118 protein-coding genes, 2 tRNA genes, 2 other RNA genes and 1 pseudogene (1 of these 123 running past the window's edge) are annotated in these 115343 nt (G+C 41.1%); 38 read left to right on the top strand and 85 right to left on the bottom strand.

Annotation, left to right across the window (positions count from 1 at the left end):
- Nucleotides 1–295, bottom strand: partial view of an ABC transporter substrate-binding protein gene (locus F885_RS04785; protein WP_004655068.1) — the start only. 767 nt of this gene lie to the left of the window's left edge; only the first 295 of its 1062 coding nucleotides appear in the window; the start codon lies at nt 293–295; the stop codon falls past the left edge of the window.
- A gap of 273 nt (nt 296–568) precedes the next feature.
- Between F885_RS04785 and F885_RS04790 the strand changes: the two genes are divergently transcribed.
- Nucleotides 569–1489 carry a chromate resistance protein ChrB domain-containing protein gene (locus F885_RS04790; RefSeq protein ID WP_005321504.1) on the top strand — a complete coding sequence of 307 codons (921 nt, stop codon included), beginning with the start codon at nt 569–571 and terminating at the stop codon, nt 1487–1489.
- A gap of 2 nt (nt 1490–1491) precedes the next feature.
- Nucleotides 1492–2844 carry a chromate efflux transporter gene (chrA, locus tag F885_RS04795; protein WP_005321502.1) on the top strand — a complete coding sequence of 451 codons (1353 nt, stop codon included), beginning with the start codon at nt 1492–1494 and terminating at the stop codon, nt 2842–2844.
- A 56-nt stretch (nt 2845–2900) separates the two neighbouring features.
- On the opposite strand, the gene F885_RS20910 is transcribed toward chrA, so the two are convergent.
- Together F885_RS20910 and F885_RS04800 are read right to left on the bottom strand one after the other, a co-directional pair.
- On the bottom strand, nt 2901–2999 hold the full coding sequence (locus tag F885_RS20910) for a YHYH domain-containing protein (RefSeq protein WP_225761718.1): 99 nt from the start codon (nt 2997–2999) through the stop codon (nt 2901–2903).
- Nucleotides 3000–3027: 28 nt separating this feature from the next.
- On the bottom strand, nt 3028–3597 hold the full coding sequence (locus tag F885_RS04800; protein WP_005321500.1) for a TetR/AcrR family transcriptional regulator: 570 nt from the start codon (nt 3595–3597) through the stop codon (nt 3028–3030).
- 106 nt (nt 3598–3703) lie between these two features.
- On the opposite strand from F885_RS04800, the gene F885_RS04805 reads away from it, so the two are divergent.
- Together F885_RS04805 and F885_RS04810 are read left to right on the top strand one after the other, a co-directional pair.
- On the top strand, nt 3704–4489 hold the full coding sequence (locus F885_RS04805; protein WP_005321497.1) for an SDR family NAD(P)-dependent oxidoreductase: 786 nt from the start codon (nt 3704–3706) through the stop codon (nt 4487–4489).
- Between the two features lie 29 nt (nt 4490–4518).
- Nucleotides 4519–5124: a nitroreductase family protein gene (locus F885_RS04810; RefSeq protein WP_005205358.1), complete on the top strand. Its 606-nt coding sequence runs from the start codon at nt 4519–4521 to the stop codon at nt 5122–5124.
- Between the two features lie 684 nt (nt 5125–5808).
- Here F885_RS04810 and F885_RS04815 read toward each other — a convergent pair.
- Genes F885_RS04815 through F885_RS04825 form a run of 3 tightly spaced genes read right to left on the bottom strand, consistent with a single transcriptional unit; the run spans nt 5809 to nt 8105 of the window.
- Nucleotides 5809–6219, bottom strand: coding sequence for an SRPBCC family protein (locus F885_RS04815; protein ID WP_005205361.1), 411 nt, complete (start codon nt 6217–6219; stop codon nt 5809–5811).
- A gap of 38 nt (nt 6220–6257) precedes the next feature.
- A complete protein-coding gene (locus tag F885_RS04820) occupies nt 6258–7052 on the bottom strand; it encodes an SDR family NAD(P)-dependent oxidoreductase (protein WP_005205362.1) in 795 nt (264 codons plus the stop codon).
- A 42-nt stretch (nt 7053–7094) separates the two neighbouring features.
- A complete protein-coding gene (locus F885_RS04825; RefSeq protein ID WP_005205364.1) occupies nt 7095–8105 on the bottom strand; it encodes an aldo/keto reductase in 1011 nt (336 codons plus the stop codon).
- 157 nt (nt 8106–8262) lie between these two features.
- On the opposite strand from F885_RS04825, the gene F885_RS04830 reads away from it, so the two are divergent.
- Nucleotides 8263–9165 carry a LysR substrate-binding domain-containing protein gene (locus F885_RS04830; protein ID WP_005205366.1) on the top strand — a complete coding sequence of 301 codons (903 nt, stop codon included), beginning with the start codon at nt 8263–8265 and terminating at the stop codon, nt 9163–9165.
- Here the strand turns inward: F885_RS04830 and F885_RS04835 are convergent.
- From F885_RS04835 to F885_RS04850, 5 genes and pseudogenes are all read right to left on the bottom strand, one after another.
- A pseudogene (locus tag F885_RS04835) lies at nt 9155–9574 on the bottom strand (Arm DNA-binding domain-containing protein); the annotation flags it as partial. The gene F885_RS04830 and the pseudogene F885_RS04835 overlap by 11 nt on opposite strands.
- Nucleotides 9575–9758: 184 nt before the next feature.
- Nucleotides 9759–10117: a transfer-messenger RNA gene (gene ssrA, locus F885_RS20780) on the bottom strand.
- A 158-nt stretch (nt 10118–10275) separates the two neighbouring features.
- Nucleotides 10276–12270, bottom strand: a complete 1995-nt coding sequence (ggt, locus tag F885_RS04840) for a gamma-glutamyltransferase (RefSeq protein WP_005321491.1) — start codon at nt 12268–12270, stop codon at nt 10276–10278.
- Nucleotides 12271–12577: 307 nt separating this feature from the next.
- Nucleotides 12578–14104: a DHA2 family efflux MFS transporter permease subunit gene (locus F885_RS04845; RefSeq protein WP_005321489.1), complete on the bottom strand. Its 1527-nt coding sequence runs from the start codon at nt 14102–14104 to the stop codon at nt 12578–12580.
- A gap of 6 nt (nt 14105–14110) precedes the next feature.
- On the bottom strand, nt 14111–15259 hold the full coding sequence (locus F885_RS04850) for an HlyD family efflux transporter periplasmic adaptor subunit (RefSeq protein ID WP_005321487.1): 1149 nt from the start codon (nt 15257–15259) through the stop codon (nt 14111–14113).
- A gap of 473 nt (nt 15260–15732) precedes the next feature.
- Between F885_RS04850 and F885_RS04855 the strand changes: the two genes are divergently transcribed.
- A complete protein-coding gene (locus F885_RS04855; protein ID WP_005321485.1) occupies nt 15733–16719 on the top strand; it encodes an AraC family transcriptional regulator in 987 nt (328 codons plus the stop codon).
- A 51-nt stretch (nt 16720–16770) separates the two neighbouring features.
- Here F885_RS04855 and F885_RS04860 read toward each other — a convergent pair whose 3' ends face one another.
- The 6 genes from F885_RS04860 to F885_RS04885 all read right to left on the bottom strand — a co-directional run bounded on the left by F885_RS04860 (nt 16771) and on the right by F885_RS04885 (nt 22876).
- Nucleotides 16771–18105 (bottom strand): MFS transporter, encoded by a 1335-nt coding sequence (locus F885_RS04860; RefSeq protein ID WP_005321483.1) that lies wholly within the window; start codon nt 18103–18105, stop codon nt 16771–16773.
- Between the two features lie 182 nt (nt 18106–18287).
- Nucleotides 18288–19337 (bottom strand): anthranilate 1,2-dioxygenase electron transfer component AntC, encoded by a 1050-nt coding sequence (antC, locus tag F885_RS04865; RefSeq protein ID WP_171068226.1) that lies wholly within the window; start codon nt 19335–19337, stop codon nt 18288–18290.
- A gap of 6 nt (nt 19338–19343) precedes the next feature.
- The gene (gene antB / locus F885_RS04870) at nt 19344–19835 is read right to left on the bottom strand and encodes an anthranilate 1,2-dioxygenase small subunit (protein WP_004805221.1); all 492 of its coding nucleotides are present in this window, start codon (nt 19833–19835) and stop codon (nt 19344–19346) included.
- Nucleotides 19836–19838: 3 nt separating this feature from the next.
- Nucleotides 19839–21254: an anthranilate 1,2-dioxygenase large subunit gene (gene antA, locus F885_RS04875; protein WP_005321479.1), complete on the bottom strand. Its 1416-nt coding sequence runs from the start codon at nt 21252–21254 to the stop codon at nt 19839–19841.
- 200 nt (nt 21255–21454) lie between these two features.
- Nucleotides 21455–22252: a class I SAM-dependent methyltransferase gene (locus F885_RS04880; RefSeq protein ID WP_005321477.1), complete on the bottom strand. Its 798-nt coding sequence runs from the start codon at nt 22250–22252 to the stop codon at nt 21455–21457.
- Between the two features lie 126 nt (nt 22253–22378).
- A complete protein-coding gene (locus F885_RS04885; RefSeq protein WP_005321475.1) occupies nt 22379–22876 on the bottom strand; it encodes a thioesterase family protein in 498 nt (165 codons plus the stop codon).
- Between the two features lie 170 nt (nt 22877–23046).
- Between F885_RS04885 and hemB the strand changes: the two genes are divergently transcribed.
- Nucleotides 23047–24060 carry a porphobilinogen synthase gene (gene hemB, locus F885_RS04890; protein ID WP_005190886.1) on the top strand — a complete coding sequence of 338 codons (1014 nt, stop codon included), beginning with the start codon at nt 23047–23049 and terminating at the stop codon, nt 24058–24060.
- 282 nt (nt 24061–24342) lie between these two features.
- Nucleotides 24343–25464, top strand: a complete 1122-nt coding sequence (gene thiO, locus F885_RS04895; RefSeq protein WP_005321471.1) for a glycine oxidase ThiO — start codon at nt 24343–24345, stop codon at nt 25462–25464.
- Here thiO and F885_RS04900 read toward each other — a convergent pair.
- From F885_RS04900 to F885_RS04910, 3 genes are all read right to left on the bottom strand, one after another.
- Complete coding sequence (locus F885_RS04900) at nt 25450–26355, bottom strand: TIGR01777 family oxidoreductase (RefSeq protein ID WP_032859738.1); 906 nt, start codon at nt 26353–26355, stop codon at nt 25450–25452. The two genes, thiO and F885_RS04900, sit on opposite strands and share 15 nt — an antisense overlap.
- An 85-nt stretch (nt 26356–26440) precedes the next feature.
- Entirely contained in the window at nt 26441–26887 is a 447-nt protein-coding gene (locus tag F885_RS04905; protein ID WP_005321467.1) for an ABZJ_00895 family protein, read from the bottom strand.
- Nucleotides 26888–27177: 290 nt separating this feature from the next.
- Entirely contained in the window at nt 27178–27630 is a 453-nt protein-coding gene (locus F885_RS04910) for a GNAT family N-acetyltransferase (protein ID WP_005321465.1), read from the bottom strand.
- Nucleotides 27631–27789: 159 nt separating this feature from the next.
- Here F885_RS04910 and F885_RS04915 point away from each other — a divergent pair, with 159 nt between their 5' ends.
- Entirely contained in the window at nt 27790–28167 is a 378-nt protein-coding gene (locus F885_RS04915; protein WP_005321464.1) for a VOC family protein, read from the top strand.
- 29 nt (nt 28168–28196) lie between these two features.
- Here F885_RS04915 and F885_RS04920 read toward each other — a convergent pair whose 3' ends face one another.
- Nucleotides 28197–28979, bottom strand: coding sequence for a crotonase/enoyl-CoA hydratase family protein (locus F885_RS04920; RefSeq protein ID WP_005321462.1), 783 nt, complete (start codon nt 28977–28979; stop codon nt 28197–28199).
- Nucleotides 28980–29142: 163 nt separating this feature from the next.
- Here F885_RS04920 and F885_RS04925 point away from each other — a divergent pair, with 163 nt between their 5' ends.
- Genes F885_RS04925 through F885_RS04935 form a run of 3 tightly spaced genes read left to right on the top strand, consistent with a single transcriptional unit; the run spans nt 29143 to nt 34704 of the window.
- Nucleotides 29143–30393 (top strand): exonuclease SbcCD subunit D, encoded by a 1251-nt coding sequence (locus F885_RS04925; RefSeq protein ID WP_005321459.1) that lies wholly within the window; start codon nt 29143–29145, stop codon nt 30391–30393.
- A gap of 9 nt (nt 30394–30402) precedes the next feature.
- The gene (locus F885_RS04930) at nt 30403–33999 is read left to right on the top strand and encodes an AAA family ATPase (protein WP_005321457.1); all 3597 of its coding nucleotides are present in this window, start codon (nt 30403–30405) and stop codon (nt 33997–33999) included.
- 39 nt (nt 34000–34038) lie between these two features.
- Nucleotides 34039–34704, top strand: a complete 666-nt coding sequence (locus tag F885_RS04935; protein WP_005321456.1) for an HAD family hydrolase — start codon at nt 34039–34041, stop codon at nt 34702–34704.
- A 52-nt stretch (nt 34705–34756) separates the two neighbouring features.
- On the opposite strand, the gene F885_RS04940 is transcribed toward F885_RS04935, so the two are convergent.
- Nucleotides 34757–35449 (bottom strand): YggS family pyridoxal phosphate-dependent enzyme, encoded by a 693-nt coding sequence (locus F885_RS04940; RefSeq protein ID WP_005321455.1) that lies wholly within the window; start codon nt 35447–35449, stop codon nt 34757–34759.
- 125 nt (nt 35450–35574) lie between these two features.
- On the opposite strand from F885_RS04940, the gene F885_RS04945 reads away from it, so the two are divergent.
- Both F885_RS04945 and F885_RS04950 read left to right on the top strand, forming a co-directional pair.
- Nucleotides 35575–36612 carry a type IV pilus twitching motility protein PilT gene (locus F885_RS04945; protein WP_004770978.1) on the top strand — a complete coding sequence of 346 codons (1038 nt, stop codon included), beginning with the start codon at nt 35575–35577 and terminating at the stop codon, nt 36610–36612.
- A 24-nt stretch (nt 36613–36636) separates the two neighbouring features.
- Entirely contained in the window at nt 36637–37755 is a 1119-nt protein-coding gene (locus F885_RS04950) for a PilT/PilU family type 4a pilus ATPase (RefSeq protein ID WP_004805191.1), read from the top strand.
- A gap of 97 nt (nt 37756–37852) precedes the next feature.
- Here the strand turns inward: F885_RS04950 and fur are convergent, their stop codons facing one another.
- Nucleotides 37853–38290 (bottom strand): ferric iron uptake transcriptional regulator, encoded by a 438-nt coding sequence (fur, locus tag F885_RS04955; RefSeq protein WP_004655147.1) that lies wholly within the window; start codon nt 38288–38290, stop codon nt 37853–37855.
- 111 nt (nt 38291–38401) lie between these two features.
- On the opposite strand from fur, the gene F885_RS04960 reads away from it, so the two are divergent.
- Nucleotides 38402–38800: an outer membrane protein assembly factor BamE gene (locus F885_RS04960; RefSeq protein WP_004805189.1), complete on the top strand. Its 399-nt coding sequence runs from the start codon at nt 38402–38404 to the stop codon at nt 38798–38800.
- Nucleotides 38801–38862: 62 nt separating this feature from the next.
- Here the strand turns inward: F885_RS04960 and F885_RS04965 are convergent, their stop codons facing one another.
- From F885_RS04965 to F885_RS05015, 11 genes are all read right to left on the bottom strand, one after another.
- Entirely contained in the window at nt 38863–39177 is a 315-nt protein-coding gene (locus tag F885_RS04965; RefSeq protein WP_004805187.1) for an RnfH family protein, read from the bottom strand.
- Complete coding sequence (locus tag F885_RS04970) at nt 39177–40259, bottom strand: SLC5/6 family protein (protein WP_005321454.1); 1083 nt, start codon at nt 40257–40259, stop codon at nt 39177–39179. Before F885_RS04970 ends, F885_RS04965 begins: the two co-directional genes overlap by 1 nt.
- Before the next feature lie 244 nt (nt 40260–40503).
- Nucleotides 40504–40959 carry a bacteriohemerythrin gene (locus F885_RS04975; RefSeq protein WP_004655155.1) on the bottom strand — a complete coding sequence of 152 codons (456 nt, stop codon included), beginning with the start codon at nt 40957–40959 and terminating at the stop codon, nt 40504–40506.
- 250 nt (nt 40960–41209) lie between these two features.
- Complete coding sequence (locus tag F885_RS04980) at nt 41210–41614, bottom strand: hypothetical protein (protein WP_005205424.1); 405 nt, start codon at nt 41612–41614, stop codon at nt 41210–41212.
- A 9-nt stretch (nt 41615–41623) separates the two neighbouring features.
- Complete coding sequence (locus F885_RS04985) at nt 41624–42472, bottom strand: class II glutamine amidotransferase (RefSeq protein WP_026057514.1); 849 nt, start codon at nt 42470–42472, stop codon at nt 41624–41626.
- A gap of 99 nt (nt 42473–42571) precedes the next feature.
- A complete protein-coding gene (locus F885_RS04990; protein ID WP_005190929.1) occupies nt 42572–43348 on the bottom strand; it encodes a GNAT family N-acetyltransferase in 777 nt (258 codons plus the stop codon).
- A 127-nt stretch (nt 43349–43475) separates the two neighbouring features.
- On the bottom strand, nt 43476–44375 hold the full coding sequence (argB, locus tag F885_RS04995) for an acetylglutamate kinase (RefSeq protein WP_004655163.1): 900 nt from the start codon (nt 44373–44375) through the stop codon (nt 43476–43478).
- Between the two features lie 13 nt (nt 44376–44388).
- Nucleotides 44389–45810 (bottom strand): phosphomannomutase/phosphoglucomutase, encoded by a 1422-nt coding sequence (locus F885_RS05000; protein WP_005321452.1) that lies wholly within the window; start codon nt 45808–45810, stop codon nt 44389–44391.
- A 195-nt stretch (nt 45811–46005) separates the two neighbouring features.
- The gene (dut, locus tag F885_RS05005) at nt 46006–46458 is read right to left on the bottom strand and encodes a dUTP diphosphatase (protein WP_005321449.1); all 453 of its coding nucleotides are present in this window, start codon (nt 46456–46458) and stop codon (nt 46006–46008) included.
- A 23-nt stretch (nt 46459–46481) separates the two neighbouring features.
- On the bottom strand, nt 46482–48521 hold the full coding sequence (rep, locus tag F885_RS05010; protein WP_004805171.1) for a DNA helicase Rep: 2040 nt from the start codon (nt 48519–48521) through the stop codon (nt 46482–46484).
- Between the two features lie 197 nt (nt 48522–48718).
- A complete protein-coding gene (locus tag F885_RS05015) occupies nt 48719–49372 on the bottom strand; it encodes a YiaD family glycine zipper/OmpA-like lipoprotein (RefSeq protein ID WP_005321446.1) in 654 nt (217 codons plus the stop codon).
- Between the two features lie 390 nt (nt 49373–49762).
- On the opposite strand from F885_RS05015, the gene F885_RS05020 reads away from it, so the two are divergent.
- The 7 genes from F885_RS05020 (at nt 49763) to F885_RS05050 (ending at nt 54864) form a co-directional block, all read left to right on the top strand.
- Nucleotides 49763–50677 (top strand): acyltransferase, encoded by a 915-nt coding sequence (locus tag F885_RS05020; RefSeq protein ID WP_005321443.1) that lies wholly within the window; start codon nt 49763–49765, stop codon nt 50675–50677.
- Between the two features lie 27 nt (nt 50678–50704).
- A complete protein-coding gene (locus tag F885_RS05025) occupies nt 50705–51763 on the top strand; it encodes a hypothetical protein (RefSeq protein ID WP_005321441.1) in 1059 nt (352 codons plus the stop codon).
- A gap of 117 nt (nt 51764–51880) precedes the next feature.
- The gene (gene minC / locus F885_RS05030; protein WP_005321438.1) at nt 51881–52600 is read left to right on the top strand and encodes a septum site-determining protein MinC; all 720 of its coding nucleotides are present in this window, start codon (nt 51881–51883) and stop codon (nt 52598–52600) included.
- A 74-nt stretch (nt 52601–52674) separates the two neighbouring features.
- Nucleotides 52675–53487 carry a septum site-determining protein MinD gene (gene minD / locus F885_RS05035; RefSeq protein ID WP_005321435.1) on the top strand — a complete coding sequence of 271 codons (813 nt, stop codon included), beginning with the start codon at nt 52675–52677 and terminating at the stop codon, nt 53485–53487.
- Nucleotides 53488–53489: 2 nt separating this feature from the next.
- Nucleotides 53490–53762 (top strand): cell division topological specificity factor MinE, encoded by a 273-nt coding sequence (minE, locus tag F885_RS05040; protein ID WP_004655180.1) that lies wholly within the window; start codon nt 53490–53492, stop codon nt 53760–53762.
- Nucleotides 53763–53885: 123 nt separating this feature from the next.
- On the top strand, nt 53886–54173 hold the full coding sequence (locus F885_RS05045) for a PA4642 family protein (protein ID WP_005150979.1): 288 nt from the start codon (nt 53886–53888) through the stop codon (nt 54171–54173).
- A gap of 154 nt (nt 54174–54327) precedes the next feature.
- On the top strand, nt 54328–54864 hold the full coding sequence (locus F885_RS05050; RefSeq protein WP_005321433.1) for a hypothetical protein: 537 nt from the start codon (nt 54328–54330) through the stop codon (nt 54862–54864).
- A gap of 88 nt (nt 54865–54952) precedes the next feature.
- Here the strand turns inward: F885_RS05050 and F885_RS05055 are convergent, their stop codons facing one another.
- Nucleotides 54953–58039: a DNA translocase FtsK gene (locus tag F885_RS05055; protein WP_005321430.1), complete on the bottom strand. Its 3087-nt coding sequence runs from the start codon at nt 58037–58039 to the stop codon at nt 54953–54955.
- Between the two features lie 252 nt (nt 58040–58291).
- On the opposite strand from F885_RS05055, the gene trxB reads away from it, so the two are divergent.
- The 4 genes from trxB to F885_RS05075 all read left to right on the top strand — a co-directional run bounded on the left by trxB (nt 58292) and on the right by F885_RS05075 (nt 62577).
- The gene (trxB, locus tag F885_RS05060; RefSeq protein ID WP_004805153.1) at nt 58292–59242 is read left to right on the top strand and encodes a thioredoxin-disulfide reductase; all 951 of its coding nucleotides are present in this window, start codon (nt 58292–58294) and stop codon (nt 59240–59242) included.
- A gap of 116 nt (nt 59243–59358) precedes the next feature.
- Nucleotides 59359–60915 (top strand): methyltransferase regulatory domain-containing protein, encoded by a 1557-nt coding sequence (locus F885_RS05065; protein ID WP_005321429.1) that lies wholly within the window; start codon nt 59359–59361, stop codon nt 60913–60915.
- A gap of 86 nt (nt 60916–61001) precedes the next feature.
- Nucleotides 61002–61733: a leucyl/phenylalanyl-tRNA--protein transferase gene (aat, locus tag F885_RS05070; RefSeq protein WP_005321428.1), complete on the top strand. Its 732-nt coding sequence runs from the start codon at nt 61002–61004 to the stop codon at nt 61731–61733.
- A 28-nt stretch (nt 61734–61761) separates the two neighbouring features.
- Nucleotides 61762–62577, top strand: a complete 816-nt coding sequence (locus F885_RS05075) for an arginyltransferase (RefSeq protein ID WP_004805148.1) — start codon at nt 61762–61764, stop codon at nt 62575–62577.
- A 334-nt stretch (nt 62578–62911) separates the two neighbouring features.
- On the opposite strand, the gene rimI is transcribed toward F885_RS05075, so the two are convergent.
- The 8 genes from rimI to F885_RS05115 all read right to left on the bottom strand — a co-directional run bounded on the left by rimI (nt 62912) and on the right by F885_RS05115 (nt 71858).
- The gene (gene rimI / locus F885_RS05080) at nt 62912–63370 is read right to left on the bottom strand and encodes a ribosomal protein S18-alanine N-acetyltransferase (RefSeq protein ID WP_201772402.1); all 459 of its coding nucleotides are present in this window, start codon (nt 63368–63370) and stop codon (nt 62912–62914) included.
- Between the two features lie 93 nt (nt 63371–63463).
- Nucleotides 63464–64348 (bottom strand): metal-dependent hydrolase, encoded by an 885-nt coding sequence (locus F885_RS05085; RefSeq protein WP_005321426.1) that lies wholly within the window; start codon nt 64346–64348, stop codon nt 63464–63466.
- Between the two features lie 223 nt (nt 64349–64571).
- The gene (locus F885_RS05090; RefSeq protein WP_005210941.1) at nt 64572–65453 is read right to left on the bottom strand and encodes a metal-dependent hydrolase; all 882 of its coding nucleotides are present in this window, start codon (nt 65451–65453) and stop codon (nt 64572–64574) included.
- 309 nt (nt 65454–65762) lie between these two features.
- Entirely contained in the window at nt 65763–66953 is a 1191-nt protein-coding gene (tuf, locus tag F885_RS05095; protein WP_004802222.1) for an elongation factor Tu, read from the bottom strand.
- A gap of 92 nt (nt 66954–67045) precedes the next feature.
- The gene (gene fusA / locus F885_RS05100; RefSeq protein WP_005205454.1) at nt 67046–69184 is read right to left on the bottom strand and encodes an elongation factor G; all 2139 of its coding nucleotides are present in this window, start codon (nt 69182–69184) and stop codon (nt 67046–67048) included.
- Between the two features lie 177 nt (nt 69185–69361).
- Nucleotides 69362–69832 (bottom strand): 30S ribosomal protein S7, encoded by a 471-nt coding sequence (gene rpsG, locus F885_RS05105; protein ID WP_004655203.1) that lies wholly within the window; start codon nt 69830–69832, stop codon nt 69362–69364.
- Between the two features lie 159 nt (nt 69833–69991).
- On the bottom strand, nt 69992–70366 hold the full coding sequence (gene rpsL, locus F885_RS05110) for a 30S ribosomal protein S12 (protein WP_004648013.1): 375 nt from the start codon (nt 70364–70366) through the stop codon (nt 69992–69994).
- A 160-nt stretch (nt 70367–70526) separates the two neighbouring features.
- Entirely contained in the window at nt 70527–71858 is a 1332-nt protein-coding gene (locus tag F885_RS05115; RefSeq protein ID WP_005321425.1) for an EcsC family protein, read from the bottom strand.
- 291 nt (nt 71859–72149) lie between these two features.
- Here F885_RS05115 and F885_RS05120 point away from each other — a divergent pair, with 291 nt between their 5' ends.
- Both F885_RS05120 and F885_RS05125 read left to right on the top strand, forming a co-directional pair.
- Nucleotides 72150–73379, top strand: coding sequence for a beta-ketoacyl-ACP synthase II (locus F885_RS05120; protein WP_004805136.1), 1230 nt, complete (start codon nt 72150–72152; stop codon nt 73377–73379).
- A gap of 21 nt (nt 73380–73400) precedes the next feature.
- Complete coding sequence (locus tag F885_RS05125) at nt 73401–73853, top strand: CopD family protein (protein ID WP_005321413.1); 453 nt, start codon at nt 73401–73403, stop codon at nt 73851–73853.
- A gap of 79 nt (nt 73854–73932) precedes the next feature.
- On the opposite strand, the gene F885_RS05130 is transcribed toward F885_RS05125, so the two are convergent.
- Nucleotides 73933–74328: a hypothetical protein gene (locus F885_RS05130; protein WP_005205457.1), complete on the bottom strand. Its 396-nt coding sequence runs from the start codon at nt 74326–74328 to the stop codon at nt 73933–73935.
- A 55-nt stretch (nt 74329–74383) separates the two neighbouring features.
- Nucleotides 74384–75109, bottom strand: a complete 726-nt coding sequence (locus F885_RS05135) for a tetratricopeptide repeat protein (RefSeq protein WP_032859681.1) — start codon at nt 75107–75109, stop codon at nt 74384–74386.
- Nucleotides 75110–75186: 77 nt separating this feature from the next.
- Between F885_RS05135 and F885_RS05140 the strand changes: the two genes are divergently transcribed.
- On the top strand, nt 75187–75723 hold the full coding sequence (locus tag F885_RS05140; protein ID WP_005321396.1) for a hypothetical protein: 537 nt from the start codon (nt 75187–75189) through the stop codon (nt 75721–75723).
- A 44-nt stretch (nt 75724–75767) separates the two neighbouring features.
- Here the strand turns inward: F885_RS05140 and F885_RS21060 are convergent, their stop codons facing one another.
- Nucleotides 75768–75929 carry a hypothetical protein gene (locus F885_RS21060; RefSeq protein ID WP_004805126.1) on the bottom strand — a complete coding sequence of 54 codons (162 nt, stop codon included), beginning with the start codon at nt 75927–75929 and terminating at the stop codon, nt 75768–75770.
- Between the two features lie 723 nt (nt 75930–76652).
- On the opposite strand from F885_RS21060, the gene F885_RS05145 reads away from it, so the two are divergent.
- Complete coding sequence (locus F885_RS05145; RefSeq protein WP_005321393.1) at nt 76653–78278, top strand: NAD+ synthase; 1626 nt, start codon at nt 76653–76655, stop codon at nt 78276–78278.
- Entirely contained in the window at nt 78271–79302 is a 1032-nt protein-coding gene (locus tag F885_RS05150) for a hypothetical protein (protein ID WP_005321390.1), read from the top strand. Before F885_RS05145 ends, F885_RS05150 begins: the two co-directional genes overlap by 8 nt.
- A 112-nt stretch (nt 79303–79414) precedes the next feature.
- Here the strand turns inward: F885_RS05150 and F885_RS05155 are convergent.
- The 5 genes from F885_RS05155 to coaD form a co-directional block, all read right to left on the bottom strand.
- A tRNA-Met gene (locus tag F885_RS05155) sits at nt 79415–79491 on the bottom strand.
- 263 nt (nt 79492–79754) lie between these two features.
- Nucleotides 79755–79831: transfer RNA gene (locus F885_RS05160), tRNA-Met, on the bottom strand.
- A gap of 61 nt (nt 79832–79892) precedes the next feature.
- Nucleotides 79893–80248, bottom strand: an RNA gene (rnpB, locus tag F885_RS20370) — RNase P RNA component class A.
- A gap of 26 nt (nt 80249–80274) precedes the next feature.
- Entirely contained in the window at nt 80275–80538 is a 264-nt protein-coding gene (locus F885_RS05165) for a YfhL family 4Fe-4S dicluster ferredoxin (RefSeq protein ID WP_005321387.1), read from the bottom strand.
- 1 nt (nt 80539) lies between these two features.
- Entirely contained in the window at nt 80540–81031 is a 492-nt protein-coding gene (gene coaD, locus F885_RS05170) for a pantetheine-phosphate adenylyltransferase (protein ID WP_004805114.1), read from the bottom strand.
- Between the two features lie 315 nt (nt 81032–81346).
- Between coaD and F885_RS05175 the strand changes: the two genes are divergently transcribed.
- The 7 genes from F885_RS05175 (at nt 81347) to F885_RS0120225 (ending at nt 86754) form a co-directional block, all read left to right on the top strand.
- Entirely contained in the window at nt 81347–82561 is a 1215-nt protein-coding gene (locus F885_RS05175) for a tyrosine-type recombinase/integrase (protein ID WP_005321385.1), read from the top strand.
- Between the two features lie 62 nt (nt 82562–82623).
- On the top strand, nt 82624–83268 hold the full coding sequence (locus F885_RS05180) for an SOS response-associated peptidase (protein WP_005321382.1): 645 nt from the start codon (nt 82624–82626) through the stop codon (nt 83266–83268).
- Nucleotides 83269–83395: 127 nt separating this feature from the next.
- The gene (locus tag F885_RS05185; RefSeq protein ID WP_005321379.1) at nt 83396–84022 is read left to right on the top strand and encodes a LexA family protein; all 627 of its coding nucleotides are present in this window, start codon (nt 83396–83398) and stop codon (nt 84020–84022) included.
- A gap of 15 nt (nt 84023–84037) precedes the next feature.
- Nucleotides 84038–85333, top strand: coding sequence for a Y-family DNA polymerase (locus tag F885_RS05190; RefSeq protein WP_032859678.1), 1296 nt, complete (start codon nt 84038–84040; stop codon nt 85331–85333).
- A 5-nt stretch (nt 85334–85338) separates the two neighbouring features.
- On the top strand, nt 85339–85560 hold the full coding sequence (locus tag F885_RS05195; protein ID WP_005321369.1) for a hypothetical protein: 222 nt from the start codon (nt 85339–85341) through the stop codon (nt 85558–85560).
- Nucleotides 85560–86207 carry a hypothetical protein gene (locus F885_RS21285; protein ID WP_005321366.1) on the top strand — a complete coding sequence of 216 codons (648 nt, stop codon included), beginning with the start codon at nt 85560–85562 and terminating at the stop codon, nt 86205–86207. Before F885_RS05195 ends, F885_RS21285 begins: the two co-directional genes overlap by 1 nt.
- Before the next feature lie 196 nt (nt 86208–86403).
- Nucleotides 86404–86754, top strand: a complete 351-nt coding sequence (locus F885_RS0120225) for an HNH endonuclease (RefSeq protein ID WP_032859735.1) — start codon at nt 86404–86406, stop codon at nt 86752–86754.
- Between the two features lie 171 nt (nt 86755–86925).
- Here the strand turns inward: F885_RS0120225 and F885_RS05200 are convergent, their stop codons facing one another.
- From F885_RS05200 to F885_RS05360, 34 genes are all read right to left on the bottom strand, one after another.
- Entirely contained in the window at nt 86926–87294 is a 369-nt protein-coding gene (locus F885_RS05200; protein ID WP_005321363.1) for a hypothetical protein, read from the bottom strand.
- Nucleotides 87294–87803, bottom strand: coding sequence for an endolysin LysAB3 (locus F885_RS05205; protein ID WP_005321360.1), 510 nt, complete (start codon nt 87801–87803; stop codon nt 87294–87296). The genes F885_RS05200 and F885_RS05205 overlap by 1 nt, the downstream gene beginning before the upstream one ends.
- On the bottom strand, nt 87787–88071 hold the full coding sequence (locus F885_RS05210) for a phage holin family protein (RefSeq protein WP_005144990.1): 285 nt from the start codon (nt 88069–88071) through the stop codon (nt 87787–87789). Before F885_RS05210 ends, F885_RS05205 begins: the two co-directional genes overlap by 17 nt.
- A 57-nt stretch (nt 88072–88128) precedes the next feature.
- The gene (locus tag F885_RS05215) at nt 88129–88359 is read right to left on the bottom strand and encodes a hypothetical protein (RefSeq protein ID WP_005321358.1); all 231 of its coding nucleotides are present in this window, start codon (nt 88357–88359) and stop codon (nt 88129–88131) included.
- The gene (locus F885_RS05220) at nt 88352–90376 is read right to left on the bottom strand and encodes a hypothetical protein (protein WP_005321356.1); all 2025 of its coding nucleotides are present in this window, start codon (nt 90374–90376) and stop codon (nt 88352–88354) included. The genes F885_RS05215 and F885_RS05220 overlap by 8 nt, the downstream gene beginning before the upstream one ends.
- Before the next feature lie 12 nt (nt 90377–90388).
- Nucleotides 90389–90784, bottom strand: coding sequence for a hypothetical protein (locus tag F885_RS05225; RefSeq protein ID WP_005321353.1), 396 nt, complete (start codon nt 90782–90784; stop codon nt 90389–90391).
- Nucleotides 90781–91083 carry a hypothetical protein gene (locus tag F885_RS05230; protein ID WP_005321352.1) on the bottom strand — a complete coding sequence of 101 codons (303 nt, stop codon included), beginning with the start codon at nt 91081–91083 and terminating at the stop codon, nt 90781–90783. Before F885_RS05230 ends, F885_RS05225 begins: the two co-directional genes overlap by 4 nt.
- On the bottom strand, nt 91080–92339 hold the full coding sequence (locus F885_RS05235) for a hypothetical protein (RefSeq protein WP_005321349.1): 1260 nt from the start codon (nt 92337–92339) through the stop codon (nt 91080–91082). Before F885_RS05235 ends, F885_RS05230 begins: the two co-directional genes overlap by 4 nt.
- A gap of 58 nt (nt 92340–92397) precedes the next feature.
- Complete coding sequence (locus F885_RS05240) at nt 92398–94011, bottom strand: hypothetical protein (RefSeq protein ID WP_005321348.1); 1614 nt, start codon at nt 94009–94011, stop codon at nt 92398–92400.
- Between the two features lie 2 nt (nt 94012–94013).
- Nucleotides 94014–95972, bottom strand: coding sequence for a hypothetical protein (locus F885_RS05245; protein ID WP_005321347.1), 1959 nt, complete (start codon nt 95970–95972; stop codon nt 94014–94016).
- Nucleotides 95962–96378, bottom strand: coding sequence for a hypothetical protein (locus F885_RS05250; protein WP_005321346.1), 417 nt, complete (start codon nt 96376–96378; stop codon nt 95962–95964). The genes F885_RS05245 and F885_RS05250 overlap by 11 nt, the downstream gene beginning before the upstream one ends.
- A complete protein-coding gene (locus tag F885_RS05255) occupies nt 96378–99734 on the bottom strand; it encodes a tape measure protein (protein WP_005321345.1) in 3357 nt (1118 codons plus the stop codon). The genes F885_RS05250 and F885_RS05255 overlap by 1 nt, the downstream gene beginning before the upstream one ends.
- Nucleotides 99735–99893: 159 nt before the next feature.
- Nucleotides 99894–100397 carry a hypothetical protein gene (locus tag F885_RS05260; RefSeq protein WP_005321344.1) on the bottom strand — a complete coding sequence of 168 codons (504 nt, stop codon included), beginning with the start codon at nt 100395–100397 and terminating at the stop codon, nt 99894–99896.
- 62 nt (nt 100398–100459) lie between these two features.
- Nucleotides 100460–101029: a hypothetical protein gene (locus F885_RS05265; protein WP_005321343.1), complete on the bottom strand. Its 570-nt coding sequence runs from the start codon at nt 101027–101029 to the stop codon at nt 100460–100462.
- A gap of 70 nt (nt 101030–101099) precedes the next feature.
- On the bottom strand, nt 101100–101852 hold the full coding sequence (locus F885_RS05270) for a phage tail tube protein (protein ID WP_005321342.1): 753 nt from the start codon (nt 101850–101852) through the stop codon (nt 101100–101102).
- Nucleotides 101845–102027: a hypothetical protein gene (locus F885_RS05275; protein WP_005321340.1), complete on the bottom strand. Its 183-nt coding sequence runs from the start codon at nt 102025–102027 to the stop codon at nt 101845–101847. The genes F885_RS05270 and F885_RS05275 overlap by 8 nt, the downstream gene beginning before the upstream one ends.
- Nucleotides 102028–102034: 7 nt before the next feature.
- The gene (locus F885_RS05280; protein ID WP_005321338.1) at nt 102035–102475 is read right to left on the bottom strand and encodes a phage tail terminator protein; all 441 of its coding nucleotides are present in this window, start codon (nt 102473–102475) and stop codon (nt 102035–102037) included.
- Entirely contained in the window at nt 102468–102968 is a 501-nt protein-coding gene (locus tag F885_RS05285; RefSeq protein WP_005321336.1) for a phage virion morphogenesis protein, read from the bottom strand. Before F885_RS05285 ends, F885_RS05280 begins: the two co-directional genes overlap by 8 nt.
- A gap of 7 nt (nt 102969–102975) precedes the next feature.
- Nucleotides 102976–103416: a gp436 family protein gene (locus F885_RS05290; RefSeq protein WP_005321334.1), complete on the bottom strand. Its 441-nt coding sequence runs from the start codon at nt 103414–103416 to the stop codon at nt 102976–102978.
- A gap of 8 nt (nt 103417–103424) precedes the next feature.
- Nucleotides 103425–103781 (bottom strand): hypothetical protein, encoded by a 357-nt coding sequence (locus F885_RS05295; RefSeq protein ID WP_005321332.1) that lies wholly within the window; start codon nt 103779–103781, stop codon nt 103425–103427.
- Between the two features lie 11 nt (nt 103782–103792).
- A complete protein-coding gene (locus tag F885_RS05300) occupies nt 103793–104869 on the bottom strand; it encodes a major capsid protein (protein WP_005321330.1) in 1077 nt (358 codons plus the stop codon).
- 5 nt (nt 104870–104874) lie between these two features.
- A complete protein-coding gene (locus F885_RS05305; protein ID WP_005321328.1) occupies nt 104875–105252 on the bottom strand; it encodes a hypothetical protein in 378 nt (125 codons plus the stop codon).
- 3 nt (nt 105253–105255) lie between these two features.
- The gene (locus F885_RS05310) at nt 105256–106239 is read right to left on the bottom strand and encodes a hypothetical protein (RefSeq protein WP_005321326.1); all 984 of its coding nucleotides are present in this window, start codon (nt 106237–106239) and stop codon (nt 105256–105258) included.
- Nucleotides 106240–106294: 55 nt separating this feature from the next.
- Nucleotides 106295–107569, bottom strand: coding sequence for a phage head morphogenesis protein (locus F885_RS05315; protein WP_005321324.1), 1275 nt, complete (start codon nt 107567–107569; stop codon nt 106295–106297).
- Nucleotides 107570–109021: a phage portal protein family protein gene (locus tag F885_RS05320; protein ID WP_005321322.1), complete on the bottom strand. Its 1452-nt coding sequence runs from the start codon at nt 109019–109021 to the stop codon at nt 107570–107572. It abuts the gene before it with no gap.
- A gap of 13 nt (nt 109022–109034) precedes the next feature.
- Nucleotides 109035–110441 (bottom strand): phage terminase large subunit, encoded by a 1407-nt coding sequence (terL, locus tag F885_RS05325; protein ID WP_005321321.1) that lies wholly within the window; start codon nt 110439–110441, stop codon nt 109035–109037.
- Complete coding sequence (locus tag F885_RS05330) at nt 110431–110895, bottom strand: DUF2280 domain-containing protein (RefSeq protein ID WP_005321319.1); 465 nt, start codon at nt 110893–110895, stop codon at nt 110431–110433. The genes terL and F885_RS05330 overlap by 11 nt, the downstream gene beginning before the upstream one ends.
- A 59-nt stretch (nt 110896–110954) precedes the next feature.
- Nucleotides 110955–111596, bottom strand: a complete 642-nt coding sequence (locus F885_RS05335) for a putative metallopeptidase (RefSeq protein ID WP_005321318.1) — start codon at nt 111594–111596, stop codon at nt 110955–110957.
- Nucleotides 111565–112026 carry a hypothetical protein gene (locus F885_RS0120215; protein ID WP_032859671.1) on the bottom strand — a complete coding sequence of 154 codons (462 nt, stop codon included), beginning with the start codon at nt 112024–112026 and terminating at the stop codon, nt 111565–111567. Before F885_RS0120215 ends, F885_RS05335 begins: the two co-directional genes overlap by 32 nt.
- A 290-nt stretch (nt 112027–112316) precedes the next feature.
- Complete coding sequence (locus F885_RS05345) at nt 112317–112577, bottom strand: hypothetical protein (protein ID WP_005321315.1); 261 nt, start codon at nt 112575–112577, stop codon at nt 112317–112319.
- Nucleotides 112578–112969: 392 nt separating this feature from the next.
- Nucleotides 112970–113734 (bottom strand): hypothetical protein, encoded by a 765-nt coding sequence (locus F885_RS05350; protein ID WP_005321314.1) that lies wholly within the window; start codon nt 113732–113734, stop codon nt 112970–112972.
- A gap of 169 nt (nt 113735–113903) precedes the next feature.
- Complete coding sequence (locus tag F885_RS05355) at nt 113904–114332, bottom strand: hypothetical protein (protein WP_005321310.1); 429 nt, start codon at nt 114330–114332, stop codon at nt 113904–113906.
- Nucleotides 114329–114964, bottom strand: a complete 636-nt coding sequence (locus F885_RS21130) for a hypothetical protein (protein WP_212749841.1) — start codon at nt 114962–114964, stop codon at nt 114329–114331. Before F885_RS21130 ends, F885_RS05355 begins: the two co-directional genes overlap by 4 nt.
- On the bottom strand, nt 114954–115343 hold a 390-nt coding region (locus tag F885_RS05360; RefSeq protein WP_005321304.1), incomplete at its 5' end, for a hypothetical protein. The genes F885_RS05360 and F885_RS21130, both read right to left, overlap by 11 nt.

The following is a 115343-nucleotide window of genomic DNA, read 5'->3' as shown; positions in this document are numbered from 1 at the left end:
AACCAATGAGTCGACTTGGAGCACCTTCAGAACGAGCAGCTAATGCTGGAACATTTCCGCCTTCACGGAATAATGCTGGCAGTTGATGATCAAAATGATGAACAGATAGACCTTTGCGCGCATCTTGTAAAACAGCAACATCAATACCATGCTGTTCAAACTTTTCAATCAGTGTCCCACGTTTAAGTGAGATCCCTGTTGCCGTTGGGACTGGACATCGAGTGACCCAGATTTCAGATAAAGTGCTTTTCACAAATTCTTTAGAATTTTCTTTTTTATCGATAACAAGTGACATAGGTATTCCTTAGGATATTTCCAATTTCATATCACTTGTATTGAGCAGCTTTTATGCCAACATTAATTATTTATAATTTTCAATACTTTAGTAAAAATTATAATCAAGTTATTGTTTATATTTCATCATTTTTTTAAATCAGTGTTGTTTTCACAACACCTAATAAAGAAATGACTTTGCTTAATCATTTTTCAAAATTAGAAATCTATTCTTCGTATATATGTTTTAAGTTTTTATATGTAATATATTAAACAAATAAGTTAAGTATATAACATGAAAATATCCTTACTCATATCCTCATTGCCTACGCAGAACACAACCACTCGTATGAGAGTCTGGCGATCTCTCAAAGCAAGCGGCGCAGCAATTCTAAGAGATGGCGTCTATTTGCTCCCTATTACTCATAGTGCAAAGTTTGAACCTATTGCTAATGATGTTATTTCAGAACAAGGAACTGCTTATATCTTTCATGCAGAGCAACCCTTAAATCTTGAGCTTGCTCCTTTTTTCAGTCGGAAAGAAGAATACGATGCTCTCTATAAACAACTGTCTGAATTAAGAGATCGGCAGACCAAAGATGAAAAGAAAGAGCTGCTCAAGCAAATCCGGAAATTAAGAAAAAGTATCGATGCGCTTGTAGAAATTGACTACTACCCCGATGAAACTCAAGCACAGGTTTTAAATGAGCTTTCCTCTTTAGAACTTTCAATTGCACGTCTTGGTGAATTGAATGAACCTTTAGCAATACAAGCTCATATTCAACTTCTAGATAAAGCTAGTTATCAAAACAGAACTTGGGCAACTCGTAAAAGACCTTGGATTGATCGCTTAGCCTCTGCATGGCTAATAAAGACATTTATTGATACCTCACCAACATTCATTTGGTTAGAAACACCAAGTGACTGCCCCAAAGAAGCATTTGGATTCGATTTTGATGGTGCAACTTTCAGTCATATCAATCATTGGGTGACCTTCGAAGTTCTTTTACATAGTTTTGATCTAGAAACACCCGCATTAAAGAAAATCGCTGAAATTGTTCATTACCTAGATGTAGGTGGAATTGAGCCTCCCGAAGCGATCGGTATTGAAAAAGTTATTCAAGGAATTCGAAGTCAGATAAGTGACGATGATCAATTATTTGCATTATCGAATCACATTTTCGATGGCTTATATGCCAACCTATCAAGAGAATAATCATGGAACAAGAACAAGCCGCTGCACCCGATGAGCCAGCACAGCCAGTTCATTTTTGGCAAGCCTTCTTATTTTGGCTTAAATTGGGATTTATTAGTTTTGGTGGTCCAGCGGGGCAAATCGCTGTCATGCACCAAGAACTTGTTGAACAAAAACGTTGGATTTCTGAAAAACGTTTCTTACACGCTCTCAACTACTGCATGTTATTACCCGGACCTGAAGCTCAACAATTAGCAACCTACATAGGTTGGTTAATGCACAGGACTATAGGTGGTATTGTTGCGGGTGTCTTATTCGTTTTACCCTCTTTATTTATCCTGATCGCGCTCTCATGGGTCTATGTAAAGTTTGGTGATGTTCCTATTATTGCTGGGCTCTTTTATGGAATTAAACCTGCTGTAGTTGCTATTGTCTTTCATGCAACTTACCGAATTGGCAGCCGATCATTAAAGAATAAATTTTTATGGGCAATTGCTGCACTTGCATTCGTTGCTATCTTTTTCTTTAACCTTCCGTTTCCCTTAATTGTTCTAAGCGCTGCAATCATTGGATACTTGGCAAGTAAAAAATATCCAAGCTTTTTTACGGGTGGAGGTTCACATCAACAAGGTAAAAAAGATTATGGTCCAGCATTGATTGATGATGATACTCCAACCCCAGAACATGCCATATTTAGTTGGAAGCACTTAGGAAAAATTTTATTTATCGGTGCAATTTTATGGTTTACACCCATTATAGGTTTGACTCTTACCTTGGGATGGGATCATGCCTATACACAAATGGCTTGGTTCTTCACGAAGGCTGCACTGTTAACATTTGGTGGGGCTTATGCAGTATTACCTTACGTGTATCAAAGTGCTGTAAATTTTTATGGTTGGTTGAGTCCAACACAAATGATCGATGGTTTAGCACTAGGTGAAAGTACACCTGGCCCACTGATTATGGTTGTTGCATTTGTCGGATTTTTAGGTGGCTTCAATCATGCACTTTTAGGAAGTGATCATGTATTTTTAGCAGGTGCCTTAGGTGCTGTCATTGTTACTTGGTTTACGTTTCTATTTTCTTTCATTTTCATTCTAGCTGGCGCCCCAGTGATTGAATCAACTCATAATGAGTTGAAATTTACTGCACCATTAACAGCAATCACTGCTGCTGTAGTAGGAGTAATTTTAAATCTCGCACTTTTCTTCAGCTATCATGTTTTATGGCCTAATGGATTCAACCATCCTTTCAACTATGAAGCCACATTCATTGCAATTGCAGCATTCATCGCCTTGTTCCATTTTGAAGTCAAAGTCATGTATGTGATTTTTGCTTCTGCATTCTGTGGCTTGATTTTATATATAGGTGCATAAGCCCAGTGTTTTTGCGTTTAAAAGAAAAGGAAGCTAAGCTTCCTTTTCTTTTACCATTAGTGGCAGTGATGATCCCCTGTCTTACTATTCGTATGGCAGTCTGAAGAATCAGTACCACCTGAATGAGCAAAAGCATTTGTTACCGCAAACCCCATTAAACATACTAAAATTAGTTTCTTCATATTATTCAGCTATAAGTTTTATTAAATCTTCTTTACAGTCTAACAATATTTCATCTGACAAACTCGAATTATTAGGGCATGCTCGAGACAATACGACTGCCCCAACCGATGTAGATAAGATATAAATCGCTTTTTTCCGGAGCTCAGCATTTTCATCAGTAGAATGTTTAGCAAGTTCAGCCATAATAAATTGCAGTAAATGTTCGATACCACTTTCAAACTCTTGTTTAACTTGCTCAGGTTGCCTTGCCGCATCACAGGATAAAGCGGCCAAAGTACAGCCCTGATCAGCATAATCTCGATGCTGCTTAGAAACATATAGTTGAATAAATTGTTTCAAGCTTAGCCCATCAATTTGTTTTAAAACTTGTTCAACACCATTTTTTACACTAATTTGAATTAGGTCTAGTTTAGAACTGAAATGCTTATAAAAACCGCCATGTGTGAAACCTGCACTGGACATCAATTCAGCAATTCCAATGCCATCATAACCTTTGCTTTTAAATAGCTCAGTCGCCTTAGTCACAATCTTCTCACGATTTTCTTTAACCTTAGTCTTGGTCACTTTCATTGGCAATGCTCAACATGGATAGCAATAATTCGATTATACATTGATTATGATTGACATCAAAAAAATACAGGTTTAGATTATGATCGTAATCTAAAGAGAAGCAATTATGAATAAACATTCTAAAGCACTGGTAACAGGCGCATCTTCAGGTATTGGTGCAGTCTATGCAGATCGTCTGGCAAAACGCGGGTATGATTTAATTCTAGTAGCAAGAGATCAAAGCCGCTTGAAACAAATCGCGCAAAAAATCCAACAACAATATGGCGTCCAAGTTGAAGTGATAGCCGTCGATTTATCTAAAAATGAAGATGTAATATCAATTGAAAACCGACTCAAATCCGATCCTCAAATTAATCTACTGGTCAATAACGCAGGAATTAGCGTTAGTGGTCAGTTTTTAGAACAGGATTTAGAACAAATTGAGAAACTGATTTCTTTAAATATCTCAGCGTTAGTCCGCTTATCTCACGCAATTCTACAAAGATTAATCCCTCAAAACACGGGTGCTATTATTAATCTTGGATCAGTAGTTGGTCTTGCCCCAGAGTTTGGTCTGACTGTCTACGGGGCAAGTAAATCATTTGTTGAATTTTTTAGTCAAAGCCTGAGCTTAGAACTCAAAGAAACCAATGTTTATATTCAGGCTGTGCTCCCCTCTGCGACAAAAACGGCAATATGGGAACGTTCAGGTGCCGATATCAGTCAAATGCCTCCAATGATGGATGTGGATCAACTTGTTGATGCAGCGTTGATTGGCTTTGATAAACGAGAAACAATAACAATACCTGTTTTAAAAGATGAAAATTTGTGGAAAACTTATCAAAATTCACGTTTAAAACTTTTACCTAACTTTTCCTCAAGCGAAGTCGCACTTCGTTATCAACCCCAATAATTTTTCCAAAAAATTCAAGGATATAATTTATGAATGTAATCGATGCAATTCAACAACGCCGTGCCATTAAACGCTTTGATCCAGATTTCAAAATCTTGGATGAAGATAAAAAGAAATTATTAAGCAGTGTCATGGAAAATGCACCAAGTGCCTTTAACCTTCAGCACTGGCGGCCTGTGTTGGTTGAGAGTGTTGAATTAAGAAAGCAGATAAGAGCAATTGCCTGGGATCAGCCGCAAGTTACAGAATCATCATTATTGATTGTTTTATGTGCAAAAGTCAGTACATGGGAAGTTGATGCGAAACATGTATGGGATGGAGCTTCACCAGAAGTTCAAAATATTATGGTTGGCGCAATTGACCAATATTACCGTGACCGCCCGCAAACCCAACGTGACGAAGTTATGCGTAGTGCGGGTATCTTTGCTCAAACTTTGATGTTACTTGCTCAAGAACATGGTTTAGACAGTTGCCCTATGGATGGTTTTGACTTTGATGCGATGGCAAAGCTCATTAACTTACCTGAAGATCATGTAGTGTGTTTAATGATTGCTGTTGGGAAATCAGCATCGCAACCTTACCCGAGAGTTGGGAAATTGCCTTATGATAACCTTATTACGATTGATTCATTCTAGTCTGTTTTAATAATCTTTAGATTATCATTCTGTCTTCAGATTGATCAGATGGTGTTATCAATAAACTCAAATTCTAAAGGATTTGAGTTTATATCTTAATCAAGATATGCATATTAAAAGTCAAAATTTCCAATTCTGCCCCTTAAAAAGCAAAAATGAGGTCAGATTATATCGGATAAACAGGAAAATAAAATTTAAACAATTAAAGTTTAATTATTTTTTATCAACTATGATCGTATGTGATTCAGTTTGATCTAAGTATTTGGTGGGATGGTATTAGTTGAATAAAACAAATAAAATATTGTTTTATTTATATTTTATTTTATACAACTTAAATTTATCCAATTTTAACCCTTTGGCTTTCTGAGTATCCTGAGCATGGCTCAGGTCATGCGTTTGCTTGACTCACCTGATCGCCTCTTGCAAATTGATCCCATCTCGTAATATCAAATCCACTTAATAAATATTGGTTTGCTATACGCAGGTCACTTTAGCTGCAAGTTACAAAGCCTTGCCGATAAAGTGCGGATAGTATTAATGCCAAGGGGTATAAAGATAAATAATCCTTAACTCATCCAATTCATCTAAATTGAGGTGAAGTCACCCACTTCCATCCTAAGTCATTGGAAATTAAATAGGGCCCAGAATTTCTACCTTCTGGACCCTTTATTTTATTTAACAATCTTAGAAATTATTTCTTAAATCATTCAGACCATCTGAATAAATTTTTGTAAATAAAGCAATTACTTCTTCATCAGTTACATTTACAGGAGTAAATTGCCCTTTCCACTCTACCAATGAAACATTTGGTCGATCTGTTTCTAGTACAGTGATTGTCGATAGGTAATCCACAATTGGGAAAGGTGCTTTAATAATTGAGTAGCTGTATGTACGTTCTGGTTGGTTAAATGCCTCTAAACGTTCAATTACATTGCCACCATCTGCCAAAATCAAGCTACGAACACGAGCGCCTTCGCTCAATTCACTTTTTGCAACAAATGGAAGCCAGTCAGGCAGACTGTCAAAACCACCTATTAGTTGCCAAACTTGTTCAGGTGAAGCAGGGATTTCTAAAGTAGCTACAGTATGAGCCATGAGTTTTCTCCGTATATTCAGTAAATTAGTTAGTTAACTTAAACAAGTGTATCGACCACACCGCCATCAACGCGTAACGCGGCACCCGAGGTTGCAGAGGAAAGTGGTGAGGCGATATAGACCACCATGTTGGCAACTTCATCCACTTCCGCTGCACGTTGAATAATTGAACTTGGACGAGACTGTTTAACAAACTCATCAGCTTGTTCACGTGTACTACGCCCTGCCTTTTCTGCGGCATCCGCCAGCATATTTTCTAGACCGTCAGTAAAAGTTGGCCCAGGCAAAATGGCATTTACAGTTACTCCTGTGCCTGCTAAACGCTTAGCCAGACCATGTGAAACTGCTAGATTGGCACTTTTGGTCACGCCGTAATTAATCATGTCACCTGGTATGGCTACGCCAGACTCAGATGAAATAAAGATGATTCTGCCCCAACCTTGCTTCACCATTGATGAAGCATAATGTCGGGCTAGGCGTACACCAGACAAGACATTGACTTGGTAAAAGCGCATCCACTCATCATCAGGCACCTCAAAGAAATCAATATCATTAAAGATTCCCAGATTATTCACTACGATGTCCGCCTGAGGTTCAGCTGCAAATAAAGCTGCTGTACCTTGTTCAGTAGTCAAATCTGCTTCAACACCACGTAGACTTGCCTCTGGAATACTTTGACGAATATGTGCAATTGCTTCATCTACACCAGCTTGTTTACGGCCAACAATAACAACCGTAGCACCCGCAGAAGCTAGACCTTTAGCAATACCTAGACCAATCCCAGAAGTTGAACCACTTACGACGGCGACCTTATTTTGAAGATCTAATTTCATGATAAAAACTCACTGTGGAGGGCTATCGCCCTCCTTGATAAATTAACGGATAGGTAAAGGCGCAAATTCAGATACAAGGCCTTGGCGACGCATTTCATCCCAGAATGCAGCAGGAATAAGTAGATCTAACGCAGCTAAATCTTCTGCCATACGTCCTGGACGGCTTGAACCTGGAATCACAGCAGCAACAGCCGGGTTTGCCAAAGAGAACTGGAGTGCAGCAGCTTTAACATCTACACCATAACGTTGTGCAATCTGGTTAATCTTGGCAACTTTATCCAAAATTTCTGATGAAGCTTTTTGATATTCAAAATGTTCACCGCCCGCCAACACACCTGAGCTATAAGGACCACCAACCACAATATCTACATTTTGGTGGAATGCTTCTGGCATCAAACGTTGTAAAGCACGATCATGGTCAAGCAAGCTATAACGACCTGCCAATAAGAATGCATCCGGTTGTGCTTCAGCTAAATCCAGAGTCAATTCACATGGTTCAACACGGTTAACACCTAAACCCCATGCTTTAATGACGCCTTCTTCGCGTAAACGGGTTAGAACTCGGAAAGCACCTGTACGAGCAATGTTGAATTGTTCTAGCCAACTATCACCATAAAAGTCTTGAGCGATATCATGAATCCAGACAATATCAATACGGTCTGTTTTTAAGCGCTTCAAGCTATCTTCAATTGAACGGTAAGTTGCATCGGCTGAATAATCATTCAGGATTTTATTTTTTAAACCATGTTCAAAAATCCCACCTTTATCGCCTAAGTCACGTGATGCCGTATCTTCTTCTTCATCCAACATGATGCGGCCGACTTTGGTACTCAGTACATAGTCATCACGTGAGTATTGAGATAGCGCTTCACCCATACGAATTTCTGAAAGACCTGAACCATAAAGTGGTGCGGTATCAAAATAACGTACACCTAAGTCCCAAGCGGCGTGAACTGTTGCTTGAGCTTCTTCTTCAGGAATATTACGGAACATGTTACCTAGTGGTGCACCACCGAACCCGATTTTTCCTGGAAGTAAGTGTTTAATTGCCATGATATTTTCCTCAATTTATCTATGCTCTCGAACAGTGTTCTTAAGCGAATAACTGTGGCAGTTTTTCGGACTGCCTTTGCGATGAGGAAAATATAACTTGATCACTTCTGACATGATAGGACATAATTCGACTAACTTGAGTCCCTTAAGGTCTTACATGATTGATTTACGCCAATTGAAGTATTTTGTGGTGGTTGCCGAAGAAGAACACGTTGGCCGTGCTGCTGAGCGCTTGTACATCTCCCAGTCCCCACTAAGCCGTCAGATTGCTCAGTTAGAAGAAAAGCTTGGGCTTATGCTATTTGAACGAAATCAGCAGCGTATTCGTTTAACTTCTGATGGACAAATTTTCTTGGATGAAGCTCGTGCGTTATTAGCACATGCCAAGCGCTTAGAATCCTTGGGGAGGCGTTTAGGTTGTGGTGAAGATGGGGGTTTGTGCATTGGTTATATTGAAAATGCGATGTATGCCGGTGTGCTGTCAAATACCTTGAAATCATTACGTGATTCTCGACCTGATATACATATTGCACTCTATAATCAAACCAGCTCAACACAGTTTGAAGGATTAAAGCAACGTAGTTTGGATATTGCGATGGTTAATTACCCACCTGACCAACTTGATGTAGATTTATGCTATACCCAAGTTTTAGATGATCGCATGTTGCTTGCTTTACCCGAACAGCATCCGTTAGTAAATAAAACTGAGCTGGAAGCAAGTGACCTTGATGGTATTGCATGGATTTCTGTCATTCATGAAGAAGATGCCCATTCACGTGATGACTTTATTAGTGCTTGTGCCAAAGCTGGCTTTACCCCAGACATTAAACTTGAAGCGGGGGCGCCTTTAACTGCTTTAGGTCTAGTTGCAGCAGGTTTAGGACTCACCTTAATTCAGCACAGTTTGAGACATCACGTTCCTGATGGTGTGGTACTTCGTGAACTCCCATGGATGTCCTACAACACTCAACTTTGGGCAGTTTGGCATAAAGCTAATTTACGGCCGTTGGTCGTACATTTTAGACAAATGTTGACTGATAAATTAACGATCGAGAACTAAGTTTTTTGAAAGGTGCTTGAATTTGATTAATACGTTTATTGGCTAGAGCAATATAAAGCTCATCTAAAGATGCTCGTACATTACTGATATGTTTGGATGACCAAGTCTCTCTTTGGTTCTCAAACCAGTCTTCAGCCACCTCTTTAAAGAATGGCTTGATGTCCTCGTGCAACACTGAGTTGGAATATTTGTATTTCAGTTCAAGTGCAAGCTCCCTTGCGTTCTTTAAACTCATATCAGGATATGGACCAAGTGACTCTGACTTACGCTCGCCAAGAACAGTAAAGCGTATGTTCCAGTATTTTTGCCCGGATGGTGTCACAAGAAGTGATAGCCCATTCTCATCCGAAAGGCGATATCGTTTTTCTTTTGGCTGTGCTTTTCTGCATTCTGTATCGGTAAGCTTCATCTGTATCTACCCTTTATCGAGACTCAAATAATTGGGTAAATTTTCCCAATAATTACCCACAGAAGGCAAAAATAAGGTCAAATCAAGTCGGATAATATCGGACAAACAGGCAAATAAAAAAAGCCTTTAAGTATTGAACTTAAAGGCTTTTTTATATCGGATCGAACAATCCCGAATAATATTTTGGTGGAGATGGCGGGAGTCGAACCCGCGTCCGCCAGCACTACGCCCGAGAATACTACATGCTTAGATATCGTCTACTGTTTTAACTCTTTGTGACCCGACGAACAGGGTACAAATCGCGATCCTCTAAGTTTAGTACAAAGCCCCGAGGCTTGGCTTTATACGGACTTGTGTGCGTGCGCTTCAGTCGGACTCTCTAACCACAAGTATTCAGAGAGGCGGACAAGCTGCCCTTAGGCAGCTAGAGCGTATGATTCGTCGTTTGCGACTAAAAAATGCAAATTTGATTTACGAGAGGAAATGCGCTCTCGGCATGCATCTATGAGTTTCATCACCAGCGTCGAAGCCAGGAACATCCCCAAAGTACAGCGCAATCATAGCATAGATGACTAGAATTTAAATCTTAATTTCTGAGCATCGAGCAAAATATGCGCTTATAACCGTATATTGTTGCGGAACTTGCTTTTTCAAGGGCTGGTTTTAGAAAGCTACCCCAAGGGCAGCTTCTTAATTTTGGCTTATAACGCCCCATTACCTAGCACAATGCCTTCACGGCGAGGATCGACCCCACCCGCATATTTGCTTTGATTATCAATTTTGACTTTCATAATTGTCGCAATACCACTGGTTTGTGCTGTATTGGAAATACCATGGCCTTTTGCTTTTAAAGCTTCAATCAATTCAAGCAAGGATAACTGGTCATTTGAGCTATCAATATTGGTGTTTGGGCTATTGGTCGCACCGAAGTTCACCAATGAAGTCGCCTGCTGTGCATTTAAGTTCCAGTCCAATGCACCAACCAAGGTTTTGACTACATATTGGATAATGGTCCCACCACCCGGTGAACCCGTTGCCATATAAAACTCATCTGCTGTGGTTCCTTTAAACACTAAAGTGGGCGCCATGGTACTGCGTGGACGTTTGCCACCTTCGACTCGATTCGCCAACAATGCACCTGTTTGATCAACAGGGTTAGCACTAAAATCAGTTAATTGATTTGATAACAAGAAGCCATCCACCATATGGAATGACCCCATACTAGATTCAACTGTCGATGTCATGGAAACCACATTGCCATACGCATCAACAATGGTGAACTGAGTGGTGCCATGCTCTACTGTCGTATCAACACCTGCATTTGAGCCGAATTGACCTGCCTGCGCGACGCCCATACTTTGGTTCGGATTAATCAGTGCAGCACGTTGTTTTAAATAATTTTTATCAATCAGACTCGCAATACCTTTCGCTGGTAATGGCACAAAATCAGTGTCTGCAACATATTTATCACGGTCTGCATAGGCCAAGCGTTCTGTTTCCGAAACCAAATGCACGCCCATAACATCCGGGATCCCACCCTCATTTTCTGGATTTTGCGGTGGATATTTACTCATCTCAAAATTTTCTAAAATGCCCAGCGTTTGTGCAACTGCAATTCCACCTGATGATGGCGGTGGCATGGTACAGACATAGTAACGATCACGGTAAGTGCTACAGATTGGCGTTCGTTTTTTAACTTGATAATTAGATAAGTCCTGTAAAGTCATTAAGCTTGGGGTAATTGGTGTACGAGCTGCATCATCCCCGACCGTTTGACCCGCCTTCGCCACAATATTCTGTGCTATCGGCCCACTGTACATGGCTTTTGCGCCTTGAGTTGCGAGTGCTTCAAGGGTTTTGGCATACGCTTTGTTGGTCATGGTCTCACCGACTTTACGCGGTGTGCCATCTGGATAGAAATAGGTTGCGACTGCATTAGCATCAAGGGCCAAATGACCTGCATTACTTGCAATCGCATCGGCTAGACGTCCAGGAATTCGAAAGCCATGATCGGCCAAATCAATGGCTTGATTAAACAACTGATCCCATTTCAGTTTGCCATGTTCCTGTTGTGCCTGTTCCAATAAATGCATTACCCCAGGAACACCAATCGAACGCCCACTACGGCGGGTACTTGGCACAGGTGCAGGAGATGCAGGATCATGTATATCTTGTCGGATCAGATAGTATTCATTGGCCGCAGCAGGTGCAGTCTCTCGCCCATCATATGCGGTAACGGTTTTACTTTTCGCATCGTAATACATCATAAAACCGCTACCCGCGATGGTACTTGATTGTGGTTCTACTAAACCCAATACTGCTTGAACAGCAACTGCGGCATCGACGGCACTTCCACCTGCCCTTAAAATTTCGCAGCCTGCCTTTACTGCCAATGGCGTGTTCGCCACCACCATATATTTATCGGCATATTTCACCGTATTATTTAATCGATAACCCGACGCACCTTCAGGTGCTGCTGGATCACCATTCTGATTGGAACCCACCACGCCACTCGAGCCATTCTGTGCCAGTTTGCTACAACTGCTAGGGTCTTGATCAATAATCAGATTGGGTTTTGAAGGTTGTCCTGTATTTGAATCTTTGCCTGATTGATCTGATGAGGCGTCATTTCCACATCCCTGTAATACACCAACAGCCAATAAGCTGCTGAAAAGAAATGAATATCTATGATTCACGTGATAACTCCATTATATATACCTGCCTATCCATGCAAATGTCATGCTAGTTTCTTTATTTTCAGGTGTGAAGGTTTTAATATTTGATAAAAATAAACTTTTAATAATATTCAATGATTATAGGCTTTATCTACTATGCCCAGTAATGTTCCTCCTTGTGATTACAATGCAACCTTTATCGCTTTGAACTGGATTCTGGCACGCTTTGTCTGTATAAAAATAGGCAAAATCTATCAATTCCAAGCCAAAACACTATTTTTATACATAAAAAAAGCACCTACTTAGAGGTGCTTTTAGTTCAGATTTTTTAGTGAGTCGGCATACCACCTGTATTGCCTTTTGGCTTTGGACTCATCCAGATCAAAGCACTGGCAAACACAAACACGATCGCCAACAGCATAAATACATGATTGGCAGACATAGTAATCGCCTCTTTATCGACGAGATTGGCAATCGTGGCGAGTGTCGCATCAGAGGAGAATCCATTCTGCAATAAGGTATTTTGCACTTCTTGCGGATGTAAGTTATTCACCATTTCACTACGTGCCACTTTGGCATGATCATCCCAAATGGTGACTGCAATTGAAGCACCAATCGCCCCTGCCATGGTTCTCAAGAAGTTCATCAAACCTGCAGCCGATGCCATTTCCTGTGGCAAAACTGAGCCCATTGCAATATTCGACAGCGGAATAAAAAAGAATGGCACCGCAAAGCCCTGCAAGATTTGTGGCCAAGCCAAAGCCATAAAGTCCGCATCTGTGACCCAGAAGGCACGCATCAGGGTCACAACACCCAACAGCGCTAAACCAAAACTGGCCAAGGCCCGTGGGTCATATTTGGTTGATAGCTTGGCCACAATTGGCGACATGGTCAGACTACCGAAGCCCATTGTGGCAGTGAGATAGCCTGCCCATGTGGCGGTATAACCCAAATTGATTTGCAGCCACTGCGGGATCAACACGATACTGCCAAAGAAGGAACCAAAGCCAAAGGCCAGCGCCAGTACTGACACGGCGAAGCCCCGATGTCGGAACACATACAGATTGACCACGGGATGCTTTTCCGTCAGCTCCCAAATCATAAACACGATAAAGCCAACCACCGCAATCAAGGCCAGCATGATAATACTGCTGCTATTAAACCAGTCACGTTCATGCCCCAGATCGAGCATTAATTGCAGTGCGCCAATCCAAAGCACCAACAGGCCTAGACCAACCGCATCGATCCGCAGTTTTTCAGTTTCGGTTTCAGCCACCGACAACAGACGTATTGCTGCTAAAACACAGAAAATACCCACAGGAATATTGATAAAGAAAATCCAGTGCCAAGACAGATTGTCACTGATAAGTCCGCCAAGGATCGGGCCAAGAATCGGTCCAATCACCGTGGTCATTGCCCACAATCCCATTGCCTGCGCATGTTTTTCAGGTGGGAAAATCCGCATCAATAGCGTTTGGCTCAGTGGCATCAATGGCCCACCACAAAGACCTTGTCCGATACGGAAAAATACCAGCATTTCCAAGGATGTGGCTAAACCACACAGGAATGAAAAGATGGTGAATCCAATCAGACCAAAAACAAACACGCGAACCGTACCAAAGCGCCCTGCCAGCCACCCTGTTAAAGGGACACAGATCGCTTCCGCAACGGCATAAGAAGTAATGACCCATGTCCCTTGAGAACTAGAAACCGCAAGATTCCCAGTGATATGAGGCACAGATACGTTGGCAATGGTGGTATCCAGTACCACCATAAAATTTGAAAGGGCGATCACAAACGCGGCAAGTAGTAAGCGCCCGCCACTCAGTTCTGCAAATGGATTTTGCGTTTTCATGGCTGATTACTTCGATGCGAGATCAATATCCGCTTGCATCGACAACCCTACACGCAATGGATGTTCTGCAAGTTCTTTCGGATCAAGGCTGATACGCACAGGTAAACGCTGTACCACTTTAATCCAGTTCCCTGTGGCATTTTGCGCAGGGATCAAGGCAAATGCTGCACCTGTACCGCCTGAGAAACCTTGTACCACGCCGTGATAAACCACGTCATCACCATATAAATCAGAGCGTAAAGTCACTTTCTGCCCTGCTTTGACTTTCGCCAATTGGCTTTCTTTGTAGTTGGCATCGACATACAGTGCAGAGACAGGCACCACCGACATCATTACGGTTCCAGGCGCAACCCGTTGTCCAATCTGAATATTACGGCGGGCGATGACACCATCAACAGGCGCACGAATCACCGTACGTTCTAAATCCAGTGCTGCTTGTTCCACATGTGCTTTTGCCACCAATACATCAGGCGTTGAGGCTTCATTGACGCCTTGAATCAAGGCTTCGTTTGCAGCAAAAGTACTTTCAGCCGCTTTACGGCTTGATGTTGCTTGCGCCAAACCTGCTTGAGCCAAATCCAGACTTGCTTTTGCTGTTGAAACCGCACTTTGTGCCTTGCTTAATTCCTCTTTAGAGATTGCACCCGATGCAGCCAGTTCATTACGACGATTCAATTCCAATGCAGCACGATCATAATCAGCTTGTGCTTTGGTCACTTGTGCCTGTGCGCTGGTGATTTCATCATTACGAACCACAACCTGAGAATTTAAAGAACTGCTATTGGCTTGGCTTTGTTTATATTGACGTTGCGCTTTAGCCAGTTCTGCCTGCGCTTGTGCCAATTGAATCTTGGCATCACGTTCATCAATACGTACCAATACATCGCCTTGTTTGACCTGTTGAGTCTCTTTGACCAAGACTTCAGCCACTTGCCCGCTGACCATTGAGGTAATTTGTGCAGTTTCTGCACCGACATAAGCATTATCGGTACTGACCGAATGATTAAAGAATAACGCCCAAATGCCATACAGAATTGCAGCGAGAATGAGAATGAGTGCGAAAAATCCGAGGAATTTTTTACGTTTTGCTTTCATTGCATCATCTGATGCCGAATCTGAAGCAGCATCCTGTTGGTTGGCTTGAGCGTCAGTCATAAGTTATTCCTGAAAATTAAAGAGATTTTTAACTTTTGGTTTAATCAGCCGATCAGTTTAATTTTGAAAACTTAACTGAATGTTAAAAAACCAAAAATGAAAAATAAGAACAAAAACCATTTCGCATTTTAACGATAAAAAATCACATGACGAGATTAAAAAAAATAACTGATGCGTTCAATTCTTATAAATTGATATTTTAAAGATGATAAGAAACTTAAAGTTTGGGTTCTAAGCAAGAGATTTTCGTAATCCTCTCTGATACAACAATGCTTAACATACCTATAAAGCATGAAGATATATGTGGAATAGGCTTGTGTATTTGGCTGGATTTGTTCTAATGAACTCAGGTGGAATAATGATTTTTGCGCAGCAACACATTCTTCCACGCGAGAAAAACGCGGTCATTTATGGATCAGAATGGCATTTTTCTTGCTACTAAAACAACAAACTCTTAGCTAGGTGAAAGGACGATGACATCACTCAGCCAAAACATGGATCTCATCCATCATTCGCATCAGGCCGACTTTGCTCAAGATCTGATGTCAATGATTTGTGGTGAACACCGCTTGGATACCCTATGTCGAGAAACACTCGATTTTCATTATGACGGGATTCGTTTACCGCATAAAAAAATGGCGATCGGAACCATCAGTTATGGCGCCAATGTCGCCATCAATATTGCCAACCTGAAAGCTTATAGCATCAGCCTGCCCTTTCATGGCAAACAAACGCTGAGTATCCGTGGCGCAAAATACCAATCCGATGCACAAACTGGTTTAATTGTCTCCAATCAGGACTTACAGGATTTGGTCATCAATCAGGACTGTCAAAAATTTCAGGTGGTGATTCCTGAAAACAGCCTGCAATTGGTATTGTCCGAACTCCTGAATCAACCGATTGAAGAAGCCATCGTCTTTAACCCTGAAATTTCCTTATCGATGACTGGCTTGATGCAGGCATGGTGGCACAATATTGAAAACTTTTTACAGTTAAAATCACACTATGCCGACTTTTCCGGCCTACCCATGTTTTCTGAGGACTATGAAAATTTTGTGATTAAAGCCCTGCTGCTGTCTCAGGAAAATAATTATTCTGCAGCCTTACATGAACGCTGCAAGCGTGGTGAGCCAGCCTATCTACGCAAAGTAAAAAACTTTATCATTCAACATGCCCATGAAGCCTTCAATGCCGAAAGCCTTCACATTTTGGCAGGTGTCTCAAAATCCAAACTCTATGCAGAGTTTCAGCAGCATTATGGTCTGAGTCCAATGGCCTACCTACGTAAATATCGACTACAGCAAATTTATAAAATATTGAGTAATACCGCCAAGCATCAAAAAATTTCCATCTCCAAATTGGCTTATGACTGGGGCTTTAATCATCTCAGCCGCTTCGCTCAAGAATATAAAGATGAATTTGGGGAAAAACCAAGTGAAACCCGAAATAAACATGAGTGAACATTCTTAAATAAAAAAAGCCCAGTCAACGTACTGGGCTTTTTTTATCCATTAACTGGTGCTTAACACGGGTTTGGCTTTATTGTTCTGACGCATGGCTTTTAAACTCAAAGCAATAAAAGCGATAAAGGTCGGCAAGGCCAGCAGATAGAAAATTCCACCAAGGCTGATCTCATAAGTAAAGATATACGAACCGAAGAATGCCCCAAAGATGGCGCCGACGCGACCAATGCCATGCATCCACGATACCCCAACCGCACGACACTGTGATGGATAAAATAATGCTGCCAAAGGTAATAGAGACGATTGTGCCCCTGTCAGCAATGCCCCAATCAGGAAAATGCTGATGCCAAGCAATAGGATGCTGGAACTGACAAAGCCAGCAACGATAAACATGATAAATGCTGTCAGATAAGCATATTTAATCACCTGAGTTGGATTCAGTTTATCCATATACCACCCCATGATGATGGCACCAATCACCCCACCAAAGGGGAAAATCGCAGCAATTAAACTAAACTGTTGTGTGCTAAAGCCTGCGGTTTTTAAAATGGTTGGCATCCAACTGGTCAATAAGTAGAACACCAACAGGCTCATAAAACAGCACAGCCATAACATCACAGACCCCCACAGATATTTGCCCAAAACTGTTTTCACGGGGCTTTCACTGCGATCTACATCAAGGTGTGGCAACTCGATTTTAACGGTGTCGGTAAATGCATGACCTTGAATCTTTGCCAGAATCTGTTGCGCTTTGGCTTGCTGCTCTCGTTTGATCAGATAAGGCACTGATTCAGGTAGTTTCAGTAATAAAGCCACCACGAGGAACAAGGGAATAATACCACCCAAAATCACCACTTTGGCCCAGCCGAGATTTTCCAGTAAATAAGCAGATAACAAACCACCACAGGAAATCCCTAACATAAATCCGCACCCCGCCAAACCAGTCAGAAAGGCTTTGCGTTTCGCAGGCATATATTCAGAAACAATGGTACTGATGTTTGGCATCGCCGCACCCAAACCCACACCAGTAATAAAACGGTAAATCATCAAGTCCTGCGTGGATGAAGCAAAACCACACAAGATGGTAAATACGGAAAATAATAAGGTGGTGAATACAATCACCCCTTTGCGCCCAAACCGATCTGCCAATGGCCCTGAAATAATTGCACCGATCGACATCCCGACCAGTGCAGCACTGAGCACGGGTGCCAATTCAGGTTTACTGATGCCCCAATCATCCAATAAGGCAGGCGCAATAAAACCAATAATCCCGGTATCTAAACCATCACAAAAAAACACCAAGAAACCCAGTGTAAATACCAGCCATTGCAGCGGCGATAAACTGTCACGATTGATTACTGTATTAACATCAACTGTCTTCATCTTTATTCCCTTAAAAGCAAATTCTGTTAAAACGTCTGTTGGTTGGATCAATTCAATATCTGCAGTCAATCTCCCCCTTCAGAGTCGTCTGATTGCATACATCCGATATTTTTAATGTTGAGGATGATATTTTTGATGAATGAAAAAGGGATGGTCATCACGATGTTCCATCCCTTTCTCTATTAAGCATCGAGTGCAATACGTGCACTGTTGCTCTGTAAAAACTTCTCGCTATAGAGTCGATAATTCGTTAATGCTTGCTCATCCAGCCAACTTTTGACCGCTTCGATCATCGGCGGTGGCCCGCATAAATACATATCAAAGGCTTGTTCCGCCAGTTGCTCCCGATTCAGGTGCTGATGGATATAACCTGTTTTTCCTGTCCACGTCTCTGAAGATTGGGTGATGATAGGTTGATAGTTAAAATGTGGCATCCGTTCTGCATAGGCCTGTAAACGTGACTGCTCACAGAGGTCGGCTTCCTGATTAACCCCGTAATACAACTGAATCGCAGGTGCATTGGCTTGCTCGGCAATATTGTCTAGCATGCCTAAAAAGGCGGATAGACCTGTGCCGCCTGCAATAAACACCAGTGGTCGCTGCACTTCACGTAAATAGAAACTGCCCAAAGGTGCTTCCATCATGATGGTCTGACCGACTTGGCAGCGTTCACGTAAATAATTACTCATCACCCCATCAGGCAATAAACGAATTAAAAATTGCAGTTGATTATCTGGATTGGGTCGATTGGCAAAGGAATAAGAACGCCAATCCTCTGTCTCTGGAATCTGCAAACGGGCATATTGACCCGGCAGAAACTCAAGTTGCTTGGCATGGGCACTGGCATCGACATGCAAGATGGCGGTGGTCTCGGACACCAGTTCAAGCTTGGTCACTTTACTGGCAATTTTTAAGGTTTCACCTGCATGGCACATCTCGGAGCTATGGTCAAAATAAAAGGCAGCATTGGATTTGACCCGTGTTTGGCAGGCCAGCATTTTACGCTCAGCTAAATCACGTTCACTCAGCGCATCTTCATCCACATATTCCTGTTCATAGCTGCCAGTTTCGCATTGGCCCTGACAGGTCCCACACACGCCTTCACGACAATCCAAGGGTAAATTGATGCCCTGACGAATTGCAGCATTCAACAGTAATTCATCCTCTTGAACTGAAATAAAAAAGGTTTTTCCATCGGCAAAATTAAGCGCAACTGAATGTCCCATCATGATGCTCCCTTAAACATGATAAAAATCTAAGACCGAATCAATTTTGTCATTCAGCAAAATCGTGTGCTGACGGCGGATACGGAATCCTTCTGCCGTAGGTCTTAACAGATAAGTGGCATGTCCATAGAAACAACCTTCCAGTCCTTGACGGTTATATAAAGTGCTCCAACCGACTTTGGCTTCAATCAAACCCTCTGGTAGGGTTTTGACCTGTACATTTTGAATACTGTGCTGCGTGCGTGGTAATGGTGTGGCCGATGCCGCTTTGCCGGTACGGATACGAAACACGCGATCCTCAAGTCCTGAGCGATCAGCATAATAGATATAAGACAAGCCCTGATTCGGATCTTCGACATATCGATGGTCATCAATCCATTGTGGAATGTGATATTCGCTATCTTCATCATACAATTCCAGATAGGCATCCCAATCATAGCGATCACACAGTTCAGACTTCTGATATAAAAATTGTGAAACAGCAAAATGTAATTCAGCAGTCATGGCTTAGACCTCCTCTGTCACTGTATCTAACTGGTAGGTAATATCCTGCATTTTTAAGGCCTTGCGATTTAAACCCTCCAGCATTAAGCGCTGCCATTGACCATGTTGATTGACATACAAACCTTCATGCGTCAGTTCACGGCCCGTGATCACAGGTTGAATCCCGAGATCCTGTGCATTCTGCGTCAGCTCATAACACCATTTATGCTGTCCACGGGAAATATCACTCCAACGCTCCAAACGTGCTTGGAAGCCTTTTTGCTGCTCACGGAATTCCACCAGATCATCAGGCGTACCTAAGCCAGAGACATTGAAAAAGTCTTCAAACTGGCGAATGCGGTTACGACGAGCCTCAGTCGACTCACCTTTTACCGCCAGACATTGGCTAATCACTTCGGTTTTATTCCATGCCACAGGACGCACAATCCGCAATTGAGAACTGATCTGATCCATAAAGAATAAGCTTGGATAGAGGTTTAGGTTTCTGAGCCGATGCATCGCCCATTCAGCACGCTTAGCACCATATTTTTCCAGCAGATAAGGCATCACCGTGTCATAGCCAGGACGCACCGCGGGATTTGGCATGTCACTGAATAGAACACTGTGACCGTTTTTAAAACTAAACCAGCCATCATCAGTTTGGTTATCTCCTGCACCTAATTTGCTGTAATCCAAGGTATCCAGATCATCGCCTTTGGCCGCATTGACCTGTTGGCGATGCTGTACGGTTGAGACATAGTTATAGTGCACGGTACTAACGTGATAGCCATCGAGACCATTTTCATTTTGCAGCTTCCAGTTTCCTGCAAAGGTATAGGCAGATTTGCCTTGCAGGACTTCCAACTCACCGGTTGGCGACTGTTCCACCATTAAATCGAGGAATACTTTGGCATCACCCAAAAAGTCTTCAAGGGTATCTGTGGCTTGTGTATCCAGACTGACAAAGACAAAGCCACGATAACTGGCAATGCGTCCTTGTTTGAGACCACGACTCGACTTATCAAAATCTTCACAATATTCAGCAGGTGCTTTGACCTTGACCAGACGGCCATCTGATTTATAACACCACGCATGGAACGGACAGGTAAAGGTGGATTGATTGCCTTTGGCCACACGGGTTAAGGTTGCACCACGATGCTCACAGGCATTGACCATGGCATGCAGTTGACCTTGGCCATCACGGCTAATAATCAACGGTTGACGTCCAATCTGAACAGTTAAAAAATCATGATTATTGGGAATTTCACTTTCGTGACAGGCGTAGATCCAGACTTTTTCAAAGATCAATTCCATTTCCAAATCGAAAAGCTCAGCTTCTGTGAACATCTCGCGTGCGATACGGAATACACCCTCTTTCGGGCGAAAATCCAAACATCCTGTGATGAAGTCTTGCCATTCTGCAATATTACGTGGAGCCATTTTTATCTCCTCCAATCCATAAAAACCTTTTCATGATTGAAGCCTGATTTATGGCTGGACTCTATCCACTTTTTCCAGATCTCTATCCAGTTTGGGAATTATTTTAGGATCACACGATTGCTAGATAATAAAGCCAATTGAGGTGGAAATATTCGCACCTCAACTAGACTCATCGAATGATGTTTTAGCAAGATAGGCTGTTAATTTTTAATTGCCCGTGTTGCCAAAAAGGTTGGCATAAATTGATCCACCAAAAAGCGTGGTTGTGGTTGATCATCTTCATAAAAGCTTTGAATAAAAAAACCTGCGGCCAGTTGCCCCTGAATTAAATCCGTGAGGCTATGTCCAAACACCACTGCCTCACCTGCTTGCAGTTTGGCATTGAGCGCACCTGCACCCAGATCTTGAAGATCGGAATAAGGCAATTTATAAATCGGGTGAATCAGCCCCTGTTTGGCATATTCAGGATTGCGATCTGCTATAAAAACCACTGGATTATAAAAACTGGCGATTAAAACCCCTTGCGGTTTGAGTACCCGATAGCATTCCCGCCATACCGCTTCAACATCGGCAACATACAGGTTTGAAATCGGTTGGATAATCAGATCAAATTCAGCATCCTGAAATGCCTGCAAATCACACATATCTCCCTGCACGGTCTTGAGCTGAAGCCCTTCCCGTTCAGCAACCATTCGGTCTTGCTGCAATTGTTGATCAGAAAGATCAAAGACCGTGACATTCGCACCCGCAGCAGCCAATACAGGTGCTTGTTGACCACCTGCAGAGGCTAAGCACAGGATGTTTTTTCCGACAATATCGCCGAGCCATGCTTTGGATAATGGCTTTGGTGTGATATGTAGCTCCCAATCACCATGACGAGCTGCACGAATCAGTTCATGACTGACAGGACGTGACCAAGCCTGCTGCTCGCTCGCCTGCTGATCCCAAGCTGCACGATTATGGCTGAGAAAGTCGAAATGATGGATTGGCTTTGCCACAATGAAGCTCCCTTTTCTGACACTTAAATCATTCAAGATAGAAATACGATATCAATGCGAAAAAAGGAAGCGGAGTTCAGGACAGAAACGACTGCCTAAAAGACAGCTGAGCTTGTGCCATCTAAATTAATAGGCATAAGACGCAATCGCAGTTGCAATCGGCTTATCTTCATCATTGACCATGGTCATACGCATGGTGCAACCTTTACGGCCTAGGCGTAAGGTTTCCGCGCGGGCAATAAAATGCTTGCCACGTCCCGGTGCCAGATAATCTACCCGCATATCTACCGTGGCTAAGCGTGATACTTTTTTGATGGTATCAGGTAAATCTTCTGGTGAGGCGCGGCGATAAAGCTGCTCCATGGCTGCCACACCACCAATACTGTCCAGAATCGTGGCAGCCACACCCCCATGTAAAATCTGAAATGCCAGATTCCCGACCAGTTCGGGCTGCATCTCCACATAGGCTTCAATTTGATCATCGACCACTCGCATGACCATGCCACTGTATTTAAAAAAAGGACAGGCATTGAATGCCTTACACAGCTGTTTCAAGACCACTTGGTGATCTGCCTTGGCACCTAGCTGAATATTCCCAGTCCAGTTTTTCTTTACATCATTCATACGCGGCCTACACTCAATGGAAAGAATAACTTTCCATTATTTTGCACAAATCTAAAAATATGGGGCTACAATAGCGGGGTTCTGTAATTGGGTAACAGCGCTAAGCTCTCCCTAGCCTGACTTAATACCTCAATTATTCCTATAGTGTAATACTGAACATCGAGATTGTTATGACTTATACGTTCAATCGTCCAGCTTTTCCTGCGACTCGCATGCGCCGTATCCGTAAAAATGACCAACTTCGTGCCATGGTTAGTGAAACGCATTTAACTGCGAATCATTTGATTTATCCAGTGTTTGTATTACCAGGACAACAACAGACCCAAGACATTCCAAGCATGCCAAATGTGCAACGCTTGTCGGCTGATTTATTACTAAAAAAAGCAGAAACCTTGCTTGAACTCGGGGTTTCGAAACTTGCTTTATTCCCTGTCACACCACAACAAGATAAAAGCTTAACAGCGGAAGCTGCTTGGGATGACAATGGCTTGGTTCAGACGACCTGTCGCCTACTTAAAAAAGAATTACCAGAGATGGTCTTGATTACCGATGGTGCGCTTGATCCTTATACCACGCATGGTCAAGACGGTATTATTGATGACACAGGTTATGTACTCAATGATGAAACCGTTGAATGCTTAGTAAAACAAGCACTCAGTCATGCTGCGGCAGGCGCCGATGTGATTGCACCAAGTGACATGATGGATGGTCGTATCGGTGCGATTCGCCAAGCCCTTGAGCAAAACGATTTTATTTATACCAACATCATGGCCTATTCAGCGAAATATGCCTCAAGCTTCTACGGTCCATTCCGTGATGCGGTGGGTTCGGCCAGTAACCTGAAAGGTGGCAATAAATACAATTACCAAATGGATATTGGCAACCGTGCCGAAGCCTTGCATGAAATTGCGCTGGATCTGCAAGAAGGCGCGGATATGGTGATTGTCAAACCGGGGATGCCTTATCTGGATGTGGTGCGTGAAGTTAAAGATACTTTTGGCGTTCCGACATTCATCTATCAAGTCAGTGGTGAATACGCCATGCTTGCAGGTGCGATTCAGAACGGTTGGCTTTCTGACAGCGTGATTCTAGAATCGTTGATGTGTTGCCGTCGTGCAGGTGCAGATGGGATCTGGACCTATTTTGCTGAAGATGCAGCTCGTAAACTAAAAGAGATGAAATAGAAGTTATATTTCATCTATCTGAAAATGATAGTATCTACTCCAGAGTCTTGTTGAGCTCTCATCCCTTTTCTGGATTAGCCTTCGGCTCGACCTACTTTTCTTTCGGGAAAAGTAGGCAAAACCATTGTCATTCGCAAAACCTGTTCACTTCTTACATTTTTCTGATATTGAGGATGTATAACAGGACTTCTTTTAGCGTATATCACGCAGGTTGCGAATGACGTCTTCCGTGTAGCAAATTTCAAGATACGTTTTATCTTAGAAACCACTTAAATTAAAGTTATGCATATTGCCATCATTGGTGCGGGTATTAGTGGCTTAATGTCAGCATTGGAACTTGCTGAACAAGGCTGTTCTGTCGATATTTTTGACCAACAGCTTGCTGGTCAAGCAGCCTCATGGGCGGGTGGAGGCATCCTTTCCCCCATGTATCCTTGGCGTTATGCACCCGAAGTGAATCAGTTAGCCCAATACGGTAAACCGCTCTACCAAACATGGAATGAAAAACTGCTGCCCATCACTGGTATTGATTTTCAAATCCACGATACGGGCATGCTGATTTTCGATCAGGACGATTTTGAAATTGGTTTGAATTATGCCACGCGACATCAAGAGCCGATGCAACACTGTGAACTGCTTGATCGTACTCAACTCCAGCAAGTTAACGCTCATATTTCAGAAAAGTTCCAACAGGCCATCTATTTCCCACAACTGTCGAATGTCCGTAATCCACGTTTATTACAATCGTTAATTTGCTACTTAAAACAGCATCCTGCCGTGCGCTTCTTTGAGCAGTACCCTGTTGAAAAATTAATGATTCAAAATAAAAAAGTTCAAGGGATTGAAACGGAAGATGGTCAGAAATTTAGCGCGGATCATGTGGTCATAACTTCTGGTGCATGGAGTCAACAATGGGCCGAGCAAATCCAACGCCATATCCCCGTGCATCCCGTACAAGGGCAAATGCTGTTATTTAAAACCCCTGAAAATTGGCTACCGACCATGTGCATGAATCAGGTGATGTATCTGATTCCACGTCAAGATGGTCACATCGTCTGTGGTTCAAGTATGGCAGAGACTGGTTTTAGTACTGCGGTGGATGAACGCACTCAACAGGATATTCTCAATGCTTGTTTAGAGATGGTGCCTGAATTAGCGCAATTCCCGATTGTAAAACGCTGGGCAGGTTTACGCCCAAGCTCTCCACAGGGCATTCCCTATATCGGCGCAATGCCTGAACTAGAAAATCTTTGGGCCAATTTTGGACATTTCCGCAATGGTCTGTGTATGGGTGCTGGTTCAGCTCGTCTGCTGCGTCAAGTCATTTTAGGACAAGAGACATTGGTTGATCCGAATGCTTACTCACCTTCGCGCTTAAAGCGACAAGATTTAATTTCTTGCTAAAATTTCAGTTAAAGCCTCATTTAAATCTGGATATTGAAATTGAAAGCCCTGTTCCAGCAAAGCCTTGGGCGCCACATATTGACCATTTAAAATAAGCTGTGCTTGCTCGCCAAGCATCGATGTAAATACGCACTTAGGCATTCGTATAAAAGGTTTGCGCTTTAAAATTTGGGCAGCCGTTTGAGCGAATTGTTGTTGATTGATTTGTTCAGGTGCGACAAGGTTATACACCTTTTGGCTATGATTGGATTGCAGCAAAAAAACCATGGCATTCAGTACATCTTGGATATGAATCCACACGATCGGTTGTCGTCCTGAACCAATTTTTGCAACCGCATTCAATCGAATCGGTAACAGCATTTGTGGCAAAATCCCGCCCTGCCCAAAAACCACACCTAAACGAATGATTTTGGTATTTTGTTGACTAAATTTTAAAGCGGTTTGCTCCCACTTCTCGCAAAGTTCAGACATAAAAATCGCTTGCGGTGCTGTATTTTCATCACAAACAAGCTGCCATTGTTCTTGTAGATCAATACCGTAATAACCAATCGCAGAACCAGAAATAATACATTTCGGAAAAATTTTCTGTTGTTCCAGCCATTGGTACAGTTGCTCTGTCACCGCAACACGGCTGTGTATTAATTGCTGCTTACGCTGTTCAGTCCAACGTTTTGCGCCAATATTTTCACCAGCCAGATTAATCACATAATCAATCTGTTGCGTTTCAACTTGATCAAGATCATTCACCCAACGTAGCGCTGAATGCTGAGAAGCTCGATTGGGCTGTCGGGTCAGTGCAATGACTTGAAATTGTCGTTCCAATAAAAAAGGCAACAAATGTGAGCCAATAAAGCCACTTGCGCCTGTGATTAAAACCGTCTGTTTTTGCATCGCACCCTCATCCTGCATGATCTTGATCAGCTCGATATCTCAGTCTTAGCAGAATGAAAGTGAATTACAAGTGAACTTTGTTCAACTAGTTGAACATTTTACTGGCCATTCTCTGCGCTTGCGGTCCATAAAACCAATAGGTAATTAAGAATAACGGTACAGCAATCACAAACCACATCCCCAATACCGTCAGCAAAAATTGGGGCTGTTTCATATAGAGTAAAAAGTTCTGCCAAACGTCGGGATCTTTACGTGCAAAAACAAATAGGCCGAGGAGTAAACCACATGCGTTATAGCCCCAGAAGATCAGACTAAAGCCTATGCTTAAGCGTTTCCGCTCCTGTGGCATCGGTGCACGGCGTTGTTGCTTGAGAAATTTGAATAAAATAACAATCATCGCAATTAAATAAGGAACCGCAGTCAACACGCCACCAATACTATTTGGTAAAATAGCGGCCAGCACACCAGCCAACAACGTCGCAGTAAAACAAATTATAAAAAACCAGATATAGTACAAACGCAATGAAATCATAAAGATAAACCTAATTAGACTGGCTTTAGAAAATAATTATAAATTTTTTTCACTTTTTTTTCATTTTTATGTCAACCAATCCTCAACCAGCAGCGTTATATAAGGTACAAGGTCGCAGCAACCGATTGTACATTGCACGGCATCCGCAATGTTTTCGGTGACCTTTCATTATGACTCTCCATCTTTAACAATGGTTGTGTTAGCAGCCAGAACCATTGAAAAAGATTTTGACCGACGATTTATCATCACTCGAATCGTCGGTTTTTATTTGCCTGAAATTTGTATTTTAATTAAACCGTATCGGCAACATACATTTTAATCAGTCCACCCTCATCTTCTGTCACCGTGGTTAAAAATGTCCAGCCACACTTTTCGTAAAAATCATCTAGGTCAGTCACCAGATAAAGCTTTTCAAAGCCTAAACTTTTCATTTCTACTCGGGCAAAATCCAGCAGCTGTTTGGCGATATTTTGCTTTCGATAAGCAACCTCAACAAACAAAGCACACAGGTTTGGGCTGAGATCTTTGCACTCATGGAAATCATTGTCGATCACTCCAGTGCCAGCAATGATGTGCTGATGTTCATTCAGAATCACATACCATTGCGGAATTCCTTCTGGCTGTTCAATCGAGCTTTGTATGCTGTCTCGATAGGCCTCAACAGGAACCTCCCATTTATCTGAAAACCAGATTGCAGCCTGTTCTCGCAATTCAGGATGATTCGCTAATTTAATAATTTTCATCAATGCAGGATTAACCTCTTATATCTTACTCAAATGTATTCAACGCGATTTTTATGATCAAACCGCAAAATGCGCACCTGCTTACATAAATGTCTCGTCTTTCAATTCCATATCTCTTTAGAATAATTCTACGACTATAAAAATTAGGGACAAGATTGAATGAACAACATCATTTATTTTGAAATTCAGTCATCAGATCCACAACGTGACATTCATTTTTATCAATCCGTATTTGGCTGGCAATTTGAAAAAGTAGAAGGCCTACCGATTGAATATTATCGTATCGCAACAACAGGAATTCATGGCGGTTTATTACAACGTCCTGTAGCAACACCAGCAACAGGATGTGGAACCAATGCCTTTACCTGTAGTATAGAGGTGGCAAATTTCGATGAAACTGCAGCTAAAATTTTAAGTTTAGGTGGTATTGTAGCAATGGATAAGTTCGCGATCCCGAACCGATGCTGGCAAGGCTATTTCATCGACCTCGATCATAATACCTTTGGGATTTGTGAAATCGATGAGCAGGCGCAATAACTTGCTAAACTCAAGTTAAAGTAAAATGATTATCGCCCCTTAAACTGTGGTGGCCGTTTTTCTAACATGGCGCGAACCCCTTCTTGTGCATCTTCCGATACAAATAGCGGCATCAAATAATTGTTCATTTTTTCAAATGCAACTGTTTGGCCTTCCACGACTGCATCAGTAGCAGATGCCAATAAAGCTTGCACCGCCAAGGGTGCGGCACTACAAATCTCTTTGGCAATTTCCAAGGCTCGTTCAAGTTGTTGCCCTGATTCCACCACTTCAGACAGGAGATTCAGCTCATAGGCCGTTTTGCTATTAAAGGTCTTACCCGTCAATAAATAAGGCATGGCTTTTTGCCAACCAGCAGCTTGTACAAAGCGCACCGTTGCTCCACCAAAAGGCATAATCCCACGTTGCACTTCGAGCTGACCAAATACTGTATTTTCGCTGGCAATCACCACATCAGCATTCAGCATTAATTCGACTCCTGCGGTATAACAAATCCCTTGGACAGCCACCACCACAGGTTTTGTTCGATGCCGCCCGCCCGTTCCCCACGGATTAATCTGATTAACCTCAAAATTAAAAATACCTTGTGAAATTTTGGACTGTAATTCCACCAGATCTAAGCCTGCAGTAAAGTGATCACCATGTGCAAAAATCACGGCACAGCGAAGTTCTGGGTCATTTTCATATTCAGTCAAGGCTTGAGATAGGTCATGAATCATATGGCTATCAAAAGCATTACGTTTTTCCACACGATCAAGACCAATCAACATGATTTGATCCATGATTTCACGGCTTACTTTACCTAAGCTCATTTTATCTTCCTCATTGTTAAAATAATGGTATTCAGATCAAACTAGAGGATCGTTGAAAAATGATCAAGGCACATCTTGTACTGCTTTTCTGCTCATGAAGGCTCTCCCTTCCACCTGAATACGTGCTACCTTATTCTGGTTTATTTTATTTTTAGATTCATTTATGACCGTGCGTTTTTTTCATACGTCTGACTGGCATTTGGGGCAGTTTTTTTATAATCATTCCCGCCACTACGAACATGAACAATTTCTGGCATGGTTACTTGAGCAGATCAAAGCCAAACAACCGCATGCTTTACTGATTGCGGGTGATATCTTTGATGTGATCAACCCGAGCTCACAGGCACAAAAACAACTCTATCAATTCCTTGCCGATGCACATGAACTTGCCCCACATATGCAAACTTTGATGATTGCAGGCAATCATGATTCGGGCTATCGCATTGAACAAGTCGAGCCCTTATTAGAAAAATACAATGCTAAAACAGTCGGTGTGATTCGTTGGAATCAAGATAAAAGCCTCGATTTAGAACGTTTAATTTTGCCGATTTATAATGAACAAAAGCAGATTGTGGCATGGTGTATTGCCCTGCCATTCCTACGTTCTGCTGAAATCACAGGTTTTAATGAGCACACCACCAATAGTCAAAATGCGATTGCTTATTTACATCAACAGTTAATCGAAGAAGCCAAACGTCGTAAAACTGATGATCAAGCCTTAATTCTGATGTCACATGCGCATATGCAAGGTGGAGAAACCTCCGATTCAGAACGGCCGATCATTATTGGTAATGAAGAAGCTCTATCTACGGCTCTGTTCGACGATAGCATTGATTATGTAGCACTGGGTCATCTGCATAAACCACAAAAAGTTCAGCATCCACATATTCGTTATAGTGGTTCACCAATTCCACTGTCATTTAGTGAAATCAACTATAAACACCAAGTGGTTGAAGTCACGATTGATCCTAAAAAAAGTGAAGATTCGTTTAACTTTGAAGCTTTGCCGATCCCCAGAAGTATTCAACTGCATAAAATTAAAGATGAACTCACTGTAGTCATGCAGCGCCTTCGCAATCTGCCAAATGAACCGATCGAAAATCTCGAGCATCGCGAATATGTCGATATCGAATATCATACCGCGACACCACCACAGCCTAATTTACGACAACAATTTGAAGATGCTTTGCCCAAAGATCGTTATCGACTGGTGCGGATTTCCAGACAATATCTCTCCAATGAAACTAATGCCAAGAGCAAGCAAACTATTAGCTTAGAACCACCGACACCCGAAAAACTATTTCAGCAAATTTGGGAGAAAAAGGGCTATCACGCTGATGATGAAGTCACTCAAGACTTTATGAGTTTGGTCGCAGAAGCGCAAAAGCAACTTGAAGATGATCAGACTGTTTAAGGAGCTGCCATGAAAATTTTATCAATTCGACTGAAAAATTTGGCATCTCTAGCAGATGAGCATTTTATTGATTTTGAAACTGAGCCTTTGGCCAGTGCTGGACTGATTGCCATTGTTGGAAAAACGGGCGCAGGTAAATCTACGATTCTAGATGCCATGTGTCTGGCCTTATTTAATAAGATTCCCCGCCTCAAAGAAAGTGACGGCAAACTGTTAGATGTCGATGGTTCGGAACTACTCACCAACTCCCCTTTAACGGTTCTACGTCGTGGCACAGGACATGGTTTTGCCGAACTGTGTTTTGTGGCACAAGATCAGAAACATTATCTCGCACGTTGGGAAATTAAACGTGCCCGTGAAAATGCCAGTGGCAAACTGCAAAGTGTGCAACGCTCACTCAAATGCCTGACCGACGGTGTAGTGATTGCAGATAAAACCAAAGCGGTTGAAGCCCATATTCAACAGATTACTCAACTGAGTTTTGAGCAATTCACCCGTGCGGTACTGTTGGCGCAGTCTGAAGTCACCGCTTTTTTAAAGGCACGCGATAATGAGCGTGGTGAATTATTAGAATATCTGACCAACTCCAGTATTTTTGCCAGAATTGGACAACTGGCGTTTGAAAAAACCCGTGAAATCAGCAACCAGCGCAAGCAACTGGAAAATGTGCTCGGTCATATTGAAATCCGTTCAGATGAAGAGATTGCTGAATTACAGACTCAATTTCAGCAGATACAACAACAGGTTCAACAGTTGGAAGCCGACAAAGTTCTGCTTAATCAACAGCAACAATGGTTTGAACAGCGACAGAAACTCGAAACTGAAATTACACTAAAACAGCAACAGCATGACATTCAAATTCAAGCACATCAGGCTTTAGCCGCAGATCGCAATCGACTCAGCCAACTCGAAATCTTTTCAGGCATTCGTCCGATTGTGTTCCAACAGCAACAACTGGAAAAAGCACTGCAACAGCTTGAACCGCAGATTCAACACAAGCAGCAGCACTTTATCGCTGTAAGCACCCAATTTGAGCAAGAAAAAGCGGCTTATACGCAGGCTGAAACGGCCTTACAGCAATTTCAGAGTTTTGAACAAAAGCATCAGCATGAACTCAGCCAAGTGCGTAAATATGTACAGGAACGTGAATATATTGCCGATGAATATAAGAAAACCAAAGTTCGCTTAAACCAAAACGAAGCGCAACAACAACCATTACTTGAGCAACAGCAGCAGTTTGAACAAAGTCGCAACAACCTATCCATACAACAACAAAGCTGCTCTGAACAACTGCAACAGAGCGCACAATTCTCCACTTTAGATAAAGGCTTAAATGCACATATTCAGCAGCTGCAGCAATTTATTCAGCAATACCAAAAAGTCGAACAGAATTTAGATTCGATTCAACAGGCACAATCCAAGCTTGAACAAGATCAGATCGTATTGAATGAGCTCATTCAAAAATTTGGCACACCACAACAGATTGAAAGCCAGCTTGAACAGAAACAAAAACTCAGAGAACAGCAACAAGCCCGACTGAATCAACTGGATCTTATTCAGCAAAAGTTACAGCATTATTTTGAACTTAAAAAAGAACGTGATGAACTAAGCCATAAGCTCAGTAGCACGCAGCTACAACATCAGCAGCTTGACCAACAACTGCAAACTAGCCAAGGCGAGTTCCAGTTTGCCAAAACTGAACGGGAAAAATTGCAGCAAATGTTGCAACAACAGCGTTTATTACATGCTGAAAATATTGAACATCTGCGTGCAGAACTCAAACACGGTGAAGCCTGTCTGGTTTGTGGCAGCACCGAACACCCTTATCGTGATGATGCCAGTCAACTCTCCAAAGCCTTGTATGAGCTGCAACAACAGCAAGAGCAACAGGCGATTCAACAGGAACAACAATGCTTTCAACTTTGGCAAAACACACAGCAGCAATTTACCCAGATTCGTACCGAACTGACTCAATTGCAATCCACAGTGCAACAAGCGGATGACAAATTCAAACTGCAACATCAAGAATTAGTCAAACATGCAGCAAAGTTCGACATTCAGTTAGATTTAACCCAGTCGCATGCGGAAATCACTACAGTTCAACAGCAATACATCAATGAAGCAACCCAGTTCAAAAAGCAGATTGAAATTGAGTTACAACAACTGCATCAGGCCAATAAAGACCACTATCACCTGACTCAAACGATTCAAAATATCCGCTATCAACTCGAAAGCGTACAGCAGTCACAACAACAGATTCAGCATGTTGTGGATTGCCTGAGCAGCGATGAACAAAGCTTATGGCAGCAGCAAACGCTGAGCTCTGCCCAACAGCTAGCACAACGTTTACAGCAACGTGTTCAACAGCTTGAACAAGCTGAAACACTCAGCAAACAACAGCAGCAGCTTGAACAGCAACTGAGTCTATTAAAGTCCAATTTAACCAGCTTAATTACTCAACATACCGAGTTGAGCCAGCAACTCAAAGATGTCGAGATTAAAGGCAAACAAAATACAGAGTCAGCGCATCAACTGATTGTGGCAATGACAGGTTTAACCGAACTCAAAGCCAATGAATGGTTAAACCAACACGACCAACAGCGTCAGCAACTCCAAAATCAATATCAGCAAATCAAGCAGCGTTTTGAACAAGCTCGTCAAAGCTTTGAACAGCAGAAAAATGAACTGGAACAGCTCAAAGCCCAACAGCAGCAGCAACAAGCTACCCTTGCCCAATCCAAGACTGAAATTCGAGCCTGGTTAGACCAGCATCCTGAATTTGAAGAACAACAATTAGCGGATTTACTTGCTATTCGTGCTGAGCAAGAGCAGCAAATTCGAACATCGCTACAACATGCAGAACGCTTGCTCAATGAGGCCGCCTCTGCCCTAAAAACGTTGCAACAGCAATTACAGACACATCAGCAACAACAGCCACCGATCGAATATACCCAGTTGCTTGAGCACATCCATCTCAATCATGAGAAGCTACAGCAACAAGCTGAACAACGTGATCAATTCAAACTGAAACTGGAACTACATCAACAAAACCTTGCCAAGCAAAAGCAATTTGCTGATCAGATCCTGCAGATTCAGCAGCAGGAACACCGTTGGAATAAAATTTCCAGTTTGATTGGTGATTCTAAGGGTAAAGATTTCCGTGATTTAGCCCAGCAATATAATCTGGATATTCTGCTTGAATATGCCAATCAACAACTCAGCATGTTGTCACAACGCTATACCTTAAAACGTTTGGATAACTCCCTCAGCCTAGCCATCATTGACCATGATATGGATGGAGAAACTCGTTCAGTGGCTTCTCTGTCTGGTGGTGAGTCTTTTCTCACTGCTCTTGCAATTTCCTTGGCGATTGCCAATATGGCTTCTGGTTCTATGAAAATCGAATCCCTGTTTATTGATGAAGGTTTTGGGACGCTGGATGCCTCTTCCTTGCATATGGTGATGAATGCTCTGGATCAATTACAAAGCCAAGGGCGTAAAGTGGTGTTGATCTCGCACATTCAGGAAATGCATGAACGTATTCCTGTACAGATTCAGGTACAACCGATTGGTTCAGGTTCGAGTCGGATTGAAATTGTTGGTTAAAGCATTATCATGATTAAATAATCACCATGCTTAAATCACATGAATCAGAAAAAAGCGGTTATTTTCGACCTCGATCAAACCTTACTTGATCGAACAACGTCGTTAATAAAATTCCTCACTTGGCAGGTTAATTTCTTTCAATTGGTTACTGCCGATGATAGAGAGCCATTTATCCAACGCTTTCTTGAATTAGATGATAATGGCAAAGTTTGGAAAGATCGTGTTTATGAAAATCTGATTCATGAATTTTCAATTCAAGGTCATGCTAAAGAAATCCTTTTAGCCAGTTATATCAATGATTTTAATAAATTTTCATGCTGCTTTGAACACGTGGAAAACATCATCATCCAATTAAAACAGCAAGGCTATTTAATTGGATTAATCTCTAATGGCAGAACACCCTTTCAAGAACATAATTTTTATGCACTAGGGCTGACTGAATTCTTTTCGAGCACCATTGTTTCCGAGGCAGTCGGACTCAGAAAACCAGATCCCGCAATTTTTCTATTATCTTGTCAGCAGCTTGGTGTTCACCCAAAAGATTGTATCTTTGTTGGAGATAATGAACTGGCAGACATACAAGGTGCAAAGTCTGTCGGGATGAAAACCATTTTCTTTCATCCCAATCCAGCGATTTCCTCAGCAATAGCAGATGCGAACTTTCATCACTATGAAAAACTAATGACTATATTGGGAAGCATCTAATTCAATAAATAGAACTAAAAATGACATCTTGTCAGTTTTAAAGTCGAATCTCTTAATTTTTTTCTGAATAATCCCGTGCCCCAAACAACGCAGTTCCTACCCTCACCATGGTTGAACCCGCTGCAATTGCTGCTTCAAGATCAGCCGACATCCCCATACTTAAAGTATCCCAGTCTTGCGGCTGTGCATGTTGAGCTTTGACTTGCTCGAATAGAACTTTAGCCTCAGCAAATGCAGCATGATTTTCAGGTGCGGGAATCACCATCAAACCACGTAAGCGGATATTTGGAAGCTGGCTGATTTGCTGAACAAGTTCAGCGACCTCAGCAGGTTGGCAACCATCTTTAGAATCTTGCCCATCAATATTCACTTGCAGACAAACATTCAAAGGCTTTTGAGATTCGATACGCTGACTGGACAAACGTTCAGCGATGATCAAACGATCAACCCCATGTACCCAGTCAAATTTTTCTGCTAAATGTTTGGTTTTATTACGCTGCACATGTCCAATAAAATGCCATTCGATCTCTAATTCTTTTAATTCCTCAATTTTTTCTAGTGCTTCCTGTAAATAGTTTTCACCAAAACTGCGCTGCCCGACTGCATACATTTCGCGAAGGCTAGCACTGGGATGTGTCTTGGAAACCGCCAACAACTGCACTGTTGCAGGATCACGTTGAACACGCTGACAGGCTTGTTCTATTTGATTTAAAACAGATTGGCGGGATTGTTGCGATTGATTCATTGACACAGTTCTCATTTACGAAATCTTTTTTTGCTTTCCATTCTTTAAGGTGTTGGTAAGCCCGAATGAAAGCCTTATATTATTCTACAAAATAATGAGACATTTTAGTTTGTTTCGGGGAAATTATGGATATTACAGAATTACTCGCCTTTTCAGTTAAAAACGGTGCTTCCGATTTACACCTTTCAGCGGGTATGCCTCCTATGATTCGTGTGGATGGTGAAGTTCGTCGTATTAACTTACCAGCACTTGAACATAAAGATGTACATCGCTTGGTGTACGACATTATGAATGATAAACAACGTCGTGACTTTGAAGAAGATTTAGAAACTGACTTTTCATTTGAAGTACCGAATATTGCTCGTTTCCGTGTTAACGCATTCAACCAAAACCGTGGTGCAGGTGCGGTGTTCCGTACCATTCCATCTAAAGTTTTGACCATGGAAGATTTAGGACTCGGCACAATTTTCAAAGAAATCTGTGATTATCCTCGTGGAATCGTACTCGTCACAGGCCCAACGGGTTCGGGTAAATCCACCACACTTGCAGCGATGATCGACTATATTAACGAAAACCGTTATGACCATATTTTAACCGTCGAAGATCCAATTGAATTTGTACACCAATCGAAAAAATGCCTAATCAACCAACGTGAAGTACATCGCGATACACACGGCTTTAATGCAGCACTGCGTTCAGCATTGCGTGAAGACCCTGACATTATTCTAGTCGGTGAGATGCGTGACTTAGAAACCATCCGCTTGGCACTGACCGCTGCGGAAACAGGTCACTTGGTGTTTGGTACACTGCATACCACCTCTGCGGCGAAAACCATTGACCGTGTTATCGACGTATTCCCAGCAGAAGAAAAAGACATGGTACGTGCCATGCTATCTGAATCTCTACAAGCCGTAATTTCTCAAACACTATTGAAAAAGAATGGTGGTGGTCGTGTGGCTGCACATGAAATCATGATCGGTATTCCTGCGATTCGTAACCTTGTGCGTGAAAACAAAGTTGCACAAATGTATTCTGCGATCCAAACAGGTGCCAACTACGGTATGACCACTTTGGATCAAAGCCTGAAAACGCTGGTGTCTAAAGGCTTAATTAGCCCACAAACTGCTCGTACTGTTGCAAAACAACCCGAATCATTCCTATAAGAATAAATGGATTAGAGAAATATCATGGATTTTAATGATTTACTCAACTTGATGATTCAACAAAATGCATCGGACTTATTTGTCACTGCGGATGTTGAACCCTCAATGAAAATTAACGGGCAGATCGTGCCTGTTTCCAAATCGAAACTTTCAGGGGAAATTGTGGGTCAACTGGTTCAATCCATTATGACCGACAAACAGCGTAAAGAATTTGCAGAGACACGTGAATGTAACTTCGCGATCATGAATCGTGAAAAGACAGCGCGTTTCCGTGTCAGTGCTTTTCAACAACGTGATATGCCAGGCATGGTATTGCGTAAGATCGAAACCCATATTCCAAGCATGGATGATCTAAAACTGCCAGAAGTGCTGAAAGAATTGGCGATGACCAAACGTGGCATCATTATCTTTGTTGGTGCAACAGGGACAGGTAAATCGACCTCTCTTGCGTCAATGATTGGTTTCCGTAATCAAAATTCCAAAGGTCATATCATCACCATTGAAGACCCGATCGAATTTGTGCATCAACATGCAGGCTGTATTGTGACGCAGCGTGAAGTCGGGATTGATACCGATTCATTTGAAATTGCACTGAAGAATACACTACGTCAGGCACCAGATGTGATCTTGATTGGTGAGATTCGTTCACGTGAAACCATGGACTATGCCATCGCTTTCGCCGAAACAGGTCACTTGGTCCTCGCTACCCTGCATGCCAACAACGCCAACCAAGCCCTCGATCGTATCATTCACTTCTTTGAAGCAGACCGTCATAGCCAGCTTTATATGGATTTGTCGCTGAACTTAAAAGCACTCGTCGCTCAGCAGTTGATTCCAACACCAGATGGTAATTCACGTCGTGCTGCGATTGAGATTTTGATCAATACACCACTTTTGGCAGATTATATCCGTAAGGGTGAAATTCATGAGATTAAAGATCTGATGAAACGTTCACGTGAGTTGGGTATGCAAACCTTTGACCAAGCCTTATTTGATCTTTATAAAGCGGGGCAAATTACCTATAAAGATGCTTTAAAACATGCGGATTCGCCAAACGACTTACGCCTCACCATCAAACTGTCAGAAGAAGGTGCAGACCAGTTATTGAGTGCCAGCCGCAACATCACCTTTGATGGTCAGTAATTCAAATTAAGCCATTAAAAAAGGGAAGGTTTTTGTAACCTTCCCTTTTTTATTTGTTCAATTTTCGTGAACACTTAGATTTTTTACTCAATACAACTTATTTTTTACGATAAGCCTCTTGGCATTCTGCATCACTACAGTAGCCATATAGATTTAAAGAGTGTCCAGTTAAGGCAAAACCATGTTGGTCTGCAACTGAATGTTGCTCTTTCTCGATAATATCATTTGTAAATTCAATAACTTTATTACAGTTTAAGCAAACAAGGTGATCGTGATGATCTTCCTGCATGATTTCGAAAACAGAGTGATTGTTTTCAAAATGATGACGCTGAATAATGCCCGCAGCTTCGAATTGTGTTAATACACGGTAAACTGTCGCTAAGCCAACATCTTCACCTTGTTCAAGCAAGGTTTTATAAATATCTTCAGCACTTAAATGATGTTGTTTTGAATTTTCTAATAATTCCAAAATCTTAATACGAGGAAGGGTAACTTTAAGTCCAGCTTTGCGTAAGTCTTGATTAGAAATCGGCATAAAAAAAGGTCTCTCAACAAATCTTAAGTTGGAATAGGCAATAGAGTTTAGATGCAGTATGATCTATCCTTGACTCAAATGCATCATCATTTATCAGGATAGTGTAGCAAAATGCAAAAAATCATGCTGGCGTTGTTCGTCACTACAGTACTTAGCGGTTGTTCAGTCTTTGGTGTTTATAAAGTCGATATTCCACAGGGAACACCATTAACCAAAGCACAAGCTTCTCAAGTACAAGTGGGCATGAGCTTTCAGCAAGTCCGTTTCTTGCTTGGTAGTCCAACAGTGACAGATCCACTGAACCCACAACGTTGGGACTACATCTACAACTATATCCCAGGTACTTATGCGAAAAAAGCAAAAATACCTGCGGCACACGGTCAACATTTAAAAGTTTATTTTGATGCGAATGGTAACGTAGAACGCTTAGAAGGTTTAGATACGATTCCAGAATCACAACCTGGTTTACCGGCATCAAAAGAAGCTATTTTGACTGCGCCACCACTATAACGGCTTTCCAGTAAAAAGAAACCCCTCATCGAGTCAATCATGAGGGGTTTTACTTATCAGCTTTATGCCTTAAAGCGATTACCTTTGATAAATCGCCCAACGGGGTTCTTTGCTGCCCGCTTACGCCGAATATCATTCGGGTTAATGGTAAGTGCCCGATAGATTTCAACACGGTCACCTGCTTGCAGGACTGTATCCGCGTCAATTCTGCTACCAAATACACCTAACTGTAAAACTTCTGGTAGTGCCGCCTGTGCTGCTAAGCCACTGGCATCAATTGCCTGTTGGGCCGTCATTCCCTCGCTAAAGCTGACAGCAATATGGAATTGCTGTTCAGGACTTGAGAAAGCGACCCATACTTGTTTAGCCTGCTCCATTACAGCACTTGTCCAATCACAGCAATGATTGCTACGACAATTGAAAGTGGTAACACGATACGGATGGCAATACGCCAAATGTTATAAAACAGCTCATTGCTAAAGCCCATTGCTTTACGCAGATGACTAATCTTCATAATCCAGCCAGCAAATACTGCGTAAATCAAGCAAATCAGTAATCCCCAAAGCATGAGCAGGCTATTAAAGATTTGTTCCACTTGCGGTACAGCCCAAACAGCAATAGCAGCAAGTAAAATCGCCCATTGGATCACGATCGCAAGCTGACGTTGTGCCAACTGTTCTTTTGCAAATTGAATTAAGAGTGCCGCTGACATGATGGCAGCAAACACCCATGCCAATGCAGGTAACTGTGCTTGCACAGAGAAGAAGCCAAAGGCGATCACAGCCAGTAATTGCGCCACCCAAATTGGCAAGGCAGTACTTGTTGCGGCGTCCTGTTTTTTCACTGCGACTAAACTACTTTGCCAGTACAAGCCTAGCCCTAAACCACTTGCAACCAAAGCAAGAACTGTTGCATTGCCCCACTCTTTAAACTCGATTCCTGTCCAATGCCAAGCCGTTAGATGAGTTCCCATGGCATTAGCAAGAATAAATGCAGCAATCACACCAATCGTTGTCAAAGCAATTAAAAATTGGCGAGGGATAAAAGATAATCCAAGTGCAGCTATGGCAAGGATTGCAAAAACAATCTGCTCTGATACAGCAAGCGTAAGCTGCTGACTCACGACATGTGTTACGGCAGTCAATATACTGCCTGCAAAGAATGGAACAAATATAACAGCCAACCAGCCCACGATACGCCATCTAGGTGAAGCATCTGCATCCCGTGTTAAGGTTGAAAGTGCTTGTAATGCCGTGGTCTGCGAACGCTTTGCTAAAGCAATTTCAAGATAACCGATGGGTAATGCCAATAGAATCATGGTGCCTAACCACAGCAACCAGAAATCGAATTGACGGTCAATCTGGATTCCAACGGTGGGTGCCAATGTGGTAATCATGACAAAAGATAGGCAAAACGCCATCACTGGTGCAAGCCAGCGTGACAGAGTTGTGTCCTGCATAATGCATTCCTTGAAAAATCTTTGAACTCATTGCGCTTTATGGAGTTTGCAATGAAATATTCAATCTATTTTGCCTTTCTCACGCCTGAAAATCAAAACAAAAGATATCGAAAGAAAGAAGCAAATCACCTTACGATGATTTGCTGCGCACGAATTATTATATTATTAAGTAGACCCCTTATGTTCACTCATACCACACCTTATTATTTTTTATCATAAGGGGTCTTTTATTATTGTCTTATTATTATGAGAAGAAACGAGAAAACCAGTTTTTCCCTTTTTTCTTTTCATTTTCTTTAATGATTCCGATCATATTTTCTTTTACAGCACCGACATAATCTGCATCATCATGACGGATATGGTTGATCAACCATTTTGATAGTGCTTCATGTAGCTCGCTATCAATTTCTTGCCCCAGCTCAAAACGCTGACGATAAGTCTCTATCTTTTTGATAAATAAGTCATGTACACGCTTATGTGGTACACGATATTTATAGTTTGCTTCTTCTTGTAAGCTTTCTTCAAAGGTAAAATGAGACTGGGTATAATCAATGATATTATCCAAAATACCTTTTAATTTTGCCCGATCATCACCCTCATTTAATTCATCAATCTCATTAATATAATCTAGAATACGACGATGCTGATCATCGATCACCTCGATTCCTGTATTATATTCGACAGACCATTTCATACCCATATCGAACCCCAAACCATATTTGATTTATTGAATAAGGATATAATATCGGCAAAGCAATTAAATAAAAACACAGCGTTTTTGTCAGATTTTAACTATTGATAAAGAAAACAAATTAAACCCTTGTTTTATATTTATTTAAATATTTTAACCGATCAAAACACTCAAGTATTTTTTAACCAACAAGAAAAAATATCTATCTAATTTTTATAAAAAATAATTTTAAAATTAAAAAAATCCAAGCAAAATAGTCTTATTTATTGTTTTGAAATGCTGCTATTAAATTTAAATCAGATAAATCCTTTTTCCGCCCATAATTTCGTTTAAATGCAGCGAGTATAGATAAATGCATAAAATGTATTCCAGCAATCACGTCAGAACTTGCCAATAGGGTTTGAAAACTTTCCTGACTGTCACCACAGTTCACATCTAGATAAGCTTCAAAACAGCCCTGATAAAGTCCTATTTTCCCATTTGGGCGAATTTTCTGGTTCCAGGTCGCTTGTAAATGACAAAACAACTCTGGGCTTACCACAAGATCAATATCTGCTGTATCACGGATACAATGTGCGGCTAATACCCCACCACCAACAACCACATACTCATCTTTGGGTAAATCTAAAGAAATTAATCGGGAGATGAGTTCACTTTTATCCATTTGAATACGTCAGTACTGATCCGCTTTGGTCACGCGTTTTAAGGCTGGATTTTCTGCTTCGCGGATTAAGCGCTCAACTCGTGTTAAGGCATGCTGAATCGGTTTACCGTGCTGGAATAAAATCATTTCCCCTGCTTGATATGCTGTCCATGCTTCATTATGGGTTAACGGCTCTGTCGTGATCACTGCAACACGATCTTCTGGCGTGGTCACTTGACTAAAATCGACTTCTACATCGAGATCAATTAAATGTGCAGGTTGAAATGGGTACTCACGTACGAGCCAATGCAACTTCGTCGTCGCATAGCTAAATAATGCTTTACCATTGGAAAGACAGAAATTAAAGGTGCCATGCTCTGCAATTTGTGGCGAGATACGTTCCAATAGTGAGAAAATCTCTTCTAAACTTGGTTCGGTATAGCCAAATGCTTCAACCATCTGATCCAGTAAATAGCAAAATGCAAGTTCACTGTCGGTATTCCCTACCGGCTCGAAACGGCCACTTAACTCAGGTTTGAAATCATGTAAATCGCCATTATGGGCAAAAATCCAATGTCTTCCCCATAGCTCACGCAAAAAGGGATGTGAGTTTTCGAGGTTGATTTTACCTTGTGTCGCTTTACGAATATGTGCAATGACGTTGCGAGACTTGATTGGATAATTACGAATCAGGTCAGCAATAGGAGATTCGACCGCAGATTGATTATCCACAAATAAGCGGCAAGCTTTATCTTCAAAAAAAGCGATCCCAAAACCATCGCAATGATCAGAGGTCACCCCTGCGCGTTGTGAAAACCCACGAAAAGAAAAAGTAATATCTGTCGGGGTGGCGCAATTCATTCCTAATAGCTGGCACATATCTTTAAACTATCAAACATCTACGCCTATTGTGCATGAGGGATAGATGGCTTGTAAATCTCAATATGTGCTCACTATTAGATTAAGAATGATAAGGCACTAACGTTGCACCATTTTGTTCATCACAAACGAGGTAGCAATCTTATTCACTTCAAGGAAAACAAAATAATCCAAGCATTTAAAATCTTCATCAAAAAATGCTTGTTTTGACAGTTTTGACTGCATTCCCAGATAGGTCTGAAACAGTTTTGGCATGCGTTCATCTTGCGGGAAACTATAGTCAGGACGTTCTGGTTCAAAGCTACGTTTTGAGCGGATATCTATGGTTTGATGATCACCCAACTGTTGGATCTGACGGTGGGTGTAATAGGCACGTGCCAAGTTATCATCCAAATGGATACTGACACAGCCCATTAAGTATTTAGCACGCATTGACCAAAGTACTTTAGGGGTCAAGTTCAACCAGAGCATGGATAGTGCTTTACCCGAGCGAAATTTAGGGTGTACACAAGTACGTCCAATTTCTAAGACACTTGGTAAATGAGATAAATGTGGGACAATTTCAAACTCTTGAGCACTGTAACTCTGCCCGATTTCATAACCTTGAAATAATTTAAGACGGGTATAAGCGACAATCTCACCTGTCCATTTTTCCCGTAACACTGCATGCTCACAGCCAAAATCATAGAGATCTTGATCTAAACCATCTTCAAAACGCATCCCAAATTGATGGCTAAATTGCGTTGCTCTAAAGCGTTGTACTTCTTGTAATTCTTTTAAATTATCCACCCATTCAAAACGGAATTGGTTTTGAGCTGGCTTGTGGCGTAAGGGTAAAGTCAATGTCTGGCGATATTGATTTAATTTTTCTAGCATAATGAAAGCTCCTTATGACTAGACCTACCTTAAATTGCTTAAATGACATTGCGATGACTAAAACATGAACAGGTCATGACAAAAAAAGAGACCTGCTTGAGGTCTCTTTTCAAATCAATAGGATGAATTAATGTTTGGCACGATTGGTAATCAGTGTACCCACACCATGATCAGTGAAGATTTCTAATAAACTTGCATGCGGTACGCGACCATCAACAATATGCGCGCTGACCACACCGCCTTTAACAGCATCTAATGCACAACCCACCTTCGGAATCATGCCACCGTAAATCACACCCGTTTCGATCAAGCGATCGACTTCTTGTGTGCTTAAGCCTGTTAATAAGTTTTTATTTTCATCCAATACACCTGTGATATTGGTCAGTAAAATCAGCTTTTCAGCACCAAGTGCTTCTGCAACTTTTCCCGCCACAAGATCCGCATTGATATTATAGGTATTGCCTTCCTCATCCACACCTAGGGGTGCAATGACGGGAATAAAATCGCTTTGGGTAAACATTTCGAGCACATCAGTTTTTACACCAGTGACTTCACCCACCATGCCCAAATCAATTTGTGAAATCGAACCATCAGCTTCCTGCTTTTCCATCAGCAATTTGCGTGCACGCAGTAAATTACCATCTTTACCAGTTAAACCAATGGCACGACCGCCATGCTTATTAATCAGATTTACGATCGATTTATTGACACTCCCCCCCAATACCATTTCAACCACTTCCATGGTTGCTTGATCGGTTACGCGCATCCCATCAATACGATCAGATTCTTGCCCTAGGCGTTTGAGCAATGAATCCACCTGTGGCCCACCACCATGCACAACGATTGGATTCAGACCAACCGTTTTTAACAACACAATGTCACGGGCAAATGAACTTTCCAACTCAGGATCCGTCATCGCATTACCACCATATTTTACAACCAGCGTTTTTCCTGCAAAACGTTGGATATACGGCAAAGCTTCGATCAAAATTTTTGCTTTATCAATGCCGATATGCTCATGTGGCATGCGTCTCTCCTTATTAAGCCAGTGCGAGTTCTTGTGCAATCTGCGGATATTGCGTTTGCAACATAGAAACAAAGGTCTGGCGAATTTCAATTAATCGGGTCTGATTATCTGCATCAAACCGCACGGTAAAATATTCGCCAGTATTTGATGCTCGAATAATGCCAAATCCATCGTCAAAATCAAGTCTTACCCCATCAATTTTACTTAAACGCGCGCTTAAACGATGACTTAAAATTTCAATATCATTTAAAACCTGCTGTGGATTGACATCATGGGTACTGATATAGGTGTCTTCAGTACAGTAGCGTTCTGGGTAAATCGCCAATAATTCAGATAGACTGACTGCGCTAGATTGAGTCAGATATTCCATCACCCTTAATGCTGCATAAAGACCATCGTCATAGCCAAAGCCACGCCCATCATTAAACACATAATGTCCAGCATACTCGCCGCCAAAGATCGCTGTACCTTGAGATTGAGACAGATAAGCACGTAAGAAACTGCTGCCAGTACGAATCATTTTGGCTTGTCCAGCTAATCGCTGTACTGTATCTGCCACCATACTTGAACATTTCACATCAAATACGATTTCTTTGTGCGGATGTTGCTGCAAGCAGATCTGCGCGAATAATGACAATAAGCGATCAGGGCTAATGATGTGTGCATTCTCATCCAATAAAACCACACGATCACCGTCACCGTCTAAAGCAATCCCAAGATCGGCTTTTTCAGCCACGATAGCGGCTTGTAACTTACTTAAATGCTCAGCATGTGAGGGATCTGGGGCATGGTCTGGAAAATGGCCATTGGCATCACAACGTAAGGCAATCACCGTACAGCCTAATTTTTCTAAAACCAGTTTGGCGCAATGCCCTGCTGAGCCATTTAATCCATCTAAGACCACTTTTAATGGACGTGCGAGTTGAATATCGGTCAGTAATGATTGCTGATATTGCAAACAGTATTTAGAAATAATCTGATGTGCCAAATTTTCTGAAAGTAGCGAATCATCACGATGTATTAAAGAAATTTGTGCAAATTGCCCGACTTGCTGAATAACTTCAGGCGTTGGCGGTTCACCTTTTAAAATCCATTTAATGCCATTATCAGACTTTGGATTATGACTCGCTGTCACCATAATCCCGTTGCCGCCAAAGTCACGGGCAATGTAATACATCATTGGCGATGAGCAACAACCAATGTTAGTGACCTTTAAGCCTTGCTGCTCAAAGGTTTGTTGGATGATATGGGCATAAGCTGGGCTGGTTAAACGTGCGTCATAACCAATCACCACATGTGTTTGTTCAGCATTTTTATATTGCGCAGCTAAAGCGTAGGCAATCGAGCTAATAATCTTCGGTGTTAAATTACTGAGCTTTCCGCGAATATCATAAGCACGGAAAACATTCAGCGGAAATGTATGTTGTATATTCACTGTAAGCCCCTATTTTTATAATCTTTGGATCCATAAAAAAAGCAGAAACTATTAAGAAATTAATTAACCCTTATTCAGAAAAATTAAAATAATGAATCAGCTGCTTTGTAATATATATCAAGGCAACAATCAATATGAAAAATGCAACGTTTTTCAGCAAAACATTGCATTTAAAGTGATAACTACTGAAAAAGCTTATTGTTTTCCAGTATGACCAAAACCACCTGCGCCACGCTCAGTCGCAACGAATTCGCTCACTTGTTCGAACTCAGCCTGTACCACAGGAACCAATACATATTGTGCTAAACGCTCACCAGGTTCTAAACGGAAGGTATTTTGTCCACGATTCCAAACCGATACCATGAGTTCACCTTGGTAATCAGAATCAATCAACCCCACCAAGTTACCTAACACAATACCATGTTTATGGCCTAAACCTGAACGCGGTAGAATTAAACCTGCAAAGTTTGGATCTTCGATATAAATCGCCAAACCTGTTTTCACTAAAACGGTTTCACCCGCAGCAATCTCAATCGCTTCATCTAAACATGCGCGTAAATCTAAACCTGCTGAACCAGTCGTTGCGTAAGAAGGCAAAGCCCACTCTTGACCTAAACGTGCATCTAATACTTTAACTTGAACTTTCATTAAAATTTCCTACTTACAATTTCTTAACGTTTCAACAATGCTTTTAAGTTGGCAAGGTACTGCTGAGCTTGTTCTTTTGGATCAACATTGGGTGCCAGTTTCTTTTTACGACCATGCCACTCCAAATCATCTTGTGGCATCTCGTCCAAGAAGCGGCTTGGCGTCATTTGACGCATTTGTCCACCATTCTTACGCTGCTCAGCAAGGGTCAGTGTTAAGCCTTGACGGGCACGAGTAATGCCTACATACATCAAGCGGCGTTCCTCTTCGACCGTTTCCGATGCAATCGAGTTCTTATGTGGTAATAGCTCTTCTTCCAAGCCAATCATATACACATAAGGGAATTCTAAACCTTTGGCGGCATGCAAGGTTAGTAAGTTCACTTTATCGGTATCTTCTTCTTCCTGCTGCTGCTCAAGCATATCTAGCAGTACCAATTTTCGAATCACACTTTCAATATTTTTCTCATCGACATCATCAGTACGATTCAACAAATTTTGAATACTGCTATACAAGCTTTCAATACTGTCGAGCTTGGTTTTCTCTTGTGCAGGGGTTGCTGCCTGCTCACGGATATAATCGATATAGCCTGCTTCGTTGATCATCTGACGAACTTTCGGCATTGGCTCATCATCATCAAGCAATTCACGGGTAAATGTCGCGATAAAATCAGCAAACTCATGTAATTGTGTTGCTGCTTTCTTCGGTAACACCATGCTTAAACGTTGGTCTGACGATGCAGTTAATAAAGACAAGGTATTTTCTTGAGCAAATAAACCGAGTTTCTCTAACGTCACTGGGCCAATGGCACGCTTAGGCGTATTGATAATACGTAAGAAGGCACTGTCATCTTCAGGGTTAATGATGAGGCGTAAATAGCTCATCACATCCTTAATTTCGGCACGCGCGAAGAAAGACTGTCCACCTGATAACTTATACGGAATTTGCATCTGACGAAGCTGAGTTTCAATCACACGGGCTTGAAAGTTACCGCGATACAGCACTGCATAATCTTTCCAGTTTTTACCATTCATCAGCTTATGCGTGATCAGATCTTTAACCACACGTTCTGCTTCATCATCATCATTTAAACAAGTGATCACACGAATGGTTTCACCGTGACCTTTATCACTCCATAGTTTCTTATCGAAAATATGCGGATTATTTTCAATTACAGCATTGGCCGCTTTTAAGATACGGCTGGTCGAGCGATAGTTCTGCTCCAGCTTAATCACTTTAAGATTGTGGAAATCATCTTTTAACAAGGCCATGTTTTCAGGCTTTGCACCACGCCAAGCGTAAATAGATTGGTCATCATCACCTACAGCGGTAAACTGTCCCATCACCCCAACTAAAAGCTTAACGAGGGTATATTGCGCAGTGTTGGTGTCTTGATATTCATCCACTAATAAATAACGAACACGGTTTTGCCATTTGTCACGCACTTCGGCATTTTCCTGAAGTAAACGTGTTGGCATCACGATCAAGTCATCAAAGTCTACGGCATTATAGGCACGCAAATTACGCTCGTAGAGCTGATACAGATGTGCAAACTGGACATCCTCAACCGTTTCACAAGTTGAGTGAGCTTGTTCAGGGACGATCAGATCATTTTTCCAGTCTGAAATTTTCTTCATCGCCTTGGCGAGCAGCTCTTTGCTCTCCGCACCTGATAAATTGTCACGCTGCATCAAATCCATCAAGATTCGTTTACAGTCATCGGCATCTAAAATCGAAAAATTGTTTTTAAGTGGTAAATGTTTTAATTCGAGGCGGAGTAAATTTAACCCAAAAGTATGGAAGGTCGAGACCGAAAGCCCTTTGGCTTCTTCACGTGAGAGTAACTTACCCACACGCTCTTTCATTTCACGCGCCGCTTTATTGGTAAAAGTCATTGCGGTGATACGATAGGCAGGAATACCACACTGTTGTACCAAGAAAGCAACTTTTCGGGTAATTACAGAGGTTTTACCTGAACCTGCCCCTGCAAGTACCAACAATGGCCCCTGAACATATTTCATGGCCTCAAGTTGCTTGTCATTAAGTTGACTGGCAGATGACATCGGTTATACCTCTCTCGTTTCCGAGCCTGATTTTTCGAGCACAATTATAGACATCTCTGTTTTAGAATCCCAATAGTAAATCTAGGGATATGTATAAATTATGATGCCTTATCCAAATAACACGCCGTAGCTTGTCGTCTATTTTGATCTGCAATAAAAAAACCACCCGAAGGTGGCTTTTTTGAAATCAGTAAAAATTACTGTTTAGCATAAATGCTGATTTCTACACGGCGGTTTTGCTCTTTACCAGCAGCAGTCGTGTTTGAAGCGATTGGGTTCGCTGAACCTAAACCTTGTGCATCGATACGGCTACCAGAAATGCCTTGACCAGCTAAGTAGTTTTTCACTGATTGAGCACGCGCTTGAGATAATGGGATGTTGATTGAGTCATTACCCGTGTTATCTGTATAACCCGTTACAAGGATCGCACTCTTGTTATCTTCACCTAAAGTCTGCGCTACTTTGTTTAAAGTACCGTAGAAGTTCGGTTTGATGTTCGATTTGTTCGTATCAAACGTAATGCTACCAGGCATGATTAATTGTACAGAACCATCTGGGTTACGGCCTACTTCTACACCAGTACCCGCCATTTGCTCACGTAATTTTTTCTCTTTATTATCGAGATACAAACCACCAGCACTACCAAGAATTGCACCAATTGCCGCAGCACGGTTGTTTTGCTTACTCGTATTTGCGTTACCCTTAGAAACACCATAACCTGCAGCAGCACCGATTAATGCACCTAAAGCTGCTTTATCGTATTCTACGCCACCAATGTTATTACCAGTCGTTTGGCAACCAGAAAGTACCAAGCCAGCCCCTACGAGTGTTGAAATTACTAATGCACGCATTGCGTTGCTCCTGTCTATGTATTTTGTTGTCTGGACAAATGATGAATGAGAAAATGGTGCTAGACCATTGATTTTTTGTTAATAATAAACACTTTATTTGTAGTTTTGTAATATTTTGATGCATTTTACTTGATTCAAGCAACACAATTTCTCCATTGTTATACCCATCTCACAACAAACACAAAATGAGAAATAAATCACAAAATAAAAAACATGCAATTTACAAGCAAACTTGACAAGATCATCTCGACCTTTGACCAATAAAAACCGATGTACGCATTTGAATATATAAAAAATGTCAATAACTTAAAATATACAGTTGTATTTCAACATCTGTTGTTTATAGTTGGAACATCTCTTTTTCAAACATATGCACTCAAGGTTCGATTTATGGCTACCGCTAATAAAAAAGCATCCCTATTGCAAAAAGTCAGTAAAGGATTAACCGTTAGTTCTGTGATTACAGGCAGTACCTTCTTTCATGGACCACCAGTACTTGCTTTAGGCCTCACCAAATTATTTAAACAATCTGCAAAAGTAGATGAAACCAATATTCAAATTACCAACAGTTGGTTAGGGGTAAATAACTGGTTAATTGATAATGTTCTGCCAAATTTACAATGGGACATCAGTATTGATGAACAACTTGATCTGAATTTGCAGGGGCGATACTTGATGATGTGTAATCATCAAAGTTGGGTCGATACCACTGTGAATCAGTATTTCGGTTTAACCCGTATGCCACTTACTCGCTTCTTTACCAAGTGGGAACTTATTTTTATCCCTTTTGTGGGACAAGCTTTCAAAATATTGGGTTTTCCAATGATGAAGCGGCATAGTAAAGAGCAGATTGCTAAAAATCCAGAGCTGAAATCACGCGATATGCTGGAAGCACGTAAAGCCTGTGAACAGTTGCTGAGTCAACCATTTACCTTATTAAATTATTTAGAAGGTACTCGCTTTACCCCAGAAAAACATGCAGCACAGCAGTCTCCGTTTCAGAATTTACTCAAACCTAAAGCGGGTGGCTTAGCTTTAGCACTCAATATTCTGGGGGATCAAATTGATGCCTTGGTTGATATGACCATTGTCTATCCTGATGGTGCACCTGGTTATGGTGAGTTCTGGTTGGGAGATGTCTCTTGCATCGCTGTCGATTTACGTAAAATAGAAATTCCAGACTGGGTCCTTGGTGGTAATTATGAAGATGACCCTGTTTATCGTGAACGTTTCCAAAAATGGGTTGATCAAATCTGGACTGAAAAAGATCAGCTGATTTCACAAATGAAAGCAAAATATAATTAATATTCTCATCAGGAATTGAGTAAAGACATGACCCAGCAGGACTCAGGACAAAACTCTAAATATAACTATGTCAATCCGAACAGTGTGTTTTTCAAACTGTTCCTCGTCTATGACATTTTCATGGTGTTTATTATTGTTTTTAACTTGTTCTGCCTAGGTATGAACTTTTTCCTGATGAGTAATATCGGGGCATGGTTTTTTAATTTTATCCATCTCTCCAGTGTGCTGGATTTTTATCGCCCCCATTTACACCCTTGGGTGATTACCACTGAAGCATGGTTCATTATCTTTTTGATTGTTGAACTGGTTGTGCGCTGGATCATCTCAATTGCACAAAAGCATCATGCGCGTTGGTGGTTTTTCCCCTTTATTCACTGGTATGAAATCTTAGCCATTATTCCGCATTTACGTTTCCTGCGTTTATTCCGTGCAGGAATTATCGCCTACCGACTCCATGAACTTGGTTATAAGGTTGTGCCAGATGGCATTCGTATCAAAGCTCTATTCTATTATCGTGTGGTGATGGAAGAGCTGTCTGATCGTGTCGTCATTACCGTGATTGATGGCATTCGACACGAATTGCAAACCAGCTCCAGTCATAAAAAAATTATTCATGATCTGGTTGATCATCATCGGCAACTGTTTACTGTGACGCTGACTTCAATGTTGCAAGAATCTTTGGCCACCGCCCTACAACAACAGCAACCGGTGATCACTCAAAAAGTTGGTATTATCGTCAATCAAGCCATAGAAGATACACCTGAACTGACGCAGTTATTGCGTCTAATCCCGATTGTGGGTGGCCGTATTGAACAACAAATACAAAGTATTGGGCAACGATTAGGGGAAAATATCAGCGCAGGTCTGATTGAACCCTTTACAGCCGGTTCAGTACAAAGACCGAATGAAAATTACCAATATATTGCTCAACAGGTCAGTGAGCTGAATATTGACAATCACTACTTGGAAGAATTGGTCGAATCTGTCGTATTTGAAAGCCTTGAAGCGATTCGAAAACAGGTAAAAGTCAAACAATGGCAGCAAACTTTGCAAGAATCTGATCAATTGGATAAAAAAGCAGAATGATTACAAGAAAAATTACCAATCAAGCTAGAGAATTCGTGTAATTTGTTCTAGCATTTGCTTTTATTTACAACACGCTTCAACACAATAGAGCGCTTAAAAAGCCCTGAAGGATAAATTATGGCTGATATACGGATTACGGGCAGAATGGTGAATTTTAGTCGTCTGACTTTTGACACTAATGACCATAATGCAATCCGACAGCAACTGAGTAGTACACTGAATGAAGGTTCTTATGTCGGCACACTCGTCATTATTGACAGTACCGTAGAACAAGAGCTGATTGCGTTAATTCAGCTTTTAATTGATTTAGGTTTACAACCGATGGCCGTCATTGATGGCATTTTGGGTAATGAAGCTCGGGCGATTCAATTCCCTGTTCTGCCTGCCGATCAGCCCTTACAACGCATCAAGGCATCTAAAGAACAAGTGGTTGATCATGCTCCTGTAAAAACAGCGGATAATGCTGCAATACAAACACCACAAAAAAACACATCGAATGCATATATCACCTCTTATCATGATGAGATTTTGCGTACAGGCCAATGTTTGGTCCAAGATCAAGGCGATATTATCTTAAATGCGGGCATGAATAGTGGATCAGAAGTGATTGCATCTGGAAATATTCACATTTATGGCAATGCTCGTGGTAGAGTCATTGCAGGTGCAGGTGGGCAAGCTGCAGCACGTATTTTCTGTCACTCTTTAGAAGCAGAATTAATCTCGATTGCAGGAACCTATTGTGTAGCAGATGATATTCCCAAAGATATGATCAAAAAGCCTGTACATATTTATTTAAATAACAAGCAAGAACTTGAATTTGAAGCCTTGCAGTTTTAATTTATTGAATTGAGTTTTAAAAGCACCAAATAAGCCCTTTTAGGGGCGTATGACCATAAATAGGAGTGGATTCGGTGGCCAAAATTGTTGTCGTAACGTCAGGCAAAGGTGGTGTAGGTAAAACTACAACAAGCGCATCTTTTGCAACAGGTTTAGCCCTACGTGGTCATAAAACTGTTGTGATTGATTTCGATGTAGGTTTACGTAATCTAGATTTGATCATGGGCTGCGAACGCCGCGTAGTTTATGATTTCGTTAATGTTATTAATAATGAAGCACGTTTACAGCAAGCGCTGATCCGTGATAAAGAGATTGAAAACTTATACATTCTCCCTGCATCACAAACCCGTGATAAAGATGCCTTGAGCGATGAAGGTGTTGCACGTGTGATTGATGAACTTTCTCAAGAGTTTGATTACATTATCTGCGACTCTCCTGCAGGTATTGAACGTGGTGCGATTTTAGCAATGTATCATGCGGATGAAGCCATCATTGTAACTAACCCTGAAATTTCATCCGTACGTGACTCAGATCGTATTATTGGTATGCTGGACAGCAAGACCAAAAAAGTTGAACAAAACGAAGGTCGTATCCGTAAGCATCTATGTATCACACGCTTCAACCCTGAACGTGCTGATCGTCAAGAAATGCTTACGATTGACGATATTTCTAAAGATATTTTACGAGTACCGACATTGGGCGTCATTCCTGAGTGTCCAAGCGTGCTTCAAGCATCAAACGAAGGTAAGCCAGTGATTCTGTATGCAGAAGAAAAAGCGGGTCAAGCCTATGATGATTTAGTGGCTCGCTTCCTTGGTGAAGACCGTCCTTATCGACACATTGCAGTACAGCCAAAAGGTTGGTTAGCTAGACTATTTGGAGCGTAATTATGGCAGGATTCTGGAGTAAACTTTTTAGCAGTGATGAAAAACCATCAAGTGCACAAACTGCCAAAGATCGTTTAAAGGTGATTGTTGCCTCTGAACAAGGTTTAGGTCGTCGCCTAGGCCAAGACAAAATCGACCAAATGAAAAAAGAAATCATGCAGGTGGTGAGTCGTTATGTTCGTGGTGTGGATGAACAGCATATTCAAATGCAGGTTCGTTCAGAAGCAAATATCGAAATGTTAGAAATGAATATCAATTTACCTGAAGATCGATAGCAGTTTTTTCATTAGCGATTTTTCGCAAATAAAGGCAAAATACGCGGGTGGATTTGGAAAGCATGGCTTTCCCCCACTTCAAGGATTTTGCCTTTATTATTTTATAAGACTGAGGAGATTGTCATGGCATTATCACAGCCAGCAACTTTCAATGAAGAATGGTCAGATGAGCGTGTGTTTGCCTACCTTAACCAACTTCCTCCAACTGGCGTAAATGCTGACTTTCATGTGCTTTATCATGCATTCAAACATATGCGTCCAAATGACTATGAGCGCTTGATTACCCAGTTTTTGGCAGATGGTCGTGACTTGAATGCAACCAACCCTGAAGGTCAGCGCATTCATGATGTCATTGCTCAATTTCCACGTCAAAAAGATGGTTTCTTAGAAGTTTTAGCAAAATTTGCTTAATTGCTTCTTCAATAAAGCCTCACAATTGATCTGTACTCGTTGCGAGCAGTCATTAAGTTGTGTGGCTTTATTAAAAATAATATATAAGCAACTGTAATTAAATAAACCTAAATAAAATCAGTTTCATCTTATTCAGCTATTTTCTCAAAAGACAATGACAAACACGAACAATCATTTAATTGAATCGCCTCCAATAAAACACCATCTTGCTGATCTGAGAATTATCAGCATAAAGCGATTTATCATCTTATCAATCACGTCTTTTGGCTTATATCCAATCTGGTGGATGTTTAAAGCATGGCGATTCTTCGCAATCAAAGATAATTTAAATATTATGCCTGCCTTGCGTGCCATTCTTTCAATCTTCTTCTTATATTCGCTGTTTAACACGATTCAGAACTATGCCCAAGAAAATGGCTATACGCGGTCATTCTCATCAACATGGATGTTCATTGGCTATCTCATTGTGGCATTTGCCTACTATCTGCCTGATCCTTATTGGTTGATTAGCCTATTCAATTTCATTTTCTTGATCCCTGCTTTTGTCGCATTGAATTACGCCAAACTATACTCTGATCAAGTGAAGAGTATCGTCCAAGAAAAGTTGAGTAATACGCATTTGTTTATCATCATTCTTGGTTCAATATGGTGGTTATTAGGATTGGTAGGACTAATTATGGGATCAGCTTAAACAGCATGTGTTCCCATTTATTGTTCAAACTCAAAGGTAGCGCAATAAAAAAGCCTCTATCAATAGAGGCTTTTTTTAGCAGATAATTTTAAACCAGAATATCTCGCTTACCATTGGCGCCCATTGAGCTGACAATGCCATTCTCTTCCATTTGGTCGATAATGCGTGCCGCACGGTTATAGCCCAAGCTAAATTTACGTTGTAGCGATGAAGTCGAAGCCTTGCGTGTTTCAAGCACAAAGGAAACGCATTGATCATACAGCGCATCACGACTTGGATCGCCATCCCCATCTTCAAAACCACGTGAGCTTGGCTCTTCATCAAATGGTGTCAGGATTTCATCAACATAATCCGGCTCACCACGTTCACGCCAAGCATCACAAATACGGTTCACTTCATCATCGCTAATAAAGGCACCATGCACACGCTCAGGCTCGATTTTACCAGGCCCTAGGAACAACATATCACCATGGCCGAGCAAGTCTTCTGCACCACCTGCATCGAGAATGGTACGTGAGTCAATTTTACTGTTTACACGTAATGCAACACGGGTTGGAATATTGGCTTTAATCAAACCTGTAATCACATCCACCGACGGACGCTGGGTTGCAAGTAACAGATGGATACCCGCAGCACGCGATTTTTGTGCCAAGCGAGTAATCATTTCTTCCGCTTTTTTACCCACCTGCATGATCATGTCAGCAAACTCATCCGCAACAATCACAATCGACGGTAACGGTGTCAAACGCGGTGCACGCTCACCGACCACCGAATCACTGGCTTTCCATGTTGGATCAATGAGATCTTCACCATTGGCAATCGCCTCTTCGACCTTACGGTTATAGTCGCTCAACTTACGAATTTTCAAGAAGGACATCAATTTATAACGGCGTTCCATCTCATTGACACACCAGTTTAAAGCACTGACCGCATCTTTCATGTCAGTGACCACAGGCGTTAATAAGTGTGGAATATCGTTATAGTTAGCCAATTCGAGCTGTTTTGGATCGATCAGAATCAAACGTAACTGGTCGGGCGTATATTTCAGTAACATCGAAAGAATCATCGAGTTCACGGCAACCGACTTACCCGAACCTGTGGTCCCCGCAACCAGCATATGTGGTGCTTTACCGAGGTCAGTAATGACAGGATTACCTGAAATGTCCTTACCCATCGCCATAGACAGCAAACCCGCAGGGTCTTCAAAAGCTGGCGTTTTCAATAACTCAATCAACCGTACCATTTCACGGCTACTATTCGGCACTTCAATTCCGATATATGGTTTTCCTGCAATCACTTCAACCACACGAACCGAAGCCATCGACATTGAACGTGCCAGATCACGTGAAATATTGGTCACTTTAGAGGCTTTTACACCCGGTGCAAGATCGAGTTCAAAGCGTGTTACGACTGGCCCCGGCTGGGCTTCGACCACCTGAGCCTTCACATTAAACTCTTGTAGTTTGATCTCTAACAGCTCAGAAAGACGTGCTAATTGCTCAGCGGTAAAATTGACCTTTTTGTTTGGATCAACTTCATCCAGCAATTCCAGACCCGGTAAAGTCGGTAGATCACGGCGTTTTTGCGCGACTTGCATGGCGCGTGACATCGGACGACCAAATGCATCCGTTAACGGCGCATCCAGATCAAAATCTTCTTCGATATCTAAATCCGCATCTGGATCTGCTTTACCTGCCGTTTCCTGCCATGCTTCGATAAAAGCTTCTTTAGACAGTGTTTCTTTCGGCGCCGTTGAAACCTCAATCGGTGCTTTTACAAAAGCAGAGGATTGCGCATAACTGGTTGTTCGTGGTGAAGCCTGTTCACGCTCTTCTTCGACCAGAAGATCACTAAAATCATCTGCTTGCTGCTCAGCTATGCGATGAACATCCTCTTGGATAGGATGTATTGCATTTTGAATCGGTGCAGTCTCTGGCTGTACAGCTGCTGGTCTTGCAGATTCATTAATCAATGCTTCAATATCTGCCTCAAATTCGACCTCAGCAACCTGAGGGGCCGAATGCGCCGGAGGCTCTTGCGTAAATGGAGTATGTAAATCTGTCGCTGTCTTACTGTTTGGAACAGCAGCCAACAATTCATCGAAAATTTGATCATCATTCCAATCTAGATTGCTGTGACTGGATGTCTGCGTTGCGGTTGCTACATGTGCCGTAGATGCATACTGTGCTGGGGCATGAGGAGTGTCATCCGCTGCTCTTAACAATGCATCAATTTCTTGCTTATGGCTCGCATCATCGCGCTGTAAAGCACGCCATACTTCACCTGTTTGAACCAAACGTTGGCTTTCAGTTTCAAACTGATGGGCACGTTGTAAAGTCTGTTCAAAATCTTCAATCTGCTCAGTTTGTACTGGCTGACTACCTTGTTGCTGTTCTTTTGCAAGCACATCAGCAAACAATTTTTCAGCCATCAACTGATGATGTGAATCATCAATTTTAATCAGTTTTGCTTGAACTTGATTCGCTTTAGCTTCACTCGTATCTGCTACAAGATCAGACTCAGTTTGTACTTTATTCTTAATTGCAGGTGTATCGGCAGCGGCTAATTGCTCAGTCAGATCATATGCAGATTCATTCTGGGGCACATTTTTATAAAATAAATCTTGTAAATAAGCAGGCGTATTTTTCAATGTAGCCCACGTCTTGTTCCACTGAATGCCAAAGGCTAAAGTCAGTAATAAGATACTAAAAGCCAATAAGAATAAAGTTGCGCCATAGATGGTCAATAATTGGGATAAACTCTGCCCCAACTCATAACCAATGATACCACCCGCTGCATTGTCCAAGGTGTCTGCTGGTGTATTCCAATGCAGATACAACAAACTAGAAATGGACAGGATCAAGAAAAACTGTGCAGCATAACGAAATGGGCGGTTTAAAAAGCTTCTTGGCCACCAGACTTGAATGGCTTCAATAAACAAGAACAGTGGAATCAGCAAACTTGCCCATCCCAAGAAACCAAACAGTAAATCTGCGATCCAAGCGCCTGCTACACCGCTGGCGTTTGAAACCTGCTGGGTATCACTGGAAATATGCATCCAGCCCGGATCAAATGGTGTATAGGTTACTGTGGCAAGAAATAAATAAATGCCAAAAGAAATCAAAAATAATGTCATTAAAAAGCGTTGTGCATAAACACTTGACACCGCAGTCATATACAGTCCTGTAACCCAATTCGTTATTTGTTAGTATCTTTCAAGGCCTAAAATGCCTTAATCAATAAGTTTTATATTATGCACTCGTTCTTACAAAAAAGATGCACGATTGTTTACTGTTGTTGTTAACATCCTGCTCGGATATAGCTCAATTCGATTGAGTTAATCAATATTATCCCGATGGATTTAAACCACTCCGCTCTGGATTCACGTATAATTTTAGCAGTTTTGATATAAAAAGGATGTTCTTTAATGAGCGCTCGTCACTCACGGTTAATTATTTTGGGTTCTGGTCCTGCAGGCTATAGCGCAGCAGTCTATGCTGCACGTGCTAACCTCAAGCCAACACTGATTGCGGGTTTGCAACTCGGTGGTCAATTAACAACGACCACTGAAGTTGACAACTGGCCAGGTGACCCAGAAGGATTAACTGGTCCTGTGCTTATGGAACGTATGCAAGCTCATGCAGAACGTTTCGGTACAGAAATTGTCTACGATCATATCAATGAAGTAGATCTTAAAACTCGTCCATTCGTACTCAAAGGCGATATGGAAGAGTACACGTGTGATGCGTTGATTATTGCAACAGGTGCAACTGCACAATACCTAGGTCTTGAATCTGAAGCTGCGTTTATGGGCCAAGGTGTAAGCGCATGTGCAACCTGTGATGGTTTCTTCTATAAGAACCAAAATGTCATGGTTGTTGGTGGTGGTAACACAGCAGTCGAAGAAGCACTTTATCTTTCTAATATTGCAGCGCATGTCACCCTTGTTCACCGTCGTGACAGCTTACGTTCTGAAAAGATTTTACAAGACCATCTTTTTGCCAAAGAAAAAGAAGGCAAAATCAGTATTATCTGGAACCATCAAGTGGATGAAGTATTGGGTGACAAAACAGGCGTAACGGCTGTTCGTATTCAATCAACCCAAGATTCAAGCACGCAAGATGTGCAAGTTCAAGGCTTGTTTGTTGCGATCGGACATAAACCGAATACAGGCATGTTTGATGGCCAGTTAAATCTGCGTGATGGCTATATCCAAGTGCATAGCGGCACTGCGGGTAATGCAACTGCTGCCTCTATTGAAGGCGTATTTGCTGCAGGTGATGTGGCAGATAGTATCTATCGCCAAGCGATTACTTCAGCAGGCTCAGGCTGTATGGCAGCATTAGATGCAGAGAAATATCTCGATAATCTAAACTAATTAGGCCAATATTGAAAAACCACCAATCTTTGGTGGTTTTTTTTTGCGAGTATCCATACAATCGAAAAATTGACGGCTTTTTAAACATATCAACAATCAGTCTATAGGATATATCAATGACAACGACCTGGACGAATGGCTACCAAACTGAAGTAAATTATACCTACGGTTATTATCGAGACCTCAGCCCGAATTTCCAAAAGTTTTGCTTACTTTTAAATGGCATCGATAGTCCAGATTTTCAGGAAAATCATAATCATTGTGAACTTGGCTTTGGTCAAGGTGTCAGTATTAATATTCACGCAACCTGTAATGAAGCTGCATTCTACGGTACAGATTTCAATCCAGCACATGCAGCACATGCCAATCAACTGGCTGAGCAGAGCAAAACCGAACATTACTTCTATGATGATAGTTTTGAAGAGTTGCTTAATCGTTCTGATCTTCCGATGTTTGATTCGATCAGCCTACACGGGATTTGGAGCTGGATCAGCTATGAAAATCAGCACATTATTCTCAAATTTATTCGTAAATTCTTAAAACCCAACGGTATTGTCTATATCAGCTATAACTGCGTTACTGGTTGGGCAGCGAATATGCCAATTCGCGAGTTATTTCATAGCCATTTTAAGTTTAATAGCAAAAGTACCAATCCTCTGCAAAAGGTCAATGAAGCCCTCACCTTCAGTGAAGACTTACTTAAGCAAAATCCAATTTTTGCCCAACGCAATCCCAATGCCGTACAAAAAGTCGCTGATTTAAAACAGCAAAATCCAAACTACTTGATTCATGAATATCTCAATCAAGATTGGCAATGTTTTTCCTTCCAGCAAATTGTGCGTATTCTGGATGAAATCAAACTGTCCTATGCAGGTTCAACCGATTTAAATACACACCTCGATAACATCAATTTTTCAGAACAGCACCAAGCTTTTTTGAATGCCATTGAGCACCCTATTTTTAAAGAACAATGCCGCGACTATTTTGCTAACACGCAATTTAGACGAGACTTGTTTATTCGAGGTAAAAATAACTTAACCCCATTACAGGCACAAGAACGGCTGCGCAACACGGCCTTTGTGTTACTGACAGCCAAGGAACAGCTACCAACCAGTATCAGTGGGTTATTAGGCACCTTTAATTTAATTGAAGAAATTTATCTGCCCATTGGCGATAAATTTGCAAAGGAAAACTATCAACCACTGACCATTTTTGAACTGGAACAAAGTTTGCCAGATCTCAACTATGCAAAAATTCTCAATGCTTTAGTCATTCTATCTCACCTCGGTTTAGCTCAACCGTGTCAAAACTTAGACCCGAAGCAACAAACTTTAGAGCAATCCCAACGTTTAAATCACTACTTATTAAAGCAAGCGAGTTTTCATCAAAACTATAATGTCCTGATTAGCCCAATTACAGGAATCGGTATTCCAACTGAGCATTTCCATCAACTGTTCTATCGTGCACATTTCATTGATGGTTTAGCATCAGCAAGTGAATTTGCGCAATATGTACAGGATGCAATCAGCCAACTCAATTGGTTAGTCTTGGACAGCGAAGGTAAAACCGTATCAGACAAAGCAAAGAGTCTTGAAATTATTCAAACTAAAGCGCAACTTTTCCTCGACAGTAAAAAATTAGAAATTGCTAAACATTTACGTTTGTTTGATTAATCTCGTATAGGGAATGGCTCTGCCAATGATTGCCATTCCCTATAACTTCAGTTAGCTTAGAATTAATCTTATTAATTTTTTATGCTATGCAACAACTCCCACCCTCGCAATATATTTTCCCGAATCCAATCGAAGCTGATCCTGAAGGACAAGGATTTATTTGTATTGGTGCAGACCTATCCCCTTCTACTTTATTTGAAGCCTACACACACGGGCTGTTCCCTTGGTTCAATGAAGACGAGCCAATTTGCTGGTGGAGTCCTGAACCGCGATGCATTATCGAGCCACATGCCTACAAACCAAGTAAATCTTTAATTCGAAATATGAAAAAGCATGATTATCGAATTACCATTAACCATGCTTTTGAAGAGGTGATTCGTTCTTGTTCATTGCCGCGGAGCTATGCCAATGAAACCTGGATTAGTGAAGATATCATTTCAGGCTATTGCGCCTTATTCCAAGCAGGATATGCGTACAGTGTTGAAGTCTGGCAGCAGGATAACTTGGTTGGCGGACTCTATGGTGTCAGTATCGGTAAAGGCTGTTTTGGAGAATCCATGTTTAGTACTGAAACAGATGTTTCTAAAATGGCTTTCTATACTTTAATGCTGATTGGACAAGAAAATCAGTTGCCATGGATTGATTGCCAATTGGTCAATGATCACCTTTTAAGCCTCGGTGCGAGTACACTTTCTCGCCAAGCCTACCTTAAATCGTTACAAGATGTAATTATTGCCCCCTCTATCAATTGGAAAAGTTATCAAGAACGTGTATTTTCAAGTAAAACAATAGCAGTTTTTGCAAAATTAGACGGTTAACGGATTAACACCTTGGAGGGACAGATTAATGAAATCATATCAACCCAAGTCCCTTTTAAATGACTTACAGTACTATATTACGCCACCGCACGACTGCAGTTATCTTGATAACAAATCAGCCCGAATGGTGTTCCTAGATCCAATTCACCGTATCGATGTGGTGACGTTGTCAGAACTTTCTCGTGTTGGTTTTCGTCGTAGTGGTGATTTTGTCTATCGCCCTGAATGTCACTTATGTCGCCAATGCTTATCTTGCCGTGTTCCCGTTCAAGAATTTAAAATGAACAGCAGCCAAAAAAAGGCATGGAAACGCAATCAAGATTTGCAAATGAGTATTTTGCCGACCTCGCAAGCCACTCAACAACACTACGACTTATATGAACGTTATATCAATGAACGTCACTCAGATGGTGATATGTACCCTGCCAGTCTAGATCAGTTTGAAAAATTTCTGGTACATAGCTGCACAGAAAGTTTCTTTATTGAACTTTGGAAAGACCAAAAACTGATTGGTGTTTCAACCTGTGATTTGATGGACGATGGGCTGTCAGCAGTCTATACCTTCTTTGATCCAGATGAACAACGCCGTTCTTTAGGTGTGTTTGCGATCCTTAAACAAATCGAATATGTACGCACACTCAACCTAGACTATTTATACCTAGGCTACTGGGTGCCACATTCACCCAAAATGAATTATAAATCGCAATATACGCCACTCGAATTATTGCTTGATGGGCAATGGCGTCGACTTAATCGTCCACTCTCTGAAAATGAAATCCATCAACTTGGAAATTCATTGATGAGTACGCTGCCTTCTGAGTGGAATAATTTAATTATTAAATAATTTAAATTTGATAATTTTTTCGACTATTTGATACACGCAAGTGTCATTCACAACCTGAGCAAGTTAAAGCGATTATAGCTTTAGCGCAGCGCAAGACAAACGAAGTGCGTAGTTTATACTAAGCAAAGTTTTTCGCCTTGCGGTGAACTTTGATCAAGTAGTGCAAGAAAGATGGTTTGCCCTTGCGGAGCTTTCGCTCCTCATACCGAAACAAAAGTAGGGCGAACCGCAGGTTTATCATGAAATTGGATAATTAACCTGAATGACTCCGTTACAACAAATACTTTTTAATATTTTAGAATATATGTCTGAGTCAAACTTAAATTGCATAAATTTATTGAAATAACGCTGCAAAATCATCAGTGCATGTTTTGACCATAATCACGGCATGCTCTCTTGAACCATCGGGGTTTGGATAATAATTTTTACGTAAGTCAATTTGATGAAAACCTGTTTTTTCATACAAACGAATCGCAGCTGCATTACTTTCACGAACTTCTAAAAAAATCTGAATTGGATTGTTTTTTAATTGCTGGATTGAGCTTTCTAATAATTCATAACCCAGTCCTTTACCCTGTTGGCTTGGGTGAATCGCCATCAACAATAAATTTGCTTCATCCAAAACGGGCTGCAGAATACAGAATCCCACCACTTGATTGGCTTGTTCATACACCGTACATTGATACGAGGCGAAAGACTCCTGAAACTGCTGCTTTGACCAGGGATGGGTTTGCACCAATCGCTCAATCCCCGCCACACTTTCTAAGTCATTTTCTTGCATCAATCGAATCACGATCTATCACTCTATAAAATACTGGTGCAGATTATCAGCAATTTAAAGCAAAATTTGAATAAAAAAATGGGCAGTTTTGACTGCCCATTGAAGTTAACTTAGATTAAAACCCAATTCAGCACGCCATTTATTCAAAAGTGCTGTGGTATCTTCATCATTCGGATGAAATTTCGGTCTTAAAAAATCTAACAAGGTCGGGATTTGGCGGGTCATAAAACCTTTATAGCCATACATAAATTTGATCATGTATTTGGTATCACGCCATGTCAATTTGCCATCTGTTTGTAGAAGCTTGGCGGTAAAATAAGATTGGGTAATAAAGATGAGCCCCATTGCAATAACTAAGGCCAATGAACGCATAAAATACGCTTTAGGGCCTTGACCATACATCGCTTCATAGACATCAAAAGCAACCGCTTTATGCTCGTTTTCTTCAACTGCATGCCACATCCATAAATGGTACATGGTTTGATCCATAAACATCGCTTGAATGTCTGGATTACTTAATAGTTCTTCTGCAATGGTTGAAGTAAAGTGCTCCAAGGCACAGGTTCCCGTCAAACCAATCATTTCTTTGGTGAAACCGAAAGGTTTTAAGAGTTTTGCTGTCATTCCAATGGTACGGTTGATTAAACGACCTGTTTGCCCTTCCATTTTACGAACATCGTAACCATAGGCCTCCGCTGAAGCATTGAAGGCCAAATGTTCTTTAGAATGCATCGCTTCTTGACCAATAAAAGCACTGATTTCTTTCTGCAATCGCTGATCCGCCAATTTAGGGTCATTACGTACTGCACGGGTGCTATTCACAAAGAATTGTTCACCTTCAGGAAATAGTGCCGAAAGCGCAGTCATAAAATGTGTGAGTGCAGCGTCACCATTGGCCCAATAACGTGGAACCTCACCAAATTCAAAATCCATTCGGCGTACGGGAAAACTGGCGCCAGCACGGTTTGAAATATTAACTTTAGCATTCATACCCTGTTCTCCTATCCGATGAATATTTTTCATTGATCGTATTCCATACTTTATTTATACGCTCTTTTCAGTGCATGAAATAAGTGCAGATAAGGTCAGAAAAGCATCATCTTAGGACATGTCAGCTTGCTCAAAATTCTGTATGAAATGAAAGATTAAAATAAAAAAAGGGACAATACTTATTGTCCCTTTTCAGGAATTACGAGGCTAAAATAAACAGCGTTTACAGACCTAATTTTGCCTTCCAATCTTGCAATAATTGTACGGTATCTAAATCATTTGGATGGAAACCAGGCTTGAAGTAGGCCAACATTTCACCCGCCATTCCAGAGATAATTCCTTTCGACGGACTATAGGCATATTGATAAATCATACCCAATTCTTTCAGATTTAATTTTCCATCATCTTTCAATAATTTCAATACAAATGAAGATTGGGTCAAGAAAATTGCAACCATCGAAACAACCAGTGCAGTATTACGCAATGCATAGGCCTTTACGCCGCGACCAAAAATTTCTTCATACACATCATACGCAACTGCTTTATGTTCATTTTCTTCTACCGCATGCCATAACCACATGTATTCCATGGTCTTGTCTTGCATTAATTCTTGAATATGCGGATTACGCAATAATTCTGACGCAATGGTTGCAGTAAAATGTTCGAGTGCTGTAGTGGCGGTCAAATCCACCATTTCTTGCGTCATGCCAAATGGCTTAACCAATTTAGCAAATAATTTACGGCCTGTTTGAATCACGACGCCTGTTCTTCGTTCAAGTGTTTCGACATCATGACCATACTTCTGAGCTGAAGCATTAAAGTTGACATGCTCTTGCGTGTGCATGGCCTCTTGACCAATAAAAGCACTGATTTCTTTTTGCAGCTTTTCGTTGTCTTTAATGGCTGGGTGATAACGTACAGCACGTACGGAGTCGATAAAGAGTTTTTCACCATCTGGAAATAGTGCAGATAAGCCTGTCATAAAATGAGTTAATCCAGCAGAACCACTGACCCAATATTCAGGAACTTCATTAAAATCAAAATTCATACGACGTACTGGGAAACTTGCACCTGCACGATTCGAAACATTTACTTTAGCATTCATGCTGCTTTCTCCTTTTCAGTGGAATATCTCCACTGAGCACTTTTGTTCATTTTCTTGAGTTTTATATTACGGTTTTATACGAATCAATTAAGTGCAGTTTGGGACAGCGTAGTATCAGTTTAGGACATGAGGAGGAAATTTTAATTAAGTATTAAAATTTCCGACGCAAGAGAAAAAAGAAAACCAGTGAAACTACTTTTCTGACGTAAAGGAAAAATTTAATTGAATATTGGATTTTAGATATAAGAAAAGAAAACCACAGACATAAAAAAACACCCCAGAGGGGTGTTTTTTTATCACTCTAAGCGATTATGCAGTTACTTTAGCAACAACACCAGCGCCTACAGTACGACCACCTTCACGGATCGCAAAACGTAGACCTGGGTCCATTGCGATCGGGTGGATTAATTCTACTGACATCTCAACGTTGTCACCAGGCATTACCATTTCTACGCCATCTTGCAATTTGATCGCGCCAGTTACGTCAGTTGTACGGAAGTAGAACTGTGGACGGTAACCGTTAAGGAATGGAGTATGACGACCACCTTCTTCTTTAGAAAGTACGTATACTTCTGCATCGAATTTAGTGTGCGGCTTGATTGTACCTGGTTTAGCAAGTACTTGACCACGTTGTACGTCTTCACGCTTAGTACCACGTAGAAGAACACCACAGTTCTCGCCTGCACGACCTTCGTCAAGCAATTTACGGAACATTTCTACGCCAGTTACAGTTGTCTTAACCGTATCTTTGATACCTACGATTTCAACTTCTTCACCAACTTTTACGATACCAGCTTCTACACGACCAGTTACTACTGTACCACGGCCTGAGATAGAGAATACGTCTTCGATTGGCATCAAGAATGCTTTATCGATAGCACGTTCTGGCTCTGGAATGTAAGAGTCAAGTGCAGCAACTAAGTCGATTACAGCTTTCTCGCCATAAGGACCGTCGTTACCGTTTAATGCTTGAAGAGCTGAACCACGGATGATTGGAGTGTCATCACCTGGGAAGTCATAAGTAGAAAGAAGTTCACGAACTTCCATTTCTACTAATTCAAGTAATTCTTCATCATCAACAAGGTCACACTTGTTCAAGAATACGATGATGTAAGGTACACCAACCTGACGTGAAAGAAGGATGTGTTCACGAGTTTGTGGCATTGGACCATCAGTCGCAGCACATACAAGGATCGCGCCGTCCATCTGAGCAGCACCAGTAATCATGTTTTTAACATAATCGGCGTGGCCCGGGCAGTCTACGTGAGCGTAGTGACGGATTGGAGAATCGTATTCTACGTGTGAAGTATTAATTGTAATACCACGTGCTTTTTCTTCAGGAGCTGAGTCGATTTGTGAGTAATCTTTCGCTTCACCGCCGTAAGTTTTTGCACAAATAGTTGCAATCGCAGCAGTTAAAGTTGTTTTACCATGGTCAACGTGACCAATTGTACCCACGTTTACGTGTGGTTTATTACGTTCAAACTTGGCTTTAGCCATGATGATCTTCCTTTATAAACTGCTCATGAGGGTCGCCCATGAGCACTTGGTTTTTTAACTAAATTTAGTTGGGTAATATAGTAATCGAAAGATTACTCGTCGTCACCTTTTTTACCGCCAGCTTGGAACTTAGCGATGATGCCTTCAGCCACGTTACGTGGTGTTTCAGCGTATTTAGCGAATTCCATAGAATAAGTCGCACGACCTTGAGACATAGAACGCATTTGAGTCGCGTAACCAAACATCTCAGCCAATGGAACTTCTGCTTTAATTGCTTTTGTTCCACCAGGAAGATCGTCCATACCTTGAACCATACCACGACGACGGTTTAAGTCACCCATGATATCGCCCATGTAGTCTTCTGGAGTTTCTACTTCAACTTTCATGATTGGTTCAAGAAGGATAGGATCAGCTTTCATGAAACCGTCACGGAAAGCGTATGAACCAGCCATTTTGAACGACAATTCGTCAGAGTCGACATCGTGGTAAGAACCATCAAATAATGTCGCTTTGATACCCACAACAGGGTAACCAGCCAATACACCATTCTTCATACGTTCTTGAATACCTTTATCAACCGCACCAAAGAATTCTTTAGGTACTGTACCGCCGACAACTTCTTCAGCGAATTGGTATTCTTTACCAGCTTCTTCAACATCCATAGGCTCTAAACGAACATATACATGACCGAATTTACCTTTACCACCTGTTTGACGAACAAACTTACCTTCTTGCTCAACAGACTTTTTGATCGTTTCACGGTAAGCAACCATTGGTTTACCAATGTTCGCTTCAACACCGAATTCACGCTTCATACGGTCAACGATGATGTCAAGGTGAAGCTCACCCATACCAGCAATAATTGTTTGACCAGATTCTTCGTCTGTACGAACGCGGAACGATGGATCTTCTTTCGCCAAACGACCTAAAGCAATTGACATTTTTTCTTGGTCAGCTTTAGTTTTTGGTTCAACAGCCAATGAAATTACTGGCTCTGGGAATTCCATACGCTCAAGAGTAATGATGTTTTTCTCATCACATAATGTATCACCCGTAGTAACGTCTTTAAGACCTACACACGCTGCGATATCACCTGCACGGATTTCTTCAAGATCTTGACGTTCGTTCGCGTGCATTTGCACGATACGACCGATACGTTCACGCTTAGACTTAACTGGGTTATAAACCGGATCACCTTGTTTAAGAACACCAGAATAAACACGTACGAATGTTAAGTTACCTACGAACTTATCGTTCATGATTTTGAACGCAAGTGCAGAGAACGGTGCTTCGTCAGATGCTTCACGAGATGCTTTAGTTTCATCTTTGTCGTCAAGAATACCTTCAATCGCTTTAACTTCTGTAGGAGAAGGCAAGAATTGAATTACAGCATCCAACATACGTTGAACACCTTTGTTCTTGAACGCTGAACCACAAAGCATAACTTGGATTTCAGAAGCCAATGTACGTGTACGAAGACCAGCGATGATTTCTTCTTTAGAAAGATCACCTTCTTCCAAGTACTTGTCCATTAGCTCTTCAGATGCTTCAGCCGCAGCTTCAACCATCTTAGTACGCCATTCTTGAGAAATCTCAACGAGGTCAGCAGGAATATCACCGTATTCGAACTTCATACCTTGAGATGCTTCATCCCAGATAATCGCTTTCATTTCGATAAGGTCAACAACACCTGTGAACGTATCTTCTGCACCGATTGGCACAACGATAGGCACAGGATTACCACCTAAACGAGTTTTAACTTGCTCAACAGCACGGAAGAAGTTTGCACCAGTACGGTCCATCTTGTTCACGAATGCTAAACGAGGCACTTTATATTTGTTCGCTTGACGCCATACAGTTTCAGACTGAGGCTGTACACCACCAACTGCACAGTAAACCATGCACGCACCGTCAAGAACACGCATAGAACGTTCAACTTCGATTGTGAAGTCTACGTGTCCCGGTGTATCAATTACGTTGATACGGTGTTGTTGGAATTGGTTAGCCATACCAGACCAGAAACAAGTTGTAGCAGCAGAGGTAATTGTAATACCACGCTCTTGCTCTTGTTCCATCCAGTCCATTGTTGCTGCACCATCGTGTACTTCACCAATTTTGTGAGATACACCTGTGTAGAACAAAATACGTTCAGTTGTAGTTGTTTTACCTGCGTCAATGTGCGCAGAAATACCGATGTTACGGTAATTACTAATTGGGGTTTGGCGAGCCATGATGTCTACATTCCTAAATGTTATATTTAAAACAGGACGCACCAATTAAATTGATGCGCACGAATATCCAAGCAGGCAACTTAAATACCCGCAAAGCCCCCACTTTGGTAAAGAGCGATGTTGAATCGAGCCGCGGTACGCATGAATATTCTCCTGATTAGGGACTGTTTTATCCGCTTAGAAACGGTAGTGAGAGAAGGCTTTGTTGGCTTCAGCCATACGATGCACGTCTTCACGTTTTTTGATCGCTGCACCTTTACCTTCAGCTGCATCAAGCAACTCACCAGCAAGACGTAAAGCCATCGTTTTTTCAGAACGCTTAGCAGCAGCATCTACTAACCAACGCATAGCTAGAGCAGTACGACGGGATGGGCGTACTTCCATAGGTACTTGATAAGTAGCACCACCAACACGGCGTGCTTTTACTTCAACCATAGGACGAACTTTTTCAAGAGTAGTCTCGAAAAATTCAACCGGGTCTACTTTGTTTTTTTCTTGAACGCGGTCTAAAGCACCGTAAACGATACTTTCAGCAATAGATTTTTTACCATCTTGCATTACGTGGTTCATGAATTTAGCGATTGTTTGGCTGCTAAATTTTGGATCTGGAAGGATCTCACGAGCAGCGACTACGCGACGTCTTGGCATTTTAATACACCTAATAATATGACACTTCAGGATAATCCAGCAGTTTGTACGAGTGTCATGTACTTTCGCTGGCCTTACTATACGTCGCTTGAATTACAAAACTATGAAGAATTCAAACAAGCGAAACGCTAAAGGGTTGTTTGGACTAGTTTCCTAGAATTACTTCTTAGGACGCTTAGTACCGTATTTAGAACGTGACTGGTTACGATCTTTAACGCCAGCACAGTCTAAAGAACCACGAACGGTATGGTAACGTACACCTGGTAAGTCTTTAACACGACCACCACGGATAAGAACAACACTGTGCTCTTGTAGGTTATGACCTTCACCACCGATATAGCTAGATACTTCAAAACCTGAAGTTAAGCGAACACGGCAAACCTTACGCATTGCTGAGTTAGGTTTTTTAGGTGTAGTAGTATAAACACGTGTACATACACCACGACGTTGTGGACAAGCCTTCAACGCAGGAACTTTAGATTTTTCAATCAAAGTTGTACGACCCTTACGGATCAACTGATTTGTTGTTGCCATTTGGCAATTCTCCCGTTATTAAACAACCTTAAAAAAAGGAAAGAACCTCTTTTTAAGGGCACATAATTGTAAGCTAAGAAGTAAAAATGGTCAACATTTGAAGTGTCGACCATTTCTGATGTTTGTTGTGTTTTTTATGTCTAAAACATTACAGCCAGATTTAGCTATGTTTTGTTGAGGCAGGTTCTATATCAATTGATTTTTGCTCAGCCTCAATATCCTCAAAAGTTTCATCTTGCTGTACTTTTAATGCTGGCTGTTGTTCCGCATGGGGATGTTCAACCACATGCTGTTCTGCAAGCTGCTGAATTCCCTCTTCTACCTTGTCACCCACAGCGACTGTCGAAGCTTTATTTGCTTTCACTTGAACCGTCACTTTAGTAATCACATCATTCTGTTCATCTGATGCTGTGGTTTTGTTGGCTTCTGCCGCTGCACTTAATAAACGTGGGCTCGCCTTTTTCAATAAAGCTTCCGCCTTAAAATATGCATCTAGTGGCGAAATTTTTTCATGGGGATGTTCATTAATATAGAAGCGAGCTGCACCAAAAATAGATTGCGATTTGTGCCCAACATCCTCTAATAGTCTCCAACTATAGAAACCACCTAGCGCTGCACCTGCAACAGGTGTCAATTTACTAAGCACAGAAGCTTGAGGAATCCGATTGAGCCAGTTCCATTTAAACTCACCACTTTCATCCACTAGCCATTTTTTCACCAACTCAATATCATTATTTGAACCTAACAATTGCTGAAACTGTTGCAAATCATGCGTTTCCAACATGGATTTCAACGCTTTTAACGCAACTAACAAGGTTTGTTTTTCCGCAACTAAACTCAAATCAATTTCTTTAAAGATGAAAGCAACAATTTCTTGATCTGTATCCTCAGATAAATCAAAACCATGTGAACGACCAGTTTGATAAATCGTTCTCAAGGTCAAAACAATAGATGCTGGAATATCGATCGCTGCACCCCAGACTCCCGTTGCACCTGTAATCGCTCCTTGTGCTGCAGCCAATAATTTATTTTGCTCAATTAATGCCTGACTTAGGCGCTGTGAACGTCCTGTATCTGTGGTCAGTTCCATAATATCTTTGACCCCTGCTTCCTCAAGGATTTTTTCAGTCAAAGAACTATTTGAACTAAACTCATTTAACCATTGGAATAAATAGTCTGAGACCTTATCACCCAAATCTGGTGATACAAACGAAGCCACACTATTCACTCGGTTATAATGACGACCTAACAATTGATGAGATAGTTTTGGAAATTGTTGACGTAGCATTTGCTGAGGATTTTCGTATTTTTCGACCTCAAATGGACTTTTGAAACGTGCTTTTCCTTCAACAATATTGGATGAATTCGCGAGTTCCGCACCCGATGTGGTTGGGGCAACTTGAAATTTCTGCAATTCTGAACTGAGCTTTTTAGCCACTCCAAAGGCTTGTGCAAATAAACCTGAAGATTGCTTGTTTTTAGATTTTGTCATCAAGTACCTCTGTTGTGTAATCTGTGCATTTCTAGGTAAATACTAGGTTGAATGCAGATTTATCTCAACTTTTATCTGTGTTCTTTCTTTACGTTTCGTCACAACATCGCGAATATTTACGAATATTTACACAACTGGAAATAGGCATAAGATTTGCCATAAGAAATAAAAAACCTTTCTGCTATCATGGTGTCATTCACTCATAAGCCATTTTAATCGTTATTTTTCTCCTGATCTGTATTCATAGCGAGATGCACAGGGCTTAAGTATTACCATAAAAGGGATCTGTAAATGAAACGTGTTGTAATCACTGGTATGGGCATTAACTCATGTATCGGTAACTCTTTAGAAGAGGTCACTCATTCTTTAAAAAATGGAATCTCAGGCACACGTTTAAATCCAACTTATGCAGAACTGAATTTCAAAAGCCATGTCAGCGCTGCAGCTGAACAGGATTTTGATGGTATTGATCGCAAACTGAAACGCTTTATGGGCGTCTGTGCGATGTATGCGTATAACGCAGCTGTCGCAGCTGTTGAACATGCTGGACTGAAACAAGAAGATTTGGCAAACAATCCACGTTACGGTATCGCTGGCGGTTCTGGTGGTAACTCAACTGCATCTGTTGCAGAAATGATCAAACTGTTAGAGGAAAAAGGCGCGCGTAAAATCGGTCCTTTCTTTGTACCTCGCAATATGAGTAACACCATTACTGCGAATGTTGGCGTTGCATTTAAACTGCAAGGTGTAGCGCACTCGATTACCAGCGCATGTGCAACGTCTGCTGATGCGATTGGTTATGCCTATAACCTCATTCAATTAGGTAAACAAGATTTAATGCTTGCTGGCGGTGGTGAAGAAGATCACTGGTCACAAAGCTTATTGTTTGATGCGATGGGCGCATTGTGTTCAAAATACAATGACACACCTGAAACTGCATCACGTCCATACTCAAAAGACCGTGACGGTTTCGTCATTGCTGGTGGTGGTGGTTTCGTGGTGCTTGAGTCACTTGAACATGCGCAAGCACGTGGTGCAAACATTTTAGCTGAAGTGATTGGCTATGCTGCAAACAGTGATGGTGCTGACATGGTTGCGCCAAGTGGTGAAGGTGCAACACGTTGTATCATCATGGCGTTGGATGAAGCAAAACAGCATGGTGTAGAGCAAATTGACTATGTCAACACACACGGTACTTCAACACCAGCGGGTGACGTAACTGAGCTTAAAGCAATGGAACGTGCATTTGGTGAAGGACAAGTTCCACCACTCAGCTCGACCAAATCGATGACGGGTCATAGCTTAGGTGCTGCGGGCGTTCAGGAAGCAATTTATTCTGTCTTGATGATGCAAAATGACTTTATTGCGCCAAACATCAACGTGACTGAGCTTGATGAAGGCGCACAAGGTTTCGATATTGTACTTGAAAAACGTGATGCAAAACTGAATACTGTCATGAGTAACAGTTTTGGCTTTGGCGGTGTTAACGCCTGCCTTATTTTCAAGAAGTGGGACGCATAATCCCATTTAGCAGGATTATCGATGGATGCACCTTCTGATGCTTTCTTATGGGTAAAAGCATTACATATTATTGCTGTGGTTTGCTGGTTCGCTGCATTGTTCTACTTACCACGCCTTTATGTCTACCATGCCATGAGTGAAGATGTAGTGAGTCATCAACGCTTTGAAGTCATGGAACGTAAGTTGTATCGCGGTATTATGTGGCCGTCTATGATTGCCACACTTATTACCGCCCACTTTCTGGTTGATTGGGGCGATGCAACCCGACATTATCATGAAGCTTTATGGTTCTACCTTAAAGTCGGTCTAGTCGGTTTATTGGTGATTTACCATTTTGTTTGTGGTTATTACCGTAAAAAACTGATTGGCAATGCTCACTATAAATCACACAAGTTTTGGCGCTTCTTTAATGAGATGCCGACCTTGATCTTATTTGCAGTGGTGATTTTAGTCGTAGTAAAACCTCAGTTCTAAGACAACAAGTCTTGTTTTCTAATGCTGTAATTTTCTTCAAAAACAATTACAGCATTCGTTTCCGATCTAGGCATCCAGACTATAAACAGCTTATCCCCGTCAAATTCAAAGACACTTGCTCAAAATGTGTCTCTTTTTTTGTTTTCAGATTACGATAGCTTACGCCATAAAGAATATAGCCTTGCGACACAAAGGTATATTGCCCTGTCACTTTGCCATCAATCAGCTCATTCATGGTCTTATAAACTTCGGGCTGAGCGACTTCACCCATCTCAACCTCTTCAATATAGACTGGCTCAGAAAGCTTGATATCTTTGAGATAGGGATAATACTTAATCGTTTGTGTCTTTTGATATTGTGGTGAAACCAATAAAATTGATTTTTTGCCATTAGCAAAACAGTAATATTCATTACTTGCATAGGCCTGTACGCACACAGATAAAAACAGGCACAACCATAAAGTTTGTTTCATCATTCATTTCATCTCTTGCTGCAAATGATTGATCTATATTTCTGCGCTCGCCAGCAGATCATAAATATTTTTTTATTCTTAACGGGACTTTGTTGGATAAGCCCAACTTTTTCATTTGATCAGCATACATCATGTAATTTTTTCTGGCTTGACCTATATTTTTTAAAGCTAAATAAGCATCCGCTCGATTTAAGTAAGCCACAGTTCTATTCGGATCTAATTTTATGACATGGTTTAACAATCTTAATGAAGCATCATCATAACCCAATTGATAGAGGAAAAATGCAGAATCGTTTAGCTCTGCTGCATCCTGTTTTCTATAGGTAGATAATTGACAATCAATGCTCCCAACAATTTGCTGTATTTCAGAAACATCTCTTGTATTGAGTTGCTTTAACTGTTCCGAAGCTAGGTAGTGAAAGTAGTTAACCCCATCTTTGCCACCACCAATATCAGCCATCCAAACCGGTGTATGACTTTGTTTATCCCATTGTCCACTGCAACTGTTAGAAATCATGCTGGGTATGGTATCTAAAATCACGTTTCGGTTTTGATCAACAATAAGACACTGCGTCATTTCAGTTTCAGATGCATCCAAGATTGCAGCATAGTTGTATTGATTATTTTTATAAGCATCAATGGTTAAGAAAAAAAGCGTGCTATTAGCTTGTAACGCTTTCAATGGTGATCCCGTACAATTTTTATAGTGCTGTATGTCTAAATTTTCAAAAGCTGCGCAGCTCACCCAGCAGAGTGAAAAAACCATTAATTTAATGCTTCGCATACCAAAATTCACCCTGTTTAGTTTGCTTTTATTCTAGAATAAACCAGATCTTCACGTTTTTCAGATGCCTAGTTCAGATGAACAAACCAATACAGCATGCTCTACCAAAATTGAAAGCTCGATTCATTGCCAGCCTAATCTTTTACCTCAAAATGAATCAATTTCAATATCGTGGTTTGACGTCTGGTGAAATCGAAATGGCACGCCCTGTCTTTGGCGATCTTATCGATTATGCACAAATAAAGATTTTTAATATTCCCTACCTACCTTGGCAACCTACTAATATTTTTATGGCACCCAATGGCAATCTATTTGTGCATCAGAAATACTTTAGCCCTGACTATTCAACATGCTCCACATCCTTGCAGGGAATCTTTATTCACGAACTAGCGCATATTTTACAGTTTCAGCAAGGAATCAATGTGGTTGTTAAAGGTGCAATCCTTCAAGTTGGCTATTACCTCAGTTTTAAGCAATACAATCCATATCGATATCAATTTATAAAAAACAAAGCCTTTTCTAGTTATAACATCGAACAACAAGGTGATATTGCACGAGATGTGTTTTTCCACAAAATCCCCAACATTATTCTAAAAAATAAAAAAGCCCTGTAAGTTTTAACTACAGAGCTTTTTAAGTAAGCATTGTGCAAGAAAAATTATGCAGCAGTGCCTTTTTGAGTTTCAGTATTAAGTTCATGACTATCATCCATATCAGTCGTAAAATCTACACGCATCGCATCCTTAACAATCGTACCAATACGCCCAACACCAATAGCGAATACCAAGGCGATTACAGGCAATAAAATTGTTGAAGTCATAATTTCGCACCTCTTTATTTAAAATGACTATTTAAAAACTAGGTTAGGCCTGCTGATCTTGTTCGCGAAACATTACTGTTCCAATACGACCAACAACCACAGCTAAACCAAAAGCAATTACAGGAAATAATAAAACTGACATTGTTGTTACCTCTTCATTTTACGTGCTTGGTTACACTTGATGAGTATCAAAGTGCACATCCGTTCACATTAATTAGGATAATAGCAGTGCACAAATGTACACTCAAGTGTCGCAAAGATATTCCCGATAAACGGTATAAAAAACACACAATATAATTTCAAACTATTGAAAAATAACATTTTTTTAAAAAAGTACAACTGTTTTAAATATTTTTTAAATGTAAAGTAAAAGCCTAAAGTTGTTCTTTTTTCTCAATTTTTTATTGTTTGTTGATCTTGTAATTAGGGTGTCATGCTTACATGCGAAAATGACATGAAAAAAACTTTATATGACTCTATTCAATTTATTTATAATCATGCACCATAATCACGCAAACATTGAGAAATGTTGCTGTTTTATACAGAAAAACTTGTTATTTTTACGCAGAAAAATGTGCATTTAGTATATATTAGTAAACTTGTCATTTTTCTTTAAGATATAAAATGTTTGGCGCCATGATATACACTTGTTTTAAATAATTATACCCATATAAATCAACAGCTTGTATATCAGAACTTGTTAAGACTTAGGATTAGGTTTGAATGAAAAATTTTAAAGTTGCCCTTGCTCAATTCTCTCCGCACATTGGCAATATTGATGCAAATACTCAAAAGATGGTTGAGCAAGCAAATTTAGCGAAACAACAACAGGCTGATTTGATCATCTTCCCTGAACTTTCTACGCTTGGTTACCCTGCTGAAGACCTATTACTCCGCCCAAATCTACAAAAGCGCACTCAAAAAGCGTTTGCCCAATTAAGCGAAGTAAAAGATATCTTGATGGTATTCGGTTTTGTGCACCAAACTGAGGATGGTCATCGCTATAACTCTGCTGCTGTCATGAAAGACGGGCAAGTTTTAGGTGTTTATAACAAACAAAACCTGCCAAATTATGGCGTGTTCGATGAGAAACGCTATTTCCAAGAAGGTCATCAACATCTTGTTTTTGAATATCTAGGCCATAAATTCGGTGTCTTGATTTGTGAAGATGTTTGGTCACTGAATACCGTTAAACAACTCAGTCAATTGAATGTTGAAACAGTTCTGGTCTTAAATGCTTCACCGTATGAAGTGGGCAAACCACAACACCGCATTCAAACCCTCAATGAACTTGCAAAACAATTGAGTCTAAATATTGTCTATGTCAACCAAGTGGGTGGACAAGACGACCTTATTTTTGATGGTTCAAGCTTTGTCAGCAATAATAGCGGCCAACTTGCACTGCAAGTACCAAGCTTTCAAGAAGCGCTTGCTTACGCTGAATATGATGCAGAACAAAAACAGTTCAAAGCAACTGATACGATTCCTACATTAGAAACTTTTGCCGAGATTTATCAAGCCTTAGTGATGGCAACACGTGACTACGTGCAACGCTCTGGCTTCCCAGGTGTGATTCTTGGCTTATCTGGCGGAATCGATTCAGCTTTAACATTGGCCATTGCGGTTGATGCCATTGGTGCAGATAAAGTACAAGCTGTGATGATGCCCTATACCTACACCTCACAAATGAGTGTAGAAGACGCAACTGAACAAGCACGTCGTATGGGCGTCACCTTTGGTATTGCCGAGATTCACCCAATCGTAAATAGCTTCATGCAAACCTTGTTCCCATTCTTTGGTAATACCCCTGCTGATGCAACTGAAGAAAATTTACAAGCACGTACTCGCGGTACTTTACTGATGGGTTTATCTAATAAATTTGGTAATCTCGTGCTATCTACAGGCAACAAGTCTGAAATCTCGGTAGGCTATTGCACCCTCTATGGCGATATGGTTGGTGGTTTTTCAGTGCTGAAAGACGTGTATAAAACCATTGTATTTGAATTAGCAAAATACCGTAACACGCTTGAAGAAACACCTGTGATTCCAGAACGTGTGATTACTCGTCCACCATCAGCAGAACTTCGTCCAGATCAAAAAGACCAAGATTCATTACCTGCTTATGATGTACTTGATGCCATCTTATATGCTTATATTGAAGAAGATCTCAGCCAAGCAGATATTATCGCCAAAGGCTACGAAGCTGAAGTGGTCGAAAAAGTCATTCGCTTGGTAGATCGTAATGAATACAAGCGTCGTCAGGGCGCGATTGGACCACGTATTAGTTCACGTGCCTTCAGTCGTGAGCGACGCTACCCGATCGTCAATGGATGGACCGCGAATGACTGAAAAAATTGTTTCTGAAAAGTCACAATTACTTGCTCAAGCTTTAATGCTTGAGCAAGTTTCATTTTATAAAAATCAACTCACCACTCAACTTTCTGTTGATTTTTTCCAGCAATTTATTCAACTTTTTCTCCAACATGCACCTAATATTCAGCTCAAGGAAGTGGTTGAATTAGAACAAATTCAGGCGGTTGTAAAACGCTATGCATTTGAAATGCAACTCGGTGCAGGTCTATTAGAATTTATTGGAGAAATTGCACAAAGACTGCATGTCTTTTCTTTACAGTCATCTGCACAGTTACAAGACGTATTCTCAGATCACCAGTTTGAAATGTGGCTATCCAAGTTTTTAGAGCTGGAAAATATTCGCCATTATTTAAATCAGTTTTTAAAAGAAAGCCCTTCGATTCAGCAGTTGTGCCAATACATCGCCACCACAACACTACAAAACAAATTACCAAAATTATTTGCTCAGTCAGATGAAGCGCATATTTCTGAAAGCAAATACGAATGGCAACAAAAACTAAAAAGCTTTTCGCATCGCCAACAGCAGCGTATTGAACAAAAGATTGAAGAAAGTATTGGTCGATTCATTCAAGAACAACTAGTTGATCTCAGCTTGCTTTCAAATGATGACCTTGAGAGCCTTGCGCGCAATATCTGGGACGACAACAAAACCCAGCCTTTATCTGAATATACCAAGCAAGTCACGCCACTGGATGTGGAAGAATTCTTTGTGATGATCTATGAGTATTGGAAAGAGTTACGCCAATCCTCTTTTATACAAGATCTAATCTTATACGGCGTGAAAGTGTTTTATGACTTCTATAAAGATGAAAGTTTGGAAGATGTTTTTGCTGCAATCGGTATAGAAGAAACAGATCTACTCAATGAAGCGGTACGCTTCTATCCTAAAGTCGTGGTGGCTTTAGATGAACATGATGTACTCGAGCCGATCATTACCCTCATTTTAAAACCGTTTTATGAAAGTCCTCAAACTTTAGCGACCATCGAAAAACATTTATAAAAAACAAAGCCTGTAAATAAATGAGTTATTTACAGGCTTTTGCACATCTGATGAATTATTTTTACGTAATAAGCAGATAAAAAGAAACCACGCAGGAGCGTGGTTTTTAAAATGGTGGCTATGACGAGACTTGAACTTGTGACCCCCGCATTATGAGTGCGGTGCTCTAACCAACTGAGCTACATAGCCGTAAACTGTGTGCGCATTATCTAGTTTTCGATTCAGTTGGTCAAGTCTATGACCTTGAAAATATAGAACATATGAACAGTTTTTATGCTATCAGCCATCAATTGATCAAATTTCAACAGATCTCTGCTACAACGACAAAATTGAGTCATGAATGAGCTTTTATTCAATTAAAAATAACCAGAGAACCTAGTGTCAAAAGATTGTTTTGAAGATTACAAAAACTACAGACAAAAAGAGACCACGCAGGAGCGTGGTCTATAAAATGGTGGCTATGACGAGACTTGAACTTGTGACCCCCGCATTATGAGTGCGGTGCTCTAACCAACTGAGCTACATAGCCGAAAACTGTGGGCGCATTATCTTAACTTTCAATACACACGTCAAGCACAATTTTAAAAAATTTGAGAAGTGGGCCTATAAGCCGGGTTCTGTCGAGGACGATCATTCCTCTAGGCGTACAATCACTCATACGCTCAAGCGACCTACCCGAATCCAGCACGGGCCGTGCCTCAGGATTCCTATTTGGTCTTGCTTCTGGTGGGGTTTACCTTGCCGTGAACTGTTACCAGACACGCGGTGCGCTCTTACCGCACCCTTTCACCCTTACCTCACGAATGAGGCGGTCTACTCTCTGCTGCACTTGCCGTCGGCTTTCGCCGCCCAGGCGTTACCTGGCACCTTGCCCTATGAAGCCCGGACTTTCCTCCCCTGTTTCAGTCACGGAGACCTCCACAGCAGCGACCGTCCAGCCCACTTCGTGGCGCATCTTATCAAAGATCGAAATTAATTGCTCGCATTTTTTTGCGCAGTTAACTTTTTGTATTTCGCCATCAAGTCATCATGCGATTCGACATGTTGCGGATCGAGCGGAATACAATCAACTGGACAAAACAACTGACACTGTGGCTGATCATGATGACCGATGCATTCTGTACAGAGTGCAGGATCGATCTCATAAATCAGCTCACCCATATAAATGGCTTCATTGGGACAAACAGGTTCACAGACATCACAGTTAATGCATTCATCTGTAATATATAAAGACACGCTACCAACCTTGTTGATGTTTACGTTCAAAGGCCTCAACCACAATGGCAGGCACAAATTTGGTCACATCACCTTTTAAACGAGCAATTTCTCTTACCAATGTCGATGAGATAAATGAATATTGCTCAGAGGGAGTTAAAAAGACTGATTCAAAATGTGGATCAAGTTGACGGTTCATATTCGCCAATTGAAATTCATATTCAAAATCAGAAATTGCTCTTAAACCACGGAGTACGGCTGTTGCACGCTGTTCACGGAAGAAATTAACCAGTAAACCATCAAAACCAACAAACTCAACATTGGTCAAATGACTCAATGATGCTTTGGCTAATTCAACACGCTCTTCTAAACTAAACACAGGATTTTTATGATGACCAATCGCGATTGCAACCACAACTTCATCAAACATTTTTGATGCTCGTGCAACCAAATCAACATGTCCATTGGTAATTGGATCGAAAGTCCCCGGATAAATCACACGTGTTTTAGACATGCGTTGTACTCTAGTTAATGAGATAAGGAGCGTATTTTAACAAATCTTGGCTCTAAACGCGAAATTCCTAAACATTGGAAAAAGGTTGCGTTTTACGGCACAATAGCTGTAATTGTGGAAGTTTAGATTATGGCGCAAGCAACAGTTGTAAAAAATAATACGTGTTTAAGTTTCTTACAATTCTTTATAGTTCCTTTTATTTTCATAACTAATTGATAAATAATAATTGATGTTCCTTTTAGTTCTTTTTAGTTTGTTTTAATTCACAATAAAAACGGGTAATAATACGGGTAACATTTACTATGATTACCTGTAATGGCTGCTGTAAAACTATCAGATGTAAAAATTAAAACCTTAAAGCCTAAAGATAAGGTTTATCGGATCCTTGATGCTGATCGACTCTATATTGAGATAAGACCCACAGGTGCAAAGGTATGGCGGTTTAAGTTCGTCTTTCATGGCAAAGAGTCATCGATGAGCTTAGGTGAATACCCATCTATTAGCCTTGCTGATGCACGTGCATTGAAAGATGAGATGCGGGCCAAATTAGCCAAAGGAATCCACCCAGTCGAGGATCGAAAAAATATTAAAGCACAAGCTATGGCTGAAACTTTAAATACATTTGATTCAATTGCAGCCGAATTCAAATTAAAACGAATGGTATCTAAATCAGAAATATACCAGGAGAAATTTGACGTTGCTTTAAAAAAAGATATTTCACCTATTATTGGAAAAAAGAATGTTAGTGATGTGACTGCAGCTGATGTACTTAAAATTTTAAACAATACTGTCGATCGTGTTGTGAAAGAATCAAATGGTAGATTTACTGGCGCATCTGCTGCACTTGAGAATAGAAGATTCCTTGGGGCTGTGATTCGGTATGCTATTGCAACACTGCGAGCCGAGAATGATCCAACATATGCTGTCCGTGATGTAATCAAAAGACCCCGCGTCAATCATGCGAGAGCATTGACTAAAGAAGAAAGGTTCAAGGCTAGATCAAGCCTTCCCAAATACAATGGAACTCAAACTGTAAAAAATGCAGGTTTTATTCTTTTATATACGATGCTACGTGCTGTTGAGATACGGAAGATGGAATGGTCATGGGTAGACTTTGAGTCAAAATTAATTACGTTCCCTATTGAGGTTATGAAAAAAGCCAGGGTTCATGTACTACCAATCTCGGATCAAGTCTTAAATATTTTAAAACAACAATATGAAATTTCAGGGGGTGAAGCGTTGGTATTCCCTGCTATTTATAGCAAAAAAAATAACGGCATGCTGGCAAAAGAAACACTAAACAGTATGCTTGAATATATTGGTCTTAAAGGCGTAACTACACATGACTTTAGGGCTACAGCATCCACATTGTTATATGAAAAAGGATATGAGGAAGCTTGGGTAGAAAAACAATTGGCTCATTCTGAATCTAACAGGACTAAAGCTTCTTACGACCATTCTAAGCATTTAAAACCTAGGCGTAAGATGATGCAAGATTGGGCTGATATTGTGGATGGTTGGAAAGACTAACAAAATTTACAACCAAAATAACAAGCATTAAGTTCATAGTGATTATAAAAATGGAGGTTGCTATGTGCGCAAACTACGAACCCATCGCTCGAAGCCGAGCGCAATTACTCAATTTGCTTGAACCCACATTCGACTATAAAGCGGATCTATATCCAGGCTACGGCGGGCCTATTCTTATTGTAACCGAGCATGGTATTGAATGGCGGTCTGCCCGCTTTGGTCTAGTACCAAACTGGGCAGAGGATCTTAAAAAAGTGAAAAACACTTATAACGCTAGATCTGAGACGGTGGCCACTAAGCCAAGCTTTAAACACGCCTGGTCAAAGAATCAATTTTGTTTAATTCCAGTTGAGACCATCTTTGAGCCAAAGTATATCGACGGCAAGTCGCACTGGTACGGGATTTATCGTGAGGATGATATGCCTTTTACTGTCGCGGGTATTTACGAACACGCCACCGTAGAAGGCCAACCAATTATCTCAATGAGCATGCTTACGATCAATGCTGATGACCACCCATTCATGAAACAGTTTCACGCGCCAGATGATGAAAAACGATCGATTGTAGTGATACCCAAAGGAAGGCGTAATGATTGGCTTAGCTGCAGTCACGACCAAGCTAAGGACTTTTTGGTTGAGATGCCAGTTGATGAGTACACTGCAGCACCAAAATCGGATATGCATAAATTCCGACCAAACACACACTAACTAGCGACAACTTTTGACTTGTCCTTATTTATCCACATAATTTTAAATTTGAAATTCTAATGTCAAAGAATATATCCTAAAAAGGTAAATCAATTCCCAACACGCCTCGTAGCGTAGGAGTTAGAAAATGTCTAAGAAGTTGCCTATATACTTCTCTGATGGTGCCTGGTCGAGCTTACAAGAGCTCATGGGACCTGATGGGAAACCAAGCCCCACCGTTAATGCTGTTTTTGAACAGATCTCAATGCAAGCAGATCTGATTGATAAACTCGGCCTCACCCCTATCCTTCCAAAATCTAAAGCATCGATACCGATGTCATTAGAGCGTATCCCTGCAGGTCCTGCTTTCGCAACAAAAGATGATTTAGATACGACCGTAGATCTGAATGAATATCTCATTCATAACCCGATATCGTCATTCATAGCCCGAGTTGATAGCGAATCCATGTTAGGTGCTGGTCTTGAGGTAGATGATCCAATTATCATTGATCGCAGCATAGAAGCTGCCCATCAAGATATTGTAGTTGCATTAATCGATAATAAAGATTCCACGATTAAGCGACTCATGATCACTGCCAAAATGTCGAAAGCTGATATTAAAGAGATCTTTGGTGATGAGAATTACCCATTGCCTAAACTCTGGCTAAAAGCTGAAAATCCAGCGTATGAGCACATCATCCCTGCAGACAATCAGACTGTGGTTGTATGGGGTGTGGTGACATTCAACTTAAAGCGTATGCATTACCGCTCATAATAAGAAGAATTAAAAATGAAAAGTAATACTCGCATATTCGCCTTGGTGGATGTGAATAACATGTACGTCTCGTGCGAACGTGTTTTTAATCCAAAACTAAATGATATCGGATGCATAGTCTTATCCAATAACGATGGCTGTGCCGTGGCCAGATCCAATGAAGCAAAAGCCCTTGGTATTAAAATGGGTGTACCTTTGTTCCAGATCCAAGACATTGTCCAAAAACATAACATTCAGGTTTTATCTAGCAACTACGCTCTATATGCAGAAATGTCACGGCGTTTTATGTTGATGCTTGGCCAGTACGTCGCGCCAGGAGAGCAAGAAATTTATAGTATTGATGAATGTTTCATAGAATTAACAACTTACGCCAAAAACTATGATCTTACCGCATACACTCATGAAATGAGAATGAAGGCTCAGCAATGGCTTGGATTGCCCTGTTGTATTGGTATTGGTCGCTCCAAAACTGAGGCGAAAATAGCAAATCATATTGCAAAGAAAAATAAGTATTTTAACGGTGTATGTAATTTAGCAGAGATGGACCCATGTTCTGCAGAGCAGTTACTTGCACAGGTGGATGTAGGCGAAGTCTGGGGTGTTGGCCGTCAGAACTGTAAGAAACTAAACTTAATGAATATTAAGTCTGTATTGGATCTGATTGAGTCAAACGCGAAAGAGATTAAAAAGTCTTTCTCAATTGTCATGGAAAAGACTGTCCGTGAATTACAGGGCGTTTCATGCATCGATATAGAAAATGAAAACCCATCAAAACAGCAAATTATAAGCAGCAGATCCTATGGTCAACCTGTATACGAGAAAGATGATATTAAATCATCGGTACGTTTGTTCGTGACTCGAGGCGTAGAAAGAATGCGTCATGACGGATCTATATGCAAGATGATTGGTGTATTCATTCAGACAGGTAAATTCAATAAAGATGAGCGTTATTCGCCGTATATCATTGTGCAAATGCCTGAGCATACAGATGATTTGTTAGAAATTACCAGGGCAGCAATGAAAGGAATCGATCAGATCTACAAGAAGGGATTTAAGTATAAAAAGGCTGGCATTGTTCTGCTCGAGCTGATTCCCAAGTCAAAATTTGTACCTGACTTATTCACAGACTATACACATCGAAATCAACGTGAAAAGCTTTCACAAACTATGGAAGCAATCAAAGAGAAATACGGAAAAGATCATGTGTCACTTGGCCTTTGCAATGACACCAAAGCCATATGGCAGATGAATCAAAACCGCCGCTCTCCCTCATATTTAACTAACTGGAACGAACTTTTTAGAATCGGGTAATCACTATGCATATTTTTAAATTATCGAACGAACAACTTGCACAGATCCTTATTCCTAAGCGGTTTGTGCCAGAAAAGCCTGCTGAATTAAAAGGAAAGAATGTCGAGTATGTTTTTGATAGTGAAGATAAGTTTGAATTAACTTATGATGAGCTCTTAGAAATAATTGGTAAAGCTCGATTAGCTGTACCGCAACTTATACCAGTGATTGGTACAGTGGGTGAATAATGAATAGTAATAAAAGTACTTTTTATGTGGTTCTGCTATGGGGTGTCGTCATTTATGCCGTTGCACTATTAACCTATTGCACCATGAAGAACGTGTTTAGCGCTTCAGCCGACTTTATATCTGCATTTGGATCAATTCTAGGTGCTTGTGGTGCTTTATTTGCTGCTTTCGTAGCTGCATATTTATTTAATGATTGGAGAGAAATACATAATCAAACAACATATAAAGAAATTTGCAATTCTACTTTTATTACTCAAAAACAACTAAATGTGAAATTAATATCTATCAACGATATTTTTAACAAAGCTAAAGATGATCACTGTATTGCTCCAAATAGATATGATACTCAAAAGATAGCTGATCTTATTGAAAAGGATATACAAAGTATTGGTGATTTACTAGCAGAGCTGCTTTACCAAATAGTGTATTTACAAAAACTCTCCGAAAAATTCAAAAATCAAACTGTTGATACAATGACGAATTTGATTTTGGATTACATGGAGTTAATGGACATTACTAGATATAAAGCTATGGCTGATCATTTAGAATTCTTAAGGAAAGAGTCAAATTTAAAAGATCAATGGGATGAAATTGAAGGGAAATTTCTTAATTTACTAGCTGAACATACTATATCAAAATTGAAATAGTTTGCCCTCTTTATAGGGCTTTTACGCATATACCGACATGAATGTTATTGTTGATTGACTATTGACCAATCCATAAAAATTAAATATTTTAAAGTTATGCCTAAGGGCATAGCTTATTCATTCCTTGCCTTGCAGATACTGGAATGGATATGTCACTAACTTTTTGTTAATGCATATTCATAATGTAGGTACTGCAATGTCTAAAAAATCTCAAAACACTCTTGTAAAGAACAGATCACATGCTTTCGATATTCAAGCAGGGCGATGTTTTTACTGTAATCAACCAATGTGGAAAACCCAACCTGAAAAATTCTGTAATCAATACAGAATTTCGCTTAAATATGCACAACTTCTAAAGTGTACTGCTGAGCATGTTATAGCACGTCAAGACGGCGGCTCAAATCAGCGTGTCAACATAGTTGCTGCATGTCTTCATTGCAATAAGACAAGACATAAAGCAAAAAACGCTTTGTCAGTTGAAAAATATAAAGCCAAAGTTATTCGGAGAATGGCCCAAAATAAATGGCACCCTATCCGATTGAGTTAGTGTTACCATTATTTATACAGCCCTCAATTGAGGGCTTTTCCAACTTTTATCCATGCATCTACTTTTGCAGCACATTCATTGCCTTTTGAAACAGTATCAACCGCCCAAAGAGCAACAACCTTTCCTATCCCATCATCCAGAGGGCTGAACTTATCACAAGGCTGCATTAAGTTAGCTGGAATCACGGGATTGTATAAGGCTGTTGATTTGCTGCAACCCGTCATCATCAATACAGCGATTGAGATAAATAGGACGCTCAACGATCTTTTGCACTGTACGTGTAACTGTTTCGACTTTTGTTCGTTGTTCTGACCTAAGCTTTTCATAATCAGCGCTCACTTTATTTACTTTGTCTTGCTGTTTGGCCAAAGCTTCAACTTGGGCTCGTTCAATTTTTTGGATCTGCTCATTGCACTTTTGATCAGCTTCTTTAAGCTGGCCAATCTTGTGATTGAGTAAAGCCAGTGTGATAACCAGAAAAAAAGCGAGAAACCCGATTATGATTTCTCGCCAAAATTTAGCTGCAATAATTAACCCCATCACTGAGCCTCCATACATTTCTTATGGCGCTCTAATTGACGAGTCCATACGCCATAGCAACGGTTTGAGCGAATTGAACAATCACGTTTTGCCACATATTTATATTTCAGCAATGAGTCACACGCAGCTTTATGATTGCCAGTTTTTAAGTTGCGAAGCATTGAAGAGTTCGCAAAAGCTGTTGTGCCGTACTGATATGAGAAGTCTAAGTAAACGTCATATTCAGCTTGGGATAATTTCACCCCCTTCAATGAATTCTTAAATGAGATCTCACGTTTGGCCACATCGTGACGTAACCACTTGTCCGCCGTTGCCCGTGTAATAGGTGGATCTGACATTTTTACGGCGGTACCATCAGGCTTGAAATTTGCACCATGACCTTGTGTAGGCCGATCACCAGGAACTGGGATTACAGGTTTAGCTGTGTACCCTTCATCTACTTTCACAGCCGTAAAAAAAGCCGCTGAAGCTGCCAATAAAAGGACTGAAACCTTAGTCTTGTTTTGCATTAATTTTCTCCAACCATGCTTTTTTCTCTAATTCGTGGATCTCTTGAGCACGCTTATCGTCTTTTCGCTTGTACCACCAACCAACTAGAAAGCTAAAAATACTGATTAAGAAACCGCCCAAACCAATTAATAAACCAATGGCCGTAATTGGATCTAACCCGAAAACTTTCCCCACAAATAACGCTCCACTTCCCCCAACTGCTGTTTTAGCTGCGCCAGATGTAACCGTTGCGCTAGCCTCTATGATGTTTTGTGCTTGCTCAGACACTTTCTTTCTCCAAAAAGAAAAAGCCGCAATTAAGCGGCTATTTTTATTTCATTAAGTCTATACTTCGATTTGATATACAACGCCCTCAGGCGCACTTCTCTTTATTTCATTTCCGCTGATATATACCTTTGCTCCTAAGTTAAAAACTGTGGCACTGGTACAAAGCACAAGCCCTGTACCATCTGCCACCAATACTTTGTAATTTGGATGATCTGCACTTTGAATGGTCCCGATGAACTCTGGTGTTTTGGGAAACATATCAAAGAGCCGGTTAAAAATATTACTCACGATTCACCCTCTCAATTGATACGGTTTGATTCACAATCTTATGAGTGAATGAACCGCTGACACCATCAACAATGCCCCACCAGTCGCCGTTAAAAGCAACAAGCTCACCAGGTAAACACAAGCCAATTTGCTGGGTAATTGGCATAAGCAAACTATGATTCTCTACAAGCCCAGCTTTGGCCAGTACTTCACGGCCTTTGCTATGCATCACCGTAGTTGATGTTAGCAATGGGCTATTAATCGATTCTTGAAGTACATCACCTGCAGTACCTATGCGTTTGACATGTCCTGTATCACCGTTGCGGTCGTTAGTAAGGAATACGCCGTTGTAGTCTGGATATGGCTCATAGTTTGTAGATTGATCTGTGACAATGCTTTCAGGGATTACACGATCATATTCATCGATCGCTATTGAATCCCACCAAGTCTTTTTATAGCGAGGTTTGATCGTCAGTGTATGGCTTGCTGGTTCGCTGTAAATAAAGCCTCCTGCCGCCTCTACAATCAATTTGATCGCTGCTATCGGCGTCAGATTTGAATAGCTCAAGCTCTCAGGCGGTAAGATCCAGCCAAGCGCATCAATTAATTCCCAGTTCAACACAACATTGCTATTCACACGGTCCAGCTCAGCTTGGGCCAATTGAACAGATGAACGTTCATTTTCTTGAGTGAATGATCTCGTTGGAGAGGCTGGAGCGTCTAGTAACGCTGTTGGACTGCGACCAGATAGCTTATAAACTTCCTTACCGAATTGCTTTGAGCGAGTAATGTCCCCAAGCAACATCCGGTGCTCATTGCCATTGATCATGATTTTCAAGATCACCGGCTTTCCATCGATCGGCTCTGTTTTCGACTTTTCATAAAACGGGATCGATAAATTATAGGACCAACTCCAGCTGCTGCGATCGGTGCTGTAGTCGCCACTGTAAATCTGGATTTCTTGCCCGTTGTCTAACCGGGTTACTTTGATTTCATTCACGATATACCACCAGTCAACGGGTGCTAATTTCGGTAAGCACTCATCTGCACCAAAATTTAAAATGACGTTGTGCGCATCAATGTCATGACACAAACAAATAAAATTAAGATCAGGTGATCCAACATATTCAGGCTTTGGTTGTGGATCGATTGGATCAACATTTGATTTGCGGTAATAGACTGCCCTTGCCACTTCCCAAGGGATTGAATCAGCTGTGACCAGTTCCAAGCCTTTGTCATGGATGAAGGTGAACCGCTTTTCAAACACGGCAGCGACTTCATGACTAAACGTAATTTTCTTACGCTTTCTAATCATTTCACCCCAAGCAGTTTGACGGTTGATCAGGAACTTCTCAGATTCTTCAAATGCCAAAGTGTGAGCTATGAATCTTTTATCGTTTTCCTGCCAAACCAATTCATAATCGTTTAAAAGATGAGTGCATTCATCAAACACCAACCGAACAGAACGTTGCAGTGTGTTTGCCTTATCGAAGCCATCTAAGACGGCATTCGAAATCGTCAAACTACGTTCAAAAATAAAGGCGCTGTTATGCGCCTTAGAAATCGGTTTGCCAAATCTAATATGATTGTCTATTAAAGCTGGTAAAGATCTTTGATATCCCAAAACACTTAAATGACTTAAACCAAATGCTGAATTGATATCAAAACGCGCATTAATGAGAGCATTGGGTCTAGTTTCAATCACTGCTTCAACACTGCACGATTGATTCACAACAACCGCGTAAATCTCTGCATCAAAACTATTGTTGATAAATGCAGCTACTTGAGCAGATTCACCCCTAATTACAACAATATCAGCCTCAAATGCAGTTTGAACTGCTGCATTGACTGAATTGTAAGTGTGTTGAGTTGCAACAATTTCAGCTGTAAATGTTGTTGCGATGACGGCATTAACACTTACATTGACTTGCTCATCAACCCCAAAATTCAAGACAAGATTGTGTGAATCAATTGATCCAAGCTCATCCTTAAAATTTAGACTGACATTGTGGGCATCAGGCGGAATGTAGTTCGACACATGCACACCTCTTTATGTTGTCGGTTTCAATACAAAAGAATTGACCATTAATGTGCTGCCCAACGCAAGATTGGACTGCGCAAGCGTAATCTCAGTACCCACTGCAAAATCAGCAACCGCATCACCATTCCCATTATATAAACGTGCCCATAGCGCCGTGCCTGCTTTTATTACCAAAGCTGCATCAGTCTGCTGAAGCTCAATACCATCTACATTCAATTGTTTGAAACAGGGCTTTGGGAGAGTCAGTGTGACTAGCTTTGCCTCAGGATCTGCTGCAACATTCACTGATGCAGGTTTAGTATTGTCATAAAAAATAAAGGTAGCATTATTGCTACCTGTATCTAAAAAATTAGCCAGTGCTTGAAGTTGCGCCAAGCCTGCAGCTAAAGAAGGAATCACACTCATTTTGGCACCACCTGATCCTGTATGACTGCGTTGTATTGCTTCTTATTGTCAAAAGCAACAATGAAACAAGCAACTGAATTATTTAACCCTAAAAATTGATAATCCCCATTCTCACTCGGCTTTGTGATTCCAATTGGTGTTAAATTACTTTTGTTATAAAGAACAATGGTTGCATCACTATAATTACTACCAAGTTTTTTTGTCGTACCTTTAATATCTGCAACGGTCGTGTTTACGCCAAACCCCAAATTCTGCAACAAAGCATTTGAGTGAAGTGTCATTCGTGAACATGGTTTCATTCAAGCTCTCCTAGGTAAAACAGCAAACTACCCGCATCCGAAGGGCCGCCTGCGTAGACACTATCATATATATACATACTTTTATCTTGCAAACTTGCTGTCGTTGAGCTTGGTGACGCACTATTTCCGTTGTATGCCACATGCTTAAGTGTGCCTCTTAAGTATTTCAGGCTATCTGAAAATGCTATTTCCAATGCTGCAATTGAATTAGCACTGTAAATACCACTGAATCCAGAAGAATAATCCGGCAACACAGGATTTGCTGAAACATGATTAGAAACTCTATTGGCTTCAGTAAATCTTGGAACAATAAATTGTGCTGCTCCACTACTTACAACAAGAGGGTCACCAAAGTTCTCAGTTGCCTGATAATTTGTCGATGCATTACTGGTTGAAAATCGAGACATTAAAAACCATGCAGGTATAACATCACTCTTCAAACAGCTATTAAATAACCCCGCCCCATAAATTCGCTTCATTGTCGCTGTTGTACCAAAAGGCATAACCATATAAAAAGCATCATTGTCACCAACAAGAGTAAAGTTGCGGTTACCATTTGATGGGGTACTTACATCTGAATAATTTTGATTCACGTTATTTATACGTGCCCAAGTCCATCTGCTCCATCCTCTGACAACAGTACTACCCGATCCAGATATACTGTAATTTAATTTTAAATTTGATGTGGATAGTGGCAACTGCAAAACATCTGGGTTTTCGTAATCATCAATATGCGTCATGTTTTCAAGTAAACCCACCATTGCATATTTTGCATATGTAGATGTATAGCTATTTGTACCATCGGAAATAGTCTCATCTACACGTATGAATGGGTGCGCTGACGTTGGACTCTTTGAACGATATACACGCTTAACATCATTCGCATCACGAAAAATAATGTCATACCCAAGTGCTGCTAACTTCGCTGATCCATTTGCGGTTATTGACTGGCCTGACAATTCTGCCTTAAGAGTCATTTGTGTTGAGGTAGGTAATCCTTTGATTCGATATTTTCCGTTGATGTTTGATGGTGAGAACCCTGTCAATTCAACAATCTGAAACAACACTGCATTATGGGCAGCAAAGAACGTTAAATTAATATCACCATTTGCATCAATATTGGCACTTGTAACACTGGCAAAAGGCAAGCCATTCACAAGACAAGTATCTAACAAACGGATTAAATCACCCCAGTTATTACCTAACGTAATGCCATTAAGATGACTAAAAAATTGAACATTTACATCGGTCGCCATAATTATTTACTCAATAAAAAAGGCTGCAAATGCAGCCCTTAAGGTTTGATAGTTTTGTTTAGATATCCCGATCAATATCACCACGGAACATGATTTGAAAGTTATCGCTTAAGACTGTGGGCTCAGACTGTTTCACTGTCCGGATACACCAGACTGGATACATTGCAGCAATAGTGTTAAAGCGAAGAACATTATTCGGAGTCCAGCCGGTACCCCAGCCTTCTTTTTTAATTACAAAATAAGGTTCACCTGTAATCGGGTTAATCGGCCTACAGTCAGCTGTGGTTGTTCCTGTCCCAATCTGCCCAGACACTTCACCGATGATCCTGAATGTTGAAATATCAGTAAAAACTAATGCCCATCGGTCTTGAATGGAACCCTTATTTGTTACTTCGAAAGGATAAAGCGCATCATTGTAATTTGCCGATATTAAGCCACCACTTGGCACATCAGCCCAGACATTGTTCCATGTGCCTTGAACGAACTTTGATGTATAGCGGCTGAACATATCACCCATGACAAGTGCTGAACCGACAATTGAATTATCAGCATCATAGTTATGTGTCACCGGCTTGGTTAAAGTAATTTGCCCGCTAATCTGTACATCATTGATCAATCCCATATCTTGATAGCGATATGCTGCAGATATCGGCGGTACCAGACTATTCAAAGCAAAATCACCACTTAAAGTGGCTTTACCAAAGTCATAGTCAACTACATACATGTCATACGGAACTTTAACGCCATTGCTATCCTCAAGCTCACACCAGGATATACGCTGATCGTCTAGCTGGTATGTTTGCCCAGCAACATGGCTTGGTAATTCCTGTTTTTTAGATGAAGCAATTACCCCAATGTCACCCACCCGGAAAATGGGTACACGTCCATCTGCAGGTAAACGAGTGGCAGACAATCCCAGAATTTCAGAATCAAGAGGAATGTATGTATAGGCCACGGCGTTATAGCGTACGCTCGTTGCATCAATCCAGTACGGCGCATTGACCCATACAGTATTCCCACCATCTGTGTAGTCCAGTAAAGGGTCATACCAAGGCTCATTCACAATTTCAGGATGATCAGACTTTTTGGTTTTCTTATAGAAATAAATATCTATAAAGCCTGTTTCGTAGTTAATAGAACCATGTGCCTCATCAGTTTCGATAATACCTGCTTCATTGGCTGTTAATGTCAGTTGCCCCCCTGTCATAGCAGCCACAACAATTGTTAAAGAACCAGGGCGAATTGGGATGGTCGGTGTGCGAAAGCTCACATGATGAATTGGTAACATGTCTGTCGTTGTTGTTAAAGCTTGCAACGTCAGTTGATTGTCAACGTTTGGTGTCCATGTATCAAACTCGGCAATACCGGTACCATATTGGATTGTGCCCGATTGCGTGCCACTTCCCGTGGCACTTTCAACATTACGATACAGTAAACCAGTGCGATCAATAAACGTATCTGCTCCAAGCTTGAATCGTACAGAATTAGATAAAATTTGCTCATCAAATCCTTGTGTCAAATCAAACTTAAGCTTGTCTGCAGTCACCGTAGTTGAACTGCTTCCCGTGCCTGATGTGTCACGATATTTGACTTGAATTGTCGTTGTATCAAAGGCCTTTAAAGTGATTTGTGATGGTACAACTTCTGATGTCTGCGGAAGATAAAAGCTCATGATCACCCCGTATAGAAAATGATAGGTGTATACACTGTGGTGTAAATCGTTTTTTGCATTGTGGGTGTGACTTCACAAGCGCCAGTCGCATAAATGATGGTACCCATAACCGTTCCAAAATCATCGACTAGATTTCCAGTGGTCCCATTAATTGGCACATCATGCAAACTCACTATCCCTTCAGCTGCTGCACCAACTGCTTTTGCTAATGGGATTTCTAAGCCCACTGAACTCGGCTGAATTGCTGCGCCAGTACCAATGTTAAACATCAACTTGTTATTGGCATCTGGTGATGAGTTCTTAGTCTGTGATTTACCTTCGCCGTAGTTATACGAGATTGTGAAAACCGTGCTCTTTTGCGGTAATTTCTTAGGGATGATCCGACCTTTACCATTGTTAAACGTCATTGAACCGATTGCATCACCTGTGAATTGGCCCGAACTGTTAGTCGTTGCTGTTTTCTCAACGCCGTCCAACATCCAAGTTACTGTCGCGCTAGAAATCCCATTATGAAATAACTGAAAATCTAACCCTGCAGGTAATACTGGTAAATCAGCTCTGGCAAAAGTTGTTATCGGACTACCCCATTGCAATAGAATTGGCGTTCCCACATCAGGCAAGGCACCTGTGGTCAATAACCACGTCCCCGTTGTATAGCTTATAGATCCACTGCCAATAGATTCTGTTGCCGCAACTAATCGCCCTGTTCCATTGTCTTTAAGCACATAGAATTTACCCTGTGACATAAACGAGATACTTAATGCACCTGGCGCAGGAATTGGAGTTAATACCCCAGTCCAGTTGGTACCTTGATTCGCGGCAGTAACATGTAGTGCAAATGATTCAAACGGTTGAACTGGCGCAGATGCGGGTGTGAATACCACATTGATGATTGCATTGCCTGTACCAATAGCATTGGTCCACACAATGCGACCAGTTTGATAGTCAATGCTACCAACTTGTGTACCAGTCGGATTTCGCAATGTTCCGCCGTTATCAGAAATGGATTGGCCAAAAAGCGTGAACGAAATAGAACCAGGTAAAACACTTGAGCCAAGATACAAAGCCTGCCCTGTGTTTACGTTAGTTGTGTACTGAACATTGATTGTTCCTGAGTTACCCGCGACTAACGCCGGATTTTCACTTACAGCATTAAGATCGAGTAACGGCGTTTCAGTCTGCGAAGATGGGATTAATTGAGAAAACATTGTCTTGGCAGGGATTGTAAAACTACCAATGCCCACGTCTTCAGCTAGATCCACACTGGCATAATAGATACCGGCATCAGCAACTACGGTGTCTCTAATCGTTGTTGCTGGTTTAACATTGTTGTACCACTGCGTAGCAGATACACCCACGAAATCCCGTGCTAATGGATCTTTAAAACCATAAGTTGCAATCTTGTACTCAATATTCGAGTTGTTTACACGTACAAACGCCGTTCTGGTCTCTACACTCGTTAAGCGAACGTATTGAGCAAACTCATTTACGGTACCTTCACTCACCACAAGAACAAGAGTGTCACCAACGGAGTTCTCGGACTCATTTGTTGCCATGGCAACTTGAATTGCTTTCATTGCTGCATATGCAGTATCAAGTAAGGAACCGACAGCTTGAGCACCTTTAGCAAGATAACTTTCTACTCGGTTTTGTGCTGAATCACGGGTATCTGTATGTGAACGTGTGCTAAACAATAATGCTGATACGTTCGGATCGTCTGGATTCTTCGAGACAAATACAGTTGAACCCATCAACGACTCAGTATCATTGTTATTCAATCCTGCGTAGATCTTTCGCATCGATACACGGCCCATGGTGCGGTCCAGTTCCGATACATCAGGAAAAAGGTTATTACTTTCGCCGTCAACAACAACTTGGCCAGAGTATTTACCACCGCCGTCTGGTGTATCAGTCAAACGCTGAGACTTGTATAAAACTAAGTTTTTCGTTTCAACCGACATTTGGCACCTCTAAAAATTTAAGGGTGACTTTGTAATAGTCACCCTCTGAAACTGTTGGAATTCCTTTGACTGGCTCGGCATTAATAGCGCCTTCCTGATGATTGAAAATCACATTGAATTGGCGTGTGTCATGTGGATATTCAAAGATCAAAGTAAATTGCTCATCTTGCAAAGCCGACCAGTCTTGAATCACTGATAAAACTGAGCGCTTAATCCACCCTTGGTTATCTGGTGGCGTTAATGTGATTGGTCGACCTGATTTCTTTTTACCTTCCTGTACAATCAGTGTCCCATCAACGGCGAATTCTTGATTTTGTTCAATCGGCTTCCAAGCAAATTCATCAGACCATAAAAAACCGTCCTCTAATGGGACGGTTTCACTGGTTAAATTGCGTTTTAGTCTCATCACATCCTCTTTTTTGCTTGTTCCAATTGATTAAAGAAGTTATTCACCAAGTCTTGTTGTGATGGATCTCCATCTAGCTCAATAACATTCCCATCGAACTCAAAACGATAAACTTGGGTTTTAGGGTTAGGTGGATTGATATCGGAAGCGCTAGGCATCTTAGGCGCCTCAATAGACGGCGCTTTAATATTTGGAACTGAAACCGAGCTACCACCATATCCAGATTTCTTACCCTCCCAATATGCTAGGGTATCATCCATCTTTTTCAAAAGCGGCGCACTGTAATCAATGACAGAGCCACTTTGTAGAGCTTTCTGATAAGCAAAATACATTGCATCTTTTGACTCTTTAGCCTTGCTTCTGGCTTCACCAGCATTCATCCCAGCTGCAATCAAACGCTTTTCATAGTCTGCAACTTTGGCATTCATATCATCCATGGCCTGACCAAGTCCTTTAGCAGACGAAGCTGATTGTGCCTTACGCTCAGCATCGATCTTTTTCATCGCTGCTTCCCACTCATCCGCCGTGCTTTGAGCTTCTTCACGGGCAACCCTGCCAAGTTCACGGAATCCTTGTGAAGCAGATCCACGCGCCGATTCACCAACGTTGTAAAGTGCATCAACAATCTCTTGAGTCGACTTCACAGATGATTTACCTGTTTCATCGATCTGAGCTTGCAGCCCAACAGATGCGCCTTGAGCCTTAGCATTTGCAATGACAGCTTGATCACCGGATGCGGCAGCCGCTTGCATCACACGTTCATAGGCTTGTTTAAGGCCATCTGATGTTGCTTGGCCACTAGCTTTCATTGTGTTGAAGTCTGCAATTGCTGATTGCGCAGCAAGTTTTAATTGCTCTTTGGTTTTGACTCCAAGGCGCTCAAATGCTTTGCCGACCTCATCGAGATCATCAGGTAATTTGGCAGTAGCTTGCTTAATAGCAAGGATACCCATTTCAACTTGTTTTGTAGAAATAACACCTTGTTTCTCAAACTCTAATAGCTTGGCTTTCGCTGCATCTATTTCAGCGGGGCTTTTGGCTGTTGCAAGCCATTTTGACCAAGCTTGGTAAATTAAACCTACTGCCTCTTCTCCCTTTACCCCTAGGGTCTGAAGCTGAACGGAAAGATTATTTACACTTTCTTGCAGTTCAATAAATTTCGGAGATAATTCCTCAACAGCTGCAAATAAATTTATCCCTAAGGCTTCAGCTGATTTCGAAGCAGCTATAAATTCAGGATTAATGTCTTTTGCTTTAGATTTCAAGACAATTAAACCCTGTTCAACTTGTGATAATGAAATAACACCATCTTCACCAAATTGTTTAATTTTTTCACTTGCAAGGTCAATATCTGCTGTGTTCTTCGCTTTTTCTAGCCACTTTAGCCATGCACGATATATTAAATCTCCCGCTCTTTCCCCAGTTATCCCAGATGCTTCAAGACCTTTAGTGAAATTCAAAATAATTGATTCCGAACTCTTAAAAGTATCCGAAACTTTTTCACTATAAGCCTCTAGATCAATGCCGAGTGTAGATGCTGCTTTACGAGTATCATCAATTAATTTTTGACTTGATAATGCAGTGGTTGATCCAGCCTCTTCCATTGCTTTAACAATTGCCTTACCTGTTTTATCAAACTCAACTGCCAGCCCTTGAGCAGCCATGGCATTGTTAATTAATTTTTGAGTACTTTCATCAATTGCCATACCGCTAATATGCATACCATTGATTACAGCATCTGAACTGACCCCTGCAGCCTTTACTTGAGCATCAGCCCAAATTTGAGCAGCCTTAACTTTTTCATCAGTGATTTTCTGACTTTCAGCTTGATATTCCTTTTCTTTCTTATCGAGATCAGCCAAACCTTTCAAAGCAGCATCAATCGCACCTTGATCTCCCGCTTTTCTGCCGTCCAATAATTGTTGCTGTAACTTAATACGCTCATCACTAATAATTTTGTATGCAGTTACATGATTTTTTTCTTGGGCTAATAATTCATTAAGTGTTTTCTGGTTGATCGCAATAGATTCTGCATTCTTCTCATCCTGAGTTAAGCTAATCTGACGGATTGCTTCTACACCTGAAGATTTAAATTCCATTGCAGCATCGGCGGATTTCTTATAATGCTTTTGGGCTTCCTTACTTAATTCCTCAAAGTCTTTCTGTGCTTGTGCTGATGTATCGCCGAAAGTAATTTTAGACTTCCAATAGCTAAATGCTGCCGCTGCATCATAAGCCCCACCAATGATTAAATTGATTCCAATATTTATTGCTTTAAAACCATCATTTAAGAAGCCAAAAACGACATTTACAGCTTGAAGCGCTTTAGTAAACCCATTGGTTTTGTCAGCAGCAGAGTCAATTCCACTTGAAAAATTGAATATTTGACCAAGTGCAGTATTTAAAACATCAACAGTAGATTCAAAAACTGTTCCGACAGTTGATCCAAGTGACTTAATTGCATCGTATGCAGACAATAAAGAAGTTTTTAGGGCTTCAATTGTTGCAGGATCAATCTTTTTAAGTTGATCACCAAACCATACAAATCCTGCACCAATATCCTTTAGAAGTACTTCTACAATGTCTAAGTTATCAGCAAGCAATGAAAGCCAAGATGCAACTGTAGATGATGCTCCGCTTGCTTGATCCATTGAACCGATAACGATTTGCCATTGTGTAGCAATCTTTTGCAAAGCATTCCCAATAGTGTTTGGCAATTCAGCATAAGCTTCTTCTATTGCGCCCTTTTGGCCTTCTAATGCTTTCAGTACTCGTTCTGCACCAAGTTCGCCGTTCTCGGCCATTTTACGGAGTTCACCAGTTGTAACACCTAACCCCTTGGCTAAAGCTTCTGCTAAACCGTAGCCATTCTCCATCATGGAGTTAAATTCTTCCCCTCGCAAAACCCCGCCTTGCATGGCTTGAATAAATTGCTGTACCGCTGCTTCAGAACCTTGTACAGATCCACCACCTAATTTAATGGCTTGAGTTACTGTTTTGGTTAAATCCAATGCCTGTTGCTGTGTCATACCCATATCTTTAGATACGGTATTTAACTTTGTGAAAAGTTCAGCTGTCGAATCTAAGCTTGAATTTGTTGTTAAGGCAATTTGATGAACACCTGCAATTGCAGTAGTAAAATTACCTGTTTCCTTAGTGGACAACTGTATACGTGCGGACAGGTTCGCATAGCTATCTGCAGCCTCTGCAAGCTCTTTAACCCCTAAGCCGACACCTAAGGCAGCCATGGCACCAACAAGCGCATTTACGGCGAATTTTGCGCCGTTTATTCCCTGATCGAAACCTGTGGTATTAGCTCGCAAATTAAGTAAAAAATCTAAACTGTTAGTCGCCATTTTATTAACCTTCAGATGAAAAAAAGCCACCTATTGGTGGCTTTAAGTGGTTTAAATTAATTGGAACTCAGAACAATCTTAAATGTCATGAAATCCATATTAGGTTTAGATTTTATATGTTAACTATAAATCTATATGGCTTCGGAGTTTTGATTGAAATTATTTCCTAACGTTCATGCATTTCAAATAAGCTTCATTTTCAAAATCAATCTCAGCTTTTAACATATTTTCAGGAGTACTAAATCTAGGATTCTCATATGCAGATATAACAAATGGTTTTATAAGCTCCTTGAACTCTGCAGCAGTATCAGTCGCCATAATACCATCCATCATTTCTGACATTGATGCACCATTTTGTCTTCTGTTCATAATTGTTCTGGCTGTACTTGATATAGATTTACAAATACTCATCCACTCACTATCAGAATATTTATGCTTTTGCTGAGTATTGCTATCTTGTATGTTTGTTTCCTTTACCACAACCTCACTTTTTGAAAGCTGCTTATCTTTATTTTCAGCGTCCAACTTAGCCATTTCCTTATTATGTTGTTCTGTTTGGATAGCTAAAGCCTCTTGCCGTGCATCCCGATCACTATTAGATTTCCAAATAAAAACAACCATTACTAAAACTAAAATAAAAAGACCAATTAATAATTTTTTCATGAAAATACACCCCTATATTTAGGGCTAATTTATCAAATGGATGAAATGAAGTCATTCAATAATTATTCATCCAACTGCTTTAAATACTTATCCCATCCCTGTTGCTTCGCATTGTTCGCTACGCGAGTTGCAATTGCATACGATTTGATTTTCTGCCGTTCCAGTGCTTGAGCTTCTTGCAAATATTGCATGAATGCGCCGTAAGTCATGTTCATGATGTCATCGTGTCTGTGGCCGTTCTTGATTAAGTAAGCGAATGAATGAAACCAACTGACCTCTTTTGTTTCTTTTTTTGTCCTATTCTGTATTTTATCTTTTTTAAAGTACGCCTCATTCACTTCACTGATCTTTAGAACCAGCTCAGCAATCGCCTTGGTTTGCGACGTATTCTCAATAAACGTTTTAGGGCTTAATGTTGTTACTATTGAAACCAAACCCATGATATTGAGCATCTGAGGCTCAATTAACGGCATGATTGTTTCTATTGAATAACTTTCTAAAGCATCTTTGATCTTAATTGCATAAATTGAAAATCGAGCTAAGTCTTTCACTTGGATCTGCTTCACTTCAATTTTCTGATCAATGAATGTGTGGGGCAATGATTCATTGTTTGCAATAAAAAAGTCATTCATAGAAAAAATCCTGAAAGGTACAGGCACAAAAAAAGACGCTTATGCGCCCCTGTGCCTGTAGTTGTTTGGTTTACGGCGATGCAGGAATATTCACAAAATGACCATATAAGCCGAGTTTTGAATCATTGGCTTTAGAAATATCAGAAAGTGCTTGGCCTTGGATCTGGTATTGCCCAAGCTCTTCATGAATAAGCGGGAAAGTCACCTCAGGTGATTTCTTAGTTCGCCAAAGCTTCATTGCCACTTTGTTGCCATTCGCCGTGTTCACCCCAGCAAAGTAAAGCAGATATTCCTGCTCTAAATCAGATGCGATTGTAGTTTGAGTTACGGCACCAGTTTTAAAATCCATCGTTAATGGCATTGTTAACCCAGCAACATCGGTGAACTTGATTGTTCCAAATACTGGATCAAGAACATACTTAGTGGATGCAACTTCAACTGGTGTTGCCGTTGAATCCTTTACCACCACATCTGACAAGTTGTATGCATCAAGCAAAATCATTTGATTGGCCACAACAGTACCTAATGATTTACCTATCACGGTTTCAGATGGGATTTCAAAGTTTTCACCAGAAAGAATGTATTTAATATTCTCTGCATTGGCTTCTTCAATGGTTCCTGAGAAAGTCACACCAGTCGTTTGAACCATGGTGAAATCGGTTGTTCGTTGCCCTGATGTACTTTCTTGATGCTCAAGAACATCAGCTGTAATTTCGACTTCAAATTCTGGCATATTGCCCAACTCTCGAAGTGCACCAACAACACCATTAACGATCGGGGCTAAATGGAACATACCCTGTAATGAAATATAGTCTTTAGCCATCTACTTTGGCCTCCGTTTTAGTAAGTTTTTTTGCTGTTTCGACCGGCTCAGGAACATGCTCTTTAATATTGCCCTTGCCTAAATGCTCCAGAATCTCTGAATCAGATAAGCCAGCAACAAAATCACCTGGTACAAATCGACCAATAGGCTTTACCGCTTCATATAGCTTGGACATAAGGACCTCAAAAGCTATTAATTAATTGACACTCGAACAAATACGGCAACCATAACTTGCCCGCTGCTGACATGTGCTGCACACCAGCATTTGCTCTCTTGAATTGTTTGAACCCTGCTGTTTGAGGGTTAAAACCTTGCATACGTTTTAAAATTTCGATGATCATCGGACTGGCTGCATTACGAATCAGCGTTGTATCTTCAAGCTGTGAACCTGCTTCCTCAACACACAAAACAACTAGCCATTGTTGGTACACAACACTTGCTGAACCGTTGCCTGCTGAATCTCCCACTCGATCATCCACATAGATGATGCTGATTGAGGGTGCAACCGCCGAACACTCAAGCATATCATCTACTGAGAACGGCGTATAAATCGCTTGAATTGCGTCAATTCCTTGCAGTCGCTCTTTGATAATTGTCTCTAAACCAAAATAGTTATCAGGCATCTTTTAAGAGCTCCTCCAAATATTCTTCAATCGCTATCAACATGTTTTGTGCATCATCTTCAGAAACACCAAAAATTGGACGCGCAGGAACAAAGATTGATTTGCGTTTTACCCAGCCACCCGTGGGAGTTTTGAAAGTGAGATATGGCTTGCTTTTGGCTCTAATGGTTCCGCCGTAATGCATAAGCTTTGCATATAGAACATCAGTGAGAATTGAAACGCCGTTTTTATTAAGCCGGGTACGGATTGAGTTTAATAATCGCCCCGTATCTCTTAATGTTTGGCCTTTCTGAGCGATTGCCCGCCATGACTTCTGCCAAGGTCTACCATCAGGTGCCACACCTCGCTTAAAACGATCGTGAACACCATCTAGCAGAATATCCCCAAGCTCATCATATAGATCTTTATGATCACCAGCTTTAGCCTCTACCTTTCGCAGCCAATCCCGAAGCTTTTCTTCACCTTGAAAGTAAAAACCCTGTTTATCTGCCATGATTGCCTCACTTCTTGATGCTTGGCATCTGGTTTAAAACATCATCACTAAATACACCGCCCCGATATGTTGTGCCGATCGGCATAGTGGCGGGTGTTTTAGCAGCAGGCTTTACTTCTTCAGTAGTTGGATTTTTAACAAGCAAAACGTTTGTGCCTTTTGAAACGCCCTTTAGATAGCTCATCGCATCCTCATAACGTCTGCGGACTTCTTCAGATGCTTTGCTTTTCCAAAGTAAGTAACGGGCAATATCACAGACAAAGATTTTTATATTGTCAGGTGGGTATTCAAGTGGGATGGCATACTTGGCACCAATCCAACCATCAATGATTGAGCCTGCATCTGCTATGGCTGCTTCAACAGACTCACCCCCCATCAAATAACGTTCTAACTGTGATACTTCTGTCAGGCCGTAACGCTTCACCATGTCGTCTCGTGTTGCGTACATAGTTCACCTTACTTGCTATCAGTTATACCCTTATCCGCTGTTTTATCAGCCTTAGGTGTTTTAGCCAATGCTGCAGCTAAATCAGCTTCAAGTTTTGTGACTTTGGCCTTTAGATCCGCAACTTCGCCTAAGGCTTTGTCCTTCTCTTCAGTAAGTTGCGTATTAGTCGCCTTTAGATCCGCAACTTCGCCTAAAAGCTTTTTCAAATCACTTTTCGATTCGTCTGACGGCGTTTGCTCTGGCGCTTTGTACTCTTCAATTGCGCCAGATACCAAAAGGGCTTGAATACGTTCCGCATCAAGCCCTTTGATTTCTTCACCTGGTAGGAAATGGCCTACCGACTGCTTTGCAATATACTTTGGCATACTGTTCCCCTTTACACGATAAAGCCAGTACCACCACAGACACCATTCTTATTCGAAGGTACTGCAAGTGGTGCTGATTCAGTCATTAAGTAAATACCGCTTGGATCTTCACTGTACCATTGACGGTCAAAGTATTTTGCAACTGCGCCGTTGGCCAACATGTTTTTAATTTTACATTGAGCAATTGAACCATTAAGGTCCGAAATTGCACCAAAGTAATCAACTGGAATGGCACGTTCTACGCCTGATTTTAAGCGGTATGTTGCGTCATACACCCAAAGTTCTTTTTCATCCAAATAACCTTTGAATGAAGCACCTTCTTGGACATTCAAACTTGGTTTATAAGGTACTGCGATACCAGCATATGGTTTAACAAAACGCTCTTTAAACTCATCATTGCTAGATAACGCAGCCCAAACTTTGCCAGACATTAAATAAGCTTTTGAACCACCACCGTTTGCATCAAGTAAGCGCTGCTCCATAGTTTCAATGTCAGTGACTGGTTTAGCACCAGCTTGATTCCACGGCGTAGCAGGTGTAAAGGTTAATGAAGCATCACGTTCATAGTCGACCATGTTGTATTCATAATCGTCCGACTGCAGTAAATACTTACCGTTTAATAATAATTCAATTGCCATTAGCAAGACTGAATTATCAATTGCATCATGGTTACGTTTCATCACAGCAATTTGAGCAATGACCATTTTTTCTTGATCAGATAACTGTTGGCTGCCAGTTGAGATGATGCCAGCTGTGCGTAATCGCTCAATTAACGCCTCATCGAAAGCGGTCGCAGGTGTGACCATGTTTTTCGGCTTGTAATATGCTGGTTGAACAAATTCAACTTTAGCAGCACGTTTGGTATCAAACGGCTTACCAGGTTGATGAGGTGCTACCAATGGCGCTAGATCATGAACGGTTGAGATTTCAGCCAGTGGAACTTCATCACGATCAAATGAAGGGCGATTGGGGAAAAACTTATCTAAAAGCCATGTGTCCATTGGCTTATAGTTGCTATGAATTAAAGCCAATTCACCAACGTCTAATAATTCGAGTGGTGCGCCGTTAACTGTAAATGATTGAGGCATGATTCTTACACCTTTGATAATTCAATTTTGTTTTTGGTTGCTTTGGCACGGGCAGCGGTATATTGATTTGCCAAAAGTAAAGTGCCGCTAATTGAAACCCCTTCAACACTAAAAACACCGCCGTAATAGATCGGAAGCTCAACACCATCAGCAGCCATTTGTGTTGCTTGAACCGCCGTAACATCCTGCCCGCAGATCACATCCCATGTGGAAGCGTCAGCTGCATGTGTTAATACGTTAGCGTTTGACAGTGTTAGCAAATCGCCAGTTTTGTATGCTGTCGCTGTCGTAGGTAAAGCATTTGCACGGCGAAGTTTTTCAACATCCAAAATTAATGGACGTGATGAACGGGTAACGTCCGCCAAATATGTTTTATTACCCATGGATTAATTCCCCTTGTTTTGAGCTGCAAATGCTTTAGCACCTGCAGAGAATTGATGTTCTTGATTGCCATTTCCACCTTGACCTTGTGCACCACCATTGGCCTGATGCGTAAACAAGTGAGCTAATGCTGGGTTAGGTTGAATAGCAGGCGTTGAAGATGGTGTTTGCTGTCCTCCTTGACCACCTACTGAGAATTGGCGAAGTTGCTTAGTAGCAAAAGCAAAGGTTGTATCGTCCATTGCTGTATAAGCTGTTTTATCTTCAGCACTGAATTGAGTTTTCAGCTCAGTTTCAAGCGCAGCGATATCTTCAGTACGTTTTGTTTCCTTGAACTGTTTTAATTCAGTTACAGCATTGTCTCTTTCGGTTGTAAGCTTTTGATTATCAGCTTTAAGTTGTTCTAACTCGGTCACGTCTGTGTCCTCTTGTTGCTTATTGAATTGTTTAGGGGTATGGCTTGCCGCTACTGCAGACGTATTGTCATCAGCACCAAGCGCACAAAATGAAACTTCACGGATAACGCCGTTACGGAAAATCGTGATTGGTCCTTTAAGTGTTTTGCCATTTACTACAACTTCACCACGATCAACTTCTTCGATTGAACCAGGCACGATGTAAACCGACATTTCCCACGGATAACCCTCATCGCTGTCTTGAGCGACTTCTTGGCCATTCTTGTTAGTGAGCAAATCACCAGAGACCTTTAAGCCTCCTTGATTGTCTTTGGTGAAATTACGGACCACGCCTGCACGGCGGCCAGTGTCATGATCAATTAAAGCGCCTAAGGGCGTTTTCATTTGAATCGTGTCCAGATCAAAGATCACATCCCCCCAGTAGTAATGGCTTTGAATCACTTCACCACTGTAGGCAACACCAGTAAAGGTTCGCTTCTTTCCTTCCTCTGATGATTTCTCAATATCAAAAAGATTGGTCTTAAACTGGTACGCTGAGATTGGTGGATCTGGCTTTTCGTTTGTTCCTGCCACTTTTCTTTCTCCATAAAAAAACCGCCAAACGGCGGTTTAATTAATTTGTAAATTACTAATAAAGACTGAATGCATTCTGATTTGCTATGAAATAGCGCACAGCTTGCTTATCTGTACGTTTCAGTACGAGTTGATCATCTGAGTTGCTTACGACCTCTAAACTTAAATCAGGGGCTAATAGTGAGCCATCTAGATTGCTAATCTTGCTCAGATCGATTGCCACACCTTTTGCATCAAGAATGATGATTTGTTTTCCAACTTTCTCGGCTTCTCGAAATAGCGTTGGGGTTTTAATTCCGATGATATTACCTGCAGTCAGGTTTAAATCATCAATGCCACGGATTGAGCTACCAGTGAGTTTGTTTGCCGTGTTCTTAGCAAAACTAAAAAGCCGGTTAAAAGCACCCATGATCTTATCCCAAATGCTTTTGCCTATAGTTCCCTGCTGATCTTTCTGGATCTCTGACTGTTTAAGGATGGTTGTTAAAGCATTTTCATTTTCATCTGACAGATCTAAAGTGATACGCAAGTCACTGGGGCGAATACTAGGATCTAACTTTATCGCTCTATCAACCATTTCATCCAGCTGGCCGCGCTTAACATCATCAACATCAGAAAGACTTGTCTTAATTTGCTTGATGGCTTCAGTCTCTATTGCTGATTCATGACTCAAGGTTTCAATTATGCGCTTTTCATCCTGAGTGTTCGACTGACTGGCCAGACGTGAATTGAGAATGCTTTCAGGATGCTGATCATAATTAGATGGCCGAAAGGACCAACCCGAATCAGGCTGAATACTCGGCAACTCATCATCTGGTGTAACGCCTTTTGATTGAGCTTGCCTTTCTGTTAATGCTCTTGTAGTGCATCGACATCGATACCCGTTTGGCGGGTAATATGTTTGCCAAAATGTATCGTCAATGTGCCTAATAACGCCGTCCAAAGCTAAATGGCTCGGCCTCACACGACTATCATTGATAGCCATGTATTCAAGATAAGGCCGTTTATCTTTATTGCGCTGCTGATGTAACCATTTACCATGGGCATAAGCATTTTGAGCATTCGTTCTGAATACATTGTCTAAATGTGCTTCAGATAAATTAATACCATCAGCCTCTACTAGATTCTGAAAGTCCTGAAATGTTCCACCAGTCTCAACAGTCTTATAGACGGCGTTTAGAACGGATTTAATTTGATCCAAACTAGCAAGCCCACTCACTGTAGATGCATATTGCCTTGAGTTTAGGTCAAGCAAATAATACTCAGCAGGCAAAACAACGTTACGAGACCTTGCATACACCAAAGCTTGTAAGAGGGTCATATTGTCCATTTAACGGCCCTCTTTTGAATGAACATACCCAAGGATGTCTGCAGCAAATAAAGCTCGGTCCATGAGCTCATTAAATTGCGATTCATTTGCATCACCTGCCAAGGCAAACAACTTTTCTTGCAAATCCTCAATGCCAGTACTATTTGCAATCAGATCCTTGATCACTGCATCTGAGAGTAACTGCATATTCGCATCAGCCAATTCATCAAGCTCTTGCTGTTCTTGAGATAGATCCTTAACACTTGCAGCAAAACTAAAACGGCGATTCGGTATAGCTTTAAATTGCTGTTCTGTCTGGCCTTGTGGAAGCTCAGCAACATCGCCGTCCATTAGCCCATACTCACGAGTAAAGTACTGTTGGGTTAGGTTTGCACCCGCATTTTTAAGCTTTACATCACGATCTGCTTGATCAGTATTCAGCTGCTTTGTTTTTTCGCCCAAATAAACTTCATGCTTAGGCCAGTTATTCAAAGCACATAAGGCATTTACCGTAGCTTGGAAAGTAGGTGTTACTAATCGCACATCTGCATTAAGCTTATCCTTACGCACATTCTCATGCACCTGACCAAGTGCACGACTCCCTGTGCCATCGGTTCCACTTGTCAGGGTTTGCCCTAAAATGACTTTCTGAATCTGGCGAATAAGAACGTTATTGAATGTCTCAAACGATGCACCTGCTGTGCCATTTGTGCCTGCAGTCAAGACTTGCACATCATCCTCAGAATCAATCGAAAGCACACTTTGAGCATGAGCATTAAGCAATGCCTGATTCATATCATTGGGTTCTGAATCTTTGCATTTTCCCAATAAAATGGGGGTGCCAAATCGTTCTAGAAACTTTGCCCAAAACTTAAATCCATTTTGCTTAAAGAAGTTCAACCAATACAGAGTTGCAAGTAATGCTTTGCCGTATGGCTGCTCATACGTTGCCTTGCGCCGTGTAAGGAAAAATTTAAGCTTTTGATCAACGACAATCTCTTGACCAATTCCCTCAGGTCTATAAATCAATCGACCATCATTCTTAGGTTCAAACCATTGCATTGGCTTTTCACCAATCCACTGAATACCAATGTGACCTTCTGGTTTTAGTTCATATACAGCCTCTTGAACCGAGTAACCAAAAAAAAGCGCATTAATTGCGCCTGTTGCTACTTCAGTGAACCACTCTTTAAGCTCCTGCATGAGCAATATAGCCTCAGGTGTATCACTTGGCTCAATGCGGAACGGCGTTGCCAGTAGTGCATCAATACGCGTTTCTACAGCCTGTGCAATCTCATCATCATCTAATAACACCTTGAGCCGATGCCGAGAAACGCCAGCCTTACGCAGTACTTCGTCAATATCAGGCTGTTTACCCAAGCTATAGAGCATTGATACGGCGTTTTGTTGGAATAAGCTTCCCGCAGACAAAGCCTTTTTAGAAGCTTTGTCTTCTTTCTTAGACTTTGCCATTTTGGTACCTTATTTAAAATGTTCGACTTCCTGCAGTTGCAGGTTTCTTAGCTTGACGAGATTCATTTAGATCATTGAATGCATCACTACATCCATCAACCTGATCATCATGTTTTGCATTTGGGAAGTTTCTTAGTTCTTCTATAAGTGCCTTATTCCAGTCACCCCGAAGCATTTTCACATTCCCCACATTGACTTGAGCAGCAAATGGTTGCGCTCTGGTGATCTTGTCACCCGAAACAGGCTCAGCTTTAACCTTGAACCCAGAAAGCTTTCCTACAAAGTTTTTTGCTTGAGATTTACCTGCCTGACCAGGATCTTGTGGCAAGCGGATATAAACACCTTTGCCATCCATCTGCGCTGTTTGGGTAATGGTATTTTCCACTCCATCAGGACCCCAACGACCACGAACCATGTCGGTGATGTAGATTGTGTTATCTGGCGCTTTTGCTAGTTTAGGACCCGCCGTATAATCACCTTCATTCTCTGTTGCTGCTAGATCCCATGCGCGACACTCTTTAATAATATCGGTGGGAATAGCATCAACAATTTCGATTCTATCTGGTTTAAAGAAACCACCTGCAGGAGGCGCAGGGCGTTGTTGATACTGGCCAGCAAAGACATACGGCGAAGCATCCTCCATAACTCTGAGGCGTTCTATGGTGTGTTTTTCAGGCCATAATGCAGAACCATCGTCTTGTATAGCTGAAAGACACAAATGCTCCCATTCTTCACCATTACCGCCGTCAAGCAACCACCCAGCAAGATCCTCTTCATGTAATCTTTGCATAATGACAATAATCGGCGTTTCAGGTGAGTTGGTACGGGATTCAAGCGTATTTTGAAACCAATCAATCACCCCATCACGGATAGTTTTTGATTTAGCTTCACTTGCCTTGTGTGGGTCATCAATAATGATTGCACCACCAAAGGAGTCACGAATCTTACCTGCACCAAAACCGGTAATCGTTCCGCCTGTTCCTTGAGCATAACAAACACCACCAGCCTTAGTGCGCCAATCATCCTTAGCCTTGCTGTCATCACGCAATACAAAATCAGGGAAGACATTTTTAAATGCCGTTTCCTGCACTAAATTACGTGTTTGAAAGGCATTGTTAGCTGCCAACGTTGCAGAATAGCTTATGTGGATGAACTCGCTATCTGGTACTTTTCCAAAGCACCAAGCCATAAAATTGATTACGGCGAGCTCTGTTTTAGAGTAACGGGGTGGAATGTTAATGATTAAACGCTTGGTTTCACCGTTAAATACACGTATGAGCGCATCACATACAACTCGATGGTGCCAATTGTGTCGCCACTTGTATTTACGGCGTTGCTTAAACAAATACCGAGAGAAAAAATAAAGATCTTCTTGAGCTTCAATTTGGATTGCTAGATCTCTGCTTGGGTCAGAATTCATTTAGTATCTTCTCCCTTGCATTTAAATATTCTTCTACTGTTGTTTGGGTTTGAACTGTTTTAATAGGCCCACCACCTGCACCCGTTAATTCCGTTTTATTTGTGTATAGCCCACCACTATCTTTTGCTGCTTGCTCCATGATGCGCAAAGCCATAACAGTATTCTTTGTTTTTTGAAGCAATTTATCGTATTGCTTCATTCTGTAATGTTTATTTGCGATGGGGATATCTACTAAACCTTTGTCAAATTTTTTTCGAGTATCCTCAAAAAGTTTTTTAAATTTTGCACTAAGGTTTTTCCCTGCGGCTTTTGTTGGATCATATGCAGCACATTGCATTCGATCAACTTCAATACCAAACTCTTGTTTTACCAGATCTGCTACTTCTTGAGGTGTATCACGGCATGCAAGAGCTTGAACTATAAATATTTTTACAGGCTCTTTTAAGGCTGCCATAACCACCTCTCCGTATGACTACGTATAACAAGATAGTCAAAAAAAATGAGCCAAAAGGCTCAACTTATTAAACATGTCCCACAGCACTTGGAAATATTTACATCATTTACAAACGGCGCTTGCTTCGCGACTTCAACAAGTCGCTTAACGTTTTCGCTTGCTCCCCATCGTTTGACCACACCGACAAACTCCTCAACATCGTGGCCAGTGAGATAGTGCTTAGGAAGGCCAGTCATATCGCTAAGGATTGGCTCACCATCCTCATCACGCTCTACCCCGATGTGATACAGCTCATGTTCGATCAATGCACAAAAATCCCTATCACTGGATTCCTCGCAAAAACTAGCATCGATAGTGATTAGATATGCTGGAACGTAACCGAACCAATCTCGCATTTGTTGCTCTTGCCGTGCTTTTCGCCACCCACCAACGTTAAACATAACTTTTTCACATTGGCCAGACACCATTTGTTTTTTTACAGTACATGCCTGTGATGCCCATGCAAAAGCTAAAAATCCCTCGCTATCATGTAATAACTCAGCGATATGGTCATGATCGGGATTGTGTAATGGCCCACCAATGGTTAGAAAGTTATCAATTACCCATTGCATAAGATCTGGTGCAGGTGCCAAGAGTATCGCCTCTACATCATCTGCCTGATCAATCAAGTCAGTCGGTGGAAATGGTCTTATTTGGCTCATTAAAAGTATGCCTCTTTAAATTTTTAAGCCATTGCTGTGCAAAGCTAGCTTGTATCTGTAATGGCCCCGCTTCATTAATTTTAAATCTTGCGGCTGACTCTAAACGAACGATAGTAAATCCCATTTCATAAGCGGTGTGTTCACGATCAGCATCATGTGAAAACTGTTTTCTTTTACGACCAGCAGACCAAGGTCCGCCCGCAATTTCAACCAGGATTCGATACTCAATTAAATGGAAATCAAAACGCCAATGTTTAGTTGATTTAAACTGGAACAACGTTTCATATTTAATTTCCAAAATCTGTAAGGCTCGCTCCATATCCTCAAAAGCTACTATGTATTTTTCATTCGCTTTCGGCAGCGGCCTGCTTTTAGGCTTGGTTTTCGGTGCACGTTTTCTGGTGAGCTTAAAATACTTGTCGATATCCATTCTTTCACCCGTATGTCACGGCGACCTTTAAGCCAGGATAATTTTTTAATGGCTAAATAAAATCGCTCATCTAATTTAGCGATTTGATCGGCTGTTAGGCCCTTGGTTGTACAACTACCTACATGCTTAAGCTCTTGTTCGGTTTCCCGTATCTCATTATCAATATTTCGATCCATGGTTTCTCCAAACAAGAAAAGAAAAGCCCCGCAGTAACTAGTATGTTAGCGGGGCTTCATGTGCCGAAATACTCTCGGCTAGTTGACTCGCATTGCGCTAATGCGAGTGAGGGTTTAGTTTAAAAACTTAGGAATATCATCTAGGGAAAAGCTCTGATCAATATGCTTATGTACTAACTTAAGAAGTTCATCAATAATTCGCTGATTATTCTCTAACTGAGTGTTGCTATCTTTCATTTGCTTAACAGCATCAACCGCAACAAAAGTTAATTTCTCGTTTTCTTCTTCTAGGTCTAAATAATCAATATATAGAGACTTATATAATCCCTCTAACTCTTCCCTGGAAAGATCTTTAAGACTAGGTAACTTGGCCATAATTGTTATTCCTGTGTTTTTCACAAGATAGCATAGTGATATGACAGAAATGAAAAAGCCAAACATAAAACAGCCCAGCTATCCAAAATGAACAACTGGGCCGAGTAGTACCGTAGTTTAAGGCTGACTGATGTGTTAAGGGGTCGCCAATCCGCAAGTAAATACTCACCTTTTTAGGTAGTCAATCCAAGGGTAGTGTCTTATCTATCAAAACTCCGCACCCCTCTCTCACCTCATTGACCAGATAAGATGCCTATTAACTTAAAGATCCCTAATAGGTAGGACCAGAAACGTAAAAAGCCCGCATATAGCGAGCTTTCAAATTCTTTCAGGGCGACCAATTTATAAAACGCCCATTTTAGAAATACTTATACTGAACCGTTCTGTTTATGTCAAGTCACTGCAATATAATTGGTTTGCTCTAAACTAATTTCATAATCACTTTCTTCATAGTGAAATGATCGCTTTAATTGATCGCGTATTATGTGCTCCCAAATTGTGATTTGGGATTCAGCAATAAGTTCAAACCGCTCATAACGTTCCGAATATCCCGATTTAGAAACATCCAACTTAGCAATCGTTATTTTTTCAAAAAGTGTGTAAGGTCTCTTTCCTGTCGCATTACATTTATTGCATGGTTTCGCACCGCATGGGTATCCTTTTGAATCGTATATTTCTAACTTACCTAGTCCTTGACACCCACCACACATACTTTTAACAAATAAATGACCACGTAAAACGACCTCTGCGATACCTTTGGCCACATTGGTTAAATCACCCTGGCAGTTGTTTGGTTTAAAATTCTTCTTAATCATTTCCTTGTGGATCTTACCTGCAAGTAAGTTTCTAACACGGAAAAAATCTGCTGAGTTAATGTTTCCTTTCTTTATTTCCACTGTGCCAGGTATCTCATCAATACGTTTTTTAACTTCAACGCCGTTTATGATATTTGTTTCATAAATCTTTTTAGCTTCTGTGACTACTGCAATTCTCTCAAAATCAACGCGCTCGATGAGCAATTCGGCCCACATCTTTGCACCAGGTGATAACAAGGCCATTTCACCAAGTACAATGCTTTTCGTAATTTTCCCTTTACCCTCACTTTGAGCAATAGCAAGACGCAACAACTCCAAAAAATCAAACTTTTCAACTAACATACATTGCGCTCCTACTACTTAAAAAACTTACATGTGAACTGAGTTCCATTAACCCAATACACTTCTTGACCTTTACAAACTTGAACCGTATTCCATGTGTTTACCGCCACAACTACGATGGCGAATATGATGAATGCAATAATTAACAACCAATCGTTATTCTGTTTTCTCATTTCAACCGTCCGAAAATTAACATTGCTGCATCGCGGCTGTGCTCGCTTGTTCTGCCTACCCAGCCAGTTATTTTTTTAAAATATTCATCTTTGGTTTTTGTTATGTTTGCCGCAGGGTGTACTAAATCAAATTTAATCCCCTGCACTTTACAGAATTGCTCCCAGATACTGCAGTCACGTTTAACAGAACCTACGCCCTCGCGTATACCAGCGCCCGACTTAGCTTGTCGCGCATCTGCAGATCCGAACCAGGTACGCAAACGTGCATCCTCAATACGAACAATTAAATCAGGGTGTTGTTTGTGTAGTTCTCTGACTTCCTCCATAGCTTTCGTAATGGTTAAAGTTTCAACCCGATTCAAAACACCTTTGGTGGCCACAGCAAAACCTGTCTTAACACCGCAATCGATACCAACTCGAATCATGATGCATCCCCCTTGAGCGCTTGCTCTTTCACCGAGGTAAGAGAGTTGATTGCAGTTTCTCTATCACACCATTCATCACCATGTAGATAAATTGATTTTCCACCTTTCACCCAATATCCACCCTCTTCGTAATACTCAGGTTTTCTTTCAAATCCATGCCAACCATCACGCATGCCTCTAGCTTTAAAGAAGACCTTAAATCCCGCCTCTCTATCCCACCTTTCTGACTGCAATGATGCTTCAAGGATCTCCACCCTCTTTTGCAGCTCATTCTTTTCCTGAATCGTTTTTCCAAGCAGAGTTGTTGTGCTAACTTTTTCTTCTTGAAGTTTGTTTGCTCGTTTGTTTTCTCGCTCAGCAACATCACTCAACCAAGCATTTTTCTTTTGCAGCTCGTCCACTTTAGATTGTTGGTGTTGGTAAACACACAAACCAAAATCTAAATCAAACGAACCGTATCCTCCTTTTTTGCTTGTGTAAGGGGTGCATCTGAGTTGTAGCTTGTTTCTATCTGAGCCGTGAGATTGAATAAATTCTTCAAATTCCATGCGCGTATTTTCATTAAATTCTTTCATTGATTCTTGATATTGTTCTAACGTATCAAATTCACTTCTCATCACTTCACCTTTCATATTTCTTGCAATTTGGAGATGTGTCACAGTCGCGGAGAGTTTCTAATTCCAACGTTTCGGTATTTCCGAATATTTGCTCATAGTCTGCGATGGCTTTTTTGATCTCATCCATTGAATAAATCACACCTTCACGCGTGATATGGCTTAGCGCGAATGGTGAATTGCTAATATCTACAAGACCTTTTAACGATTTGATTCCACCTAGCAACTCAACCAGTTCAACGCTCTCAACGAGGCGCTTGAGGTCTTCCAGATCAACTGGATTGAAGCCTTGCTTCTTGAAGTATTCACCATCGTTATCAGTTAAATTCCAAATTGGATGAAAGCCATTGTGAAACTGAAATTCGGGCTTAGTACGGAAATAATAGCCATCCTGAAA

It is taken from the genome of Acinetobacter higginsii (assembly GCF_000369845.1).
GTDB lineage: Bacteria > Pseudomonadota > Gammaproteobacteria > Pseudomonadales > Moraxellaceae > Acinetobacter > Acinetobacter higginsii.
This window is presented reverse-complemented; position numbering and strand designations above follow the sequence as displayed.

Coding starts and splice junctions, on each gene's coding strand:
- F885_RS04790 (WP_005321504.1), top strand. CDS start 569: ATGAAAATATCCTTACTCATATCCTCATTGCCTACGCAGAACACAACC.
- chrA (WP_005321502.1), top strand. CDS start 1,492: ATGGAACAAGAACAAGCCGCTGCACCCGATGAGCCAGCACAGCCAGTT.
- F885_RS20910 (WP_225761718.1), bottom strand. CDS start 2,999: ATGGGGTTTGCGGTAACAAATGCTTTTGCTCATTCAGGTGGTACTGAT.
- F885_RS04800 (WP_005321500.1), bottom strand. CDS start 3,597: ATGAAAGTGACCAAGACTAAGGTTAAAGAAAATCGTGAGAAGATTGTG.
- F885_RS04805 (WP_005321497.1), top strand. CDS start 3,704: ATGAATAAACATTCTAAAGCACTGGTAACAGGCGCATCTTCAGGTATT.
- F885_RS04810 (WP_005205358.1), top strand. CDS start 4,519: ATGAATGTAATCGATGCAATTCAACAACGCCGTGCCATTAAACGCTTT.
- F885_RS04815 (WP_005205361.1), bottom strand. CDS start 6,219: ATGGCTCATACTGTAGCTACTTTAGAAATCCCTGCTTCACCTGAACAA.
- F885_RS04820 (WP_005205362.1), bottom strand. CDS start 7,052: ATGAAATTAGATCTTCAAAATAAGGTCGCCGTCGTAAGTGGTTCAACT.
- F885_RS04825 (WP_005205364.1), bottom strand. CDS start 8,105: ATGGCAATTAAACACTTACTTCCAGGAAAAATCGGGTTCGGTGGTGCA.
- F885_RS04830 (WP_005205366.1), top strand. CDS start 8,263: ATGATTGATTTACGCCAATTGAAGTATTTTGTGGTGGTTGCCGAAGAA.
- F885_RS04845 (WP_005321489.1), bottom strand. CDS start 14,104: ATGAAAACGCAAAATCCATTTGCAGAACTGAGTGGCGGGCGCTTACTA.
- F885_RS04850 (WP_005321487.1), bottom strand. CDS start 15,259: ATGACTGACGCTCAAGCCAACCAACAGGATGCTGCTTCAGATTCGGCA.
- F885_RS04855 (WP_005321485.1), top strand. CDS start 15,733: ATGACATCACTCAGCCAAAACATGGATCTCATCCATCATTCGCATCAG.
- F885_RS04860 (WP_005321483.1), bottom strand. CDS start 18,105: ATGAAGACAGTTGATGTTAATACAGTAATCAATCGTGACAGTTTATCG.
- antB (WP_004805221.1), bottom strand. CDS start 19,835: ATGACTGCTGAATTACATTTTGCTGTTTCACAATTTTTATATCAGAAG.
- antA (WP_005321479.1), bottom strand. CDS start 21,254: ATGGCTCCACGTAATATTGCAGAATGGCAAGACTTCATCACAGGATGT.
- F885_RS04885 (WP_005321475.1), bottom strand. CDS start 22,876: ATGAATGATGTAAAGAAAAACTGGACTGGGAATATTCAGCTAGGTGCC.
- hemB (WP_005190886.1), top strand. CDS start 23,047: ATGACTTATACGTTCAATCGTCCAGCTTTTCCTGCGACTCGCATGCGC.
- thiO (WP_005321471.1), top strand. CDS start 24,343: ATGCATATTGCCATCATTGGTGCGGGTATTAGTGGCTTAATGTCAGCA.
- F885_RS04900 (WP_032859738.1), bottom strand. CDS start 26,355: ATGCAAAAACAGACGGTTTTAATCACAGGCGCAAGTGGCTTTATTGGC.
- F885_RS04905 (WP_005321467.1), bottom strand. CDS start 26,887: ATGATTTCATTGCGTTTGTACTATATCTGGTTTTTTATAATTTGTTTT.
- F885_RS04910 (WP_005321465.1), bottom strand. CDS start 27,630: ATGAAAATTATTAAATTAGCGAATCATCCTGAATTGCGAGAACAGGCT.
- F885_RS04915 (WP_005321464.1), top strand. CDS start 27,790: ATGAACAACATCATTTATTTTGAAATTCAGTCATCAGATCCACAACGT.
- F885_RS04920 (WP_005321462.1), bottom strand. CDS start 28,979: ATGAGCTTAGGTAAAGTAAGCCGTGAAATCATGGATCAAATCATGTTG.
- F885_RS04925 (WP_005321459.1), top strand. CDS start 29,143: ATGACCGTGCGTTTTTTTCATACGTCTGACTGGCATTTGGGGCAGTTT.
- F885_RS04930 (WP_005321457.1), top strand. CDS start 30,403: ATGAAAATTTTATCAATTCGACTGAAAAATTTGGCATCTCTAGCAGAT.
- F885_RS04935 (WP_005321456.1), top strand. CDS start 34,039: ATGAATCAGAAAAAAGCGGTTATTTTCGACCTCGATCAAACCTTACTT.
- F885_RS04940 (WP_005321455.1), bottom strand. CDS start 35,449: ATGAATCAATCGCAACAATCCCGCCAATCTGTTTTAAATCAAATAGAA.
- F885_RS04945 (WP_004770978.1), top strand. CDS start 35,575: ATGGATATTACAGAATTACTCGCCTTTTCAGTTAAAAACGGTGCTTCC.
- F885_RS04950 (WP_004805191.1), top strand. CDS start 36,637: ATGGATTTTAATGATTTACTCAACTTGATGATTCAACAAAATGCATCG.
- fur (WP_004655147.1), bottom strand. CDS start 38,290: ATGCCGATTTCTAATCAAGACTTACGCAAAGCTGGACTTAAAGTTACC.
- F885_RS04960 (WP_004805189.1), top strand. CDS start 38,402: ATGCAAAAAATCATGCTGGCGTTGTTCGTCACTACAGTACTTAGCGGT.
- F885_RS04965 (WP_004805187.1), bottom strand. CDS start 39,177: ATGGAGCAGGCTAAACAAGTATGGGTCGCTTTCTCAAGTCCTGAACAG.
- F885_RS04970 (WP_005321454.1), bottom strand. CDS start 40,259: ATGCAGGACACAACTCTGTCACGCTGGCTTGCACCAGTGATGGCGTTT.
- F885_RS04975 (WP_004655155.1), bottom strand. CDS start 40,959: ATGGGTATGAAATGGTCTGTCGAATATAATACAGGAATCGAGGTGATC.
- F885_RS04980 (WP_005205424.1), bottom strand. CDS start 41,614: ATGGATAAAAGTGAACTCATCTCCCGATTAATTTCTTTAGATTTACCC.
- F885_RS04985 (WP_026057514.1), bottom strand. CDS start 42,472: ATGTGCCAGCTATTAGGAATGAATTGCGCCACCCCGACAGATATTACT.
- F885_RS04990 (WP_005190929.1), bottom strand. CDS start 43,348: ATGCTAGAAAAATTAAATCAATATCGCCAGACATTGACTTTACCCTTA.
- argB (WP_004655163.1), bottom strand. CDS start 44,375: ATGCCACATGAGCATATCGGCATTGATAAAGCAAAAATTTTGATCGAA.
- dut (WP_005321449.1), bottom strand. CDS start 46,458: ATGAAAGTTCAAGTTAAAGTATTAGATGCACGTTTAGGTCAAGAGTGG.
- rep (WP_004805171.1), bottom strand. CDS start 48,521: ATGTCATCTGCCAGTCAACTTAATGACAAGCAACTTGAGGCCATGAAA.
- F885_RS05015 (WP_005321446.1), bottom strand. CDS start 49,372: ATGCGTGCATTAGTAATTTCAACACTCGTAGGGGCTGGCTTGGTACTT.
- F885_RS05020 (WP_005321443.1), top strand. CDS start 49,763: ATGGCTACCGCTAATAAAAAAGCATCCCTATTGCAAAAAGTCAGTAAA.
- F885_RS05025 (WP_005321441.1), top strand. CDS start 50,705: ATGACCCAGCAGGACTCAGGACAAAACTCTAAATATAACTATGTCAAT.
- minC (WP_005321438.1), top strand. CDS start 51,881: ATGGCTGATATACGGATTACGGGCAGAATGGTGAATTTTAGTCGTCTG.
- minE (WP_004655180.1), top strand. CDS start 53,490: ATGGCAGGATTCTGGAGTAAACTTTTTAGCAGTGATGAAAAACCATCA.
- F885_RS05045 (WP_005150979.1), top strand. CDS start 53,886: ATGGCATTATCACAGCCAGCAACTTTCAATGAAGAATGGTCAGATGAG.
- F885_RS05050 (WP_005321433.1), top strand. CDS start 54,328: ATGACAAACACGAACAATCATTTAATTGAATCGCCTCCAATAAAACAC.
- F885_RS05055 (WP_005321430.1), bottom strand. CDS start 58,039: ATGACTGCGGTGTCAAGTGTTTATGCACAACGCTTTTTAATGACATTA.
- trxB (WP_004805153.1), top strand. CDS start 58,292: ATGAGCGCTCGTCACTCACGGTTAATTATTTTGGGTTCTGGTCCTGCA.
- F885_RS05065 (WP_005321429.1), top strand. CDS start 59,359: ATGACAACGACCTGGACGAATGGCTACCAAACTGAAGTAAATTATACC.
- aat (WP_005321428.1), top strand. CDS start 61,002: ATGCAACAACTCCCACCCTCGCAATATATTTTCCCGAATCCAATCGAA.
- F885_RS05075 (WP_004805148.1), top strand. CDS start 61,762: ATGAAATCATATCAACCCAAGTCCCTTTTAAATGACTTACAGTACTAT.
- F885_RS05085 (WP_005321426.1), bottom strand. CDS start 64,348: ATGAATGCTAAAGTTAATATTTCAAACCGTGCTGGCGCCAGTTTTCCC.
- F885_RS05090 (WP_005210941.1), bottom strand. CDS start 65,453: ATGAATGCTAAAGTAAATGTTTCGAATCGTGCAGGTGCAAGTTTCCCA.
- tuf (WP_004802222.1), bottom strand. CDS start 66,953: ATGGCTAAAGCCAAGTTTGAACGTAATAAACCACACGTAAACGTGGGT.
- fusA (WP_005205454.1), bottom strand. CDS start 69,184: ATGGCTCGCCAAACCCCAATTAGTAATTACCGTAACATCGGTATTTCT.
- rpsG (WP_004655203.1), bottom strand. CDS start 69,832: ATGCCAAGACGTCGCGTAGTCGCTGCTCGTGAGATCCTTCCAGATCCA.
- rpsL (WP_004648013.1), bottom strand. CDS start 70,366: ATGGCAACAACAAATCAGTTGATCCGTAAGGGTCGTACAACTTTGATT.
- F885_RS05115 (WP_005321425.1), bottom strand. CDS start 71,858: ATGACAAAATCTAAAAACAAGCAATCTTCAGGTTTATTTGCACAAGCC.
- F885_RS05120 (WP_004805136.1), top strand. CDS start 72,150: ATGAAACGTGTTGTAATCACTGGTATGGGCATTAACTCATGTATCGGT.
- F885_RS05125 (WP_005321413.1), top strand. CDS start 73,401: ATGGATGCACCTTCTGATGCTTTCTTATGGGTAAAAGCATTACATATT.
- F885_RS05130 (WP_005205457.1), bottom strand. CDS start 74,328: ATGATGAAACAAACTTTATGGTTGTGCCTGTTTTTATCTGTGTGCGTA.
- F885_RS05135 (WP_032859681.1), bottom strand. CDS start 75,109: ATGCGAAGCATTAAATTAATGGTTTTTTCACTCTGCTGGGTGAGCTGC.
- F885_RS05140 (WP_005321396.1), top strand. CDS start 75,187: ATGAACAAACCAATACAGCATGCTCTACCAAAATTGAAAGCTCGATTC.
- F885_RS21060 (WP_004805126.1), bottom strand. CDS start 75,929: ATGACTTCAACAATTTTATTGCCTGTAATCGCCTTGGTATTCGCTATT.
- F885_RS05145 (WP_005321393.1), top strand. CDS start 76,653: ATGAAAAATTTTAAAGTTGCCCTTGCTCAATTCTCTCCGCACATTGGC.
- F885_RS05150 (WP_005321390.1), top strand. CDS start 78,271: ATGACTGAAAAAATTGTTTCTGAAAAGTCACAATTACTTGCTCAAGCT.
- coaD (WP_004805114.1), bottom strand. CDS start 81,031: ATGTCTAAAACACGTGTGATTTATCCGGGGACTTTCGATCCAATTACC.
- F885_RS05175 (WP_005321385.1), top strand. CDS start 81,347: ATGGCTGCTGTAAAACTATCAGATGTAAAAATTAAAACCTTAAAGCCT.
- F885_RS05180 (WP_005321382.1), top strand. CDS start 82,624: ATGTGCGCAAACTACGAACCCATCGCTCGAAGCCGAGCGCAATTACTC.
- F885_RS05185 (WP_005321379.1), top strand. CDS start 83,396: ATGTCTAAGAAGTTGCCTATATACTTCTCTGATGGTGCCTGGTCGAGC.
- F885_RS05190 (WP_032859678.1), top strand. CDS start 84,038: ATGAAAAGTAATACTCGCATATTCGCCTTGGTGGATGTGAATAACATG.
- F885_RS05195 (WP_005321369.1), top strand. CDS start 85,339: ATGCATATTTTTAAATTATCGAACGAACAACTTGCACAGATCCTTATT.
- F885_RS21285 (WP_005321366.1), top strand. CDS start 85,560: ATGAATAGTAATAAAAGTACTTTTTATGTGGTTCTGCTATGGGGTGTC.
- F885_RS0120225 (WP_032859735.1), top strand. CDS start 86,404: ATGTCTAAAAAATCTCAAAACACTCTTGTAAAGAACAGATCACATGCT.
- F885_RS05200 (WP_005321363.1), bottom strand. CDS start 87,294: ATGGGGTTAATTATTGCAGCTAAATTTTGGCGAGAAATCATAATCGGG.
- F885_RS05205 (WP_005321360.1), bottom strand. CDS start 87,803: ATGCAAAACAAGACTAAGGTTTCAGTCCTTTTATTGGCAGCTTCAGCG.
- F885_RS05225 (WP_005321353.1), bottom strand. CDS start 90,784: ATGAGTGTGATTCCTTCTTTAGCTGCAGGCTTGGCGCAACTTCAAGCA.
- F885_RS05230 (WP_005321352.1), bottom strand. CDS start 91,083: ATGAAACCATGTTCACGAATGACACTTCACTCAAATGCTTTGTTGCAG.
- F885_RS05235 (WP_005321349.1), bottom strand. CDS start 92,339: ATGGCGACCGATGTAAATGTTCAATTTTTTAGTCATCTTAATGGCATT.
- F885_RS05240 (WP_005321348.1), bottom strand. CDS start 94,011: ATGAGCTTTTATCTTCCGCAGACATCAGAAGTTGTACCATCACAAATC.
- F885_RS05245 (WP_005321347.1), bottom strand. CDS start 95,972: ATGTCGGTTGAAACGAAAAACTTAGTTTTATACAAGTCTCAGCGTTTG.
- F885_RS05250 (WP_005321346.1), bottom strand. CDS start 96,378: ATGAGACTAAAACGCAATTTAACCAGTGAAACCGTCCCATTAGAGGAC.
- F885_RS05255 (WP_005321345.1), bottom strand. CDS start 99,734: ATGGCGACTAACAGTTTAGATTTTTTACTTAATTTGCGAGCTAATACC.
- F885_RS05260 (WP_005321344.1), bottom strand. CDS start 100,397: ATGAAAAAATTATTAATTGGTCTTTTTATTTTAGTTTTAGTAATGGTT.
- F885_RS05265 (WP_005321343.1), bottom strand. CDS start 101,029: ATGAATGACTTTTTTATTGCAAACAATGAATCATTGCCCCACACATTC.
- F885_RS05270 (WP_005321342.1), bottom strand. CDS start 101,852: ATGGCTAAAGACTATATTTCATTACAGGGTATGTTCCATTTAGCCCCG.
- F885_RS05275 (WP_005321340.1), bottom strand. CDS start 102,027: ATGTCCAAGCTATATGAAGCGGTAAAGCCTATTGGTCGATTTGTACCA.
- F885_RS05280 (WP_005321338.1), bottom strand. CDS start 102,475: ATGCCTGATAACTATTTTGGTTTAGAGACAATTATCAAAGAGCGACTG.
- F885_RS05285 (WP_005321336.1), bottom strand. CDS start 102,968: ATGGCAGATAAACAGGGTTTTTACTTTCAAGGTGAAGAAAAGCTTCGG.
- F885_RS05290 (WP_005321334.1), bottom strand. CDS start 103,416: ATGTACGCAACACGAGACGACATGGTGAAGCGTTACGGCCTGACAGAA.
- F885_RS05295 (WP_005321332.1), bottom strand. CDS start 103,781: ATGCCAAAGTATATTGCAAAGCAGTCGGTAGGCCATTTCCTACCAGGT.
- F885_RS05300 (WP_005321330.1), bottom strand. CDS start 104,869: ATGCCTCAATCATTTACAGTTAACGGCGCACCACTCGAATTATTAGAC.
- F885_RS05305 (WP_005321328.1), bottom strand. CDS start 105,252: ATGGGTAATAAAACATATTTGGCGGACGTTACCCGTTCATCACGTCCA.
- F885_RS05315 (WP_005321324.1), bottom strand. CDS start 107,569: ATGGACAATATGACCCTCTTACAAGCTTTGGTGTATGCAAGGTCTCGT.
- F885_RS05320 (WP_005321322.1), bottom strand. CDS start 109,021: ATGGCAAAGTCTAAGAAAGAAGACAAAGCTTCTAAAAAGGCTTTGTCT.
- terL (WP_005321321.1), bottom strand. CDS start 110,441: ATGAATTCTGACCCAAGCAGAGATCTAGCAATCCAAATTGAAGCTCAA.
- F885_RS05330 (WP_005321319.1), bottom strand. CDS start 110,895: ATGGCAGCCTTAAAAGAGCCTGTAAAAATATTTATAGTTCAAGCTCTT.
- F885_RS05335 (WP_005321318.1), bottom strand. CDS start 111,596: ATGAGCCAAATAAGACCATTTCCACCGACTGACTTGATTGATCAGGCA.
- F885_RS0120215 (WP_032859671.1), bottom strand. CDS start 112,026: ATGGATATCGACAAGTATTTTAAGCTCACCAGAAAACGTGCACCGAAA.
- F885_RS05345 (WP_005321315.1), bottom strand. CDS start 112,577: ATGGCCAAGTTACCTAGTCTTAAAGATCTTTCCAGGGAAGAGTTAGAG.
- F885_RS05350 (WP_005321314.1), bottom strand. CDS start 113,734: ATGTTAGTTGAAAAGTTTGATTTTTTGGAGTTGTTGCGTCTTGCTATT.
- F885_RS05355 (WP_005321310.1), bottom strand. CDS start 114,332: ATGATTCGAGTTGGTATCGATTGCGGTGTTAAGACAGGTTTTGCTGTG.
- F885_RS21130 (WP_212749841.1), bottom strand. CDS start 114,964: ATGAAAGGTGAAGTGATGAGAAGTGAATTTGATACGTTAGAACAATAT.